99 protein-coding genes are annotated in these 114404 nt (G+C 66.0%); 58 read left to right on the plus strand and 41 right to left on the minus strand.

What is annotated here, in order from left to right; genetic code table 11:
* Positions 1-549: 549 nt before the first annotated feature.
* Positions 550-1866, minus strand: coding sequence for an aspartate aminotransferase family protein (locus tag FQV39_RS05755; RefSeq protein WP_248313263.1), 1317 nt, complete (start codon positions 1864-1866; stop codon positions 550-552).
* Positions 1867-2000: 134 nt separating this feature from the next.
* Here FQV39_RS05755 and FQV39_RS05760 point away from each other — a divergent pair, with 134 nt between their 5' ends.
* Positions 2001-2792: an IclR family transcriptional regulator gene (locus FQV39_RS05760; RefSeq protein ID WP_149129416.1), complete on the plus strand. Its 792-nt coding sequence runs from the start codon at positions 2001-2003 to the stop codon at positions 2790-2792.
* An 8-nt stretch (positions 2793-2800) separates the two neighbouring features.
* Here FQV39_RS05760 and FQV39_RS05765 read toward each other — a convergent pair whose 3' ends face one another.
* The 6 genes from FQV39_RS05765 to FQV39_RS05790 all read right to left on the minus strand — a co-directional run bounded on the left by FQV39_RS05765 (position 2801) and on the right by FQV39_RS05790 (position 9740).
* Positions 2801-3748 carry an ABC transporter permease gene (locus FQV39_RS05765; RefSeq protein WP_149129417.1) on the minus strand — a complete coding sequence of 316 codons (948 nt, stop codon included), beginning with the start codon at positions 3746-3748 and terminating at the stop codon, positions 2801-2803.
* On the minus strand, positions 3745-4623 hold the full coding sequence (locus tag FQV39_RS05770) for an ABC transporter permease (RefSeq protein WP_149129418.1): 879 nt from the start codon (positions 4621-4623) through the stop codon (positions 3745-3747). Before FQV39_RS05770 ends, FQV39_RS05765 begins: the two co-directional genes overlap by 4 nt.
* A gap of 45 nt (positions 4624-4668) precedes the next feature.
* Positions 4669-6180, minus strand: coding sequence for an ABC transporter substrate-binding protein (locus FQV39_RS05775; protein WP_248313264.1), 1512 nt, complete (start codon positions 6178-6180; stop codon positions 4669-4671).
* Between the two features lie 64 nt (positions 6181-6244).
* Complete coding sequence (locus FQV39_RS05780; protein WP_149129420.1) at positions 6245-7753, minus strand: M81 family metallopeptidase; 1509 nt, start codon at positions 7751-7753, stop codon at positions 6245-6247.
* 182 nt (positions 7754-7935) lie between these two features.
* Entirely contained in the window at positions 7936-8289 is a 354-nt protein-coding gene (locus tag FQV39_RS05785) for a hypothetical protein (protein WP_149129421.1), read from the minus strand.
* A complete protein-coding gene (locus FQV39_RS05790; protein WP_149133684.1) occupies positions 8280-9740 on the minus strand; it encodes a M81 family metallopeptidase in 1461 nt (486 codons plus the stop codon). Before FQV39_RS05790 ends, FQV39_RS05785 begins: the two co-directional genes overlap by 10 nt.
* Positions 9741-9920: 180 nt before the next feature.
* Between FQV39_RS05790 and FQV39_RS05795 the strand changes: the two genes are divergently transcribed.
* The 17 genes from FQV39_RS05795 to mmsB all read left to right on the plus strand — a co-directional run bounded on the left by FQV39_RS05795 (position 9921) and on the right by mmsB (position 28431).
* The gene (locus FQV39_RS05795) at positions 9921-11426 is read left to right on the plus strand and encodes a M81 family metallopeptidase (RefSeq protein ID WP_149129422.1); all 1506 of its coding nucleotides are present in this window, start codon (positions 9921-9923) and stop codon (positions 11424-11426) included.
* Between the two features lie 153 nt (positions 11427-11579).
* Positions 11580-12425 (plus strand): transporter substrate-binding domain-containing protein, encoded by an 846-nt coding sequence (locus FQV39_RS05800; RefSeq protein ID WP_149129423.1) that lies wholly within the window; start codon positions 11580-11582, stop codon positions 12423-12425.
* Between the two features lie 18 nt (positions 12426-12443).
* The gene (locus FQV39_RS05805; protein ID WP_149129424.1) at positions 12444-13103 is read left to right on the plus strand and encodes an amino acid ABC transporter permease; all 660 of its coding nucleotides are present in this window, start codon (positions 12444-12446) and stop codon (positions 13101-13103) included.
* Positions 13104-13110: 7 nt separating this feature from the next.
* Entirely contained in the window at positions 13111-13764 is a 654-nt protein-coding gene (locus tag FQV39_RS05810) for an amino acid ABC transporter permease (protein ID WP_149129425.1), read from the plus strand.
* A complete protein-coding gene (locus FQV39_RS05815; protein ID WP_149129426.1) occupies positions 13764-14537 on the plus strand; it encodes an amino acid ABC transporter ATP-binding protein in 774 nt (257 codons plus the stop codon). Before FQV39_RS05810 ends, FQV39_RS05815 begins: the two co-directional genes overlap by 1 nt.
* Before the next feature lie 672 nt (positions 14538-15209).
* Positions 15210-16172: a galactofuranose ABC transporter, galactofuranose-binding protein YtfQ gene (ytfQ, locus tag FQV39_RS05820; RefSeq protein ID WP_149133685.1), complete on the plus strand. Its 963-nt coding sequence runs from the start codon at positions 15210-15212 to the stop codon at positions 16170-16172.
* A 127-nt stretch (positions 16173-16299) separates the two neighbouring features.
* Complete coding sequence (locus FQV39_RS05825; RefSeq protein WP_149129427.1) at positions 16300-17817, plus strand: sugar ABC transporter ATP-binding protein; 1518 nt, start codon at positions 16300-16302, stop codon at positions 17815-17817.
* 8 nt (positions 17818-17825) lie between these two features.
* A complete protein-coding gene (locus tag FQV39_RS05830; protein ID WP_149133686.1) occupies positions 17826-18809 on the plus strand; it encodes an ABC transporter permease in 984 nt (327 codons plus the stop codon).
* On the plus strand, positions 18806-19789 hold the full coding sequence (gene yjfF / locus FQV39_RS05835) for a galactofuranose ABC transporter, permease protein YjfF (RefSeq protein ID WP_149129428.1): 984 nt from the start codon (positions 18806-18808) through the stop codon (positions 19787-19789). Before FQV39_RS05830 ends, yjfF begins: the two co-directional genes overlap by 4 nt.
* Positions 19786-20508 carry a FadR/GntR family transcriptional regulator gene (locus tag FQV39_RS05840; protein ID WP_149129429.1) on the plus strand — a complete coding sequence of 241 codons (723 nt, stop codon included), beginning with the start codon at positions 19786-19788 and terminating at the stop codon, positions 20506-20508. The genes yjfF and FQV39_RS05840 overlap by 4 nt, the downstream gene beginning before the upstream one ends.
* Positions 20509-20576: 68 nt before the next feature.
* Positions 20577-21509, plus strand: a complete 933-nt coding sequence (locus FQV39_RS05845) for a dihydrodipicolinate synthase family protein (RefSeq protein ID WP_149129430.1) — start codon at positions 20577-20579, stop codon at positions 21507-21509.
* Positions 21510-21511: 2 nt separating this feature from the next.
* Positions 21512-22438, plus strand: a complete 927-nt coding sequence (locus FQV39_RS05850; protein ID WP_149129431.1) for a Gfo/Idh/MocA family protein — start codon at positions 21512-21514, stop codon at positions 22436-22438.
* Between the two features lie 5 nt (positions 22439-22443).
* The gene (locus FQV39_RS05855; protein ID WP_248313265.1) at positions 22444-23529 is read left to right on the plus strand and encodes an aldose epimerase family protein; all 1086 of its coding nucleotides are present in this window, start codon (positions 22444-22446) and stop codon (positions 23527-23529) included.
* Positions 23526-24449, plus strand: coding sequence for an SMP-30/gluconolactonase/LRE family protein (locus tag FQV39_RS05860; RefSeq protein ID WP_248313266.1), 924 nt, complete (start codon positions 23526-23528; stop codon positions 24447-24449). The genes FQV39_RS05855 and FQV39_RS05860 overlap by 4 nt, the downstream gene beginning before the upstream one ends.
* A 106-nt stretch (positions 24450-24555) precedes the next feature.
* Complete coding sequence (chvE, locus tag FQV39_RS05865; RefSeq protein WP_149129433.1) at positions 24556-25626, plus strand: multiple monosaccharide ABC transporter substrate-binding protein; 1071 nt, start codon at positions 24556-24558, stop codon at positions 25624-25626.
* Between the two features lie 61 nt (positions 25627-25687).
* On the plus strand, positions 25688-27223 hold the full coding sequence (gene mmsA / locus FQV39_RS05870; RefSeq protein WP_149129434.1) for a multiple monosaccharide ABC transporter ATP-binding protein: 1536 nt from the start codon (positions 25688-25690) through the stop codon (positions 27221-27223).
* A gap of 92 nt (positions 27224-27315) precedes the next feature.
* A complete protein-coding gene (mmsB, locus tag FQV39_RS05875) occupies positions 27316-28431 on the plus strand; it encodes a multiple monosaccharide ABC transporter permease (RefSeq protein ID WP_149133688.1) in 1116 nt (371 codons plus the stop codon).
* Between the two features lie 784 nt (positions 28432-29215).
* Here the strand turns inward: mmsB and FQV39_RS05885 are convergent.
* Both FQV39_RS05885 and FQV39_RS05890 read right to left on the minus strand, forming a co-directional pair.
* The gene (locus FQV39_RS05885; protein ID WP_149129435.1) at positions 29216-29992 is read right to left on the minus strand and encodes an SDR family oxidoreductase; all 777 of its coding nucleotides are present in this window, start codon (positions 29990-29992) and stop codon (positions 29216-29218) included.
* A gap of 33 nt (positions 29993-30025) precedes the next feature.
* Positions 30026-30790 (minus strand): GntR family transcriptional regulator, encoded by a 765-nt coding sequence (locus FQV39_RS05890; protein ID WP_149129436.1) that lies wholly within the window; start codon positions 30788-30790, stop codon positions 30026-30028.
* 101 nt (positions 30791-30891) lie between these two features.
* On the opposite strand from FQV39_RS05890, the gene FQV39_RS05895 reads away from it, so the two are divergent.
* The 5 genes from FQV39_RS05895 (at position 30892) to kce (ending at position 37856) form a co-directional block, all read left to right on the plus strand.
* Positions 30892-32148: an ABC transporter substrate-binding protein gene (locus FQV39_RS05895; protein WP_149129437.1), complete on the plus strand. Its 1257-nt coding sequence runs from the start codon at positions 30892-30894 to the stop codon at positions 32146-32148.
* 187 nt (positions 32149-32335) lie between these two features.
* Positions 32336-33211 (plus strand): branched-chain amino acid ABC transporter permease, encoded by an 876-nt coding sequence (locus FQV39_RS05900; protein ID WP_149129438.1) that lies wholly within the window; start codon positions 32336-32338, stop codon positions 33209-33211.
* A gap of 7 nt (positions 33212-33218) precedes the next feature.
* A complete protein-coding gene (locus tag FQV39_RS05905) occupies positions 33219-35744 on the plus strand; it encodes a branched-chain amino acid ABC transporter ATP-binding protein/permease (protein ID WP_149129439.1) in 2526 nt (841 codons plus the stop codon).
* Positions 35745-35952: 208 nt separating this feature from the next.
* Positions 35953-36894, plus strand: a complete 942-nt coding sequence (locus FQV39_RS05910) for a 3-hydroxyacyl-CoA dehydrogenase (protein ID WP_149129440.1) — start codon at positions 35953-35955, stop codon at positions 36892-36894.
* A 29-nt stretch (positions 36895-36923) separates the two neighbouring features.
* Positions 36924-37856, plus strand: coding sequence for a 3,5-dioxohexanoate:acetyl-CoA acetone transferase (gene kce / locus FQV39_RS05915; protein ID WP_149129441.1), 933 nt, complete (start codon positions 36924-36926; stop codon positions 37854-37856).
* 73 nt (positions 37857-37929) lie between these two features.
* On the opposite strand, the gene FQV39_RS05920 is transcribed toward kce, so the two are convergent.
* The 10 genes from FQV39_RS05920 to FQV39_RS05965 all read right to left on the minus strand — a co-directional run bounded on the left by FQV39_RS05920 (position 37930) and on the right by FQV39_RS05965 (position 47636).
* Entirely contained in the window at positions 37930-38895 is a 966-nt protein-coding gene (locus tag FQV39_RS05920) for a 2-hydroxyacid dehydrogenase (protein ID WP_149129442.1), read from the minus strand.
* An 83-nt stretch (positions 38896-38978) separates the two neighbouring features.
* Positions 38979-39656 (minus strand): RraA family protein, encoded by a 678-nt coding sequence (locus tag FQV39_RS05925; protein ID WP_149129443.1) that lies wholly within the window; start codon positions 39654-39656, stop codon positions 38979-38981.
* Positions 39657-39665: 9 nt separating this feature from the next.
* Positions 39666-40454: an ABC transporter permease gene (locus FQV39_RS05930; protein ID WP_149129444.1), complete on the minus strand. Its 789-nt coding sequence runs from the start codon at positions 40452-40454 to the stop codon at positions 39666-39668.
* Positions 40451-41293: an ABC transporter permease gene (locus FQV39_RS05935; protein ID WP_149129445.1), complete on the minus strand. Its 843-nt coding sequence runs from the start codon at positions 41291-41293 to the stop codon at positions 40451-40453. Before FQV39_RS05935 ends, FQV39_RS05930 begins: the two co-directional genes overlap by 4 nt.
* Positions 41290-42339, minus strand: a complete 1050-nt coding sequence (locus tag FQV39_RS05940) for an ABC transporter ATP-binding protein (protein WP_149129446.1) — start codon at positions 42337-42339, stop codon at positions 41290-41292. Before FQV39_RS05940 ends, FQV39_RS05935 begins: the two co-directional genes overlap by 4 nt.
* Before the next feature lie 10 nt (positions 42340-42349).
* Positions 42350-43405 carry an extracellular solute-binding protein gene (locus FQV39_RS05945; RefSeq protein ID WP_149129447.1) on the minus strand — a complete coding sequence of 352 codons (1056 nt, stop codon included), beginning with the start codon at positions 43403-43405 and terminating at the stop codon, positions 42350-42352.
* A 73-nt stretch (positions 43406-43478) separates the two neighbouring features.
* Positions 43479-44303, minus strand: a complete 825-nt coding sequence (locus tag FQV39_RS05950) for a creatininase family protein (protein WP_210251175.1) — start codon at positions 44301-44303, stop codon at positions 43479-43481.
* 32 nt (positions 44304-44335) lie between these two features.
* The gene (locus FQV39_RS05955) at positions 44336-45154 is read right to left on the minus strand and encodes an ABC transporter permease (protein WP_210251176.1); all 819 of its coding nucleotides are present in this window, start codon (positions 45152-45154) and stop codon (positions 44336-44338) included.
* Positions 45151-46107, minus strand: a complete 957-nt coding sequence (locus tag FQV39_RS05960) for an ABC transporter permease (protein WP_149129448.1) — start codon at positions 46105-46107, stop codon at positions 45151-45153. The genes FQV39_RS05955 and FQV39_RS05960 overlap by 4 nt, the downstream gene beginning before the upstream one ends.
* Complete coding sequence (locus FQV39_RS05965; protein ID WP_149129449.1) at positions 46104-47636, minus strand: ABC transporter substrate-binding protein; 1533 nt, start codon at positions 47634-47636, stop codon at positions 46104-46106. The genes FQV39_RS05960 and FQV39_RS05965 overlap by 4 nt, the downstream gene beginning before the upstream one ends.
* A gap of 319 nt (positions 47637-47955) precedes the next feature.
* On the opposite strand from FQV39_RS05965, the gene FQV39_RS05970 reads away from it, so the two are divergent.
* From FQV39_RS05970 to FQV39_RS06015, 10 genes are all read left to right on the plus strand, one after another.
* Entirely contained in the window at positions 47956-48624 is a 669-nt protein-coding gene (locus tag FQV39_RS05970) for a GntR family transcriptional regulator (RefSeq protein WP_210251177.1), read from the plus strand.
* Between the two features lie 354 nt (positions 48625-48978).
* Positions 48979-49905: a dihydrodipicolinate synthase family protein gene (locus tag FQV39_RS05975; RefSeq protein WP_149129450.1), complete on the plus strand. Its 927-nt coding sequence runs from the start codon at positions 48979-48981 to the stop codon at positions 49903-49905.
* A gap of 4 nt (positions 49906-49909) precedes the next feature.
* Positions 49910-51079: a mandelate racemase/muconate lactonizing enzyme family protein gene (locus tag FQV39_RS05980; RefSeq protein WP_149129451.1), complete on the plus strand. Its 1170-nt coding sequence runs from the start codon at positions 49910-49912 to the stop codon at positions 51077-51079.
* 47 nt (positions 51080-51126) lie between these two features.
* The gene (locus tag FQV39_RS05985; RefSeq protein ID WP_149129452.1) at positions 51127-52401 is read left to right on the plus strand and encodes an ABC transporter substrate-binding protein; all 1275 of its coding nucleotides are present in this window, start codon (positions 51127-51129) and stop codon (positions 52399-52401) included.
* Positions 52402-52596: 195 nt separating this feature from the next.
* Positions 52597-53502, plus strand: a complete 906-nt coding sequence (locus tag FQV39_RS05990; RefSeq protein WP_149129453.1) for a carbohydrate ABC transporter permease — start codon at positions 52597-52599, stop codon at positions 53500-53502.
* Between the two features lie 10 nt (positions 53503-53512).
* Positions 53513-54343: a carbohydrate ABC transporter permease gene (locus FQV39_RS05995; RefSeq protein ID WP_149129454.1), complete on the plus strand. Its 831-nt coding sequence runs from the start codon at positions 53513-53515 to the stop codon at positions 54341-54343.
* An 8-nt stretch (positions 54344-54351) separates the two neighbouring features.
* Positions 54352-55461: an ABC transporter ATP-binding protein gene (locus tag FQV39_RS06000; RefSeq protein WP_149129455.1), complete on the plus strand. Its 1110-nt coding sequence runs from the start codon at positions 54352-54354 to the stop codon at positions 55459-55461.
* Positions 55462-55474: 13 nt separating this feature from the next.
* Entirely contained in the window at positions 55475-56461 is a 987-nt protein-coding gene (locus tag FQV39_RS06005; RefSeq protein WP_149129456.1) for an NAD-dependent epimerase/dehydratase family protein, read from the plus strand.
* A gap of 2 nt (positions 56462-56463) precedes the next feature.
* On the plus strand, positions 56464-58173 hold the full coding sequence (locus FQV39_RS06010) for an SMP-30/gluconolactonase/LRE family protein (protein WP_149129457.1): 1710 nt from the start codon (positions 56464-56466) through the stop codon (positions 58171-58173).
* Positions 58170-58934 carry an SDR family NAD(P)-dependent oxidoreductase gene (locus tag FQV39_RS06015; protein WP_149129458.1) on the plus strand — a complete coding sequence of 255 codons (765 nt, stop codon included), beginning with the start codon at positions 58170-58172 and terminating at the stop codon, positions 58932-58934. The genes FQV39_RS06010 and FQV39_RS06015 overlap by 4 nt, the downstream gene beginning before the upstream one ends.
* 338 nt (positions 58935-59272) lie before the next feature.
* Here the strand turns inward: FQV39_RS06015 and FQV39_RS06020 are convergent, their stop codons facing one another.
* The 5 genes from FQV39_RS06020 to FQV39_RS06040 form a co-directional block, all read right to left on the minus strand.
* The gene (locus FQV39_RS06020) at positions 59273-60112 is read right to left on the minus strand and encodes an amino acid ABC transporter substrate-binding protein (RefSeq protein ID WP_149129459.1); all 840 of its coding nucleotides are present in this window, start codon (positions 60110-60112) and stop codon (positions 59273-59275) included.
* Between the two features lie 179 nt (positions 60113-60291).
* Positions 60292-61896: a hydantoinase B/oxoprolinase family protein gene (locus FQV39_RS06025; protein ID WP_149129460.1), complete on the minus strand. Its 1605-nt coding sequence runs from the start codon at positions 61894-61896 to the stop codon at positions 60292-60294.
* Positions 61896-63947: a hydantoinase/oxoprolinase family protein gene (locus FQV39_RS06030; protein ID WP_149129461.1), complete on the minus strand. Its 2052-nt coding sequence runs from the start codon at positions 63945-63947 to the stop codon at positions 61896-61898. Before FQV39_RS06030 ends, FQV39_RS06025 begins: the two co-directional genes overlap by 1 nt.
* 16 nt (positions 63948-63963) lie before the next feature.
* Complete coding sequence (locus tag FQV39_RS06035) at positions 63964-64800, minus strand: PfkB family carbohydrate kinase (RefSeq protein WP_149129462.1); 837 nt, start codon at positions 64798-64800, stop codon at positions 63964-63966.
* A 16-nt stretch (positions 64801-64816) separates the two neighbouring features.
* The gene (locus tag FQV39_RS06040; protein WP_149129463.1) at positions 64817-65830 is read right to left on the minus strand and encodes an SIS domain-containing protein; all 1014 of its coding nucleotides are present in this window, start codon (positions 65828-65830) and stop codon (positions 64817-64819) included.
* Between the two features lie 204 nt (positions 65831-66034).
* Here FQV39_RS06040 and FQV39_RS06045 point away from each other — a divergent pair, with 204 nt between their 5' ends.
* Together FQV39_RS06045 and FQV39_RS06050 are read left to right on the plus strand one after the other, a co-directional pair.
* On the plus strand, positions 66035-66781 hold the full coding sequence (locus tag FQV39_RS06045) for a GntR family transcriptional regulator (protein ID WP_149129464.1): 747 nt from the start codon (positions 66035-66037) through the stop codon (positions 66779-66781).
* 84 nt (positions 66782-66865) lie between these two features.
* Positions 66866-68191, plus strand: coding sequence for an NAD(P)/FAD-dependent oxidoreductase (locus FQV39_RS06050; RefSeq protein WP_472840626.1), 1326 nt, complete (start codon positions 66866-66868; stop codon positions 68189-68191).
* Between the two features lie 156 nt (positions 68192-68347).
* On the opposite strand, the gene FQV39_RS06055 is transcribed toward FQV39_RS06050, so the two are convergent.
* Positions 68348-69874, minus strand: coding sequence for an ABC transporter substrate-binding protein (locus FQV39_RS06055; protein ID WP_149129466.1), 1527 nt, complete (start codon positions 69872-69874; stop codon positions 68348-68350).
* Positions 69875-70260: 386 nt separating this feature from the next.
* Here FQV39_RS06055 and FQV39_RS06060 point away from each other — a divergent pair, with 386 nt between their 5' ends.
* The 9 genes from FQV39_RS06060 (at position 70261) to FQV39_RS06100 (ending at position 82445) form a co-directional block, all read left to right on the plus strand.
* Positions 70261-70689, plus strand: a complete 429-nt coding sequence (locus FQV39_RS06060; protein ID WP_149129467.1) for a RidA family protein — start codon at positions 70261-70263, stop codon at positions 70687-70689.
* A gap of 14 nt (positions 70690-70703) precedes the next feature.
* Positions 70704-71861 (plus strand): NAD(P)/FAD-dependent oxidoreductase, encoded by a 1158-nt coding sequence (locus FQV39_RS06065; RefSeq protein WP_149129468.1) that lies wholly within the window; start codon positions 70704-70706, stop codon positions 71859-71861.
* A gap of 13 nt (positions 71862-71874) precedes the next feature.
* Positions 71875-72588 (plus strand): SDR family NAD(P)-dependent oxidoreductase, encoded by a 714-nt coding sequence (locus FQV39_RS06070; protein WP_149129469.1) that lies wholly within the window; start codon positions 71875-71877, stop codon positions 72586-72588.
* A gap of 91 nt (positions 72589-72679) precedes the next feature.
* On the plus strand, positions 72680-74233 hold the full coding sequence (locus tag FQV39_RS06075; RefSeq protein ID WP_149129470.1) for an ABC transporter substrate-binding protein: 1554 nt from the start codon (positions 72680-72682) through the stop codon (positions 74231-74233).
* Between the two features lie 202 nt (positions 74234-74435).
* A complete protein-coding gene (locus FQV39_RS06080) occupies positions 74436-75374 on the plus strand; it encodes an ABC transporter permease (RefSeq protein WP_149129471.1) in 939 nt (312 codons plus the stop codon).
* On the plus strand, positions 75371-76261 hold the full coding sequence (locus tag FQV39_RS06085; RefSeq protein WP_149129472.1) for an ABC transporter permease: 891 nt from the start codon (positions 75371-75373) through the stop codon (positions 76259-76261). Before FQV39_RS06080 ends, FQV39_RS06085 begins: the two co-directional genes overlap by 4 nt.
* Positions 76258-78099, plus strand: coding sequence for an ABC transporter ATP-binding protein (locus FQV39_RS06090; RefSeq protein WP_149129473.1), 1842 nt, complete (start codon positions 76258-76260; stop codon positions 78097-78099). Before FQV39_RS06085 ends, FQV39_RS06090 begins: the two co-directional genes overlap by 4 nt.
* Positions 78100-78448: 349 nt before the next feature.
* A complete protein-coding gene (locus tag FQV39_RS06095) occupies positions 78449-81745 on the plus strand; it encodes an adenylate/guanylate cyclase domain-containing protein (protein WP_149129474.1) in 3297 nt (1098 codons plus the stop codon).
* A 19-nt stretch (positions 81746-81764) separates the two neighbouring features.
* The gene (locus FQV39_RS06100) at positions 81765-82445 is read left to right on the plus strand and encodes a redoxin domain-containing protein (protein WP_149129475.1); all 681 of its coding nucleotides are present in this window, start codon (positions 81765-81767) and stop codon (positions 82443-82445) included.
* A gap of 221 nt (positions 82446-82666) precedes the next feature.
* Here the strand turns inward: FQV39_RS06100 and FQV39_RS06105 are convergent, their stop codons facing one another.
* Complete coding sequence (locus FQV39_RS06105) at positions 82667-83128, minus strand: YbhB/YbcL family Raf kinase inhibitor-like protein (protein ID WP_149129476.1); 462 nt, start codon at positions 83126-83128, stop codon at positions 82667-82669.
* A gap of 311 nt (positions 83129-83439) precedes the next feature.
* Between FQV39_RS06105 and nuoH the strand changes: the two genes are divergently transcribed.
* Genes nuoH through FQV39_RS06120 form a run of 3 tightly spaced genes read left to right on the plus strand, consistent with a single transcriptional unit; the run spans position 83440 to position 85512 of the window.
* Positions 83440-84426, plus strand: coding sequence for an NADH-quinone oxidoreductase subunit NuoH (gene nuoH, locus FQV39_RS06110; RefSeq protein ID WP_149129477.1), 987 nt, complete (start codon positions 83440-83442; stop codon positions 84424-84426).
* Between the two features lie 30 nt (positions 84427-84456).
* Entirely contained in the window at positions 84457-85026 is a 570-nt protein-coding gene (locus tag FQV39_RS06115; protein ID WP_149129478.1) for an NADH-quinone oxidoreductase subunit I, read from the plus strand.
* Positions 85027-85071: 45 nt separating this feature from the next.
* Entirely contained in the window at positions 85072-85512 is a 441-nt protein-coding gene (locus tag FQV39_RS06120) for a CBS domain-containing protein (protein ID WP_149129479.1), read from the plus strand.
* A 116-nt stretch (positions 85513-85628) separates the two neighbouring features.
* Here the strand turns inward: FQV39_RS06120 and nuoG are convergent, their stop codons facing one another.
* The 15 genes from nuoG to FQV39_RS06195 form a co-directional block, all read right to left on the minus strand.
* On the minus strand, positions 85629-88217 hold the full coding sequence (nuoG, locus tag FQV39_RS06125; protein ID WP_149129480.1) for an NADH-quinone oxidoreductase subunit NuoG: 2589 nt from the start codon (positions 88215-88217) through the stop codon (positions 85629-85631).
* A gap of 26 nt (positions 88218-88243) precedes the next feature.
* Positions 88244-89509 (minus strand): NADH-quinone oxidoreductase subunit NuoF, encoded by a 1266-nt coding sequence (gene nuoF, locus FQV39_RS06130; protein WP_149129481.1) that lies wholly within the window; start codon positions 89507-89509, stop codon positions 88244-88246.
* A gap of 4 nt (positions 89510-89513) precedes the next feature.
* Entirely contained in the window at positions 89514-90026 is a 513-nt protein-coding gene (gene nuoE, locus FQV39_RS06135; protein ID WP_149129482.1) for an NADH-quinone oxidoreductase subunit NuoE, read from the minus strand.
* Positions 90027-90042: 16 nt separating this feature from the next.
* Positions 90043-91257, minus strand: a complete 1215-nt coding sequence (gene nuoD / locus FQV39_RS06140; protein WP_149129483.1) for an NADH dehydrogenase (quinone) subunit D — start codon at positions 91255-91257, stop codon at positions 90043-90045.
* A gap of 1 nt (position 91258) precedes the next feature.
* Positions 91259-91822 (minus strand): NADH-quinone oxidoreductase subunit C, encoded by a 564-nt coding sequence (locus tag FQV39_RS06145; RefSeq protein WP_149129484.1) that lies wholly within the window; start codon positions 91820-91822, stop codon positions 91259-91261.
* Positions 91819-92322 carry a NuoB/complex I 20 kDa subunit family protein gene (locus FQV39_RS06150; protein WP_149129485.1) on the minus strand — a complete coding sequence of 168 codons (504 nt, stop codon included), beginning with the start codon at positions 92320-92322 and terminating at the stop codon, positions 91819-91821. Before FQV39_RS06150 ends, FQV39_RS06145 begins: the two co-directional genes overlap by 4 nt.
* On the minus strand, positions 92310-92675 hold the full coding sequence (locus tag FQV39_RS06155) for an NADH-quinone oxidoreductase subunit A (protein ID WP_149129486.1): 366 nt from the start codon (positions 92673-92675) through the stop codon (positions 92310-92312). Before FQV39_RS06155 ends, FQV39_RS06150 begins: the two co-directional genes overlap by 13 nt.
* A gap of 153 nt (positions 92676-92828) precedes the next feature.
* Entirely contained in the window at positions 92829-94268 is a 1440-nt protein-coding gene (locus FQV39_RS06160) for an NADH-quinone oxidoreductase subunit N (protein WP_149129487.1), read from the minus strand.
* On the minus strand, positions 94265-95737 hold the full coding sequence (locus FQV39_RS06165; protein ID WP_149129488.1) for an NADH-quinone oxidoreductase subunit M: 1473 nt from the start codon (positions 95735-95737) through the stop codon (positions 94265-94267). The genes FQV39_RS06160 and FQV39_RS06165 overlap by 4 nt, the downstream gene beginning before the upstream one ends.
* A gap of 6 nt (positions 95738-95743) precedes the next feature.
* Positions 95744-97504: a Na(+)/H(+) antiporter subunit D gene (locus FQV39_RS06170; RefSeq protein ID WP_149129489.1), complete on the minus strand. Its 1761-nt coding sequence runs from the start codon at positions 97502-97504 to the stop codon at positions 95744-95746.
* Positions 97497-97751, minus strand: a complete 255-nt coding sequence (locus FQV39_RS06175) for a hypothetical protein (RefSeq protein ID WP_149129490.1) — start codon at positions 97749-97751, stop codon at positions 97497-97499. The genes FQV39_RS06170 and FQV39_RS06175 overlap by 8 nt, the downstream gene beginning before the upstream one ends.
* Positions 97748-99211, minus strand: a complete 1464-nt coding sequence (locus FQV39_RS06180) for a monovalent cation/H+ antiporter subunit D family protein (protein WP_149129491.1) — start codon at positions 99209-99211, stop codon at positions 97748-97750. The genes FQV39_RS06175 and FQV39_RS06180 overlap by 4 nt, the downstream gene beginning before the upstream one ends.
* 4 nt (positions 99212-99215) lie before the next feature.
* Positions 99216-99518: an NADH-quinone oxidoreductase subunit NuoK gene (nuoK, locus tag FQV39_RS06185; RefSeq protein ID WP_149129492.1), complete on the minus strand. Its 303-nt coding sequence runs from the start codon at positions 99516-99518 to the stop codon at positions 99216-99218.
* Positions 99518-100018, minus strand: coding sequence for an NADH-quinone oxidoreductase subunit J (locus FQV39_RS06190; RefSeq protein ID WP_149129493.1), 501 nt, complete (start codon positions 100016-100018; stop codon positions 99518-99520). The genes nuoK and FQV39_RS06190 overlap by 1 nt, the downstream gene beginning before the upstream one ends.
* A 337-nt stretch (positions 100019-100355) precedes the next feature.
* On the minus strand, positions 100356-100802 hold the full coding sequence (locus FQV39_RS06195; protein ID WP_149129494.1) for a CBS domain-containing protein: 447 nt from the start codon (positions 100800-100802) through the stop codon (positions 100356-100358).
* Positions 100803-101177: 375 nt separating this feature from the next.
* On the opposite strand from FQV39_RS06195, the gene FQV39_RS06200 reads away from it, so the two are divergent.
* From FQV39_RS06200 to FQV39_RS06250, 11 genes are all read left to right on the plus strand, one after another.
* Positions 101178-101522 carry a hypothetical protein gene (locus FQV39_RS06200; protein WP_149129495.1) on the plus strand — a complete coding sequence of 115 codons (345 nt, stop codon included), beginning with the start codon at positions 101178-101180 and terminating at the stop codon, positions 101520-101522.
* A gap of 271 nt (positions 101523-101793) precedes the next feature.
* Entirely contained in the window at positions 101794-103140 is a 1347-nt protein-coding gene (locus tag FQV39_RS06205) for an extracellular solute-binding protein (RefSeq protein ID WP_149129496.1), read from the plus strand.
* 125 nt (positions 103141-103265) lie between these two features.
* Positions 103266-104303: an ABC transporter ATP-binding protein gene (locus FQV39_RS06210; protein WP_248313267.1), complete on the plus strand. Its 1038-nt coding sequence runs from the start codon at positions 103266-103268 to the stop codon at positions 104301-104303.
* Positions 104300-105247 (plus strand): carbohydrate ABC transporter permease, encoded by a 948-nt coding sequence (locus tag FQV39_RS06215; protein ID WP_149129497.1) that lies wholly within the window; start codon positions 104300-104302, stop codon positions 105245-105247. Before FQV39_RS06210 ends, FQV39_RS06215 begins: the two co-directional genes overlap by 4 nt.
* Positions 105247-106101: a carbohydrate ABC transporter permease gene (locus FQV39_RS06220; protein WP_149129498.1), complete on the plus strand. Its 855-nt coding sequence runs from the start codon at positions 105247-105249 to the stop codon at positions 106099-106101. The genes FQV39_RS06215 and FQV39_RS06220 overlap by 1 nt, the downstream gene beginning before the upstream one ends.
* A gap of 220 nt (positions 106102-106321) precedes the next feature.
* Positions 106322-108499 carry a methyl-accepting chemotaxis protein gene (locus tag FQV39_RS33485; protein WP_149129499.1) on the plus strand — a complete coding sequence of 726 codons (2178 nt, stop codon included), beginning with the start codon at positions 106322-106324 and terminating at the stop codon, positions 108497-108499.
* Positions 108500-108680: 181 nt separating this feature from the next.
* Positions 108681-109037, plus strand: a complete 357-nt coding sequence (locus tag FQV39_RS06230; RefSeq protein WP_149129500.1) for an ArsR/SmtB family transcription factor — start codon at positions 108681-108683, stop codon at positions 109035-109037.
* A gap of 4 nt (positions 109038-109041) precedes the next feature.
* Entirely contained in the window at positions 109042-109467 is a 426-nt protein-coding gene (gene arsC, locus FQV39_RS06235; protein ID WP_149133693.1) for an arsenate reductase (glutaredoxin), read from the plus strand.
* 7 nt (positions 109468-109474) lie between these two features.
* Positions 109475-110527 (plus strand): ACR3 family arsenite efflux transporter, encoded by a 1053-nt coding sequence (gene arsB, locus FQV39_RS06240; RefSeq protein WP_149129501.1) that lies wholly within the window; start codon positions 109475-109477, stop codon positions 110525-110527.
* A 460-nt stretch (positions 110528-110987) separates the two neighbouring features.
* Positions 110988-113066, plus strand: coding sequence for a TonB-dependent receptor (locus FQV39_RS06245; protein WP_187640186.1), 2079 nt, complete (start codon positions 110988-110990; stop codon positions 113064-113066).
* Positions 113067-113185: 119 nt separating this feature from the next.
* Complete coding sequence (locus FQV39_RS06250; protein WP_248313506.1) at positions 113186-114274, plus strand: ABC transporter substrate-binding protein; 1089 nt, start codon at positions 113186-113188, stop codon at positions 114272-114274.
* Positions 114275-114404 lie beyond the last annotated feature (130 nt).

The following is a 114404-nucleotide window of genomic DNA, read 5'->3' on the forward strand; positions in this document are numbered from 1 at the left end:
CGATTCTCGATCCAGTAGTTATGTTTTCGACCAGCTCAAGTCAAATTGTCGCCTAGGTGCCAATCACTATTTATTTGCAACGTGGGTTTCTGAAACGACAAGGCGCCGCTGGCAACTTTGACGAAACTCGGCTCTCCATGGTGAGCGCAACCTCTTTAGGCGATTGCCAATGTCATCCTGCCAAGCCTGAGGCAGCCCGCGGATTACATGCGACAGACGCCGCTCAGAGTTTGCCGACTGCGATGATTTTGTTGCGGACAAGCCCGGTGGCGCTTCTATCGGACCACGTCCCGCGCCGATTGTGCCGTCTGATAGGAAATCCAAGACGGATGGGAGCCTAAACGTCATTTCCAGTTTTCGGTTCGTTCATTGCGCGGATCTGCACATCGATGCGCCGCTGAAGTCGCTGGCGCTGCGAAACCCCGAGCTGGCGGAGCTGGTCGCGAGCGCTACACGGAAAGCGTTCCTCGCGACGATCGATCTGTGCCTGGAGGAGAAGGTCGATGCGCTGTTGATCGCGGGTGACCGCTCGGCTCGCAGGCGGATGGATCAGACAACCTCGCGCGCCGCTGTCCGGACCGCGTCCAAAGTTCGCTCAACGATCTCATCGTCATGCTCCGACGACACGAACCAGGCGCCGCGCTCCAGCACCCGCACGCCGCGCTTGAGCAGCGCGTGGGCGAAGCGGCTGTAGGCGGCCTTGTCCGCGCGGGCCACGTCCCGATAGTTCCGCGCCGGCGCATCTAGCCCGAACGCGACATGGAACATCAGCGGGAAGCCGGCGACCTGCGCCTTGATCCCCTCCTCCGCCAGGATCGCGCGGATTCCGTCCTGCAGGCGCTGGCCATGGGCGGAGCTGCGCGTGTAGTGCTCTGGTGTCAGCGCCTTCTGCGTCGCGACCATCGCCGCCATGGCGACCGGCTGTGCATTGAAAGTGCCGCCATGCAAGACACCGTCCGCAAAAAGGTCCAGCAGCTCGGCACGGCCAGCGATGGCCGCCACCGGAAAGCCATTGGCGATCGCCTTCGCCATGATGGTCAGATCGGGCGTCACGCCGAAGCGCTCCTGCGCTCCGCCCCGGCCGAGCCGGAACCCGGTGATCACCTCGTCGAAGATCAGCAGCGCGCCATGCTTGCGGCAGGCGGCAAGCGCGCCTTCCAGATAGCCGGGCTCGGGGGCGATGGCGCCCTGGTTGCACATCGCCGGCTCCATCAGCACCGCCGCGACATCGCCCTTGGCGAGCCGCTTCTCCAGCGCCGCGAGATCGTTCCAGCCGAGGATCGAGAGCCCCTCGCCTGCCGCCGGGTCCTGGCCCTTGCTGCCGATGACGGGCGTCGGCGCATCCTCCGGTCCGGCCGCATTCAGCCCTGGCGCGGTCGACCACAGGATGTTGTCGAACCAGCCGTGATAATGCCCCTCGAACTTGACGATGGTGCGCCGTCCGGTGGCGGCGCGGGCCAGCCGCATCGCCGCCTGCGCCACCTCCGAGCCCGATGAGCCGAAGCGCAGCCGCTCCGCCGAAGGGATGCGGTCGCAGATCAGCTTCGCCGCCTCGTATTCGATCGGCACCTGGCCGGCGAAGAGGATGCCCTTCTCCGCCTGCCGTTGTGCCGCCTCGATCACCGGCTTCGGTGAATGGCCGAGCACGGTGGCACCCATGCCGCAGTAATAATCGATGATCCTGTTGCCATCGACGTCGATCAGATAGGCGCCCTCGCCGCGCTCGAACACCAGCGGTCCTGGCGCCATGCCGAGCCGGAAATTGCTGTTCACGCCGCCTGCGACGAAGCGCGCGTTCTCCGCGACCTGCCGGGCCGATTCCTCGAAGCGCAGTGCTCCCGCCTGCTGGGTGCTATTGCCTGCCACTTGCGTTGCCTCCGCTGCTGTTGCTTGACCTGATCAGAGCCACCATACCGTGTAAAGGAACATGAGTTTCGCCTTGCGGAATTACCTTCCGATCGCTATCCGAAGGCGGAGCAAGCCCGAATGCCGGAGTGGCCATGGCCAGGAAACCCGACAATCCCTACGTCGTGCAGCCGGTGATGAAGGCGCTCAAGGTGCTGGAGCTGGTCGCCCGCCACGGCCACGAGATCGCGCTCACCGCCGTCAGCAAGGAGCTGCGGATCCCGAAGACGACGACCTTCCGCTATCTGCAGACGCTGACGGCCGCCGGCTTCCTCGACCACAACCGCGCGACCGACCGCTACAATCTCGGGCCCCAGCTGCGCTCCATCGCCCGGGCCGACGCCAGCGTCAGCAAGGTCCGCGAGCTCGCCCGTCCGGCCATGATCGAGCTGATGCACGAGTTCAACGAGACCGTGAATCTCGCCGTGAAGGGCAACGGCACGGTCGTCTATATCGACTTGATCGAGGCCAACCGCTCGCTCCGGATGCAGGCGCGCATCGGCGACAGCCACCCGATGCATTCGACCGCGCTCGGCAAGGCGATCCTCGCCTTCCTGCCAGAGGCCGAACGGCAGCGCCAGCTCGACCTGCCACTGACCGAACGCACCGGCCGGACCCTGCTGCAACGCGAGGAGATCGAACGCCAGCTCCGGCAGGTGAAGCGGAGCGGCTACGCCACCGAGATGGGCGAGAACGAGGACGGCGCCATGTGCGTCGGCGTACCGATCCTCGACGAGGACGGCTATCCGGTCGCGGCGCTGTCGATCTCGGCGCCGCTGATGCGCATGCCGCATTCGCTGGCGGCCAAGGCCGGCACGCGGCTGCGTGAGGTCGCAGCCGGCATCTCGGCCCAGCTCGGCTCTCATCCAGCCGCCGCCGCGGGTTGACGTCGCGCTCATCGGTATTCGATCCGCGGGTCGATCCAGGCGTAGAGCATGTCGACCAGAAGATTGATCAGCATATAGGCGACCAGAATCACCAGGATGCAGCCCTGGATCAGCGGGTAGTCGCGGGTGCTGATTGCCTGGATCAGCAGGCGCCCGAGGCCCGGATAGGTGAAGACCGCCTCCGTCACCACCGCCCCGCCGATGAAGTTCGCCATCATCAGCCCGACGATGGTGACAAAGGGCAGCATCGCGTTGCGCATGATGTGCAGGCCGACGATGCGGTTTTCCGGCACACCCTTGGCGCGGGCGGTGCGGACGTAATCGGCCCGCGCCTCGCCGATCAGCGAGGCGCGCAGGAACCGCGCGAGGATGCCTGAGACATAGGTGCCAAGGGTGAGCGCCGGCAGCGCCAGGCTGCGCAGCGCGTCGAGCGGCGACTGCCAGAACGGGACATGGCGCGAGGCCGAAGGTAGCCAGCGCAATTCCACGGCGAAGAGCAGGATCAGCAGGATACCGAGCCAGAAGGTCGGCACGCCCAGCGCCAGTGCGCTCCAGCCGCTGAGCAATCGATCGAGCCAGGAATTCGGCTTGATCGCACTCGCGATCGCGACGGGAATGCCGATGACCAGCGCCACCACGATCGCCGTCAGGGCGAGCTGCAGCGTCGCCGGCAGCCTTTCGCCGATCAGCTGCAGCACCGGCTGGCGGCTGTGGAGCGACAGGCCGAAATCGCCCGTCGCAGCGCGGCCGAACCAGTCGAAATACTGGACGACCATCGGCCGATCGAGCCCGTAGCGCTGGATCGCCGCCGCGATCTCCTCCTGCGACGCGTTCTCGCCGACAATCACCGCAATCGGCCCGCCGGGCACCGCGTAGATCATCGAGAAGATCGCGAAGGAGGCGATCAGCAGCACTGGTAGCATCTGGGCGAGGCGACGCATGACGTAGCTCGTCATCGCCGGCCCCCGATGATTTCGCCGGATGCATCGGTCTCGTCGCGATCGAGGATCGCGGTCAGCGCCCGGCCGATCGTGTCGAAGGAGAGGATCGTCAGGGTCAGCACGAGGCCGGGCAACACCGCATAGCTCGGTGCCTCGTAGAGATACGACTTGCCGGTGCGCAGCATCTCGCCCCAGCTCGGCGTCGGTGGCGGCACGCCGACCCCGAGAAAGGCGAGCGCGGCCTCGAGCAGGATCGCGATCGAGGCCAGGACGATCGCCTGAACCACCAATGGACTCAAGGCATTGGGCAGGATTGTTCGAAACATGATGTAACTTGGTCGGCCGCCGAAGCCGCGCACCGCCGTGACGAAGTCGAGCTGGCGCAGCGCCATCACCTGGGCGCGGGCGATGCGCGCGAAGCCCGGGATGCCGGCGACGCCGACCGCGATCAGCGCCGCGCCCTGGCTGCGCCCGAGCACTGCGATCAGCGCCATGGCGAAGAGGATGTTCGGCAGCGCGAGTAGCACATCGATGCAGCGCATCAGCAGCGAGTCCCGCCAGTCGCCGTAGAAGCCGGCGACGAGCCCGACGGGCACGCCGACCAGCGCCGCGATGACGACAGCGCCGAAGGCTGTGACCAGTGACGTCCGAGCGCCGTAGACAACGCGGGCAAGAATATCGCGCCCGAGCTCGTCGGTGCCGAACCAGTTCTCGGGCGAAGGCGGCTTCAGCGCGTCCGCAATGCTCTGTGTCAGCGGGTCGAGCGGCAACAGATCAGCGAAGATCGCCGCGAGCCCGACCAGCATGAGGAAAGCGACACCCAGCGCCGCGCCGCGCCGGGCGAGCAGGCGGCGCAGCAATCGGCCCAGGGATGTGAAGGCCTCATTCATGCAGCGACGCTGCGCTCCGCACGGCGTCGCTCACGCCGGTCCGGTTCATTTGAAGCCGATGGTGCGCGCGACGAACAGATTATCGATGTCGAGCGTCACCCCGCCGACCTTCTCCGAGGCGACGATCAGGCCGACATCGTAGGAGTTGGTCGGAATCCCGAAAGCCTCGTCGACCAGCACGCGATTGAGATTGTCATAGGTCGCCTTGACCTCGGCTTGGCCACCCGCCGCACTGTCGACCTTGGCAATGGCAGCGACGTAGTCCGGGTGCGGATGCGGGTCCTTGAGGATCGGGTTGCCCGAAGTGCGGTAGATCGAGTTCGTCGTGACACGCGAGGGAAACTTCTGGACGTTGCCGACCGCGCCGAAGGTTGCGGCGAAGTCGCCTCCCAGCAACGCCGTGACGTATTCGGCGCCTTGCCGCATGTCGAGCTCGATCGGGATGCCTGCCTTCTGCAGGGAGCCCTGCACGATCTGGCTGATCGCCACCGAGGATTCGTCGCTGCCGTTGACCAGCAGCTTCCAGCCCTTCATCTCGTCGGCGGAGAGGCCGGTGGCCGCGATCAGCTTCTTCGCCTTGTCGAGATCATAGGCATAGGTCTTGTTGTAGCCGTCGTCGAAGGCCGGGCTCGCCGGCGCCCAGGGCAGCGCCACCACCTTGCCCATCCCGGCATAGCCGACGCGCAGGATGCTGGGGCGATCCATCAGGTAATTGAAGGCCTGCCGGAACGACTTGTTGCGGAAGGGGCCACGCGTCGAGTTGATGCGGAAGACCTGCACGAGCTGGCCCGGCCCGGCGAAGACCTGGAAGCCGGCGTTCTTGAGACGGGCCGCACTGCGCGAGGAGCCGTTATAGACTATGTCGACCGCACCGGATTCCAGCGCGGCGCTGGCGGCGGCATCCTCGCTGAACACGGTGAAGACCAGATCCTGCGCGATCGGCTGCTTCTCGCGCCAGTATTTCGGGTTGGCCTTGAGCGCGAGGCTCTGGCCCACGGCCCGGTTCACCAGCGTATAGGGGCCCGTACCCGCCGGCACGGTCTCGACCGTGTCGATGCCTTTCGGGTCGATCGGGAGCAGGAACTGCAGCAGGTCGAGGATCTGCCGGTCAGGGACCGGCGCCTTGAAGTTGATCGTGACCGTGCGTTCGTCCGGCGCCGACCAATCCTTCACGATCGACATGGTCGAGAAGACGTTCTTGCCACGTTTGGGATCGGCGCCCTTCTGCAGGGTCGCGAGCACGGAGTCGGACTTGAACGGCGCGCCGCTATGGAAGGTCACGCCGTCGCGCAGCTTCAGCGTCACCGATTTCTTGTTCGGGGCGATTGTCCACTCCGTCGCCAGGCTCGGCTCCGGTTTTCCCTCGGGGGTGTATTCGATCAGGCTGTCATAGAGGTTCTTGATGACGTGGAAATTGACCGTGGAGAGCTGCTGCGGATCGTAATTCGCCAGCTCGCTCAGCACGGCGACCCGCAGCGTTCCACCCTTGAGCTGCTGGGCCGAGGCGGGCAGCGCCCCGGCCAGCGGGGCCGCTCCCGCGAGGGCAAGGCCAGTCATGCAGAATCGACGTCGCGACAGTTTTGTCATCGCTTTCCCCTCTCGTTTTGGTGTCAGTTGCCCTTCAACTCGTCCCCGCTCCCGGCTGGGACGAATGCGCCCGCCAGTCGCTTATTGTCTCCAATGGATAGACCGGGCGCGGAATCCGCTGCCACGGCAAGGTGAACACGTCCGATTGCCCTGGGCCGCGCGTATCGGCGCGAACGACTTCGGAGGTGATCGGCGCGAAATACTGGAAGTTCGAGGCCGTCTTCAGCACCGCCATCTTATAGTCGGCGAGATCGATGCCGAACGCCTCGTAGACGCCCGGGACATTGCCGGCGACGCCGCGCAACTCCGAGATCAGCAAGGTTGCGGGCCCGACATCGAAGATCACGACCCGGCCCATATCGACCTCGGTCTGGTGGTTGAAGGCGAGCGGGATCGCGCCACCGCCGATGCGCCGCACCTTCCCCGTCACCGTCAGCGGCTTGAAGAACGCCGGCGCCGCGTCGCCGCCGAGCGGCAAGGTGACCTCAGCCCCCTCGCCCGCCGCGACCAGCGTCGCGACCGCCCGCGGCGAGATCAGCGGAATGAGCGCGCGGCCCTTGGTGCCAAGCCGCAGGATCGACTCGAAGATCAGGTTGCTGTCGCCCGCCGCCCCGCCGAAGACCGTGTCGCCGGTATCGCTCAGCACCACCATGCCACGCGGCGCCGCATCGGCCTTGCGCACGGCATCATCGACCGAAACGGCTTCGCGGACCTGAAAATCGTCGCGCATCGACCAGGCGAGATCGGCGAGTTCGTCTGCCAGTCTCTCCGCCAGCGCCTGGTCGCCATCGGTGACGACGATCGTCGACCAGCCACCCTCGGCGACGTCGAGCCAGGGCTGCATCGGATAGTTCGAGGCCTGCAGCACTTGGCCGTCGGCCTCCAGCGCCCGCGCCCGGTCGAACCAGATCTTCATCGGCCCTTTCGAGGTCAGGAACTGCTCCTGATGCGACAGCAGCGGGATCTTGCGCCACGCCATCACGGGCTTGCACTTCTCCCGCAGGATGCGCAGCAGCACCTCGGTGCCGACCTTGCCGGTGTCGAACACATCATGCGGCTGGGTGCGGTGCCCGACGATGGCCGTGCAATTGGCCATGATCTTCTGAGTGACATTGGCGTGGTGGTCGAGCCCGAGCAGAATCGGCACATCCGGCCCGAGGATCTTGCGGCAGAGTTCCGCCTGCTCGCCCTCGACATCGTCGATGCCCTCGGCCGCGCAGGCGCCGTGCAGATGCAGCACGAGCCCATCGATCGGTCCGATGGTTTCGAGCCCCGCCCGGATCTTCGCCTGGAAGTAGTCGAAGGCTTCGCGCGAGATGCGTCCACCCGCTACTGCCCAGGCTCGGATGATCGGGATCGTCTCGATGTCGAGGCCGGACTCCTTCACCGCCGCGTAATGGCCGCCGATCTGGCCGATCTCGCCGAAATGCCGGGCGATCTCCTCGCCCTCATAGATTCCGAAGGCCTCGAAATCGGCGAGCGTCGTCAGCACCGGATTGAAGTCGTTCGTCTCCTGAACGATGTGGATCAGAGCCAGGCGCAAGGCGACCTCCCGGAAAGCGATTTCGAGCACCCTTGGAATGGGCTAGGCGAACCGTCAGCGTCGCGCCGGCATCGCTTGCATCAGCTCCCGGCAAGGCCCGAAGAGCTGCCCGCGCAACCGTGAAAAGCGTAGTTGTCGCAAATATTTCGCGTCAAGGATCAGACGTTCCACCACAAGAAACGTCACACTGCCACCGGCGATTCACCTGATGGCCAATAGCGGCAGGAAACGCCGTGCCCCACGGCGACCTCATGCCATTCGGGCGTGCCGGTACCGACGTGGTCGACGCCATGGATGCAGGTCCCGACATCGCCCTTCAGGAAGCGCAGATTGAGCAGGCGGCGGCCGCGCTCAGGCCGCGACTGGACATAGGCCCAGACCTCGAGCGCCGGCTCGAGTCCGCCCTGCTTACCGACATCGCCGAGGCGCAGAGCTGCGCCGGGCGGCATGCCCTTGGTCAGGGTATCGAGGCGTTGATCCTCGATCTCGCCGAGCGACAAACGCGGCAGGGCGGCGGCGGAAGCGGTTACAGCCATGGGTTCGGATCCAGCGGAGAGAACGGGCGCTTCACCTTGGTGTAGGGAATCTTGCGCGCGTCGGGCGGATAGGGCCCGCCGCTGTCGAGATAGAGCACGCTCGCGGCGATCGGCGCGAAGGCGGCGTGAAAATGGTTGGAGGACTTCACCACCACCACCTTCTTCGTCGCTAGATCGACGCCAAGATCGGTGAAGACAGGCGGGCTGAAGGTCTGCGCCCGCGTCGAGGCCAGCACGATGTCGAGCTGGCCGATCCGGATCGCGGCGGCCGGGCCGAGCGAAACCCAACTCTGTTCGAACGGGATCAGCAGGTTTTCGGTCGTGCCGATGATCCGGACCGTCGCGTCGATCGGCCTGCCGGAAGACGGCGCCGCCTTGCCGGCGAAGCGCAGCGGGATCTCCGCCCCGACGCCGGCCGCGCGGCAGAGGCTGACTGCGACCGGGTCCCAGAGCGCACCGATCGCCGCCGGCACATCCGGGTGACGTATCAGCGCCTCGACCATCACCGAGGAATCGCCGGCGACACCGCCGCCCGGATTGTCCCAGCGATCGGCGAGCACCACCGGCTTGCCGGGCTCAGCCAATTCGAGCGCCGCCGCGATCCCCTCCTCGGGCTTGTAATGTTTCGGCGAAGCTCCCTGCCCCCAGCGCAAGATTTCGAGGCCGAGTTCCTTTGCCAGCGCCGCCGCCTTCGCGGGGTCGCCTTCAGAAATAACCAGAATCTTTGTCCCGACATCAGCGACATCTGCCGCTTGGAAGCCGTGGGCGACCGAGATCGAGAGGATGCCGTCGCGGCCTTCCATCGCCTTGATCCGGTCGACGAAGCTACGCCCAGGCTCGCGGCTGGTCATGAAGGCGGCGAGCCCGCGGCAATCGAACACGGCGCTGACTGGCTTCACCTGCTTGCGCGCGGCCTTCAGGCAAAGCTCCAGCAGATCCTCGGCCCGCGCCAGGAAATCCGTATGCGGGAATTCCTTGAAGGCGACGATGATGTCGGCGTTCTCGACCATCTGCGCGGTGAGATGGCAATGCATGTCGAGTTCGGCGCCAACGACACAATCCTGGCCGGCCAGCGCCCGCACCCGTGCGATCAGGTCTCCCTCGCAATCGTCATAGCCGCGCGCCACCATCGCGCCGTGCAGGCCGAGTAGCACGATATCGACCGGCAACGCGGCCTTGAGCTGGCCGAGAACCTCGTCGCGCAAGCTTTCATAACCCTCCCGCGAGACCAGCCCCGCCGGCTCGGCCCAGGTCGCGGTGCCCTCGACCAGCTCGTAGCCTTCGCTCGTGGCTCGGTGCCGGGCCGCGACGGTGGGAGCAGAGCACAGCGTCGGCGTCTCTGGATGGGTTCCTGGCGGGCAGTAGAAGGCGCTCTCGAAGGCGCTGCGGTCGACGAAGAGCGGCGCGAAGGTGTTGGTTTCCGTCGCCAGCGACGCAGTAAAGACGCGCATCCGCCTGCATTCCCAGATCTGCGAGGGCATCGCCTCCTCCAGCGCGCCGACCTGCGCCATGAAACGAGGAGTTGGCGTGGCCTGTCAAAGCACCCGCGTTCCTTGCAGTGGAACAATGCCGACTTGATTCGGAACAGGGCAGCGGCCGAGATGCGGAGGCTTCAGGGAGCCTTACCGATCATGCCTCAGCCTCGCCGGATCCTGCTGGGATCGCTCTTTCACGAGACGCACAGCTTCGTCGACGAGTTCACGCGGCTGGCCGACTTCACCATCCGTACCGGAGACGAGTTGCTGCGCCGGCGCGGTGACGGTTCGACCGTGGACGGCTTCCTTGAAGTGGCGGAAGCCGAGGGCTGGCAGGTCGTCCCGACGGTCGACTACACGGCGCTGCCCGCCGGAACCGTCGATCACGCCGCCTTCGCACGCTTCTTGGCGGAATTCGATGCCGGGCTGAGGGCCGCGCTTGCTAATGGCGGCCTCGACGGCATCTGGCTCGCGCTGCATGGCGCCATGGTCACGACCGACTGCCCAGATCCGGAAGGCGCTCTCCTCGCCCATATCCGCTCCGTGCCCGGCTGCGAAGCATTGCCGGTCTTCGGCGTCTTCGACCTCCATGCCAATTTCACCGCGGCGATGGCGCAACATGCCAATGCCCTCGTCGCCTATCGCGAGAACCCGCATACGGACGCTCGCGAATCCGCCCTGCGCTCGGCCCGCCTGCTGGCGCGAGCGCTCGAGGAAGGCGCCCTGCCGCGGATGCTCTCGACCAATGCGCCGGTCGTCTGGCCCCCGACCGGCACCGGCACGGCCGACCGGCCGATGCGCGATCTTGAAGCCCTGGCGCGTCGGATCGAGCAGGAGAACCCGGCGATCTGGGTCGCGAACGTCATCGGCGGCTATTCCTTCTCCGATGTGTCCGAGGCCGGCGTCGCCTTCGCAGTCGCCTTCACCGGCCCGGAGAGCGCCGCGCGGGACGCCCTCGCCCGCTTGACGGAGACCGCCATCGAACTGCGCGATCTCGGCCTGCCGGAGGAATGGGATATCGACGAAGCCGTCACAGAAATCCTGCGCTCGCCGGGCGGCCCTTATCTCGTGGTCGAGCCGGCAGACAATATCGGCGGAGGCGCGCCGGGGGATGGCACCTCGGTGCTGCGCGCCTTCCTGCGTCACCGCGTCGAGAATTGCGCGGTCGCCATCGCAGACCCCGCCGCCGTCTCCGCCATGGCCGGGGCTCAGCCGGGCGAACTCCGCAAGCTCTCGATCGGCGGCAAGGGCAGTGCCATCGCCGAAGGGCCGGTCGAGATCGAGGCGGGCTTCGTCAGCGCCAGCGACGGAGAGTTCGCATTGGAGGATCGCAACAGCCACCTCGCCGCCTCGCAGGGCTCGCGCTTTTGCATGGGGCCGAGCGTGGTGGTCGAAGCCGGCGGCGTCACCATCCTGTTGACCAGCCGCAAGACTCCGCCCTTCGACCTCGGCCAGTTCCGCTCGCAGGGCATTCACCCCGAGACGCTGAAGGCGATCGGCGTCAAGGCGGCGGTGGCGCACCGGCGCGCCTATGACGATATCGCCAAGGGCAGCTTCACGGTGGCGACACCCGGCCCCTGCACCAGTAAGATCGCGGGGTTGCCCTATTCGCGTTTGCGCGAGCCGGTCTTTCCGATCCACGCTGACGTGTCGCACCGATAGCGGAACGTTGCCTGCCCACGGAGAAGTGCAGCGGCGAATAGGTCTGTTTCCTCTCGCGAAACAGGCGCATCTTGCTTGGGAGGGGTGGCGCATCGTCTGCTTGCCGCCACACCGGCCACCAAGCCGTTTTCAGCACCAGGCGGAGGGGAAACCATGTTTCAGAATCTGATCAAGATCGCTGCCGGGCTCGGCGTCGTCGCCTGCGCCCTACTGCCTGCCACCGGGGCCTCGGCCCAAGGCAAGCTCAAGGAGGTGCTCAGCCGCGGCAAGCTCGTCGTCGGCACCGGCAGCACCAATCCGCCATGGCATTTCCGCAATGAGAAGGGCGAGCTCGTCGGCTTCGACATCGAGATCTCCAAGATCATTGCACAGGGGCTGTTCGACGATCCCAACAAGATCGAGTTCGTCAACCAGGCCTCGGATGCCCGCATCCCGAACATCGTCACCGGCAAGGTCGACATCGCCTGCCAGTTCGTGACCGTCACCGCGGCGCGCGCCCAGCAGGTTGCCTTCACCGTGCCCTACTACCGCGAAGGCGTCAGCCTGATGCTGGTTGCCGGCGGTCCCTATGCCGATTTTGCGGCGTTGAAAGCAGCCGGCCCCAAGGTCACCGTTTCGGTGCTGCAGAACGTCTTTGCGGAGAAGATGGTCAGGGACGCGCTACCTGAAGCGAAGGTCGACCAGTTCGAGAGCGTCGACCTGATGTATCAGGCGCTGAACTCCGGCCGCGCGCAGGCCGCCGCCACCGACTCCTCGTCGCTGCGCTTCTACATGAAGCAGAATCCTGGGCGCTATGTGGATTCCGGCTATAGCTGGAACCCTCAGACCTATTCCTGCATCGTCAAGCAGGGCGACCCGGACTGGCTGAACTTCGTCAACGTGGCGCTGCGCGAGTCGATGACCGGCACGACCTTCCCGATCTACAAGGCCGCCTATGAGCGCTGGTTCGGCGAGACGCCGCCGGAGCCCAAGATCGGCTTCCCGCAGGAATTCCGCTGAGCCGCCTGATCGCGCCTCGTGGACTACTCACTGCATTTCGGCGCCGTCTGGGCGAGCTTCGACAAGCTTCTGTTGGGGCTCGCCATCGGCCTGGGCTTGGCCGTCGTCGCCGTCGCGATCGGCACCGTGCTCGGCCTGCTGGCGGCCTTTGCGAGCGTCGCGCCCTACCGAATGCTGCGCAGCCTCGCCGCACTCTATGTCTCGCTGATCCGCAACCTGCCGCTGCTCGTGCTGGTACTGCTCGCCTACTTCGCCCTGCCCCAGGCCGGCATCACCCTCGACAAGTACCAGAGCTTCACCGGCGCGCTCGCGCTCTATTCCGGCGCCTATCTCACCGAGGTGTTCCGGGCTGGGCTGATCTCCGTGCCGAAAGGCGTGATCGAAGCGGCGCGCTCGATCGGGCTGACGCGGCTGCAGACCAATGTCTCGGTTGTCGCGCCGATCATGCTGCGCAACGCCCTGCCCTCGCTCGGCAACACCTTCATCGGCATGTTCAAAGACAGCTCCATCGCGGCCGCCATCGCCGTGCCGGAACTCACCTTCGAGGCCCGCAAGATCAACGTCGACACCTTCCGGGTCATCGAGACCTGGACGGTCGCGAGCGGGCTCTACATCGCCGCCTGCGTCGTCATCGCCATGCTGCTGCGCGGCATGGAACGGCGCTTTCCGAAATTTTGAGCCGCCGATGCATGCTTTCCTCGACCAGCTCTGGATTTCCCGCTTCGCGCTCTGGGACGGCTTCGTCCTCACGGCCGAGATCGCTGCCGCCTCGATCCTGTTCGGCACGCTGCTCGGCGGGATCGTCGGCATCCAGCTCTCCTACGCGCCCTGGTGGCTCAAGCTGCCGTTCCGGCTCTATGTCGACACCATGCGCGGCACGCCCGTGCTCGTCCTCATTCTCGCCGCCTTCTACATCCCCTCCGTCGCGGGCCTGAGCCTCGGCCCGACGCAAGCCGGCACCCTGGCGCTGTCGCTCTTCGCCGGCGCCCATATCGGCGAATTGCTGCGCGGCTCGCTGCAGGCAATCCCGCCGGGGCAAGCCGAGGCCGGGCGCAGCATCGGGCTGACCTTCCCGCAGCTCCTCGCCTATGTGCTCCTGCCGCAGGCGGCGCGCAGCGCGCTGCCGCCCTGGATCAACACAGGGGTCGAGCTGATCAAGGGCTCGAGCCTGCTTTCGATAATCGGCGTCGGCGAACTCCTGCTCAAGACGCAGGAGATCATCGGCCGCAATTTCATGACCATCCAGTTCTATGTCTTCGCCGGCATGCTCTATCTGGTGATCAACATCGCGCTGGATCAACTGGGCAAGGCCGTCGAACGGCGGGTCGGGCAGCACTGATGGACAAGCAGCAACCTCTCCTTGCGATCCGCGGCCTGACCAAGCGCTTCGGCCACACCGAGGTTCTCAAGGGAGTCGACCTCGATCTCAACCAGCGCGAGGTGGTCTCGATCATCGGCTCCAGCGGCTCGGGCAAGACGACGCTGCTGCGCTGCGTCAATTTGCTGGAGGAATATCAGGGCGGCGACATCATCCTGGATGGCGAGACGATCGGCTACCGCTCGACCAGCGGGCGCCGGCACCGGCTCGGCGACCGCGAACTCTCGCGCCAGCGTTCGATGACCGGCATGGTCTTCCAGAGCTTCAATCTGTTTCCGCATCTGACGGCGGCCGGCAACGTGATGCTCGGCCTGCGCAAGGTGCTGAGGCTGCCGAAGGCGGAATCCCGGGGGATCGCCGAGAAATGGCTGGCGCGCGTCGGCCTCGCCACGCGGGCCGACCACTATCCGAGCCAGCTCTCCGGCGGCCAGCAGCAGCGCGTCGCCATTGCCCGCGCCCTCGCCATGAACCCCAAGCTCGTGCTGCTCGACGAGGTGACCTCGGCGCTCGACCCCGAACTGGTTCAGGAAGTCCTGAACACGGTGAAGAGCATCGCGGAGGACGGCGCTACACTGCTGATCGTGACGCATGAGATGCGCTTTGCCAGGGACGTCTCGAACCGCGTCGTCTTCATGGAACAGGGGCGGATCGTCGAGGACGGTCCGCCGGCTCAGATCTTCGGCAATCCCAAAAGCACCCGGCTGGCGGAGTTTCTGCGCAATACGCGGCACTAGCGTGTCGCGACGCTGGTGGCGGATGCCGGCTACGGCTCGGCCGAGAACCTCGCCTGGCTGGCGCGCCGTTCAGGATAAAACCGCGAACACCTATGCAATTGAAATCACGCTATAATTTTATCGCCGATACGGCGCGATATCGACGTTTTATTAGCCGGCTCTCTGACATTTAAGATACCTGTTCCGACGATCACCGATCAGCGCGGCCCCTACGGGCATCGCCGGGCGCCAGGTCATGCCGGGATCGAGCATCGCTCACATAAGACACCCACAATCGGGCAGAGAATCGCATCTCCCCTTACGGCGACGAGAGCCGACGATGCAGGGCCTGTCGATCTCCGGGAGGCGGCAGCGTTTCGCCGCGATCTTCTCCGCCCTACGCAAGCTGCTCGTCCCGCCCTGGTCTCGCGCTCGCCTTCGCCCCCATCTGCATTCTCGACGCCATAGCGCGTTGGACAGCCGTCGACGGTATAGCAGCCTGAGCCAGGGCGATTGCCGAACACAACGCCGCGAATCCATGCCGATGACGAACGTGACAACGCCGCTTCCCTGGCCGACGAGACCATAATCCAATAGTCAAACAATATGACTATTCCTCCGCCTCCGCGCCTGTGCCATAAGGAGGAATAACAAGCTGCATCAAGCGGCGTGGCTCACCCAAGGAGGAACATGATGAAGCTCAAGGGCATTTTGATCGCGTCTGCGATTGCGGGCGCCGTGTCAGCCGGCGCGCAGGCCAAGGACCTGACCGTCGGCTTCTCGCAGATCGGCTCGGAATCGGGCTGGCGCGCGGCCGAAACCACGGTTTCCAAGTCGGAGGCCAAGCGGCGCGACGTCACCCTCAAGATAGCCGACGCCCAGCAGAAGCAGGAGAACCAGATCAAGGCGATCCGGTCCTTCATCGCCCAGGGCGTCGATGCCGTGTTCCTCGCCCCGGTCGTGGCGACGGGCTGGGACAGCGTGCTGAAGGAGGCCAAGGAAGCCAAGATTCCGGTCGTTCTGCTTGATCGTGACATCGATCCCGCCGGCAAGGACCTCTATCTCACCGCCGTCACCTCCGACAGCGTGCATGAGGGCAAGGTCGCTGGCGATTGGCTGGTGAAGACCGTCGGATCCAAGCCCTGCAATGTCGTCGAACTCCAGGGCACGGTCGGCGCCAGCGTCGCGACGAACCGCAAGAAGGGCTTCGAGAACGGCATCGCCGGCCAGGCCAACATCAAGCTCGTCCGCAGCCAGACCGGCGAGTTCACCCGTGCCAAGGGCAAGGAGGTGATGGAGAGCTTCATCAAGGCGGAAGGCGGCGGCAAATCGATCTGCGCCGTCTACGCGCACAACGACGACATGATGGTCGGCGCCATTCAGGCGATGAAGGAAGCCGGCCTGAAGCCCGGCAAGGACATCCTGACCGTCTCGATCGACGCCGTGCCGGACATCTTCAAGGCGATGGCGGCGGGCGAGGCCAACGCCACGGTCGAGCTGACGCCGAACATGGCCGGGCCCGCCCTCGATGCGCTCGTCGCCTACAAGGCCAAGGGCACCGTGCCGCCCAAATGGATCCAGACGGAGTCGAAGCTTTACACCGCTTCCGACAATCCCCAGGCGATCTACGACAGCAAGAAGGGCCTCGGCTACTGAGCCGAAGAAACGGCGCGCCGGCCTGGAGCGGGCGCGTCGTCCTCCCCTTCTGCCTCGGCGCTTGCGGCGTTCAGCGTGGCATGCGCCGGCGGAAAGCGGCCGCCCCCCTGTCGCGCAAAGCCGTTTCATGGACCAGCCTCAAGCATCCTCCCTCCTCGCCGCCACCGGTTTCTGTAAGTCTTTCGCCGGCTTCGTCGCGCTCGACCATGTCGATTTCACCCTGCATGCGGGCGAGATCCATGCCTTGCTCGGCGAGAACGGGGCGGGCAAATCCACGCTGATCAAGACGATGACCGGCGTCGTACAGCGCGATGCGGGCAGCCTGATGCTGAACGGCGAGGAGATCGCGCCCCGTTCGGCAAAGGAGGCCGCGAAGGCGGGCATCGCCACCGTCTATCAGGAGGTCAATCTCGCGCCCAACCTCTCGGTCGCCCAGAACCTCTTCCTGGGACGCCAGCCGACCTATCTCGGCTTCGTCCGCGAAAGCGAGATGCGGCGACGCGCGCGGGCGCTGATGGCCGAGTTCCGCCTCGAAATCGACGTGTCGGTCCCGCTCGAGCGCTATTCGGTCGCGGTCCAGCATATCGTCGCAATCGCGCGGGCGGTGGATCTCTCGGCGCGCGTGCTGATCCTCGACGAGCCGACCGCGAGCCTCGACGCCCATGAGGTCGAGGTGCTGTTCGCCGTCATGCGCCAGCTCAGGGCGCGCGGCATCGGCATTGTCTTCGTCACCCACTTCCTTGACCAGGTCTATGCCGTCTGCGACCGGATTACGGTGCTGCGCAACGGCCGGCTCGCCGGAACGGCTGCTGTCGCCGACCTGCCTCGTATGGACCTCGTCACCATGATGCTCGGGCGCGAGCTCAGCGAGGCAACCCACGCGCAAGCCCCCCGTCGCGAAGGCGGGGAGACGCTTGCTAAGTTCTCAGGCTTCGGCAGGACCGGCTATGTCGAGCCTTTCGACCTCACCTTGCAGAAGGGCCGCGTCGTCGGGCTGGCCGGCCTGCTCGGCTCGGGCCGCACCGAGACCGCCCGCCTCGTCTTCGGTGCCGAGCGCGCCGATCGCGGCTCGGCGACGGTCGCCGGCCGTCAGGTCGAGCTCGCGAGCCCGCGCGAGGCACTGCGGCTGGGCTTCGGCTATTGCCCGGAGGAGCGCAAGACCGAGGGCATCGTCGCCGAATTGAGCGTGCGCGAGAACATCGTCCTGGCGCTGCAGGCCCGGCGCGGCGCGCTGAAGCCGCTGTCGCGCAGCGAGCAGGACGCGATCGCGCGCCGCTTCATCGGCCTGCTCGACATCCGCCCAGCCGACCCCGAACGTCCGATCGGCCTGTTGTCGGGCGGCAACCAGCAGAAGGCCTTGCTCGCCCGCTGGCTCGCGACGGAGCCGCGCCTGCTGATCCTGGACGAGCCGACGCGCGGCATCGATGTCGGCGCCCATGCCGAGATCATCCAGCTCATCCGCAAGCTCTGTGCGCAGGGCATGGCGCTGCTGATCGTCTCCTCGGAACTCGAGGAGATCGTAACCTATGCCGACGAGGTGATCGTGCTGCGCGACCGAGCCCATGTCGCTCGCCTGACGGGCGACGCGCTCAGCGTCTCCGGCATCCTGGGCGCGATCGCCGCCGACGCATCGCAGGCGGCCTGATGGGCGCCGTGTCCTTCCGCCTGCCCCGTATCGGCACGTCGCAGGTCGCGGCGCTGCTGGCCATCCTCGCGATGAACTGGCTGGTCTCGCCGCAATTCTTCGAGATCCGCCTGCAGGATGGCCGGTTGTTCGGCAGCCTGATCGACGTGCTGAACCGCGGCGCGCCGGTGGCGCTTCTGTCGCTCGGCATGGTCCTGGTCATCGCCATGCGCGGCATCGATCTCTCGGTCGGGGCCGTGATGGCCATCGCGGGGGCCATCGCGGCCAGCCTCGCTGACAGCCATTCGCTGCCGGTAGTATTGGCCGCGGCCTTGGGAGCCGGCCTTCTGTGCGGGCTGTGGAACGGCATCCTGGTGGCAGTGCTCGGCATCCAGCCCATCGTCGCGACGCTGATCCTGATGGTGGCGGGGCGCGGCATCGCCCAGTTGATCACCGAGGGACGCATCGTCACCTTCACCTCGCCGTCGCTCGCCTGGTTCGGCGGCGGCTCGGTACTGGGCCTGCCGCCGCCTGTCGTCCTGACACTGGCGATGCTGGTGCTGACGCTCGTCATCGTGCGCGGCACCGCGCTCGGGCTGCTGATCGAGGCAACCGGCGCAAATGCCAAGGCGAGCGCTCTGGCGGGCGTCGGCACGCGGCTGATCACCATCGCGACCTATGTCTGGTGCGGCCTCTGCGCCGCGCTTGCCGGTGTCGTCGCAGCCGCCGACATCCTTGGCGCCGACGCCAACAACGCCGGGCTCTGGCTCGAGCTCGACGCCATCCTCGCGGTCGTGATCGGCGGCACCTCCCTGCTGGGCGGCCGCTTCAGCCTGGTGCTGGCGGTGGTCGGCGCGTTGATCATCCAGGCGATGAACACCGGCATCCTGCTGTCGGGCTTCCCGCCGGAAACGAACCTGATCGTCAAGGCGATGGTGGTGCTTGCCGTGCTGCTGGCGCAGTCGCCGCGGCTGTCGGGCCTGGCCACATTTCTGCGCAGGAATCGCCGATGATCCGCTTCATGCCGCTCGCCGCCACGACGGTCGTCTTCCTCCTCGGCTTCCTCGTCTGCGCGATCGCCTTTCCGAATTTCGCCTCGCCCCGGGTGGTGATGGACCTCCTGACCGACAATGCCTTTCTCGGCATCGTCGCGGTCGGCATGACCTTCGTGATCATCTCGGGCGGGATCGACCTTTCGGTCGGCGCGGTGATCGGGTTCACGACCGTGTTCCTGGCCCTGGCGATCGAGCGTGCCGGAATCCCGCCTCTGGCGGCCTTCGCGCTGATCCTCGTCATCTGCGCGCTGTATGGCGCCCTGATGGGGGCTGCGATCCAGTATTTCGAGCTGCCAGCGTTCATCGTTACCCTGGCGGGCATGTTCCTGGCACGCGGCGCGAGCTTCCTGCTCTCGACCGAGTCGATCCCGATCAACGCGCCGCTCTATGCCGATCTTGCGGACAACGCCCTGCGCCTGGGCGGGGGAGCGCGCCTCACCGTGCCGGCGATGATCATGCTGGCAGTGGTGTTTGCGGGCGCGGCGCTGCTGCATTTCACGCGCTTCGGCGCCAACGTCTATGCGCTGGGCGGCAGCCGCGGCTCGGCGGCGCTGATGGGCATCGATGTCGGGCGCACCACGGTCTCGATCTATACGCTCTCCAGCGTTCTCGCCGGTGTCGCCGGCATCGTCTTCTCGCTCTACACCTCGAGCGGCTATTCGCTCTCGGCGGTCGGGGTCGAGCTCGACGCGATCGCGGCGGCGGTGATCGGCGGCACGCTCCTGTCGGGCGGCTATGGTTTCGTCTTCGGCACCTTCGTCGGGGTGTTGATCCAGGGCCTGATCCAGACCTACATCACCTTCGACGGCTCGCTTTCGAGCTGGTGGGCGAAGATTGCGACCGGCCTCCTGCTGTTCGCCTTCATCGCGTTCCAGCAGGCGACGCTGCACTTGGCGCGGCGCCGACGCCTGCGCCCGACCGGGGCCACCTCGCCATGAACCCGCTCCTCGTCATTCCCGCCAGGCGCGCGCATTCCAACCATGCCGAGGTGGCGCGCACCATCGGCATCGACATCATCGCCGGACGCTATCGCGAAGGGACGAAGATCCCCGGCGATGCCGAACTGATCCTGCGCTTCGGCGTTTCGCGCCCGGTCCTGCGGGAGAGCGTCAAGACGCTGGTCGCCAAGGGGCTGCTCAGCACCAAGGCCAGGATCGGCACGGTGGTGCGCGAACGCGCCGCCTGGAACATGTTCGACGCCGACGTGCTGGCCTGGCATCTCGACGGCGGCATCGACAAGCGCTTCCTGCGTGACCTCGCCGATATCCGCCTGGCGGTGGAGCCGCGCGCCGCCGCGCTCGCGGCCGAGCGCCGTACCGAGGCCGACCTCGCGCTGATGGCGGCCGCGATCGACAGGATGCGGATCGAGTCGGCACGGGAGGCGCCCGGCTTCGCCGAGGCGGATCTCAGCCTGCATCTGCTCGTTGCCAATGCCTCCGGGAACCCGTTCATGCGCTCCATCGGCGCGGTCGTGGAGGCGGCCTTGCGCGTGTCCTTCCTTCTGAGCGCGCCGGTCGACGAGGGCGGCTACGAGATCTCCGTGGCGGCACATGCGCGCATCGTCGAGGCGATCGCCGCCCGCGATGCCGATGCGGCCGCAGCGGCGATGACGGGCGTGATCTTCGACGGGTTGCGCCGTCACGGCGCAGCCGAATGAACCCGCAGACAGCACGACCCGCGCGACCCGGCTTTGCCGGTCCGTGCGACAACCCATGAAGGTGACAGATGCCGAAGCTTCCCGCCACGCACCCCTATAAGGGCGTCTTCCCGGTCGCTCCCACCGTGTTCGACGCGCAGGGCCGGCTCGATCTGGAAGGCCAGAAGCGTGCCGTCGACTTCATGATCGATGCCGGTTCGCACGGGCTGTGCATCCTCGCCAACTTCTCCGAGCAGTTCGTGCTCACCGACGAGGAGCGCGAGCGGGTGATGGTCGCCGTTCTGGAGCATGTCGCCGGCCGCGTCCCGGTGATCGTCACCACCACGCATTTTTCCAGCTTCGTCTGCGCCGAGCGCTCGCGCCGGGCGCAGGATCTGGGTGCGGCGATGGTCATGGTCATGCCGCCCTATCACGGCGCGACCTTCAGGGTGCCCGAAGCCTCGATCTACGATTTCTACCGTCACGTCTCCGATGCGATCTCGATCCCGATCATGGTGCAGGATGCGCCGGTGGCCGGCACGCCGCTATCGGTGCCGTTCCTCGCCCGCATGGCCAAGGAGATCGAAAACCTCGCCTATTTCAAGATCGAGGTGCCCCAGGCCGCCGCCAAGTTGCGCGCGCTGATCGAGGCCGGCGGCGCCGCGATCGAGGGGCCCTGGGACGGCGAGGAGGCGATCACGCTGATGGCCGATCTCGACGCCGGCGCGACGGGCGCGATGACGGGCGGAGGCTATCCCGACGGCATCCGCCAGATCACCGACCCCTATTTCGCAGGCCGCCGGGACGAGGCGATCGACGCCTATCAGCGCTGGCTGCCGCTGATCAACTACGAGAACCGCCAATGCGGGCTCGCCGCCTGCAAGGCGCTGATGAAGGAGGGCGGCGTCATTGCCCACGAGACGCTGCGCGCGCCGCTGCCGGCGATGCATCCCGCCATCCGCGCCGGGCTGATCGAGATCGCCAGGCGGCTTGATCCGATCGTGCTGCGTTGGGGGCGCTGAGCGTGAGCCCGATCCGCCTCGCCATTGTCGGTCTCGGCAAGATCGCCCGCGACCAGCATCTGCCGGCGATCGCGCTGACGCCGGGCATTGCGCTCGCCGCCATCGCCAGCCGGAATGCCGCGCTCGACGGCGTTGCCCATTTCGACACGCTGGAGGCGCTCCTGGCCGAGGCTCCCGAGATCGAGGCGGTGGCGCTCTGCACGCCACCGCAGGGCCGCCGCGCCCAGGCGGCGCTGGCGCTCGCGGCCGGCAAGCACGTGCTGATGGAAAAGCCGCCCGGCGCGACGGTGAGCGAGATCGCTCCGCTGGTCGACGCCGCAAGGGAGGCCGGGCTGACCCTGTTCGCCACCTGGCATTCGCGCTTTGCGCCGGCCGTCGAACCTGCCCGCGATTTTCTGGCCGCTCATGAGCCGCGTGCCGTCGAGATCACCTGGAAGGAGGATGTCCGCGTCTGGCATCCGGGCCAGGACTGGATCTTCGAGCCCGGCGGACTCGGCGTCTTCGACCCCGGCATCAACGCCTTGTCGATCCTGACGCGCATCCTGCCGCGCCCGCTGTTCCTTACGGGAGCCACGCTCGCCTTCCCCGAGAACCGCGCCGCTCCGATCGCTGCCGAACTGGATTTCACGGATGCGACCGGCCTTCCCATCCATGCCGTCTTCGACTTCCTCCAGACCGGCCCGCAGAGCTGGGACATCGCGATCGACAGCGCGGGCGGCCGGCTGCTGCTCTCCTCGGGCGGTGCACGGCTGACGCGCGACGGCACGGTGCTGGTCGACGAGAAGGAGGCCGAATATGCCGGCATCTACCGGCATTTCGTCGATCTGATCGGGCGAGGCGCCTGCGACGTCGATCTTTCCCCGCTCGGCCATGTCGCAGACGCCTTCATGCTGGGGCGCCGGACCAAGGCGGCACCGTTCTCATGGTGAAAGCGATGCCCGCCATCACGCGCGAAGGCTTCGGCGCGCTCGCGGACGGGCGCGCAGTCGAGCGCGTGACCCTTCGTGGTGCCGGCGGTTTCGAAGCCCGGATCATCACCTATGGCGCAGCTCTGCAGGCGCTGTTCGTGCCCGACGCAAACGGGGCGCTGGCCGACATCGTGCTCGGCCATGACGATGCCGCCGGCTACGAAGCGCAGCGGGATTTCTACGGCGCCACGATCGGGCGCTTCGCCAACCGGATCGCCGGTGCCGCCTTCAGGCTCGACGGCGACCGCATCACGCTGCCGGCCAATGATGGCGCGAACACCCTTCATGGCGGCCTGGACGGTTTCGACCGGGCGCTGTGGTCGGTCGAATCGATCGAGGACGGCGACGCTCCGGCCGTCACGCTTCGCCACGCGAGCCCCGATGGCGAGTGCGGCTTTCCCGGATCGCTCGACGCCCGCGCGAGCTTTCGCCTGTCGGGCCCCGGTGAACTGACGGTGAGCTACGAAGCCGTGACCGACCGTCCAACCGTGGTCAGCCTGACCAATCACAGCTTCTTCAATCTCGACGGCGTCGCTGCGGGTGAGGACATCCTCGACCATGTCCTGACGCTGGCCGCCGACGGCTTCCTGCCGACGAACGCCGAGGCGATCCCGCTGCCGGGCCCGCCACGTCCGGTCGCGGGAACGCCCTTCGATTTCAGATCGGGCGCGGCGATCGGCGCGCGCATCCGCGAGGACGACGCCCAGCTGCGCGCCGGGCGTGGCTACGACCATAATTTCTGCCTCGGCAGATCGGCGGAGCCACGCCTGGCCGCCCGTGTCGAGGCAGGATCCTCGGGGCGGGTCATGGAACTCCTGACGAACCAGCCGGGGCTGCAATTCTATTCGGGCAACTTCCTCGATGGCGCCGCCCCCGGAAAATACGGGCGCCTGCACCGCCAGTCCGACGCTTTCTGTCTGGAACCGCAGGCCTGGCCGGACGCGCCCAACCGCAGCGATTTTCCCTCCGCCCGGCTCGATCCCGGCGAAACGTATCGCCACGTCTCGATCTATCGTTTCTCCACCGTCCGCGACGGGCGCATGCGCGCATGACCATGCCCGACACATTGCCTTCGCAGATGACCGCGATCGAGACGGTTCCGGTCTCGGTGCTCTGCATGGAGCGCTGCCATCTTGGGGAAGGCCCGAGCTACGATGCCGGGACCGACACCGCCTGGTGGTTCGACATCCTCGAGCGCCGTCTGTTCGAGGCGCGTCTGGAAACCGGCCGCATCACGATCCATGATCTGCCGGTCATGGCCAGCGCGCTGGCGCAGATCGACGCCGGGCGCCAGATGCTCGCAGCCGAGGACGGCCTCTATCTGCGCGAGATCGCGAGCGGAAAGCTGACCCGGGTCGCAGAGTTCGCAGGCGAAGACGGTCCCATCCGTTCCAACGACGGGCGCGTCCATCAAAGCGGCACCTTCTGGATCAGCACGATGGGCCGCGGTGCGGAAGCCGGCGCCGGTGCGATCCACGCCTTCCGCGGCGGGTCGGTGGCGCTGCTCTTCAGCGGCCTGACCATTCCCAACGCCATCTGCTTCTCGCCGGACGGCTGCACCGGCTATTTCGCCGACACCCGCGAGAACACGCTCTATCGCGTCGCGCTCGACCCTGTGACCGGCCTCCCGGTCGAGGCGCCCTCGATCTTGCACAAACGGGACGCCGTCGGCGGCCTCGACGGCGCCGTCACGGACGCGCAGGGCCTGATCTGGTGTGCGATCTGGGGTGGTGGCTGCGTCGACGTCTATTCGCCCCGAGGGGACCGCCTGCGCAGCATCGCGATGCCAGCGCGCCAGCCGAGCTGCCCGGTCTTCGTCGGGCCGCGCTTCGACCGCCTGCTGGTCACCTCGGCCCATGAGAACATGAACGCGGATGCCCGCGCCGCCGATCCCGACCATGGGCGGACCTTTCTGGCCGATGTCGGGGCCGTCGGTCGTGCGGAGCCGCGTTTGCGCTGGGGAGGATCCTGACCGCATCAGACGCGGCCGAGCCCGCCCCGAACGATCAGCGGCCGACCCGCCGCCAAGAAACCGGTCCGCGAATGCGGCCGCCCCACCCAAAACCCGGGAGTCCAGCATGAAACGCCTGACGACACTTCTCTCCGCCCTGACGCTCGCAGCCTTCGCCATGGGCCAGCCTCACTCCGCCGCCGCGCAGAGCAAGCCGACGGTCGGCATCGCGATGCCGACGAAATCCTCCGCGCGCTGGATCGCCGACGGCGACAACATCGTGAAGGTGCTCAAGGAGCGTGGCTACGACACCGATCTGCAATATGCCGAGGACGATGTCCCCAACCAGCTCTCGCAGATCGAGAACATGATCACCAAGGGCGCCAAGGTCCTGGTGATTGCGGCGATCGACGGCTCGACCTTGTCCGACGTGCTGGCCCAGGCCAGGGCGCAGGGCATCAAGGTCGTGGCCTATGACCGGCTGATCAGGGGCACGCCGAACGTCGACTACTATGCGACCTTCGACAATTTCCAGGTCGGCGTGCTGCAGGCCCAATCCCTGTTGAAGGGGCTCGGTTTGCCCGAAGCCAAGGGCCCATTCAACATCGAGCTCTTCGGCGGCTCGCCCGACGACAACAACGCCTACTTCTTCTACGATGGCGCCATGTCAGTGGTGAAGCCGCTGCTCGACCAGAAGAAGCTCGTGGTCGCCAGCGGCCAGATGGGCATGGACAAGGTCTCGACGCTGCGCTGGGACGGCGCCACCGCCCAGGCCCGCATGGACAACCTGCTGAGCGCCTTCTACGCGAACAGGAAGCTCGATGCCGTGCTGTCGCCCTACGACGGCATCTCGATCGGCATCCTCTCTTCGGTGAAGGGCGTCGGCTACGGGTCGGGCGGGCAGAAGATCCCGGTCGTCTCCGGCCAAGATGCCGAGGTGCCCTCGGTGAAGTCGATCATCGCCGGCGAGCAATATGCCTCGATCTTCAAGGACACCCGCGAACTCGCCCGCGTCACCGCCGACATGGTCGATGCGATGTTGTCGGGCAAGGAGGTCAAGGTCAACGACACCAAGACCTATAACAACGGCGTCAAGATCGTGCCGTCCTATTTGCTGACGCCCGTGGTGGTCGACAAATCGAACTGGGAACCGGTCCTGATCGGCTCCGGCTACTACAAGGCCTCGCAGGTCAAGTGACGCTTGAGGCCCGGCCTCGCTGCCGGGCCTTTTCCACCGGCCCGAAGGCGGGAGAACCACCATGAGCCCTGTGCTGGAGATGCGCGGCATCTCCAAATCCTTCACCGGTGTGAAGGCGCTGAACGATGTGTCCTTCACCGTCGAACCCGGAGAGATCCATGCCCTCGTCGGCGAGAACGGCGCGGGCAAGTCGACGCTGATGAAGGTGCTGAGCGGCGTCTATCCGCATGGCTCCTATGACGGCTCGATCCTGTTCGAGGGGGAGGAGCGGCGCTTCCGCGACATCAATGAATCGGAAGCGCTCGGCATCATCATCATCCATCAGGAGCTGGCGCTGATCCCGCTGATGACGATCGCCGAGAACATCTATCTCGCCGATCCCCCGACCCGGATGGGGATGATCGACCGCAGCGCCGTCTATCGCGGGACACAGGCGCTGCTTGCCAGGGTCGGGCTCGACGAGGCGCCCGATACGCGCATCGCCGATCTCGGCATCGGCAAACAGCAGCTCGTCGAGATCGCCAAGGCGCTGGCCAAAAACCTGCGGGTGCTGATCCTCGACGAGCCGACGGCGAGCCTCAACGAGCGTGACAGCGAGGCGCTGCTGGACCTGCTGCTCGAATTCAAGGCCCAGGGCATCGCCTCCGTGCTGATCTCGCACAAGCTCAACGAGGTCTCCCGCGTCGCCGACCGGATCACCGTGCTGCGCGACGGCCGCTGCGTCGACACGCTCGACTGCCGCGCCGGCCTCGTCGAGGAGGACCGCATCATCCGCGCGATGGTGGATCGCGACCTGGCGCATCGCTACCCGCAGCGCGAGCCGAAGATCGGGGAGACGGTGCTGGAGATCGAGGATTGGTCCGTGTTCCATCCGCTCGACACCCAGCGCAAGGTCGTCCGGAACGTGAACTTCCATGTCCGGCGCGGCGAGATCGTCGGCATCGCCGGGTTGATGGGGGCCGGCCGCACCGAATTCGCGATGAGCGTCTTCGGCGACTCCTATGGCCGCAAGGCCTCCGGCACGGCGCGGCTGGAGGGCCGGCCGATCGAGCTGTCAGACGTGCCCGGAGCCATCGCGGCCGGTCTCGCCTATGTGACCGAGGATCGCAAGGAACTCGGCCTGATCCTGACGGAGGACATCCGCAAGAACATCACGCTGACGAACCTGCCCGAGGTCGCGCGCTCGGGCGTGGTCGACGACATGGCCGAGCTCAAGGTCGCCAATGCATATCGCGGCCGCATGCGGATCCGCTGCGCCAGCGTCTATCAGGAGGCCGGCCAGCTCTCGGGCGGCAACCAGCAGAAGATCGTTTTGTCGAAATGGCTCTTCACCGATCCCAAGGTGCTCTTCCTCGACGAACCGACGCGCGGCATCGACGTCGGCGCCAAGTATGAAATCTACTGCATCATCAACGAGCTGGCCGATGCCGGGCGCGGCGTCGTGGTGATCTCGTCGGAGATGCCGGAACTGCTGGGCATCTGCGACCGCATCTGCGTGATGAACGAGGGCGCCTTCGTCGGCGAGTTTCCAGCCGCCGAGGCGACACAGGAAAAGATCATGCGCGCCATCATGCGCAACCGGGAGGCAAGAGCGTGAGCACCGACGTCCAGAACGACGGCATCGTCAAACCTGCCGCAGCCCGGGCCGAAACCGCCAAGCCCAAGGGCGGAAACCTGCGCGAATACGGCATGCTGATGTCGCTCGTCGCGATCATGCTGTTCTTCCAGGTCGTGACGGGCGGCAAGCTGCTGCTGCCGCTCAACCTGACCAACCTGATCCTGCAGAACAGCTTCATCGTCGTCATGGCGCTGGGCATGCTGCTGGTCATCGTCACCGGCCATATCGATCTCTCGGTCGGCTCGGTCGCCGGCGCGGTCGGTGCGGTCGCAGCCGTCCTGATGGTGCAGTACGGCATGCATTTCGTGCCGGCGACGCTGATCTGCCTGGCGCTGGGCGGGTTGATCGGGGCCGCGCAGGGCTATTGGGTCGCCTATTTCAAGATACCGTCCTTCATCGTCACGCTGGCCGGCATGCTCGTCTTCAAGGGGCTGGCGCTGGCGATCCTGCAGGGCCAGTCGGTGGGGCCGTTCCCGGCCGAATTCCAGAAGCTCTCCTCCGGCTTCATCGTCGAGCTGTTCGACAAGATCCAGGGCCTGCAGCCGACCTCGATGCTGCTGGGCGCGGCGCTGGCCCTGCTGCTCGTCGCCCTCAACCTGAAGAGCCGCAGACGGCAGCAGGACCACGACATTCCCGTCGAGCCCTGGAGCTTCTTCATCGCCAAGACCGCGATCTTCGCGGGGATCATCCTCTACGCCACCTATCTGCTCGCCTCCTATCGCGGCCTGCCCAATGTTCTCGTGGTGATGGGGGTGCTGATCGCGCTCTACGCCTTCGTCACGACACGCACGACGATCGGCCGCCAGATCTACGCCGTCGGCGGCAATGCGCGCGCCGCCAAGCTCTCGGGCGTCAGGACCGAGCGGCTGACCTTCCTCGCCTTCGTCAACATGGGCGTGCTGGCGGCGCTGGCGGGGCTGATCTTCGCCGCGCGCCTCAACACCGCGACGCCCAAGGCCGGCCTCGGCTTCGAGCTCGACGTCATCGCCGCCTGCTTCATCGGCGGCGCCTCGGCCTATGGTGGCGTGGGCCGCGTCTCGGGCGCCGTGATCGGCGCGCTGATCATGGGCGTGATGAACAACGGCATGTCGATTCTGGGCATCGGCATCGACTATCAGCAGGTCATCAAGGGCCTGGTGCTGCTCGGTGCCGTCTGCCTCGACGTCTACAATCAGAAGCGTGGGTAAGGAGGGTCAGCACCACGCTCGACCGACTCAGGATTAGGGCCGCCCCACCTACGGCTTTCGATCCCACCGTGACCGAAAGCCCCGGAAAGACGATGTGCGGGAACATCACTTCGGGCCCCCTTCCGCAGGTCGACATTAGCCCCCCGCGCTCAGTCGCGTGTCCGGAACCTGACTGTCTTCCAAGGGCACGCTCGTTTCGAGGGGCCTGATCGTGTTCGCATCCGCGAGGACCTGCTGAAGGAACCGCGCATCTTCATCGATGTCGGTGGGCGCGCCAGCGTGCCGGACATGCCGTGCATCGACCAAGTCGACTACCTGACCAACACCTCCATCCTCCGGCTCGACACCGTCCCGAAGCATTTGGTCGTCGTGGGCGGAAGCTATATCGGCCCGCTATCAATCAATTCGCCTCGAAGGGAAGCAGCCCCCTACGCCGCTGCCAGCTCGTGGACTTATGTACCGCCGGCCCCTCCCCGTCTCCCCGCGTCTCTTTGATTGGAGGTGCGAGCCAGCGATAAGCTCACCGGTCGCTAGTGAGAGATTCCGGAGCTGGCCCATTCCCGACGTCTGTGACGTCCGCTACTGGGCAGTTCAATTTGTCGATGGGTAAAGCGGCCGGAGTTGCCCATTGTAGAAATTGGCAATCTCCGCTTGCGAGCCCTGTTCACAACTGGACCGGTACCGTCAGGGGATCGGATCGTATTCGAATAGCCGACCTCCCGCACTGCTCGAGTTAATGTTACACCGCCCGTCACGGTGCGGTTTAAGGTCGGAGCAAGGGCGGCTAGGCCAGCATGCGTGTGTCGCCGCAGACCGAGATTTCCTGCCCGGAGATCGTCTTGCCGAAAGGCGAAGCCAGGAAGACGATCTGGCGCGCGATGTCGGCCGGATCGACGAAGCGCTTGATCGAGACGGCTCCGAACAGGCGTGCCGTCATCTCCTCATGCGAGATGTTGAAGCTGCGCGCCTTGTTGGCGATCACGCTCTGGATGCGCGCCCCTTCGACCAGGCCGGGACAGATCGCGTTGGCGCGGATGCCGAACTCGCCGAGCTCGGCCGAGAGCGCCTTGGTGAAGCCGATGACGCCCCATTTTGCAGCGCCATAGGGCGAGCGCAGCGGGAAACCGTGCTTGCCCGCCTGGCTCGAAAGATTGACGATCGAGGCATTGCCCGACTGCTTGAGATGCGCGACCGCCAGCCGCGTGCAGTTGAACTGGCCGGTCAGGTCGATGGCGAGGCACGAATCCCAGTCCTCCGGCGCGATCTCGTCGACGCGGCCTGTCGGCCCGGCGATACCGGCATTGTTGACGAGGCAATCCAGCCCACCGAGCGCGGCGAGCGCTTTGTCGAACAGCCGTGCGACGGCCTTGCGGTCGGAGACGTCGCAGATTGAGCGGGTGATCGCCGGATCGCTCTCGGCAAGCGCTGCGAGCGCAGCCTCGTCGACGTCGCAGACGTGCACCTTCGCGCCCTCCGCAGCAAAGGCGCGCGCCGTCGCGAGCCCGATTCCGTTGGCGCCGGCCGTCACCAGCACGCGCAAGCCGTCGATCTTCAAATCCATTGCCTCAAGCCTTTCCTGATCTGGCGCAGATGGTCATTCCGGCAGCCGCGCCGTGCGCTCGATGTGATCGGCGGCCGCCCGGATATCCTCCTCCAGCGCGGCGCGCGCCGCGGCGGGGTCATGCCGGCGCAACGCCGCGATGAGGGCCGCATGCGCGAGGACGGCGCTGCCGCCGTCGAGCCGGCGCGGTTCGTGGCGCATGTCGAGATTGAGGATCGGTCCGGCCTTGAGCCAGAGACGCCCGATCATTTCGATCAGCGACGGCATGCCCGCCGCCTCGTAGAGCGCGAAATGCAGATGGCGATTGGCCGCGACGGCCCCGGCGCTGTCCGGCGGATCGGCTTTCGCCGCGTCGCGGAAGGCGGCTTCGTGCCGTTCGATCGAATCGATCTGCGTTGGCGTGATGATCCTGGCGGCCTCCTCGGCGGCGAAGCCCTCGACGACGAGGCGAATGCGCGTCAGCTCGCGGAATTGCGCCAGGGTGAGGATGGGCACACGCACGGCCCGGCCCGGCAGCACTTCGAGCGCCTTGTCGGCGGCGAGCCGACTGACGGCTTCACGCACCGGCATCATCGAGACGCCGAGCGCCTCAGCCGCACGCCGCAGCGAAAGTTTCTCCCCTGGGGCGAGCCGTCCGGCGATGAGCAACTCGCGCAGCTCGCCGGTCACACGCTCGCCGAGTGTCTCATGCGTGAGCGAGCCGACCTCGTCCAGAGCAGACGGATCCGGTGCCCGCCGCGCGGCGGGTTGATCTGACCCGCCTTCATGGTTGGCGGGGGGCTGGACTCGGGTGATCATGTCTGCCAACTTAACTGTGATCACAGATCACGACAAGCGGTTCAGAGAGACCGCGACGAGACTGAAAGAGCGCCGAGGCGCGACCGTTCTGGGAGGAACGCATGACTGGGATCACCAAAGGTATTTCGCGCCGTCAGGCGCTCGCGGGAACAGGTGCTGCCGTTGCAAGCGGGCTCATCGCAAGCCCGTCCGTCATTCTCGCCCAGACACCGGATACGATCCGCTTCGGCCATCTGACCCCGCGCACCGGCTTCCTCGGCCCGCTCGGCGAGTATGGCGTGATGGCCGTCGATCTGGCGGTCGAGGAAATCAATGCGTCCGGCGGCGTCAACGGGCGCAAGCTCGAAGCGCTGAAGGAAGATTCGGTCAATCCCCAGACCGCTTCCACCAAGGCCGAGCGCATGTTTGAGCGCGACCAGGTTGCCTGTATTCTCGGCGAGATTTCCTCGGCCTCCTGCCTGACGATCTCTCAGGTCGCGGCGCGCAACAAGAAGCTCTTCGTCAATACAGGCGGCAACTCCGACGCGCTGCGCGGCGAGAGCTGCAACCGCTACATGTTCCATGTCGAGCACCAGAACTCGATGTATGTGAAGAGCTGCGGGCGGTCGCTGATGCAGCAGGGCCTGGTCAAGGGCAAGAAATGGTTCTCGCTGACGGCCGACTATGCCTTCGGCCATGACCTGCTCAAGGTCGCCAAGCGCTTCATGGAAGGCAATGGCGGCCAGTTCGCCGCCGACAAGCTGGTGCCGACCGACGCGACCGACTTCTCGGCGCTGCTGCTGGAGATCAGGGCGGCCAAGCCGGACATCGTGATCTCCAACCTCGCCGGCAACCAGATCACCAATTTCCTCAAGCAGTATTCGGAGTTCGGCTTGTCCTTCCCGGTCGCGGGCTTCGGCTTCGACACGGCGCTCGCCTGGGCTGCGGGCAAGGACAATTTCGGCGGCATCTGGCCGGTCGTCTGGCACCACCTGATCGACACGCCGGACTCGAAGAAGTTCGTCGCGGCCTTCACCAAGAAATACGGCAAGCCGCCGGAGAACCAAGCCTGGGGCGACTATACCGCGGTCAAGATCATGGCGCAGTCGATGAACGAGCTGAAGAGCACGGACACCGCCAAGATCCTCGAATATTGGGAAAAGGGCGCCAAATTCGACGTGATGAAGCCGCGCCAGGGCTATTTCCGCGCCTCGGACCACCAGCTCATCAGCGAGATGTACACGATCACCGCGCTGCCGGCGGCGCAGGTGAAGAACCAATGGGATCTCTTCTCCTCCTCGCCGCCGGTGCCCGGCCCGAACGAGGACATGGAGGTCATCGCCACGCAGGGCGACGAGGCCGTCTGCAAGATGAGCTGAAGCACTCACGTCATTCTCGGGCGAAGCGAAGCGCAGACCCGAGAATCTCATGACCGGAAGGCGCCGGCTGGCGCCTCCTTCTGCCTGAGATGCTCGGGGCAAGCCCGAGCATGACGAGCCCTTCGCCCGAGAATAACGGCGCGCCCCGTTCCGCAACCCTGTCGCGCAATCCCGCAAAGGCCATCCCTTGCTCACGCTTTTCATCCAGCAGGTGCTGAACGGGCTGCTCGACGGGGTCTATTACCTCCTGATCGCGCTCGGCCTGTCGCTGATCTTCTCGCTCGGCGGCATCGTCAACCTGGCGCATGGCGCCTTCTATGCGATCGGCGCCTATCTCACGATCGTGCTGGCGCCGCATGTCGGTTTCGGCGGGGCGATCATCGCCTCCCCCGTGCTCGTCGCGCTGATCGGCATCGTCATCGAACGCGGTCTGTTCCGGCATTTCTACCGGCGCGACCCGATCCTGTCTCTGCTCCTGACCTTCGGGCTCGCCATGGTCGCCGAGCAGTCCCTGCGCATGATCTTCGGCGCGCCGCCGCTCTCCTTCTCGATTCCGCCGGCGCTGCGCGGGCAGCTCTTCATCGGCGACTTCATCTATTCGCGCTATCGGGCCCTGCTGATCGTCATCGCCGCCGCCTGCGTGCTCGGTCTCTGGTTCCTGCTGCAGCGGACCGCCTTCGGCCGGGTGGTGCGGGCCGGCGTGCAGAACCCGGACATGGTCGGCGCGCTCGGCATCTCGCTGCAGCCCTACATGATGGCGGTGGCGGGGATCGGCATTGGTTTGGCCGGTCTGGCCGGCGTGCTGCTCGCACCGATCTACTCGATCCACCCGGCGATGGGGCAGGAGATCATCACGCCGGCCTTCGTCGTCGTCGTGATCGGCGGCCTCGGCTCCTTCTGGGGTGTGGTCGTCGCGGCGCTGATGGTCGGCCTGGTCAAGGGCATCACCATCGGGCTCGGCTACACCCAATGGTCGACGGCGGTGATCTACATGATGATGCTGCTCGTCCTGCTCTTCCGTCCGCGCGGCCTGTTCGGCGAGCGCATCCAGCGCTTCGAGTGAGGTCGCGATGAGCCCTTCCAGCCGCGATTACCTACCGCTCGCCATCGCAGCGGTCGCCCTGCTCGCTCTGCCGTCGCTGATGCATCTGATCGGCCTCGGCACGACTTCGGCCACCGAGGTCGTCGTCTTCGCCATCGCCTGCATGGCGCTCAACATCCTCGTCGGCACCACCGGCCTCGTCTCCTTCGGCCATGGCACCTGGTTCGGCATCGCGGCCTATGCCGCCGGGCTGATGCAGCGCAACTGGTTCCCCGGCCAGTTCGTGCTGCCGATCCTGCTTGCGGTTGCGCTCGTCGCGGTGATCGCCTTCGCCTTCGGCGCGCTGATCCTGCGCCGGCGTGGCGTCTATTTCTCGCTGCTGACGCTGGCTCTGGCGGCCATGACCTATTCGGTCGCCTTCCGCTGGACCTCGGTGACGGGTGGCGAGGACGGCCTCGGCGGGATCAAGCGCCCGCTCTTCCTCGGCATGGATTTCGAGACCGCCCTGCCCTTCTATGCGCTGGTAGCGGTGATCGGCTTCGGCGTCGTCTATGCGCTCTGGCGCTTCCAGCGCTCGCCGGTCGGCACCGTGCTCGTGGCGATCCGCGAGAACGAGCAGCGCGCTCGCTTTCTCGGCTATGCCACGACCCGCTACAAGCTCGTCGCCTTCACCGTCTCGGCCGCGCTGACGGGGCTCGCGGGCACGCTGCTGCTATTCAACAACCGGATGACCTCAGCCGACCCGATTTCCGTCGCCTTTTCCGGCGAATTGCTGGCGATGGTGGTGATCGGCGGCATGCGCTCCTTCCTGGGGCCGGCGCTGGGAGCACTCTTCTTCGTCGTCTTCCGCGACTATCTCTCGAGCGCGACCGAGAACTGGCTGTTCTGGTTCGGCCTGCTCTTCGTCGCCTTCATCGTCTTCTCGCCGGAGGGGCTGGTCGGCGTCGGCCAGCGCCTGCTTAAGCCTTTCCGCAAGCAACCGGCGGAGGATGCGGCGATGTCCGCCCGCAAGGCCGGTGCGGTCGAGCTGCCGGACTTCATGAAGCCGAACGATGCTGGCGACGGCACGATCCTGACCGCGAGCGGCCTCGCCAAGAGCTTCGGCGGCATCAAGGCGGTCGAGGATGTGAGCTTCGCCATGCGCGACCGCCGGCTGCATGCGCTAATCGGCCCCAACGGCGCCGGCAAGACCACGGCCTTCAACCTGATCTCCGGCCTGTTCACGCCCGATCGTGGCGCGGTGCGGCTGCGCGAACACGATGTCGCAGGCCTGAGCCCCGACGCGATCACGCGTGCCGGCATCGGCCGCGCCTTCCAGATCACCAACCTCTTCCCCGCTCTCTCCGTGGCTGAGAACGTGCGCCTCGCAGTGCAGGCGCGAGCGCCGGAGCGCTTCGGCTTCTGGCGCACGGCGGTGGGGCTGGAGCAGGTCAATGACGAGACGCGCCAGGTCATCGCGACGATGGGGCTGTCGGGCATCGAACGCGCCGAGGCCGGCTCTCTCAGCTATGGCGGCCAGCGCCTGCTCGACATGTCGCTGGCGCTGGCGACCAGCCCGCGCGTGCTGCTGCTCGACGAGCCGCTCGCCGGCCTCGCCGCGGCCGAGCGCGAGCGCGTCGGCAACCTGATCAAGTCGATCTCGACCGACCTGCCGGTGCTGCTCGTCGAGCACGACATCGACCGCGTCTTCGCCATCGCCGACCATGTCACGGTGATGAACGAGGGCAGCGTGCTGGTCGACGGCACGGTCGAGGATGCGCGCTCTTCGGCCAGGGTGCAGGAGATCTACATCGGCTCGGGCGCGCATGCGCTGGCGGCCAAGCCGCGAGAGAGCGCGGCGGGCGATGGCGTGCTGCTCGGCCTGAAGGACGTCGATACCTTCTATGGCAAGAGCCATATCCTGCGCGACGTCTCGTTCGATGTGCACGACAACGAGATCGTGGCGCTGCTCGGCCGCAACGGTGCCGGCAAGTCAACGCTGCTGAAGTCCATCACCGGCATCGCGCCGCCTGCGGAAGGCAGCATTCGCCTCGCCGGCGCGGAGATCGCCCGGCAGGCGCCGGCCGCCATCGCCCGGGCCGGCGTCGCCTATGTGCCGCAGGGGCGCGGCCTCTTCGCCGGCATGAGCGTCAAGGACAATATGGAGCTCGGTCGGCTGCGGCGACTCACCGGCAACGGCACGCATTGGGAGGACGAGAAGATCTTCTCGTTCTTCCCGCGCATCCGCGAGCGCTGGAACTCGCCGGCCGACTATCTCTCCGGCGGCGAACAGCAGATGGTGGCGGTCGCCCGCGCGCTCTCCGGCGATACGCGCGTGCTGCTGCTGGACGAGCCTTTCGAGGGCTTGGCTCCTGCCGTGGTCGAGGAACTCTTCGAGGCCTTCGACAAGCTGCGCCGGGAGATCGCGATCGTGATCGTCGACCATCACCTCGATCTTGCGCTGGCCCTCTCCGACCGCACGGTGGTGCTTGAGCGTGGTCAGGTCACCCATATCGGCCCGTCGCGGGCGCTCAGTCAGGACCTCGCCCTGCGCCGGCAGGTGCTGTGGCTATGACAGTGACAATGGTCTCCCTCCGCCGTCATTCCGGGGCTTCGCGCAGCGAAGAGCCCGGAACCCATAACCGCCGCCACTTCCGGACGAATCGCTGCCTTTGCCGCGCCTTGCCCACGACCACCTGCGGTTATGGGTTCCGGGCTCACGCCTGCGGCGTGCCCCGGAATGACGGCGTTGTTTCCGCCCGTCTGAACCTGGATGTTCTCGCATGACCAAGATCGCCATCGTCGGTTCTGGCCTGATCGGCCGCGCCTGGGCGACCGTCTTCGCCAGTCACGGTTTCGAGGTCGCCCTGCATGATGTCGTGGCGGGCGCTGCCGCGGCGGCGCGGGCCCATATTGCCACCAATCTCGGTGAGTTGGCCGAGCACCGGCTCGTCAATGATCCGAAAGGAGCTCTCGCCCGCATCCGGGTCGCGTCGAGCCTTGCCGATGCCTTGTCGGGCGCCGGCTTCGTCCAGGAGAACGGGCCGGAGACCGTCGAGGCCAAGCGTGCGCTCTTCGCCGAGATGGACGATCTCGCCGCTCCCGATACGATCCTCTCCTCCTCGACGTCGTTCATCATGGCCTCGGTCTTCAGCGAAGGCCTGAAGGGCCGCACCCGCTGCCTCGTCGGCCACCCGGTGAACCCGCCGCATCTGGTCCCGATCGTCGAGATCGCTCCGGCGCCTTGGACCGATCCGGCTGTCGTCGAGCGCGCCAAGGCGATCTACGAGCAGGCGGGACAGGTGCCGATCACGCTGCGCAAAGAGAAGGCCGGCTTCGTGCTCAACCGCCTGCAGGCCGTGCTGCTTGCGGAAGCCTTCCGCCTCGTCGGTGAAGGCGTCGCCAGCGCGGAGGATGTCGACAAGACGATCCGCGACGGGCTCGGGCTGCGCTGGTCCTTCATGGGGCCGTTCGAGACGATCGAGCTCAATGCGCCCGGCGGCATTCCCGATTATTGTTCGCGCTACGCCGCCTCGCTCGACCAGATGGTCAAGTCGTCGGAGGGGCTCGGCAATCCGTTCGAGGCCGCCACCGTCGCCGAAGTGATGCGCGAATGGCGCGGCACGCAGTCAGCCGAACGCGTCAAGCGCCTGAGCGACTGGCGTGATAGCCGGCTCGCCGCCTTGCGGGCCCATAAGCGCGCCGCCGCGCGCAAGCCCGATTGAGACCCGCGCGAGACAGGAGGAGCCGAACCATGGCGAAGAACCGCAAAGTCATGATCACCTGCGCGGTGACGGGCGCGATCCACACCCCGTCGATGTCGCCTCACCTGCCGGTGACGCCGGATGAGATCATCGATGCCGCCGTCGGCGCGGCCGAGGCCGGCGCGGCGCTGGTCCATGTCCACGCCCGCAACCCGAAGACCGGCCAGCCCGATCAGTCGCCGGAGGCCTTCGAACCCTTCCTGAAGGTGATCAAGCAGCGCTGCGACGCCGTCATCAACATCACCACCGGCGGCGCGCCGACCATGGGCGTCGAGGAGCGGCTGCGCCCTTGCGCCCATTTCAAGCCGGAGGTCGCCTCGCTCAACATGGGCTCGATGAATTTCGGCCTCTACCCGATGCTGAACCGCTTCAAGGAGTTCGAACACGACTGGGAGCGGCCCTATCTCGAAGGCTCCAAGGACCGGATCTTCAAGAACACCTTCCAGGACATCGAGAACATCCTGACGACCTGCGCCGAGAACGACACCCGCTTCGAGATCGAATGCTACGACATCGGCCATCTCTACACGCTCGCCCATTTCGCCGATCGCGGGCTGGTGAAGCCGCCCTTCTTCGTGCAGTCCGTCTTCGGCATCCTCGGCGGCATCGGCCCGCATCCCGAGGACGTCGCCCATATGAAGCGCACGGCAGACAGGCTCTTCGGCGAGGACTACCACTGGTCGGTGCTGGGCGCCGGGCGCCATCAGCTCGCGATCGCCGCCATGGCGGTCTCGATGGGCGGCAATCTGCGCGTCGGGCTGGAGGATTCGCTCTGGCTCGGGCCTGGCCAGCTCGCGAAATCGAACGCTGATCAGGTGCGTGCCGCCCGGCAGATCGTCGAGGGGCTCGGCCTGGAGATCGCGACGCCGGCGGAGGCGCGCGAAACGCTCAAGCTCAAGGGACCGGACAAGGTGGCGTTCTGAGAGACCTGTTCCTGTCGGGCCGGCGACTTCACGTCGCCGGCTTGAGAATATGCGCTGCGAGCGGTTGGCGGTTTCACACCACCAGATCGCGCTCCGGTACGGGCTCGCCGCGCGAAACGCGCGCCATGTTGTCGAACATGCGCTTCACGGTCGGCGCGAAATTATCGGCGGCCATCGCCGCGAGATGCGGCGTCACCACGAGGTTGTCGAGCGTCAGCAACTCACTGTCGGCCGGCAGCGGCTCGACCGAGAACACGTCCATCGCCGCGCCCGCGATCTCCTTCGCCTTCAGCCCTGCGACCAGGTCGGCCTCGTTGACGACGCCGCCGCGCGCGACATTGACCAGCACGGCCGTCTTCTTCATCGCCCGAAGCGCCGCCGCGTCGATCAGGTTGGTCGTCTCCGGCGTCAGCGGGCAATGCAGCGAGACCACATCCGCCTGCGCCAGGATCTCTGGCAACGGTGCGTGCCAGGCACCGAGTGCGGCCTCCATCGCGGCATCGAGCGGCTGGCGCTTGCTGTAGAGGATGGTGCAGCCGAAGCCCTTGAGCAGCTTCGCCAGGCTCTGGCCGATCGCGCCGAAGCCGACGATGCCAACCGTCTTGCCCGAGAGCATGAAGGTGTCGCCCGGCAGCTTGCCGGTGGCCCAATGCCCCTGCTTCAGCTCGGCATGGCCATAGGCGATGAAGCGCAGCGCCGAGAGCGTGAGGCCGAGCGCAAACTCGGCGACGGGCACGGCGTTCGAACCGGTCGTACGCGCCACCGTGATGCCGAGTTCCTTCGCGGCAGCGACATCGATGTTGTCGTAGCCGACGCCCCATTTGTGCAGCAGCTTCAGCTTCTTCGCCGCCTGCAGCACATCGGCCGAGACGCCGACCTGCCCGGAGATCGCGTAATCGGCTTCGGCGATGATCTGCTTCATATGCTCGTCGCCGCGTGCGGTCCCATGGGTCAGCACGAAGCCGGGCGGCAGCAGGGCGCGCAGCCGGTCGGCGCGCTCGGGGCTGGTCATGTCGAGGAGGACGATGGTCTCGGGCATGGAAAGGTCCAGTTGAAGACTTGAGTCAGTGATCGGGCAGGTGTCGCCGGGCGGCGCGGGTATAGGAGTATTCGCGCCGGACATCAGCCCTTCTGTGCCAGCGCGTCGAGGACCATCCTGGTCGCGCCGGAGATGTCTCCGAGCTTTTCGCCGGCCTTCACGCGCGCCTGGTTGCGTTCACCGCGCTCCTGCCGGGCGATGGCCGCATCGGCGATCGCCTCCGCTTCGGCCCGCGGCAGCACCAGTACCCCGGATTCGTCGGCGAGGATGACGTCGCCCGCCTTGACTGGGACATTGCCGCAGGAAATCGGCAGGTTGAGCGTACCGCCGAGATTGTAGAGCCGCGTGGTGATCGGCGACATGCCGCGGCACCACATCGGAAAATCGGAATCCTCGATCTCAGCGAGATCAGTGCAGGGGCCGTCGACGATGCCGCCGACCGCGCCGGCTGCCTTGGCTGCGACAGTGACGCCGCCGCCCCAGCAGGCATGTTTGTCGTCGCCGAGCCGATCGACGACGAGAATGTCTCCGGGGCGCAGCAGGCCGAGCGTATGGTGCAGCAGGGTGGAATCCTGTCCGGGGATCGCCAGCGTCACGGCCGCCGCCGCGATGCGCTTGCCGCGCAGCAGAGGCTGAATGCCGCGGTCCATAAAGCCCCAATGCTGCGAATGGCCGATGGTGGCGGTTTCGACCTTCTGCAGCTTTTCGACCAGCGCCGCCGGCAGCTGCTCCGGCATGGCTTCGATGCGGTAATCTGGCATGGGTCTCTCCTATTTTCCGACGGCGCGGGCGACGCCGACGAGGCGCTCGACCACGAGGACGACGGCGAGCGTGGCAATGATGAGAACGACGGACAGCGCCGCGATGAGCGGATCGGTGCGACCTTCGACATAGCGCACCATCTCGACCGGCAGCGTCGATGCGCGCGGGCCGGCGATGAAGAGCGAGATCACCGTCTCGTCGAAGGAGAGCAGGAAGGACAGGCAGGCGCAGGCGATCAGTCCGGGCATTGCCAGCGGCAGCGTCACCCGCCGCACCACGCGCCAGGGCGTGGCGCCGAGCGTTGCGGCGGCCGCCTCGATATCATCAGGCAGGTTGGCGAGCGCCGTCGTCATCATCCGAATGACGAAGGGCACCGTCACCGTCATGTGGCCCAATACCAGCCCCGGCAGCGTCGCCGTCAGCTTGAGCGGCGAGAAGAACAGCAGCAGGGCGAGGCCGGTGATGAGCGTCGGCAACAGCAGGGGCGCGAGGAAGAAGCCGGTCAATGCATCCTTGCCAGCGAAGCGACCTTTCGCGAGCGCGAGCGCCGCCGGCACGCCGACCGCGAGCGAGAGCAGTGCCACCACCGCCGCGATCCGGACGCTGAGCCAGAGCGCCGCGAGCAGCGGCCCGTTGCCGGCGAGTTGCCGGAACCAGCGCAGCGAATAGCCGGAGGGCGGGAACAGGATGAAATTGTCCGCCGAGAAGGACAGCATCACAACCACGATGATCGGCGCCAGGATCAGCGCATAGACCAGCGCAGCGAAGCCGGAGAGAACGCGGCCGGCCCCGGTCATCGTTGCAGCCTCCGCGCCACGAGGTTCGAGGCCGCGAGCAGGGCGAGGAGCAGCACGAGCGTATAGATCGCCAGGACCGCCGCGACCGGCCAGTTGGTGTTGGTCGTCGCCTGCTCGAAGATCTCGGTCGCCAGCACGAAGACGCGCCCGCCGCCCAGGAGCTTGGGCGTGATGTAGGCCGACATCGAGAGTACGAAGCCCAGCCCCGCCGCGAGCGCGATCGCCGGCAGGCTGAGCGGCAAGGTGACGCGCCGGAAGGTCCGGAACGGCGAGGCGCCGAGGGAGCGGGCTGCCTCCTCCAGCGTGCGATCAAGCCGGCCGAAGCCGGCGAGCAGCGCCAGGATCATGTAGGGCATGATGCTCTCGGCCAGGCCGATGGTAACGCCCGTCCAGTTGAAGACGAGCTTCAGCGGCGACGAGATCAAGCCGAGAGACTGCAGCGTCGTGTTGACGAGACCGCGATCGCCGAGAATGGCGAGCCAGCCGAAGACACGCACCACGCCGGAGACCAGCATCGGCATGATCGCGACCACCGCCAGCAGGCCGCGGAAGCGTGAGTCGGTCCGGAACAGGAAGAGCGAAACGGGATAGGCGAGGCAGAGCGCGATCAGCGTCGAAAGCGTCGAGAGCCAGAGCGAGTTCAGCGTCAGCTCGATGGTGAAGCTGTCGTGCAGGGTGGTACGCCAGGTCTCCAGCGACCAGGCCTCGACCATCGCCCCCGTCGGACCGACCTCGTTGAAGGCGTTGCGGAATAGCCCGAGCGAAGGCCAGACATAAACGACGAGCAGGAACAGCGCCGCCGGGATCAGCAGCAATGGCAAGCGTCGCGAGGCGGTCATGGCACCTCACGCGCAAAGATGCGGTTCTCGCTGCACGGCCAGACGACCGCCACCTCCGCACCTTCCGCAGGCCCTGCCGCTCCCGACGGCATCTCAACGGTGAGCTGCCCGCCGCCGCCTTCGACCAGCACTTCGACATGGTCGCCGACGAAGACGCTGCGCAGCACGCGCCCGGTCAGGCGCGCCATGCCCTCCCCGCTGGGCTCGGAAGCCGGCGCGATCCGCATGCGCTGCGGCCTGACGAAGAGATCGGCATCCGCGGCGGCTTCGAGCGGCAGCGGCTCCCCCCACACAGTCGCCCGCCCCTGCGCGTCGCGCTGGATCGGCAGCACGTTGGCGCGCCCGACGAATTCCGCGACGAAGCGTGTCGCCGGCCGCTCATAGATGTCCTCGGCGCTGCCGATCTGCGCGATGCGGCCACGATGCATCACGGCGATGCGGTCGCACATGGTCAGCGCCTCGACCTGATCATGCGTGACGAACAGCGTGGTGATGCCGAGCGAGCGCTGGATCGAGCGGATCTCGTGCCGCATCGCGTCGCGCAGCTTGGCGTCGAGATTGGACAGGGATTCGTCGAGCAGGAGGACGGAAGGCCGGATCACCAGCGCCCGCGCCAGCGCGACGCGCTGCTGCTGGCCGCCGGACAATTCCTTCGGTCGCCGCTGGCCGAGCCCTGAGAGCCTGACGAGCGCCAGCGCCTCATCGACGCGTTTGGCGATCTCCGGTTTGGCAACGCCCCGCTCCTCCAGCCCGAACGCGATGTTGCGGGCCACCGACAGATGCGGAAACAGCGCATAGGACTGGAAGACATAGCCCATGTTGCGCCGGTGCGGCGGCAACCGGGTGATCTCGTTGCGGTCGAGCGAAATCGCGCCCTGATCGGGCGCGACGAGACCGGCGAGCATGCGCAATGTCGTCGTCTTGCCGCAACCGGAGGGGCCGAGCAGCGCAACGGACTCGCCCTGCTCCACGGACAGCGACACCTCGTCCACGGCGACGGAGCCGCCATAGCGCTTCTGCAGGCCGGACAGTTCGAGATAGCTCATCGCAGACCGTTCAGCGCGCCGCCGCGATGACCTCGCGCCGCCAGCGATTGTTCCACTGGTCGCGCAGCTTCAGGATTTCGTTCCAGTCGACGCCGATCATCCGGGCGCGGTTCTCCGGCGAGGCGGCCGTGCGGGCCAGCGCCTTGGGATCGATCTCGGCCTTGCCATTGGTCGGCGCATAGAACATCCGCTCGGTGAAGGCCTTCTGCGCGGCTTGCGACAATGCATGCGCCACGAAGGCTGCGGCTGCCGCACGGTTCTTCGCGCCGGTGGTCAGGTTGATCGTGTTGACCTGGAAGACCGAGCCCTCCGGCGGGAGCAGCGCGTTGATCTTGCCGCCGGTCTGGTCGGAATAGAGCTGCGCGCGCGCATTCCAGCCGGTCGCCACCTTCGCCACGCCGTTGAGGATCAGCGAATAGCCGTCGGGGTTCGGATCGAAGGTGCTCACGCCCGGTGCGAGCTCCTTGAGCTTCTTCATCGCGGCATCGATGGATTTACGATAATCGCCGCCCTCCATCTTCTCGGTCATGGCCGTCAGCGCCAACCCCTGGATGTTCGGCGGTGCGGCGAGCGCGATCTGGCCCTTGAGATCGGGCCGCCAGAGATCGGCGAGCTTGGCGAGCTGGGGTTTAAGCGCCGCATCCTGCACGATGACGAGATGGTCGAAGGTCACGGCCGGGCCGAATTCGCCGCCGGCAGCGCGCGCCTCCGGCAACAGCTCGTTCAGCACCGGGAATTCGGCGGGCGTCAGCTTCTCGAACAGCCCCTCGATGTTGCCGATGCTGGAGGTGGTGACGTCCATGATCACCACGTCGGTCTGCGGATCGGCTTTCTGGGCCCGCACCGAGCCGACCATCTGGGCCGAGGTGCCGCCGGGCACATAGTTCACCGTCACGCCCGGATGCGCCTTCAGGAACGGCTCGACCACCGCCTTCGTGTAGTTGTCCTGGAAGATGCCGGAATAGGACATCAGCGTGATCGCCCCGCCGAGCGTCTGCGCCCTGAGGATGGCGGGCGCGGCGATGGTTGCCAGTCCAGACTGAACGACGAGACGGCGGGTAATCATCGGAACCTCCTGCTGTGGCACCGCCCCGGCTCGGCGCCGGAGCAGCGGGCTGCGGTGGCGAGCGTGCCGCCGCTCAGGCCGGAACCTTGCCGGCGAAATGCGCGACGAAGCGGGAGACGATCTCGCTCAGCTTCTCGGCGATCTTCGCGCCGGTCTCGGGCGAGCACAGCTTCGGATCGCCCTTGCCGACGCCGTCATGATAGACCTCGTCATATTCGTGCGGCACGCCAACCTCGGCCCCTTCGAAGCTCGCGGTGCCTAGGCCCGTGAACGGCAGATCGAGCACCGGATCGCGCTTCAGCGGCTTGCCCGCCGGCACGAAGTCCGGACGCATCAGCTCCGGGAAGAGATGCAGGCCCAGGCTGGTCAGCGGATCGGCGCCGTGGCCGGAGACCTTGGCCGACATCTCCGCGCCGACGAGCCCCGGCAGGAGGCCGTAGGCGATCCGCCAGAGATAGAGGCTCGGCAGCACGATGCGCTCGCGCTGGTAGAGGTCACGCGCCACCTCGGCGATCGGCCCGACATTGCCGCCATGGCCGTTGATGACGATGAGGCGCGTCAAACCGTTGCGATGCAGCGAGTCGACCATCTCGGCGATCACCGCCGTCAGCGTCGCCTGCGAGATCGCGATGCCGCCGATCATCGGCCCGAACCAGTCGGCGCCACCATAAGGCAGCACCGGCGCGACAAGCGTCCGGACACCGGCCTTGCTCGCCTGGAGCGCGGCGAGTTCCGCGATCTTCTCGGCGAGGAGATAGTCGCCCATCGGGGCGTGAGGCCCCTGGTCCTCGTGGCTGCCCATCGGCAGCAGGATCACCGGGTTGGATTTGAGGAGCTCGCGCGCCTCCCCGCCAGTGATGGTGCCCATATGGACGAGAGGTTCGGTCTTGGCGGCCATGGCGAGGTCCTTCCCTTGATTCCGGTTGGTGTTCAGCGTTCCGCCGTGCGCGGATCGAGGATGTCGCGCAGCGCGTCGCAGAGCAGGTTCATCGCGAGGATGGTCAGCGTCAGCACGGCGCAGGGCCACAGCAGCAGCAGCGGGGCCTGCTCCATGGTCGAGCGCGCGCCGCGGATCATCAGTCCCCAGGAAGGCGCCGGCGGCACGACACCGAGGCCGAGGAAGGAAAGGCCGCTCTCGATCACCACCGCGGCCGCGACCGCCAACGAGAACTGGACGAGCAAGGGCCCGGCGATGTTGGGCAGCACGGTTCGGAACAGCAGATGCGTGGAGCTGGCGCCGAGCGCCCGCGTCGCCTCGACATAGTCGCGCCCCTTCACCGCCAGCACCTCGGCATAGGTCACGCGCGCAAAGCCGGGCAGATAGAGCACCGACAGGACCAGGATCAGCGTCGCGGCCCCGGGGCCGAGCAGCGTCACCACCAGCAGCGCCAGCAGCACCGGCGGGAAGCACATGATGATCTCGACGCTGCGCACCGTCAGGAACGCGCCCCAGCTGCGCGCCCAGCCGCCGATCAGCCCGAGCGTGATGCCGACGAGCCCGGCTGCCAAGGCCGAGGCGAAGGCAACCGAAAGGCTGGTACGCGCGCCCCAGACCAGCCTCGAGAGCACATCGCGGCCGAACTCGTCGCGGCCGAGCCAGGACCCGGCCATCGGCCCGGCGAGCCGGTTGGCGACATCCTGGCGGATCGGATCGGGTAGCGGCAGCAGCGGTGCGGCAAGCGCGATCAGGACGATCAGCGCGACGCAGCCGCCCGGCACAACCAGCTTTGCCAGACCGCGCCGTTTCATGCCGCCTGCACCCGCGGATCGATCGCCGCATGCAGCAGCTCGACGAGAAGATTGATCAGCAGAAAGAGCACCGAGATCGTCAGGATGATGCCGACGACCATCGGGTAGTCGCGCCCTTCGACGGCGCGCAGCAGCGGCGTCGACAGTCCCGGCCAGTTGAAGACGTACTCGACCAGCACGGTGCCGCCGAGCAGCGTGCCCATCTGCAGGCCGAGCACGGTGACGACCGGGTTCAGCGCATTGCGCAGCACATGCACCATCAGCACCCGCCGCGGCGACAGGCCCTTGGCGCGAGCGGTGCGGACATAGTCATGCGCGAGCGCATCAAGCGTGGCTGCCCGCGTCATCCGGAACAGCACGGCGGCGAGGCCCTTGGCGATGGCGATCGCCGGCAGGGTGAGGAGCTTGAGATGCTGCGCCGGGTCCTGCGCGAAGGGCACATAGCCGCCGGCCGGCATCAGCCGCAGCATCTGCGCCAGCACGAGCACCAGCAGCGTGCCGACGACGAAGACAGGTACAGCCAGCAGGAGCGCGGTGATCCACGACGCCACACGATCGAAGGCGCCGCCGCGATGAACCGCGGCGTAGACCCCCGCAGGAACTCCGATCACGACCGCGATCAGCGCTCCCGCCAGGATCAGCTCCAAGGTACGCGGCAGCCTGAGCGCGATCTCCTGCATCACCGGATAGTCGTCGACCAGCGAGTTGCCGAGATCGCCGCGCGCCAGGCCGGAGAGGAAGTTCCCGTATTGCGTGAGCAGAGGCCGATCGAGTCCGAGTTTCTCGCGCAGTTCCGCCACGGAGGCCGGGTCGGGCATCGCGCCCGACGTTGAAAGCAGGAGCTCCGCCGGATCGCCCGGCACCATGTGGAGCGCCAGGAAGACGATCGTCGCCACCACCCAGGCCGTCAGCAAGGTCAGGATCAGTCGCCGTCCGAGCCAGGCCGCGCTCATCCGAAATAAGTCTCCTCGAGCATGTTGCCGGAGGAGTTGGAGAGCGCGCCGGGCAGGTTGGTGAACCCCTGCACGCTCTTGTCCATCCCATAGCCCTGCTGCCGCCAGGCGAGGCCGACCAGCGGCACCTCCTCCAGCGCGGCGCGCTGCATCTCCCTGTAGATCTCGACGCGCTTGGCCTGGTCGAATTCCGCCCTGCCCGCGGCAAGTGCCGCGATGGTGCGTGGCGCCTCCACCTTGAAGGAGCGGCCATGCGAGGGCGAGAGCGAGGTGTCCATCACGACGGTCAAGCCATCCGGGTCGTTGTTGTCGGAGGAGACGCCGTGGATCGCGATGTCGTATTGCCCGCGCGAGCCGCGGCTCACCCGCGTCGACCAGTCCGGCAGCTGCAGCTCCGCCTGGATTCCGATCGCCGCGAGATATTGCTGGACGATCTCGGCGGTGTCCTTGTGCATGCCGAACTGAGCCGTGGCGAGCAGCGTCGTCTGGAAGCCGCTGGCGAAGCCGGCCTCGGCCAGCAAGGCCTTGGCGCGCGCCGGATCGTAGTTCCAGCCATGCGCCAGCTCCTTGTCGTACCAGGGCGTCCCCTCGACGATCGGCACCCCTTCGAGCGGCTTGCCGCGGCCGAAGAAGGCGACCTTGACGATGTCCTCGCGCTTCACCGCATGGGCGACGGCCCGGCGCACGCGCGGATCGTTGAAGGGCGGCTTCGTGCCGTTGAACAGCACATCCATGAAAGGCCCTTCCTGGGTGTCGAGCCTGAGCCGTGGATCGGACTCCACCGCCGCCATCGACTGCCACGGGACGTATTCGATCATGTCGACATCGCCCGACATCAACGCCGCGTTGCGCAGGTTCTCGTCGGCGTAGACGACGAAATTGATGCCTTTGAGCTTCGGGATGCCCGGCTTGTAGAACTTGTCGAAGGCGGCGAGCTCGAGCGAGGTGCCGCGCTCCTGTCCGACGAGACGGAAGGGACCGGCGCCGATCGGCTCGTTCGGGTTCGACTTCCGCCAGATGATGAAGGTGTTGTAGTTGGCGAACCAGCTCGGCAGCGTCGCCTGCGGCCCCTTGGTGACGAAGCGCACGGTCTGCGGATCCGGAATCTCGACCCGCTCCACCAGCTGGAACTGCGCCCGCATGTAGGCGGTCGATTTCTCGCCGGCGATCTGCTCGATCGACCACTTTACGTCATCGGCGGTGACCGGTTCGCCATTGTGGAAGACGCAGCCCTTCCGCAGTTTGAAAACCCAGGCACCTTCCGCGTCACGTGACCAGGATTCGGCCAGCTCGCCGCGCAGCTCGCCCTTGGGATCATAAGCGACGAGGCTGCGGTGGATCAGCATCTTCACCGTGCCCGCCGAGGCACCGGTTGAAACCCATGGCTGCAGATTGGGCGGGAAGGCGGAGAGGCCGTAGCGGATGATGCCGGATGAGCGCTGAGCGCGTGCGGGACGGCTCAGGAAGGGCGACGTCAGGAGCGGAGCGGCAAGACCAGCACCAAGGACGGAACGGCGAGAAACGGTCATCGGCTGATCCTCTGCTGCTATGTCCAATGGTCCGCCGGACTATCCCAGCTCGTGGCCAGGAAAGGGGACGCGTGGCGGAACGGGACGGGTACGAGCAATTGCCGCGCCAGCGTACCCGGCATGCCGGACGGGCCCGAGCTCTCGGTCTGAAATCCGGTTCTGCAGCATCATGAGAGGCAGCACGGTCATCAGGTTCCCCGGCGCGGCTTCGGCGTTGAATCGCAACGAGGCACGCTCTTGATGCACCATGTATACGTGGCGGATTTTTTGTTGTCTACTACCGACCTGCCCTATACCGCGCATGAAGGGGGCGCCGCCGATGACGATGATCGAGCCAGAAGAAGCGGCTGCCTCGCGCAGCAAGCCGACCCGCGAGCGGGTCTACCTCTATGTGCGGGAGCAGATCCTGCGCGGCCGCTTCCCTGGCGGCTCCTTTGTCGAGGAAGAGGAGATTTCCTCGGCGCTCGGTGTTTCGCGCACGCCGGTCCGCGAAGCCTTCCATCGTCTCGAAGCCGAGAGATTCATCGACTTGCTCCCGCGCCGCGGCGCCCTCGTCCGGCAGGTGACGGCCCAGGAACTGCTCGATCTCTACGAAGCCCGGCGCATGATCGAGGGGCACGCGATCAGCCGCATCTGCCGGGAGGAAATTCCACTGCCTGCCGACATGCAGGCGATTCTCGACGAACTCGAACGCATGCCGCAGGACGACTATTTCAACCGGGTCGAGCTGAACCGCCAGTTCCACTTCGTCATGGTCGCTGCCGTCGGAAATATCGTGCTCTCTGAACTCTACCAGTCGCTCGGCGCGCGCCAGCAACGCGTCGCGATGACCGCGATCCATACCGACCCAACCCGCATCGCGCGCATCAGCAAGGAGCATCATGCCCTGATCGCAGCGCTCACCGAATGGGACGAGGAGAAGGCCCTCGCCATTCTGGAGCAGCATCTGCGTCCGATCGTCGGCGTGGTCTCGCGCCTGCCGGATTGAGCCGGACCTTCCGGCGCCCCACCTCCGGACCGAGATTGGACAGCGGGAATCGCCCGGAATCTTCCGCGACGGGGCGGCTCGACGCAAAGTCGACGCGTTTCCGAACTGAGCGATCTTCGACCGCCCAATCGCGCATCTGGAGCACGGCGGGCTGCCCGTTGCCGCAGCCCCCGGCACAGAATCTCGACAATCTACCATCTCTGGGCGCAGCGGAGACGCCTCGACCCAACCGTTCGTTCAAAGGCGACGACGGCGCATCCGCGCGCAAGAACGCATCTGCCTGCTTGACGCTCGGCGCGCAGCGTTCCTATGATCCAAATAAGAAAACATCTGATCCATATATTGGACCAATCGATGAGCATGAACTTGAACGGGATCCTTCCCGTGCTGCCAACCCCCTTTTCGGCCGCCGGGACCATCGATCCGGGCGCGATGGCGAGGATCACCGCCTTCGCGCTCGATGTCGGAGCGACGGGCGTGGTCTTTCCGGGTTTCGCCAGCGAGGTCGACAACCTGACGGCCGAGGAGCGCGAGACCTTGCTGCGCGAGGTCGTGCGGGTCGTCGCGGGCCGTATCCCGGTCGTCGCGGGCGCAAGCGCCCCTTCGGCCGAGGAGGCGGCCGGCCATGCACGCCGGGCTCGCGCACTCGGAATCGCGCATGTGATGATCCAGGCGCCGAAGTCCGTCGGCGTCGACAAGGCGGCCGTGGCAGCGTTCTACCGAGAGATCGCGGAAGCGGTGCCGGGAATCGAGATCGTCCTGCAGAACGCCCCCGCTCCGCGCGGCTCTGATCTGAAGCCCGATGTGCTTCTGGAGATCATCAGCGGCAATTCGGCCATCACCTATCTCAAGGAAGAGACAATCCCCGCCGGCCCAGCGATCTCCGCGATCCTTGCGGATAAGCCAGCCCACCTCAAAGGCGTGATAGGCGGCGGCGGCGCGCGCTACATCATCGACGAATATGTCCGCGGTGCCTGCGGCGCGATGCCCGCAGCCGAGTTCACCGATGTCCATGTGGCGCTCGATCGCGCCTTCCGCAGCGGAGCGGTCGAAGCGGCGCGCGACCTCTACACGCGCACCCTGCCGCTCCTGCTGATCCAGGCCAATCTGCGCATGGCCTTCACCAAATACGTGCTGACCCGGCGGGGCATCCTGACGAACCACATCTGCCGCGCGCCGCTCCCCGCCTTCGACGCGGTCGACCGCTCCGAGATCGATGCCTGGCTCGGACGGGTCGCGGACCTGCTGGTGCCCGCCGCCTCGCTTCAGGCCGCGGAATAGCGCCATGGCGGAGCGTGTCGCCAAGGTCGAGGTCTATACGCTGACGATCCCGCGCGAGACCGTCTATCTCGGCGACCCGCGCCCGGGCGAGAGCGTCAACGAAAAGGGTTACATCGTCCGCAAGGGCAATCGCACCGTCTACCCGACCATGGACCGCACGGTGGTGGTCAGGCTGGAGACGAGCGGCGGCCTCGTCGGCTGGGGCGAGACCTACGGCATCGTCGCGCCCGGCGCCGCCATCGCCATCATCGACGATCTGCTCGGCCCCTATGTCGTCGGCCGCTCGCCGCAGGATGTCGTGGTGATCCACGAGGATCTCTACGACCTGATGCGGGTGCGCGGCTACACGGGCGGCTTCTACCTCGATGCGCTCGCAGCGATCGACATCGCGCTCTGGGACCTCAACGCCCGCCTCGCCGATCGGCCTCTCGTCGCCATGCTCGGCGGCCGGCGGCACGAGCGGCTGCCGGCCTATGTCTCGGGCCTGCCCAAGCGTATGCGGGCGGAACGCGCCGATTTCGCAGCGGAATGGCAGGCAAAGGGCTTCGACAGCTTCAAATTCGCCGCGCCTGTCGCGGATGACGGCAATGTCGCCGAGATCGCGACGCTGCGCGAACGTCTCGGGCCTCAAGCTCGGATCGCCTGCGACATGCATTGGGTTCACACCGCCGAGGAGGCGGTCTCCGCCATCCGGGCGATGGAGCCGCACGGCCTCTGGTTCGCGGAGGCGCCGGTGAAGCCCGAGGATATCGACGGCCTCGCCCATGTCGCCGCCCGGGTCTCGACGCCGATTGCAGCCGGTGAGGAATGGCGCACCGTCTACGATCTGGTGCCGCGGGTGGCACGGCGCGCCTGCGCGATCATCCAGCCGGAGATGGGCCACAAGGGGGTCACCGAATTCATGCGCATCGGGCAGTATGCGCAGGCGCACAACCTCACCGTCATCCCGCACGCGACGATCGGCATGGGCCTGTTCATGGCCGCTAGCCTGCATGCCAGCGCGGCGCTTTCGGCGGTGGCCTGCCACGAATACCAGCACTCGATCTTCGAGCCGAACCGGCGCCTGCTCACCGGTGACATGGATTGCCGCGACGGCTTCTACAGCCTGCCGACCGGGCCGGGCCTCGGCGTCGCGCCCTCCGAGGAGGCGCTTCGCCTGCTTGTGAAACACTGACCGTAACCGCCGGACAACACGGCAGAAATACGAGAGGGAGAGACGTCATGAGGATGCCAGGCTGGAAACGGCTCGCCGCCGTTGGGCTCGTCGCGCTCTGCACAACGACGGCCCTGCCCGCACTCGCCCAGAACAAGGTGCTGAAATTCGTGTCCTGGCAGAAGGACGAGCGCGGCACCGGCGACTGGTGGGGCTCCGTCATCAAGGAGTTCGAAGCAACCCATCCGGGCGTCAAGATCGAATGGACGAAGGTCGAGCGTGGTGCCTTCGCCGACACCATGACGACGCTCTTCGCCGGCGGCCAGCCGCCGGACATCGTCCATCTCGCCTCCTTCGAGTTCCAGAAATTCGCCGACAATGGCTGGCTGGAGCCGCTCGACCCCTACATCAAGAGCGCCAAACTCGACCTGAAGGGCTGGGCCGGCCAGGACACCTGCGGCTGGAACAAGCAGACCGTCTGCGTGATGATGCTCTATTTCGGGTACTTCATGGCCTATAACGAAGAGCTCCTGAAGAAGGAGGGGCTCGAGGTCCCGAAGAACTACGCGGAATTCCTCGCGGCAGCCCGCAAGCTCACCAAGGACATCAACGGCGACGGCATCGTCGACCAGTTCGGCACCGGCCACGAGACCCGCGGCGGCGGCGGCCAGTACATGTCCGAGATGATGAACTATACGCTCGATGCCGGCGCGCGCTGGACCGATGAGAACGGCAAGGTCACGATCGACACGCCGCAGATGGTCGAAGGCCTCACCCGCTGGAAGACCATCGTCAAGGAGAGCCTGACGCCGCGCGATCTCGCCGCCGGCGAGGTCCGGCAGCTCTTCGCCGACGGCAAGATCGCGCTGAAGATGGACGGCCCCTGGCTCTGGCCGATCATCCAGAAGGGGAAGGCCAAGAACCAGATCAAGCTGAGCATGGTGCCGTTCAGCCCGCCGGTCGGCGGCTCCTCGAACGTGCTCGGCATCGCCTCGGAGGTCTCGGCCGAGAACAAGAAGCTCGCCTGGGATTTCATCGCGATCGCCACCTCCGACAAGTTCCAGTCGACCTATGCGACACTCGGCGCTTCGCCTCCGCCCGATCCGCGCGCCGACACCTCCGGCGCGAGCAAGGACACCCCGCATTTCGACCTGCTGGTGAAGGCGACCAAGGCGGCAGCCGACGCGAAGGTGGACCGCATCCCGAAGGGCCTGGAGCTGCAGTTCAACGAGTTCGCCAAGATGGTCATGGAAGAGAGCCAGCGCATGATCATCCAGGATCTGGACCCGAAGGTCGTCGCCGCGACGATGCAGAAGAAGGCCGAGGCGCTGCAGAAGCAGTGACGCTGTTTCCTTCTCCCCTTGCGGGAGAAGGTGGCGCGAAGCGCCGGATGAGGGGTCGCTCCGTCCTGCATCGTAGTGTCCGCCTTGGCGGACGCCAACATCGGCAGCGTCGCGCGACCCCTCACCCCAACCCTCTCCCGCAAGGGGAGAGGGGCTCTGTCGCGGAACGTGCGCCATATCCTGAAAGCCGAACCGATGCCCCGACCCGCCTTCCTCGATCTGGCCCGGCCGAGTCGGCGCCACTGGCTCGGCTACCTCCTGCTGCTGCCGGCGGTGCTGCTGATCGGGCTGATCATCGTCTATCCGCTATTCGTCTCGGTCGACCTCTCCTTCCAGAATGTCGGCATCCCGCGGCTCGACCAGCCGCGGCGTCCGTTCACGACGGCGAACTACGAGCGGCTCTTCACCTCACCGGAGTTCTGGAATGCGAGCTGGATCACCCTGAAGCTTGTGGTGATCGTCAGCTTCTTCTGCTTCCTGCTGGGGCTGGGCACGGCGCTGCTGGTCAACAACCGCTTCAGGGGCCAGTCGCTGGCGCGCCTTCTCGTCGCCCTGCCCTGGGCGGTGCCGGAGGTCGTGGCGGTCGTGATCTTCGCGTGGATCTTCGATTCCTCTTTCGGGCTGATGAACTGGGTCTTCATCAAGCTCGGGCTGATCAACACCACGATCAACTGGTTCTCCTCGCCGGAAGCCGCCTTCGCCGTCGTCTGCGTCACCATGATCTGGAAGGGCTACCCCTTCGTCTCGATCATGATGCTGGCCGGGCTGCAGTCGATCCCGGAGGATTTCTACAATGCGGCGCGCGTCGACGGCGCCAACGCCTGGCAGCGTCTGACCAATATCACATTGCCCTCGCTGATGCCGGTGCTCGGCGTCACGCTGATCCTGGTGATGCTGTGGGTCTTCCGCGATTTCTCGATCATCTACGTCATGACCGGCGGCGGGCCGCTCAAGGCGACGCAGACGCTCTCGATCATGACCTACGAGCAGGCCTTCGGCTTCTTCAAGATGGGCTACGCCTCGGCCGTCGGCGTCGTCACCCTGATCGTCTGCGTGATCGCGAGCCGCCTGCTGATGGGCCGCGCGCCCGAGACCGTGTGAGGAGCGCCCGATGAGAAGAAGCCTCCGCGGCAGTGCGCTGCTCTACACGGGTGTCGTGCTGACCTGCGCCCTCCTCGTCTTCCCGATCTACTGGCTCGTGGTCACGGCGCTGTCGACCCCGGCCGAGCTGCGCGCGCTGCCGCCCACCTTCTGGCCGAGCGCCCCGCGCTGGAACGTCTTCGCCGAAATCGTCCAGCAGCGCCCGATCCTGCTCTGGCTCGGCAACTCCATTCTGGCCGCCGCCGGCGCGGTGACGCTCTCGATGCTCGTCTCCGTGCTCGCCGGCTACAGCCTCTCGCGCTTCAAGCTGCGCGGCGGCCAGTCGCTCGGCCTGTTCATCCTCACCGCCAAGATGTTGCCGGCGACGCTCCTGGTCATTCCGCTCTTCGGCATCTTCCGGATGACCGGGATGATCGGCTCGCTCTGGTCGGTGATCCTCGCCCACGCCACCCTGATCGTGCCCTTCACCACCTGGATGCTGAAGGGCTATTTCGACACCATCCCGCGCGAACTCGAGCAGGCGGCGATGGTCGATGGCTGCTCGCCGCTCGGCGCGATGGTGAGGGTGATCCTTCCGGTCTCGGCGCCGGGCCTGGCCGCGACCGCGCTCTACGGCTTCGTCCTGTCCTGGTCGGACTACGCTTATGCCCGGACCTTCCTGACCAATGCCCAGACCAACTGGACGGCCAATCTCGGGCTGACGACGATGAAGGGCGAGTATGTCTCGAACTGGGCCGACATCTCGGCGGCCTCGCTCGTCGTCGCCCTGCCCGTCCTCCTGATCTATCTCTTCCTCGAACGCTACCTCGTCGGTGGGCTGACCGCCGGCGCGGAGAAGTGAGCGCACGCATGGCCGGCATCAGCATCGAACGCGTCACCAAATCCTACGGCTCGCTGCAGGTCCTGAAGGACTTCACCCTCGATATCGCAGACGGCGAGTTCGTCGTCTTCGTCGGTCCGTCCGGCTGCGGGAAATCGACCATGCTGAAAATCCTCGCGGGGCTCGAAGAGGCCACGTCGGGCACCGTTCGGATCGGCGGGCGCGACGTCACCGACCTCGCCCCCGGTGACCGCGACATCGCCATGGTCTTCCAGAATTACGCCCTCTATCCGCACCTGACGGTCGGGAGGAACATGGGCTTCGGCCTGAAGATGCGCCGCATGCCGGCGGCCGAGATCGACCGGCGAGTCCGAGAGGCCGCTCAGATCCTCGGTGTCGATCATTTGCTGGACCGCAAGCCCAGGGCGCTCTCGGGCGGGCAGCGCCAGCGCGTCGCGCTCGGCCGGGCCATTGTGCGCGAGCCGCAGGCCTTCCTGATGGACGAGCCGCTCTCCAATCTCGACGCCAAGCTGCGCGTCCATACCCGCGCCGAGATTTCCGCGCTCCACCAGCGCCTCAAGACGACGACGATCTACGTTACGCATGACCAGACCGAGGCGATGACGATGGCTGACCGCATCGTGATCATGCGCGATGGCACGATCCAGCAGATCGCCGATCCGGACACGATGTTCCGCAAGCCGGCCAACCTCTTCGTCGCCGGCTTCATCGGCTCGCCGGGCATGAACTTCTTCCGCGCCGAGCTGACCGGCGCAGGCACGGCCCGGCTGTTCGGGCGCGAGATCGCGCTTCCCCTGGCGAAGGAGGCCGACGGGCGCGAGCTGCTCGTCGGCCTGAGGCCCGAATATCTCAGCGCGGGCGCGGCCGGCCCGGTCACCTTCGAGGCGACGCCGCAGCTCGTCGAGAGCCTCGGCAGCGAGAAATACCTCTATCTCGACCTGCCCGAGGAGAACCGCGCCGCCCTCAAGGATGCCGGCAGCGACGACCGCCGGGCCGACCAGTTCATCGCCCGCGTCATGGATTCCGCCCCGATCGCGGAAGGCCGGCCGATGCCGCTCTCCTTCGATCCGGCGCGCCTGCATCTTTTCGATGCGAAGACGCATCTCGCCCTGAACTGAGGACAGCGCAGCCATGGCCATTCTCGTCACCGGCAGCGCAGGGCGCATCGGCTCCCGCGTCGTCGATCGCCTCCTCGCCGAAGGGCAGGCCGTCACCGGCTTCGACCTGCGCAGCGCCGGCCGTTCGCAACCCGGCTATCGCGAAATCGTCGGCGCCTTCGACGATCGCACAGCGGCGCGCGAGGCGGTGAAGGATGCCGAGGCGATCCTGCATCTCGGCGCCTGCATGTCCTGGCTCGCGACTGACGCAGAGAAGCTCTTCCGGGCCAATGTCGACGGCACGCGCGTGCTGATGGAGGAAGCGGCTAGAGTGAAGCCGAGCCGCATCGTCTTCGCCAGCTCCGGCGAGGTCTATCCCGAGAATGTCCCGGACTATCTGCCGCTCGACGAGGACCATCCGCTCAAGCCGCGCTCGACCTATGGCCTGTCGAAGCAGCTTGGCGAGGAGATCGTCCGCTTCACCGAGCGCAGCGCCGGCATCCCGGCGACGATCCTGCGCTTCTCGCACACGCAGGACGCAGCCGAGCTGCTCGACGAGACCAGCTTCTTCTCGGGCCCGCGCTTCTTCCTGCACCCGAAGATCGGCCAGCAGGAGGGCTTCGGCAACGCGTCCGCGGTCGCCGCGCTGAAGGCGGTCGATGACGGCACGCCCGCGCTCGTCCTCTCCCGCAACGAGAACGGCCGGCCCTTCCGCATGCACATCACCGATGCCCGCGACATGGTCGACGGCATCCTGCTCGCGCTGCGCAGCGAGAAGGCGGCAGGGCGCACCTATAATCTCGGCGCCACCGCGCCCGTTGATTTCGCCGAGGCGCTGCCGTTGATGGCGCGGGCGACGGGGCTGCCGCTGAAAACGGTCGACCTGCCCGGTTCCGGCGTGTTCTACGAAACCTCGAATGCCCGGATTCGGGCCGAATTGGGTTTCGAGCCGCAATGGACGATCGAGCGGATGATCGCGGAGGCCGCCGCGGCGCGGGCGGCCCGCGCGAAGGCGGCCTGAGGATGCAGGAAGAGCGCGTCCTGCCCCCGGAGGAGCGCGACGTCCCGGTCGGCGCCGCGGCGCTGGCCAAGGGCCTCTACCTGCTCGAAGTGATCGGCGAACACCCGACGCCGCCGCGCTTCAAGGATCTGCAGGCCGCGACCGGGCTCGCCAAAGGCACGCTGGCCCGGCTCCTCAACACGCTGCTGCTGTTCCGTTTGATCCGGCACGAAGACAGCGACAACACCTACCGGCTCGGCCACAGGCTGTTCGAACTCGCCCATCGCGTCTGGGAATCCTTCGATCTGCGCGGCGCCGCCGCCCCCATGCTGGAACGGCTGGCAGAGGAAACGCGCGAAACGGTCGCGCTCTGCGCCATCGATGGCGGCGAGGTGCTCTATATCGACCAGCGCAGCCGCGGCGGCGCCTTCGGCTTCCGCATCGAGGCCGGCAGGCGCGCACCTCTCCATTGCACCGCCGGCGGCAAGGCGCTCCTCGCCTTCGCCGAGCCACATGAGCGCCGCGCCCTGCTCGACCGGATCAAGCTCGAACGCTACGCCCCCGCCACAATCACCGACGAGGAAGCCCTTCTCGCCGATCTCGCCCTCGCCCGGGCGCGCGGCTATGCCGTCTCGCAGGAGGAGCACGTCCCCGGCGTCTCCTCGGCGGCGGCGCCGATCTTCGACCATACCGGCCGAGCCATCGCCGCGATCGGCATCTTCGGCCCGGCGGCGCGGCTCTCCAGCGACCGCCTGCTCACGACGGGGCGCGACCTGATGGCGGCGGCGCGCCAGATCTCCGGCAATGTCGGCGCCATGCCCGTTAACATCGCGCCGCCCTCCCCAGCCCACCGGCAGAGCGACAGCGACGCCGAATGCGTCCTGCCCTGGGGCGCGCATCTGGCAGAAGGCCCGCTCTGGTCTATGGCGGAGCAGCGCCTCTACTGGGTCGACATCCTGGCACCGGCCGTCCACCGCTTCGATCCGGCGACGCGCACCAACCAGGAGGTGCGGCTGCCGCGCCTCGTCAGCGCTGTCATCGAAAGGCAGCAGGGCGGGCTTGCGGCGCTGACGCAGGAGGGGCTGGAAAGCTTCGATTTCGCCAGCGGCGCCCTGTCCCCGCTCGTCGACCCCGAGGCCGACCTGCCGGACAACCGTTTCAACGACGGCAAATGCGACCGGCAAGGCCGGCTCTGGGCCGGCTCGATGAGCCTCGATGCAGCCAGGCCCACCGGCTCGCTCTACATGATACGCGGCGATCTGAGCTGGCAGCGCGCCGATAGCGGCTTCCGCGTCGCCAACGGCCTCGATTGGAGCCCCGACGGCCGCACTTTCTACTTCACCGACAGCGCGCCTGGCCGCATCTACGCCTATGCGTTCGACATGACTTCGGGCGCGGTCTCCGGGCGCCGCATCTTCGCCGAGATCGACCCGGCCGAGGGCCGCCCCGATGGCCTGGCGGTGGACAGCGAAGGCTTCATCTGGTGCGCGCTCTGGGATGGCTGGCGCGTGCGGCGCTTCACGCCGGACGGTCGCCGCGACCGCGATATCCGCCTGCCCGTGCCGCGCCCGACCAGCCTGACCTTCGGCGGGGCCGACCTCTCGACCCTCTTCATCACCACGGCGCGCATCCGCCTGCCTTCCCGCGTGCTGGCTGAAGCGCCCTTCTCCGGCGGCCTCTTCGCCGCGCCGGCCCCCGTCCCCGGCCTGCCCTCGACAGGGTTTGCAGGATGACGCTGGAAGCCATCTATCCGGATCTCAAGGGTCGCAGCGTCCTGGTCACAGGCGGGGCCGACGGAATTGGCCGCGCCACGGTCGTCGCGTTCACTCGCCAGGGAGCCCGCGTCGGCTTCATCGACATCGCGGCCGATGCCGGTGAAGCGCTCGTAGCCGAGTTGCGGGCAACAGGCGCCGAAGTTGCCTTCGCCCACGCCGACCTGCGCGACATCGATGCCGCGCTGGCAGCGGCCGATGCCCTGGGGGCAAGGCTCGGCCCGGCCGCGATCCTCGTCAACAACGCCGGCCATGACAAGCGGCACGCCTTTGCGAGCGTGACGCCGGATTACTGGGACGACCGTTTCGCCGTGAACCTGCGGCCGATGATGTTCCTTGCCCAGAAGCTTGCGCCCGGTATGGCGGCGCTCGGCGGCGGCGCGATCGTCAATCTGAGTTCCACGTCCTGGATGAAACGCTCGGCCGATCTGATTGCCTACACCACGGCGAAATCGGCGGTCATCGGCCTCACCCGTTCGCTGGCGCGCGAGCTCGGGCCGGACCGTATCCGCGTCAACTGCGTCACGCCCGGCTGGGTGATGACGCCGCGCCAGCGCGCCGAGCGCCTGACACCCGAACGCTGGGCCCAGGCGCAAGAACAACAGGCGATCAAGGGCGCGATCGAGCCCGAGGACATCGCCGCGATGATCCTGTTCCTTGCTTCCGACGCAGCGCGCATGTGCACGGGCCAGAACTTCATCGTCGACGCGGGAACCGTCTGACCATGGACGCCCTGCGCGACAGGCGGGGCCTGCCACTGGGTAACTTTCCGTTGCCCGCTCCGTGGCGTTCCGGTTCAGCTCGATAACGGCTAAGGCCTTGGTCGTCACAGGGCCATGCCAACACATACCGGCAACATGCCAGTCGGCGAGGTACCGGGCCATCGCCGCCGGCTCGGCGATGATGCCTGCTATCGCATCGGATTTTTCCGAAAAGTGGAATCCACTTTTCGGAAAAATCCGATGCGATAACAATTACATAGATCGCCGTTACCGCGTCCGATAGGACACGCGGCTATCTAGGGCCCGTCATCGGCAGGTGTAATATCCCCTGTCCCGCGCTACTTCGGCACGCCATTGATGACGAAGAGGGCACGCGTAAACTGATCGGGCGGGAAGCTTCCGAAGCTACGGGCATAAATCTCCTTCACACGATCCGTGCGATAGAGCTCCGCCAGCGTGGCATCGACAAGCAAGCGCAGCCTTTCATCGCCGCGCGGCAGGGCCAGCGCATAGGTCTCAAACGTGAAATACTGGTCGGAAAGCTTCATACCGGAGCGGTTCGGGCTGTTAAATACATGATAGCTGAGGATGCCGCGATCCGCGAAATATGCGTCGATCTTTCCCGCGGATAGGTTCCGGACACCGTCTGGATGAGTCTGCATCGGAACGATCTCGGCCTGGATTCCGAGTTGCGCCAGCGTCGCTTTCAGGACTTCCTCGGTCGTCGTGCTCCGCAGAACGCCAATCTTTTTGCCGCGCAGATCCTCAAGGCGGACGACTTCGTTGACCCGGTGAAGGACTCCGGCGCCATCAATGAAGGTCGGGAGCGAAAAATCAACGATGGCGCGACGCGACATGGTCATCGAAGTTGGGTCGCAAAGAATATCGATCCTCCCATCCCGCAGCGCCTCCAGGCGATCCGTGGACGAGACCTCGACATATTCGATCTTGAGTGAAGCGATACCTTGCGTATTCTTCACGCCGGCAGCGACTTCGCGGCAGAGATCGACGATATATCCGGAAGGATCCCCTCTGGTCGTACGATAGGAGTACGGCGGTGCATCAACCCGGAAGCCAAGCCGCAATGTACCTGTCTCGCGAGCCCGTGCCAGGGTGTCTGCCGCCGAGCTTGCCGTCGATATCGCCGTGCAGAGAAGCACGACCAAAAATGCTCGCATAGTTGCCTCCGCCTTTTGGCAAGCGTGCACAATATGCCGGCAGGATGGATCGAAGAACTTCGTTTCTGGTGGCCAAGGCTTGCGACGAGTGCGTATCGGCGCGATCGCAGACCTCCGGCGACTGACTGGCAGCCCGTGAGAGGCGAGGACAGACCCTAGGCGAGCTGAAGCATCCCGGTTCAGTAGCGTTGCTCAGCGCGGTCTTTCGCCTGCAGCTCGACACTCCGTTCGGTTGGTGGGCCATAACCACCGCCCCCCGGCGTGATGATCTCGACGATCTGCCCGGCCTCCAGCGCACCGTCGCCTTTGACGAAGGGTTCCACGCCTTCGCTGAAGCGGAAGGCACCGCCCTGCCCCGGCCCGCCGCCGGCAAGACCCCATGGGCGGGTGGTCAGGCGCGAATTGTCGAGATTGAGCCGGCACGGCGCCTCTGCCCGGTAGACACGCCGCAGCCCCATGCCGCCACGCTGGCGTCCCGCTCCGCCCGAGCCGTCGACCAGCTCGTAGCGCAGCAAGGTCAGCGGATACTCGACCTCGAGAGCTTCGACCGGCAGGTTCGAGGTGTTGGTCATGTGGACATGGACGCCGTCGAGCCCATCCTTGTGCGCCCGTGCGCCGGAGCCGCCGCCGATCGTCTCGAGATAGACCCAGAGCTCGCCGCTGCCTGGCTGCTCACCCGCGAAGGTCGCCGCGGCCACCGCACCCGAGCAGGCCGCGATCACTCGCTCCGGCACGGCCTGCGCCAGGGCGCCGTGGATGAGGTCCACCACGCGCTGGCAAGCAGCGATGCGGCCGTTGACCGCGGCGGGATGCACGCAATTGAGCACCGTTCCTTCCGTCGCGGTGACGGTCAGAGGCCGCGCCAGCCCGGCATTGGGCGGGATCGTCGGGTCGGCCACCGTCTTGACGGCGTAGTACACCGTCGAGAGCAGTGCCGTGTAGACCATGTTGAAGCCGGCGCGCATCTGCGGCGGCGAGTCGAAGGCGAGCATCATCTCCTCGCCCTTGACGGTAATCTCGACGGAGAAGGTCAGCGGCGTGTCGATCTCTGGATTGTCGAAGGAATCCGAGAAGCGGTAGACCCCGTCCGGGATCGAGGCGATGCCAGCGCGCATCTTGCGCTCGGCATAATCCTGCAGCGCCTTGCCTGCGGCCAGCACCGTGCCGCGGCCGTATTTGTCGCAGAGCGCGCGCAGCCGCTCGACGCCGAGGCGGTTCGCGGCCATCTGGGCGCGCAGGTCGGAGAGGCGCTCGCGCGGGACCTGGCAGTTGAGCAGGATCAGCTCCTGCACGTCCTTCATCAGCACGCCGCCGTCATAGAGGCGGATCGGCGGGATGCGCAGGCCCTCCTGATAGATGTGAGCGTGGCCGCGATCGGCGAAATCCGAGTGGTGCGCGGTGTTGACCGCCCAGGCGATCATGACGCCTTCGTGGAACACCGGCTCGGCCAGCACGATGTCGGGCAGATGCGTGCCGCCGCCCTCATAGGCGTCGTTGCCGATGAAGACGTCGCCCGGTTTCATTTCTGCGACCGGATGGCGCTTCAGGATATGCGGGATGATGCCGATGAAGGAGCCGAGATGCATCGGGATGTGCTCGGCCTGGCAGAGCGTCTGCCCCTCGGCGTCGAACAGCGCGGTCGAGCAATCGCGGCGCTCCTTGATGTTGGTCGAATAGCTCGCCTTGACCAGCGCCTCGCCCATCTCCTCGGCGATGGAGGCGAAGGCGGAGCCGATGACCTCGACGGTGATCGGATCGACGCTGACGGATGCGCTCACATTCATCACGGCATCTCCAGGATCAGGTTGAGATAGGGCTCGACCGTCGCGGTCATGCCGGGCAGCAGCACGGTCGTCGAATCCATCTGCTCGATGATCGCGGGACCCGCAATGCGGTTGCCGGCCTTCAGCCTGTCGCGGTCGTAGATCGGGCAGGCAACGAAGCCGCCGGCCTCGGGGAACCAGACCTCGCGGCGGCCGATGACAGCCTGCTCCGACTCCGGCCCGGCATCGGCTTGAGGCTGGAACGCCGCCTTCGGCACGAGGCCCACCGCCTCGACGCGATAGGTCACGAGCTGCACCGTCTCGCCCTCCGCAACGAAGCCGTAGAGCCGCTTATGGGCCTGGGCGAAGCCCTCGGCCAGCGCGGCGATCGTCACCGGCGTGATCGGCCCCTCCGGCACGTCGATGGCGAGCTCGTAGTTCTGGCCGTGATAGCGCAGATCGGCGGTGCGCTTCAGCCGGCGATCGCCCGACGCCACGCCCTCCTCCGCGAACCAGTGCTCCGCCTGCTCCTGCAAGGCGGTGAAGATGTCCGCCATATCCGGGATCAGCGCATTGGAGAGCTTCGCCAGCCGCGTCGTGGCGAAGTTGGCGCGCAGATCGGTCAGGAGCAGGCCGAGCGCGCAACCGATGCCGGGATTGCGCGGCACGACGATACGCTTCATGTCGAGATCGCGCGCGAGGCGCGCAGCGTGCAACGGCCCTGCCCCGCCGAAGGCGACCAGCGCATAGTCGCGCGGATCGTGCCCGCGCTGAACGCTGATGACGCGTATCGCCTTGGCCATATTGGCGGTCACGACCGAGATGATGCCCTGCGCCGTTGCCATCAGATCGAGGCCGAGCTTGTCGGCCAGCCGGCCGATCGCCTGTTTCGACAGTTCCTGGTCGATCGCCATGCGGCCACCGAGCAGATGCGTCGGGTTCAGCGTCTGCAGCACGACATTAGCGTCGGTTACGGCAGGCTCCGTCGCGCCGCGTCCGTAGCAGACCGGCCCGGGATCGGCGCCGGCGCTGCGCGGCCCAACCTTGAGCAGCCCGCCGGAATCGATCGCCGCGAGCGAGCCGCCGCCGGCCCCGACCGTATGGATGTCGAGCATCGGCGCCTTGATCGGATAGCCGTGGACATTGGCTTCGGAGGCGAGCTTCGCCTCGCCATTGTTGAGCAGGGCCACGTCGGAAGAGGTGCCGCCCATGTCGAAGGTGATCAGGTTCTCGATGCCGATCATCGCGCCGATCGCCTGCGCCGCGACCACACCGGTCGAGGGGCCGGACAGCACCGTCCGCACCGGCAACCGCGCCGCCATGTCGAAGCCGATGACGCCGCCATTGGACTGCGTCAGATGCGGCGTCGCCTTGAGCCCCAGCTCCTTCAGCCGCTCGGCGAGGCGGCGGATATAGCCCTGCATCACCGGCCCGAGATAGGCATTGACCACCGTGGTCGAGATGCGCTCGTATTCGCGGAACTCGGGCGCGACCTCATGCGAGGCGCAGATGAAGGCTTCGGGAAACTCCTCCGCGACGATGCGCTTGGCGGCCGCCTCGTGTTCCGGCCTGACGAAGCCGTAGAGAAAGCCGATCGCGACCGCCTTGACGCCCTCTTCCTTCAGCGCCCGCGCCGCCTGGCGAACAGCGCCCGCGTCCAGCGGCGTTTCGACCGAACCATCATGGCGGACCCGTTCAGCGACGCCGAAGCGCAGATCCCTGGTGACGAGCGGCGGAGCCTTGTCCGCCTGGAGATCGTAGAGATCGGGCCGCTTCTGCCGGCCGATCTCAATCAGGTCGCGGAAGCCCTCGGTGGTGACCAGGCCTGTCTTCACGCCGCGATGCTGGATCAGCGCATTGGTGCCGACCGTCGTGCCATGGCCGAAATAGACGATGTCGCCGGGGCTCGCGCCGACGCGCTCGACGCCTTCCTGCGTGCCGCGCGCGATCGCGCGGGAGGGATCGTCAGGCGTCGACGGTACCTTCCAGACGGCGACCATGCCGGTCACGTCATCGAACAGGCAGACATCGGTAAAGGTGCCCCCGGAGTCGATCCCGATCCGCCACGCCATCTCTGCCTTCCTCCCGTTACAGCGCCGCCGCTTCCGTGTGCGACCACGCCACGCCGTGACCGAAACCGCCCTGATAGCCGCAGACTTGCGCCGCGTGGCCGGCCCCGGCAGCCAATGCGGCGGCCATGCCGGCTCCATCCAGTATGGCCAGCAGACAGGCGGCGATGAAACCGTCGCCGGCGCCGAGCGTATCCACCACGGATGCAGGGGTGGCTCCCTGCGCATGGAAGCTGCCGGAAGCGAGCGCCATCGCCCCCTTCGCGCCGCGCGTCGCCACCGCCATCCCCGGCCCCAGCCCGATGCAGCGCGTCAGCAGCGCGCGACACTCCTCGTCCGATGCGGAGGGATGCGACAGGAAGGCGATATCGACCGCCGGCAACGTCGCGGCGAGGTTCTCGTCGGTCCAGCGTTCCGAGAAATCATAGGATAGCCGCCGGGCCGCGCCGCGGACGACCGAAAGCGCGTCGCCGAGCTCGCTGTAGATGCTGGAATGAACGATATCGTAGCTGGCGATATAGGCGAGGTCGTCACCGTCGAACGATCCCCAGTCGCCGCGCACGCCACGCTCGGAGCGCAGGAAGCGCCGGTCCTGCCCATGATGTCCGATGAAGGCGCGGGCGTTGCGCCCGGGCCTGATCCGGCAGCGCGCGATGTCGACGCCTTCCCGTGTCAGCGCATCGCTCAGAAGCGTACCGGCCGCATCCGAACCGAAGCAGCCGAGATAGCCCGTCTCGGCGCCGAGCCGCTTCGCCTGCACCGCGACGTTGACGGCATTGCCGCCCGGGAACTGAAGGCCGCGATCGACATAGGTGTCGACCGTATTGTCCCCCAGTCCGAGCAGCCTGTGCGCCATCGCGGCAACTCCCAGATCAGTACGCCACCTTCCACATGTAACGGCGGGTGGTGAGAGGCTGGTTGCGGAGTACCGAAAGATGCGCCGACATGCGCTTGAGCGCCGCCTGCAGGATATAGGGCGCGACGATGGCACGGATTTCCGGGTCAATGCCCCTCATCGAGAAGTCGCGGGAATCGTATTTCATCACGCGCCCGGCATAGGTGTCGCAGAAGCTCACGACCCGCTCCATCAGCGGCCGGCTCGGATCCTCGCCGGTGATCAGGATCAGCGGCGTCTCGCGATCGACGATCTCGAAGGGGCCGTGGAAGAATTCGGCCGCCTCAATCGGATAGCTGTGCAGCCAGAGCATCTCCATCAGGATGCAGACGCCGAAGACGTAGGCCGTGGTGAAGCCCGGCCCCGAGGCGACGTGGTAGATGTGGTCATCACCCGCATAAGTAACGGCATCGGCCGCCGCGCGCGCTTCGTTCTGCTCAGCCGCATCGCACATCGCCGCAGGGAGCGCATCGAGCGAGGCAAGCAGCTTGGCGCCGAGCGGCCAGCCCTCCCTCGCGGTCATCAGGCCGCCGATCAGCGCCTGCATCAGCATGAACATGGCGGCAAAGGATTCGCTGGTGCTGCCGACGAGGAAATGCTGCGGCACCGCCTGCGCCAGCGGTTTGTCGCCATACTGGCTGAAGGCAACGATCTGACAGGGCCTGTCCTTGAGGAAATGAGCGGCCGCCACGGTTTCCGGCGTCGTGCCGGATTTCGACGCGAGCAGCACTAGCGTCCGCTCATCGAGCCGCGGCGGGTCGATCGCCATGAACTCGGCCGGAAAATAACGCCGGACCTCGATGCCCGGCGAATAGCGCTCGAGCCAGTACTGGATGCCGAGCATGGCCCGGTTCGCCGAGCCGCAGGCGACCAGATAGACGCGGTCGATCTGCGGAGCGAGTTCCTGCCCTAGCGCGAAGGCCGCCGGCAGTGCTGCACGTGTCGGCTCCAGCCCGGACAGAACGGTGCCGCGGTCGAAGGCGATGGACATGGAAGGCTCCGAACGGCTTTCAAAGGGCGATGGAATTGGTATACACCAATTCCATATACCAATATCTGTCAAGACTATTCCAATTTCGGCTGCGCGCCCTCTTCGGACAGTAGCGTCCCGAGGGCGTTTCGCCTTAAAGATGCAGAGCGCGGGCCACGGCACGGACGACCGCCGATAGAGACACACGACCCAGAGACGCAAGGCATGCCCAAGCCGCTGAAGCGGGTGAAACCGATCTATGTCGAGGTGCAGGACTATCTCCTCGACCTCATCGGCGGGCCGGATTACGGCCCGGGCGACCGGATTCCCTCGGAACGGACCCTCGCCGAAACGCTTGGCATCAACCGCATGACGGTCCGCAAGGCGATCGACCGGCTGGTCGAGCGCAATGTCCTGGAGCGCAACGGCACCAGCGGTACGCGGATCCCCCTGGTCCAGGTGTCGCGGCCGATCGATGCGCCGGCTTCCCTCGGCATCACCCGCATCATCCGCAACGCCGGCGGCGAGCCCGGCAGCAAGCTGCTGCACTTCGCCGAGGAGGCCGCGACCGAAAGCGTGGCCCAGCGTCTCGAAGTGCCGCCGGGCACGGAGTTGATCATGGCCCGCCGGCTGCGGAGCGTGAACGACGAAGCCTTTTGCATCGAGACGAGCTATCTGCCGATGCAACGCGTCCCTGGCCTGACGGCCGAGGACCTGCTCAGCGGCCAGTCTCTCTACGAATTGCTGCGACAGCGCTACGGCATCGAGATCAGTATCCGCGACCGCGAGATCAGCGTCGGCACAGCGACGGAACGTGAGGCTCAGGCGCTCGCGCTGGCGCCGGGCTCGCCGACGCTCGTCCTGCGGATCGTGGCGCGCGACGGAGACGGCCGGCCTGTCGAATACATGCGATCGGTCAACCATCCCCATCACGTCGTCTTCCGCAGTTCCGCGCCCCCTTCCCGCCCATAAGCGCCCCCCGGATCGGCCGGTTGTGCTGCGGGCGACCGGTCAACCCGCCTCCATCGCCCCTTCCTTCTCGCCGCCGGAGCCACCGTGATGGGCATTACCATCGAGACCATAGAACCGGACCCGTCCCTTCCGACCGCCAGCGACGTCGTCGTGATCGGCGGCGGCATCATCGGCATCACCACGGCGCTCTTCCTGGCACGCGAGGGCATCTCGGTCACCGTCTGCGAGAAGGGCGAGGTCGGCCACGAGCAGTCCGGGCGCAACTGGGGTTGGGTTCGCGTCATGGGGCGCGACCCCGGCGAGATCCCGCTCGGCCTCGAAAGCATGCGGCTTTGGGAGGACATGGACCGGCTGGTCGGAGGCGATACCGGCTTCACCCGCTCCGGCATCGTCTATGTCGCCGACACGGCCGCCAAGCTGGCCGAGCACGAGGCCTGGCTCGACCACGCCAAATCCTACCAGCTCGACTCGCGGCTGCTGAGCACGCGCGAGATCGACGCCGTCCTACCCGGCGGCAAGCGCGCCTTCGCCGGGGCGCTGTTCACCCCGAGCGATGCCCGCGCCGAGCCGCAGAAGGCCGTGCCGGCGATGGCGCAGGCGTTGCGCCGCCATGGCGGAACGGTCCTCACGCGCTGCGCGGTGCGCGGTATCGAGACCGCAGGCGGGCGCGTCAGCGGCGTCGTCACCGAGCGCGGCCCGATCGCCTGCCAGCGCGTCGTCCTGGCGGGCGGCGCCTGGTCGCGGCTGTTCCTCGGCAATCTCGGCATCGATTTTCCGCAGCTCAAGATCCTGGGCTCGGTGTTCCGGACCGAACCTCTGGACGGCCCGCCCGTTCACGCCGTCGGTGCCTCGGACTTCGCTTTCCGCAAGCGGCAGGACGGCGGCTACACCATCGCCCATCGGGGCGCGAGCGTCGCCGAGATCGTGCCGGACAGTTTCCGGCTGTTCTTCGATTTCCTGCCCTCGCTCGTGAAGCAGCGTCATGAGTTGCGGCTCAGGTTCGGCGACCGTTTCCTGGCGGAAACCCGCACAAAGCGGCGCTGGTCGCTCGACGCGGAAACGCCCTTCGAGCGCATGCGCATCCTCGACCCGAAACCGTCCGAGTCCATCCTCCAGGAGGCGCGGCGCAACTTGACGGCCGCCTTCCCCGCCTTCGCCAATCTGAAGGTCAAGGAGAGCTGGGGCGGGCTGATCGACGCCACGCCCGATGCCGTCCCGGTCATCGGTGAGGTGCCGCGCCTGCCCGGCTTCTTCATCGCCAGCGGCTTTTCGGGCCATGGCTTCGGCATCGGGCCCGGCGCAGGCCGGCTGATCGCCGATCTGGTCAGCGGCCGTACGCCGATGATCGATCCAAAACCCTTCCGGCTGGAACGCTTCGCGCGGCTAGAGCGGACAACTCGCGCGGGGTGAGCGAAGGGTTCTCGAAGCCGCCACCGTCATTGCGAGCACAGCGAAGCAATCCAGGGGGACCGGACTGAACGTCTCACCCAGTCCCTCTGGATTGCTTCGTCGCTACGCTCCTCGCAATGACGGGGAAGCCGGCAAGATCTGTTGGATTACCGCCCCTCAGGAGAGCGCAGCCTCGTCGAGCGAATAGGCCGAGTAGAAGTTCGTTCCACCCGGATAGCATTTGAAGCCTGTCAGGCCCGTGACCATGGCATAGCCCTGCGCGCGCCAGGCGAGACCGACGAGCGGAGCCTGTTCCAGGGCGTATTTTTCCAGCTCGGCATAGACCGCCTTGCGCTTGGCGGGGTCGAACTCCGCTCGCCCCTTGGCGAAGAGGGCATGCATCTCCGGCGTCGGAAGCTGCCAGCTTCGTGCCATATTGGCTGGCAGGTCGCCGTCGATCAGCGGCGCGAGCCCATCGGGATCGTTGTTGTCTGCCGTCGTGCCCTGCACCATGAAGTCATAGCGCCCCTTCCCCGCCAGATCGACGCGCGCGGCCCAGTCGGGCAGGTTGAGCTTCGCCTCGATGCCGATCTCGGCGAGATTGGCCTGCACGACCTCCGCGGTCGATTTGTGCATGCCGTACTGCGCCGTCGACAGCAGCGTGCAGGAAAAGCCGTTCGGCACCCCGGCCTCGGCCATCAGCTTCTTCGCCTTGGCCGGGTCGTAGTTCCAGTATTCCGAACGGGCCTTGTCAAAATAGGGGCTGCTCGGCGGGATCGGGATGCCTTCCAGCTTGCTGCCCCGGCCGAAGAAGGCGGCCTGGACGATATCCTCGCGGCGGATGGCATGGGCGACCGCCTGGCGTAGCCGCACATCCTTGAACGGGCCGGCCCCGCCGTTGAAATTCAACCCCATGAAGGGGCCATCCACCGCGACGAGCCGCAGGCGGGAATCCTTCTCGATCGTACCCATGGACTGCCAGGGCACGTATTCGATGAGGTCGACATCGCCGGCCTGGAGCGCGGCGACGCGCAGGTTTTCGTCGGCATAGGCGACGAGCCTGATGCCGTCGAGCTTCGGCTGGCCCGGCTTGTAATATTTGTCGAACTTGCCGACCTCGATCGAGGCGCCGCGTTCCTGCGCCTTGATCGTGAACGGCCCCGCGCCGACGCCTAGCCCGGCCCGGCCCTCGATCGAATCCTTGGCGATGATCGGCATATGCGGGCTGGCGAGCCAGATCGGCAACGTCACGGTCGGCTGCTTCATGACGATGCGAACGGTGCGCGCATCGGGGGTCTCGATGCGTTCGACGCCACTGAACTCAGCCTTCAGGAAGGCCGTCGAATTCGGCGCGGCGACCTGTTCCAGCGTCCATTTCACATCCTCGGATGTGACCGGCTTGCCGTTGTGGAAGCTCGCCTGGCGCAGCTTGAAGACCCAGCCGGTCTCACCCTCGCGCTCCCAACTCTCGGCCAGTTCGGGCCTCACCTCGCCTCGCTCGTCGAAGCCGGTCAGCCCCCGAAAGACGAGCAGCTTGACCGTGAGCGCGGCCGTACCGGTATGGAGCCAGGGCTGCAGGCTGGGCGGAAAGCTCGACAGGCCGAAGCGCAGCACCTTGCTCCCGGCCTGGGCTTGGGCTCGCAGTCCCAGGAGAGGCAAGCCTGCGCCGGCGGCGAGCAGGCTGCGGCGAGAGATCGACACCATCGAATACCCCTCCCTGTTCTGGCGGCTTGAGCGCCGAACGGGAAGAATGATTTGGTATATACCAAGTTGTCAATGCTTCCGCAGCGTTTCATGGTCGGATGCGCGGTGAGCGGAAATGGGAAGAAAAATGCGGATCCAGCAGGACCGTTTCGCGCGAGCCGCGCGACTCGCGTGTTGTCTTGCGGAGCTGATCCAGCTGCAGAAACATCATGTCCCTGCAGCGCTCGCCGGCGAGGCATCGAGTGCGATCAGGCCGCGCGACGCTTCCGAGCGAGCACGTCCTTGACAGCCCAAAACAACTCGAATGGTATATACCAATTCCTGCGATTGGATGCCTTCCGGTCCGAGCCATCCGGCAGCGCAGGTCGCCCCTTCCGGAGGCCGTCATGAGCGAGATCGTCAAAGTCAAATCCGGCAGCAAATACGAGACGCTGAACAGCTATTCGCGGGTGGTCGTCGCCGGCGACATGATCTTCGTCTCGAACACCGCGGGGCGGAACTACAAGACCCGCGCTATCGCGTCCGACGCCAAGGGGCAGGCGGAGCAGGCCTTCTGCAACATCGAGGGCGCGCTCGCCGCCGTCGGCGCCTCGCTGAAGGATGTCGTCGCGGTCAAGGTCTTCGTGCCTGACATTGCCGATATGGAGGCGGTCGGCGAGGTGGTCGGCCGCAAGTTCAAGGACATCGACCCGGCCAACACCACGACCTGCACGCCGCTCGGTCAGCCCGAGCTCAAGGTCGAATTCGAGGTGACCGCCTACAAGCGGCGCAATCCGGACCAGCCCGAGCAGCGCATCAGCGTCGATCTCTCCTGAAACCGGACGCTGCCATGCCGGACGTCGTCATCGTCGGAGGCGGAATCAGCGGGGTTTCTGCCGCCTACGAGATCGCGCGGGCGGGCCATTCCGTGACGCTGCTCGAAGCGCGCGGGCTGGCGGCAATGGCGTCAAGCTGGACGCTCGGCGGCGTCCGCCAATCGGGACGCGACCCTGCCGAACTGCCGCTAGCGAAGGCCGCGGTCGAGCGCTGGGGCGGTCTCGACGCCGAGCTCGACGCGCCGACCGGTTATCGCCGGCAGGGCAATCTGCGGCTGGCGCGCACCGAGGCGGAAGTCGAGGTCATCCGGAAGCTGGTGGAGCAGCAGAGCCACCTCGGCCTGACCATCGCGTACCTGCCCGACAATGCGGCGGTGCGGGCGAAGGCTCCTGCGATCGGGCCGGGCATTCTCGCCGCCTCCTTCTGTCCGGGCGACGGCCATGCCGATCCGGTTCCGGCTGTGCGCGCCTATGCCGAGGCCGCCCGCCGGCATGGTGCGATCGTCCGCGAGGGCGTTCCGGTTCGCGCGCTGACCCGCGCGGGTGAGCGGATCACCGGTGTCGAAACGCAGACCGGCGAGACCATCCCCACCGGCTGCGTCATCGTGGCGGCGGGCATCCATACGCCGGAGCTGCTGCAACCGCTCGGGCTTGCCCTGCCGCTCTCCGTCAAGCTTGTCTGCGTCATGCAGAGCGTGCCGCTGCCACCATTGCTCGCCCCGGTCTTCGGCGTTGCCAATGCGGATTGCGCCGGGCGGCAGGAGATCGACGGGCGGCTGCGCGTCACCACCGGCATCGGCGACTGGCCGCATGATCCGGCCGGCTGGAACGAGGCCTCGCTCGCCCCGCGCAGCCGCGACGTCGCGGCGCTGATCGCCCGCGCGACACAGATCCTGCCGGCGCTGGCGGAGGCCGGCATCGCCCGGCTCTGGGGCGGCCTGATCGATCTCACGCCGGATGCCCTGCCCGCGATCGATGCCGATACCGGCCTCGACGGGCTCGTCGTCGCGGCCGGCTTCTCCGGCCACGGCTTCGGCATCGGGCCGGTGACCGGCGAGATCCTGGCCGATCTCGCCCTGTCGCGCCGGCCGCGCTTCGGTCTTTCCCCCTTCCGGCTGAACCGCTTCGCCGATGGCCGGCGACGGGACGCTGAACTGACCCTGCACGGATAGGACACCGCCCGCCATGCTGCCGCCTAAGGGACGCGTCATCCTGATTTCCGGGGCCAATCGCGGCATCGGCCGCGCCGTCGCCGAGGTGCTGTATGGCGAGGGCTACAGCGTCAGCCTGGGCGGGCGCGACCTCAATTCCCTCAAGGCGATGAGCGCAAGCTGGGATGCCGCGCGCGTCCATATCGCCCGCTACGACGCCGGCGACTGGGCGAGCCAACGCGCATGGGTCGATGCGGCGGCAGCCCGCTTCGGCCGGATTGACGGGCTGGTGAACAATGCCGGCATGCATAGCGCCATGACGCTGCGCACGCCCGACGAAGCCGCGCTCGATGCGATCTGGGCCGCGAACTGCAAGGGACCGCTCAACCTGATCCATTGCGCCCTGCCGCATCTCGAAGCGTGCGGCACCGGCCGCATCGTCAATATCGCCTCGCTCTCGGGCAAGCGCGTGCGCAACGACCATGTCGCCTACAATATGACAAAGCACGCAATGATCGCGCTCAACCATGCGGCGCGGCGCATCGCCTGGGACAAGGGCGTGCGGGCGACGGCGCTCTGCCCCTCCTTCGTGCGCACCGACATGACGGCTTCGAGCACGGCATTGCCGCCGGAGGCGATGACCCAGCCGGCCGATCTCGCGCAGCTGGTTGCCACCGTCCTGGCGCTGCCCAACAATGCCACGGTCGCGGAATTGCTGGTCAACTGCAGGCTGGAGGACACGCTTTAGCGGCGCCGGAACCGGGGGAACCACCTTCCCCGGACGGGCCGATGCCGGATCACGATTATCGACGCTCAACGACAAAAGCAGGGGAAGAGCCATGAAGAGACCCGTTTCGATCCTCGCCGCCTTGCTGGCCGGCGCCCTGATGGCCGGGCCGGCCCTCGCGCAGAAGACCGTCTTGACCGTCGGCATGCAAAGCTCCGATGCGGGCGTGCTCGATCCGCATCTGAATTCCGGCACGCCGGGCAAGGCGATGCTGCAATGGATGTTCAACGGGCTGGTGCGGATCAAGCCCGGCGAGCTCTCGCCGGAATTCATCGAGCCTGACCTCGCCGAAAGCTGGACCGCCTCGCCCGACGGCAAGGAATGGAGCTTCAAGCTGCGCCAGGGCGTGCAGTGCCACCATGGCTATGGTGAATTCACCTCGGAGGATGCCGTCTATTCGCTGAAGCGGGCCTCCACCAAGGAAAGCTCGGCCTTCTCGTCGGACTACAGCGCCGTCCAGTCGATCGAGGCCCCGGACAAGTACACCGTCAAGATCACGCTCAAGGAGCCGATCCCCAGCCTGCTCGGCATCGTCATGAACTACCATGGGGGCAACATGGTCTGTAAAAAGGCTGCCGAGGAATTGGGTAAGGATGGCTTCGCCAAGAAGCCGGTCGGCACCGGCCCGTTCATGTTCTCCGAATATGTGCCGCAGCAATACGCCAAGCTCGTCGCCAACCCGAACTACTTCCGCGGCAAGCCGAAGCTGACCGAGATCCTCTACCGCTTCATCCCCTCCGACTCCTCGCGCGACCTCGCCTTCCAATCCGGCGAGCTCGACATGATGCTCGGTCGCCAGGAGCAGGCCTGGGTCGACCGCATGAATGCGCTGCCCGGCGTCAAGGTGGTGGCGATGGGCCCGGCCGAGATGTCGGTGCTGCACCTCAACACCAGCCAGCCGCCACTCGACAACCTCAAAGTCCGGCAGGCGATCGCCCATGCCATCGACCGCAATGCGATCTGGCAGTTCCGTGGCAAGAACATCTCGCGCCCGGCCGTCTCGGTGGTGCCGTCAGGCTATCTCGGCACGGATGAGAAGGCGCCGCTCCTGCCCTATGACCTCGCCAAGGCGAAGGCGCTTCTGGCCGAGGCCGGCTTCCCGAACGGCATCACCATCAAAGCGATCAACACCACCCTGCCCTCGATGCTGAGCTTCACCGAAGCGGTGCAGGCCCTGCTGAAGCGCGCCAACATCACCCTGGAGATCCAGCCGGTGGAGCACGCGACCTTCCACCAGCAGATCCGGCAGGACCTGTCGCAGGTCGTGCATTTCCAGGCGGCGCGCTTCCCGGTGGCGGACGTCTATCTCTCGCAATTCTTCCATTCGCGGGCGATCGTGAAGACGCCGACTGCGGTGACCAATTTCTCGCACTGCAAGGTGGCCGACGCCGAGATCGACCAGGCCCGCTCCGAGACGGACAAGGCCAAGCAGCTCGCCCTGTGGAAGACGGCGCAGGAGAAGATCATCGCCGAGGTCTGTGCCGTGCCGGTCAACGAGATGATGCAGCTCTGGGCCTACAAGGACAGCCTCGACCTCGGCTACGAGCTCAAGGCCTCGCTCAATCTCGGCCCGCCGGTGCTGGAGACGACGCGCTTCACCAAGTGAGCCATGTGTCCGGGGTGAGGAACGCCGTCACCCCGGACGCAGCGAAGCGGAGATCCGGGATCCATCGGAGGCCTCTGCGCTCTACGATGGATCCCGGATCAGCGCCGCTCTGCGGCTTGTCCGGGATGACGGTAATGGTTCCGAGTGAGGCGATTAACGTGCTGTTCTTCCGATCCATTGCCCCGTCGACAGAGGCGAAATCATGAGCGCCTTCCTCGTCAAACGCCTCGGCTTCGCCGTCGTCACGCTCTGGGCGGTGCTCTCGCTTGTCTTCGTCGTGGTGCGCATCGTGCCGGGCGATCCCGCGCAGGTGATCCTCGGTGACCAGGCCGATGCCGCCGCCATCGCCGCGATGCGCACGCGGCTCGGCCTCGATGTGCCGATGGCCGAGCAATACACTTCCTTCCTCGCGGGTGCCGTGCGCGGCGACTGGGGCGTCTCCCTCGTCACGGGCCGTCCGGTGATCCAGGAGGTTCTCGCCGTCCTGCCCTGGACGATCGAGCTCACCCTGGTCTCGATGGCGATCGGCATCATCATCGGCGTGCCGCTCGGCGTCTGGGCCGCGGTCAATCGCAACCGCATGCCGGACTACGTCACTCGCATCGCCTCGCTGATCGGCCTCTCCTTCCCGCCCTTCGTCTCGGCGATCATCCTGCTGATCGTCTTCGCGATCATGCTGCGCTGGTTTCCGGTAATCAGCGCCGGCCAGGGCTCGCCTTCTGCCTGGTTCCAGTCAATGGCGCTGCCGGCGCTCAATCTCGGGCTGATCATGGCGGCCTACATCACCCGCGTCGCCCGCTCGGCCATGCTGGAGGTGATGCAGGAGGATTATGTCCGCAGCGCCCGCGCCAAGGGCGTGCCCTGGCGCGTTGTGGTCTGGCGGCATGCGCTGCGCAATGCGCTGATCCCGATCATCACCATCGTCGGGCTCTATCTCGGCATCCTGATCGGCAATTCGGTGCTGACCGAGATTGTCTTCAACCGGCCGGGCCTCGGCAAGCTGATCGTCGGCGCGCTGAACCAGCGCGACTACACCATGCTGCAGGGCATGATGGTGATCTACACGCTGATCGTCGTTCTGGTGAACATCACGACCGACATCACCTACGCCCTCGTCGACCCCCGGGTGAAGCTGTCATGAGCACCTCCGTCCATGATACCGCCCCCATCGCCCCGCCCCGGCTGCGCTGGCTGAAGGCCACAATCGGGGCTTTCAACGCCAACAAGACCTCCTGGGTCGGTCTTGCCATCGTTGTCGCCGTGATCCTCGCCGCCGCGCTGGCACCAGTCATCGCCCCGCATGACCCGCTGGAGCAGAACATCCTGTCGCGGCTCCAGCCGCCTCACGAGGACTACTATCTCGGCACCGACTATTTCGGCCGCGACATTCTCTCCCGACTGCTCTACGGCGCCCGGATCTCGCTGGTGATCGGCATCGCCTCGACCGTCATCGCCATGGTCGCCGGCTCGCTGATCGGCCTTCTCGCCGGCTATTACGGCGGGCGCTTCGACATCGTGGTGATGCAGGCGATGGACATCCTGCTCGCCTTCCCCTCGCTGATCCTCGGCCTGATCCTCGTCGCCATGCTCGGCCCGTCGATGGAGAACATCACCATCGCGATCGCGCTGACCTCGATCCCCTCCTTCGCCCGGATCGCGCGGGCGCCGACGATCACGGTGAAGGAGCGCGACTATATCAGCGCCGGCCGGGCGCTGGCCTTCTCCGACGCGCGGATCATGGCCGGGCACATCCTGCCCAACATCTTTCCCGAGATCCTGGTGATGGCCTCGCTCTGGCTCGCCAATGCGATCCGCACGGAAGCCTCGCTCGCCTTCATCGGGCTCGGCGTGAAGCCGCCGACGGCGACCTGGGGCGGCATGATCCGCGAGGGCTTCGAGAACATCCTCGACAGCTACTGGCTGGTGCTGGCGCCAAGCCTCGCGATCCTTATCGTCGTCTTCGCGCTCAACGTCCTCGGCGACGGCCTGCGCGACGCCATCGACCCCAAGCTGAAGGGCGAGCGATGAGCGCCCCCGTTCTTTCCGTCCAGAACCTGCAGACCGCCTTCCGCGTCGGCGGGCAATGGCGCTGGGCCGTTGAGGATCTGAGCTTCGATGTCGCCCCCGGCGAGACCGTCGCGATCGTCGGTGAGTCCGGTTCGGGCAAGAGCGTCACCGCGCTCTCGATCATGCGGCTGGTTTCCGCCACCAATGGCCGCATCCAGGGCAAGATCGCACTGGAAGGCCGCGACCTGCTCGCGCTCAGCGAGGAGGAGATGCGCAAGGTCCGCGGCAACGATGTCGCGATGATCTTCCAGGAGCCGATGACGAGCCTCAACCCTGTGCTCACCGTCGGCTTCCAGATCGCCGAAGCCCTGCGCTACCACCGCGGCCTCGCCGGCAGCGCGGCCAAGACCGAGGCGCTGCGCATGCTCGACAAGGTGCGGATTCCCTCGGCTAAGACGCGCTTCGACAACTACCCACACCAGCTCTCCGGCGGCATGCGCCAGCGCGTCATGATCGCGACGGCGCTGGCCTGCAAGCCGAAGCTCCTCATCGCCGACGAGCCGACCACCGCGCTCGACGTCACGATCCAGGCGCAGATCCTTCAGCTCATCAAGACCTTGCAGGACGAAGAGCGCATGTCGGTGCTCTTCATCACCCATGACATGGGTGTCGTCGCCGAGATCGCCGACCGCGTCGTGGTGATGTGGAAGGGCAAGAAGCTAGAGGACGCGCCCGCCTCGCAGGTCTTCGGCTCCCCCGCCCATGGCTACACCAAGGCGCTGCTCGCGGCAGTGCCCAAGCTCGGCGACATGCAAGGCCATGCCCGGCCGCTGCGCTTCCCGCGCATCGACCCCGAACATGGCGAGGTGCGCGGCAAGCCGGTGGAAGCGGCCGACACGGTGAAGGCCGGGGAGCCGCCACTGCTCGAGGTCTCCGAGCTCACGACCCGTTTCGCCATTCGCGGTGGCGTGCTCGGGCGCCTGCGCGGCCGGGTGCATGCGGTCGAGAACGTCTCCTTCACCCTGCAGCGCGGCGAGACGCTGGCGCTGGTCGGGGAATCCGGCTGCGGCAAGTCGACGACCGGGCGCTCGATCCTGCGGCTGATCGAGCCCTCATCCGGCACGGTCCGCTTCGGCGGGCGCGATGTCACCCGGCTCGGCAAGCATGACCTGCTCGATATCCGACGCAATATGCAGATGATCTTCCAGGACCCCTTCGCCAGCCTGAACCCGCGCAAGACCATCGGCAGCGCGCTGGCCGAGCCGATCCTGGTGCATGGCCTCGCCAAGGGCACCGAGGCGCAGGAACGCGTCGCCGAGTTGCTGCGCCGTGTCGGGCTGGCGCCCGAGATGGGCGCGCGCTTTCCGCATGAATTTTCCGGCGGCCAGCGCCAGCGCATCGCGATCGCACGCGCGCTCGCGCTGTCGCCGAAGCTCGTGGTGGCGGATGAGGCGGTCTCGGCGCTCGACGTTTCGGTGAAGGCGCAGGTGCTGAACCTGATGCTCGATCTGCAAGCCGAGCTCGGCCTGGCCTATCTGTTCATCTCGCACGACATGGCCGTGGTCGAGCGCGTGAGCCACCGCGTCGCGGTGATGTATCTCGGCGAAATCGTCGAGATCGGCCCGCGCGAGGCGGTCTTCTCCGATCCGCGCCATCCCTATACGCGCAAGCTCCTCGCGGCGGTCCCGGTCCCCGACCCGCGCCGGCGCGGGCTCAGGCGCGAGCTCGCCGTCGACGAATTGCCGAGCCCGATCCGCAAGGTCGGCTGGCAGGCAGCGCCGACGGCGCTGCTCGAGGTCAATCCAGGCCATTTCATCCGCCAGCCGGTGGATAGTAGCCCGGCGTCGCCCGGGGGCTAGACATTGGAATCCACAAATCAGACTACAATAATATCAATAATTTAGGCCAGTCACTGAGTAAAATTTCGCTTCGACCTACTGAGAAAATCGAGGCATAGTGTTGCCGCGATGGTAGGAAAAGTTCGGCAATCCTCGATACGACGCCCGGCTCAAACCGGGCGTCTTTCATAAGGTCGATCCCAGACGCATTGACTGTCGGGGCTGGAGCGCCTTGCCAACAGCCAGCCATGCTTGACCGGCGTCAGCTCGCCGCTTGCGGGCTGACCGTTATCGGTTCAACCTTGTAACGGCCGTTTGGCAAGGGGTGAGGCAGGACCATGCTTTTGCGGCCCCCGCGAGGTCTTGGTCGATGGATTGCTCGGGCTGCGGCTTCCAGATCGAGAGCAGCTTTACTTTTTGCCCGAAATGTGGCCTGCGCCAGCCTGCGCCATGCGCTAGCTGCGGCTATCCCTGCGCTCCGGATTTCGCATTTTGCCCGAATTGCGGAGCCCACACGACGGCGAACGCAATCCATCAGGCTGCGCCCGCGCTGAGCCGAACCGCTGCGTCGCCTCCCCGGCCGCCGCCACCGCTTCCGGAAATCGAAACGGGACATGCGCCCGTCCGCCTTGCCTCCGATGCCGATCGCCGGACAGTAACAATCCTGTTCGCCGACCTCAGCGGCTTCACCACGCTCAGCGAGCAACTCGACCCCGAGGTCGTGCAGACGCTGCAGACCGAGTTGTTCAGGGAATTGACCGCGGCGGTCCAAAGCTTCGGTGGTTTCGTCGACAAATTCATCGGCGATGCCCTGCTCGCTTTGTTCGGCGCACCGGTCGCGCATGAGGACGATCCGGAACGCGCGCTCCGCGCCGCCCGCGACATGCTCGCTCGCACTGCGCGGCTCGGCGAAAGCTCTGCTGCCGCGTGCCCGAAGATGGTGCTCCACATCGGCATAAACACCGGACCGGTCGTTGCTGGAGGATTGGGAGTCGGCGCTGCGAAATCCTATTCAGTGACCGGCGACACGGTAAACACGGCGCAAAGGCTGCAGTCACTGGCCGCCCCAGGCGAGATACTCGTGGGTCCGCTTACCTACCGGCTGACCCGGCATGCCTTCTCCTACGAGTCGCTCGGCGATGTTACGCTTCGCGGTCGGTCCGGCAGCCTATTGGTGAATCGGCTGGGTGGTCCGCTCGCCTCACCGCGTCCAGCGCGCGGGCTTGAGGTACTCGGCCTCAGCACGCCGCTGATCGGCCGCGATTCGGAGCTGCAACAGATGCTGGCGAGCCTTGACCGGGCCTGCGCTGGATCGGCGCAGCTTCTCCGCCTCGTCGGCGAGGCCGGCATCGGGAAATCGCGACTGGTGAACGAGTTCGTCGCCCGGGTCGGCTGCGAGGACCGCTTTCGAGACGTGGCCGTGCGGCAGGCTGCCTGCTCGTCGCTGGGTGAACAGTCATACGGCGCTATCGGCGCCGTTGTACGCAGCGCTGCCGGGATCATGCAAAACGATGCTCCCGATGAAATGCGCGTGAAGCTCGCGGCCTTGCTGGGAGATCTAGGTCTGGAAGGCGAGGAGCCGGAGCGGCTGATGCCGCTGCTCTACCATGTGCTCGGCTTGAGTGACCCCAAAGCCGCCTTGCAGCATGTTGAGCCTGAACAACTGCGCCGACAAATCCTCCACGCAGTCCGCACGATCATCGAACGGCGCCTGTCTCTGTCGCCGCTGCTGATCGTCGTCGAAGATCTGCATTGGGCTGATGTCGTCTCGCTCGAGGCATTGCGCTTCGTGATGGACAAGCTGGAGCGCAAACGGCTGATGCTGGTGGTCACGCATCGTCCCGCACTGGAAAACGACCATCTCGACTCAAGCCGGATCAGCCATACCGCGCTCAGGTTGTCGCAGCTCGGCGATACCGACGGACGCCGCCTGCTGGCGGCGCTGTTCGGCGAAGACTGGGCAAGCTCCGCCGGCGCGCTCCCCGATAAGATCCTTGAGCGCGCCGGCGGCAACCCTCTGTTCATCGAGGAGATCGTGCGCAGCCTGATCGAACTCGGCGTGTTGAAGCGCGACGGCCAGCAATGGCGGGTGGTGACGGATGAAGCGGCGGTCAGCATTCCCGAGACAATTCACGCGATGTTGCTCACCCGCGTCGACCGACTACCTTCGGAGGCGCGGCGGATCGCGCATGAAGCTGCCGTCATCGGCCCGCGCTTCGACGCGACGCTTCTCGAAGCGGTGACCGCTGATCGCTCCAGGCTTGAAGTGGGCCTCGAGCTGCTGTGCGATGCAGAAATCATCCAGGAGGTTGCCGGGGCAGGCTCGATCTCCTCACACGGCTACCGCTTCACGCAGACATTGCTGCGGGACGTGATCTATCAGAACCTCCTGCTGCAACGGCGTGAGGAAATGCACGGGCAGATCGGCATGGCCTTCGAAGCCCTGTGCGGTGCGGACCCCGAAAGGCTCGAGGATCTCACCGTGCTCGGTCATCATTTCGGGCTGAGCGCGGCGCGGCAAAAAGGTGCGCATTACCTTCGCCAAGCCGGCGATCGCGCCCGCATGATCTATGCCAACGATGACGCTCTTCGCTTCTACGAACAGGCGCTCGCGGCTCTGGCGACAACCGAACCGACACCGCTCAGCCTGCAACTCGGCGAGCGCATTGCCGACTTGTGTGGTCCGGCCGGTCGCCGAAGCTTGGCGCATGAGCACTATGAGACGGTGTTGCGGGCATTTCACGAGAATGACGACCGTGTCGCGTCGGCCCGAATTCTTCGCAAGATCGGCCGGCTGCTCTGGGATGCCGGCAAGCGCGACAAGGCCGAAGCTCGCTACGCCGAAGCCGCGCTGCTCCTCGACGGAGCAGACGCGCCGATTGAGCAGGCGCATCTCTGGCAGGAGCGCGGTCACCTGGCGTTCCGGACCGGTGATCACGCTCGCGCCGCGCAATGGGCCGACGAGGCGCTCGAATTCGCGCGCGCCGTGACCGGCACTCATGCCTCCGAAATCGAGCGAGAAGCAGCGCTTGCGACTGCCGAAGCGCTCAACACCAAAGGTGTCGCGCTGGCGCGACTTGGGCGGAACAGCGAAGCGGTGCGCGAGGTGGAGCGAAGCATCCAGGTGGCCGAGGCCGCGGGCCTCCCCGGCGCCGCCTGCCGCGGCTATACCAACCTCAGCGTGCTCTACACGACGATCAACCCGGCCCGAGCAATCCAGGTTTGCCGGCGCGGCCTCGAGGTGTCACGGCGTATCGGCGACCTGGGTTTCCAGGCGCGCCTCCTCACCAATCTGGCGGTCGCCTGCTGCACGTTTACGGATCGCTGCCCGACGGAGGGCGTTCCGGCGGCCGAGAAAGCGGTGGAAATCGACCGTGCACTCGATCAGCGCGAGCACTTGTCGGTACCGTTGATCGTGCTCGGGCAAATCCACCAGTGCCAAGGACAAACCGAAATCGCTGCCCGGTTCTTTAACGAGGCGCTCGAAGTCGCACGCGAAACAGGCGAACCGCAGCTGCTTTTTCCATGCTATGATGGCCTCGCAACGCTCAATCTCGACCTCGACAATCTGGCAGAGGCCGACCGCTACTTTTCCCTGGCGCAGGATGTTTGCGCCCAGCATGGGCTCGATCCGGAAGCGCTGGTGGTGCTGCCTTTCCTCGACTGACGGACGGAGGAGGCTCGATATGTATGTGCGCACCGACATGGGGCCTCTTCAACCGGGCGACAAGGCACCGAACGTCGTGCTCGACGCAATTACCCGCGAGGGTAAGATCGCGATCGACGACTTTCGCGGTCAAAAACCGGTATTGGTCGGTCTGTTCCGCGGCCTGCATTGCGCCTTCTGCCGGCGCCACATCGCCGCCCAGGCGCAACTCGACCCGGCCCTGCGCGCAAAGGGCGTCGAGAGCCTGACCGTGGTCAACACCCCGATTGAGCGTGCACGCCTCTATTTCCGCTATCATCCGATCCCTAATCTTCTTGCCGCCTCTGATCCCGGGCGAGCCTCGCACCAGGCTTTTGGCCTCCCCAATCTCGAATTCACGGAGAACGAGACGGCATGGCCACACAAGGTCTCGATGGCTGCCGTGCTGGGCATGCAGGTCGAGATTCCGGGCGAGACTCCCGGGCCGATGGATCCGCTTGCTGCGTCGGGATATCTGGATCAGAAAGACGGCTACGAAGTGACCGAAGCCGACGAGCAGATGAAAGCGACAGGCCTTGGTCAGCTTATCGGCCAGTTCCTGCTGGACCGGCAAGGCATCGTCCGCTGGTGCTTCACCGAGGTTCCGGAGGGTGGGCGCTACATGTTCGGGGCGCCGAACCCGGACGAGCTGATGTCGGCCGTCTCCCAGGTTGCGCAATAGAGCGCAGAACCATTTCCGACCGCGTGGCGGCACCTTCAGACGTCAGTTCATTGCCTCCGAAGCGCCTGGTCGATGCCGCGCCCGGTCATCACGTCGCCGGAGAGAACGATCCGCATTTTGCCTCTCAGGCAGGCCGCTGCGACCGCTCAGGTCCGCGCCCTCCTCGCCTTCCCGAAGAGAAGAAACGCGGGCAATCGTCGCCGCGTGTCGTCTCCTTGCGATCATCTGCGCTCATAGACCCCGACCAGGACCGCCTCGGCGAGGAGGTGCTTGCGAGCCTCCCGCTCGACCTCCCGGCATGCCGGAACCTGGCCGAAGGACAGATGATCGACCGAGAGCGCAAGCAGCCGGAAATGATAGCGGTGCGGGCCGTGGCGAGGCGGCGGACAGGGCCCGCCGTAACCCGGCCGGCGAAAATCATTGATCGCCTGCTTGAAGCCGCCGGAGCCGGAGCGGCTGGCGGCGCCCTCCTCCAGCGCGGTGCGATCGGCCGCGATGTCATACATCGCCCAATGATGCCAGGTTCCCATAGGAGCGTCGGGATCATCGCAGAGAAGCGCGAAGCTGCGGGTTCCTGCCGGAGCGCCGCTCCAGTCGAGCGGCGGCGAAACATCGTCTCCGTCGCAGGTGAAGCGCCGCGGGATCGTCGCGCCAGCCGCGAAGCTGCTTGAACCGAGTTGCATGGGGCACCTCCCTGACGCTGCTGCCTACAGCCCCTCATTTTCCCGGAAGCCCGCCTGCGACAAGATTAACCCAAATCCAGCGGCGGAGCCTCCTCAAACCGCCTCAGCAGACCATTCCTTGGCAAGCCAACGAATGGTCTGCTGAGGCCTTTGTCTTGTCGCAGATTCTTGTCGGAAAACCGTGGGACAGTTTTCCGGAATCTGCTTAGCGAGATGCAGATGGGCAATCGCGGCAAGAGCGTGATATCCTTGCCAAAACTGTTTCGCCGTCGAGCGCGGCCCATGGCCCGCTGGAGAGATCGGCGCGGATCATGGAACTCGCCCTCGCCCTTGGCCTGATCGCCTTCAAGGTCGCGCTGCTGATCGCGATCCTGCTGCTGCTGCCGCTGCCCCTGACCTGGCTGGAGCGCAAGATCGCCGGGCATATCCAGCAGCGGATGGGGCCGATGCGCGTCGGCTGGCACGGGCTGCTGCAGCCGGTGGCGGACGGGATCAAGCTCCTGACCAAGGAGGACCATATCCCGGCTGAGGCCGACCGCTTCCTGTTCAAGCTCGCGCCGATCCTGGCGCTCGCCCCGCCCTTCGTGGTCTTCGTCGCGATCCCCTTCGGCGAAACCGTCTCGGTCCTCGGCCGCGAGATCACGCTCTACGCCTCGAACATGAATGTGGCGCTGCTCTTCGTCTTCGCGGTGATCGGTATCGAGGTCTATGGCGTGATTTTCGGCGGCTGGGCGGCGAACAGCAAATATGCGGTGCTGGGCAGCCTGAGGACCTGCGCGCAGATGATCAGCTACGAGATCCCGATGGGGTTTGCGGTCATCGGCGTGGTCATGCTGGCGCAATCGATGAGCCTCATCGACATCGTGCGGGCACAGGCGGGCGTCTGGAACATCGTCTATCAGCCGATCGGCTTCTTCGTGTTCTTCGTCGCGGGGCTGGCGGAGGCGCAGCGCATCCCCTTCGATCTGGCGGAGGCGGAAGGCGATCTGGGAGCCGGCTTCCATACCGAATACAGCGGCATCCGCTTCGCCTTCTTCATGGTCAGCGAATACGCCATCATGCTGCTGGTCTCGGTACTTTCAGTGATCCTGTTCTTCGGCGGCTGGAACGGCGTGTTCATCCCGCTGCCGCCGCTGCTCTGGTTCGCACTGAAGGTCGCCGTCTTCATCTATCTGTTCATGTGGTTCCGCTTCACCTTCCCGCGCTACCGCTACGACCAGCTCATGGCGATCGGGTGGAAAGTCTTGCTTCCCCTGTCCTTGGCGAACATAATCATCACCGGGATCGCTTTCCTTTGACAGATAGGGCGTTCCCCCAGCGAGGCGGCGATGTCGCGCGCTATGGACCACAGGTTTGGATCATGGATCGGCTGGGCGTTCTTCGCCGATCTCGCGAACGCGCTCGCGCTGACCTTCGGCTACATGGTCTCCAAGCCCGTGACCATGCAATATCCCGACAAGGAGAAATGGCTGCCCTATGCACGCTATCGCGGGCATCATTTCCTGAAGCGCGACGAAGCGGGCGAGATCAAATGCGTCGCCTGTGAGCTCTGCGCGCGGATCTGCCCCTGTTACTGCATCGAGGTCGTCCCCTATGAGGACGAGAAGGGCAACAGGCGCCCGGCCAAATTCGAGATCGACACGGCCCGCTGCCTATTCTGCGGCCTGTGCGAGGACGCCTGCCCGGCCGATGCGATCGCGCTTGGCCAGGAATACGAATTCTCGAGCTTTTCCTCAGCCGAGCTGGTGGTCGGGCGCGAGGATTTGCTCGCCAAGCCCGGCAAGGCCGCCACCGGCGGGGGCGTGGTTCCGGCACGGCTGAACACCGAGGCCGGCGTGCTGGTCGAGACGAGCGAGCCGCAAGGCTACAATTGGTGGCGGAATATCCGGCGAAGGTGAAGGACTAGAGGCTTTCAGGCCTGAGCGCACAGGGAGGAGGCTCGGATGTTTGTCTGCGACATTCTGAAAGGCAAGGCGCCCGACATCATCGCGGTCACGCCGAACCACACGATGGTGGACGTGCTGCGCGTGTTCCGGGACAACAATATCGGCTTCGTCGTCGTCGCCCGTTCGCCCGGGGAGTATCTGGGCGCGCTGTCGGAGCGCGACTGCTGCAACGCCGTGGCGGAATACGGAAGCGAAGCGCCGATGATGCTGGTTTCCGAGATCATGAACCGCAAGGTGGCGACCTGCTCGATCGATGACGGATTGCCCCTGGTGATGGGGATCATGACCCATTGGCGCACGCGCCATGTGCTGGTGATGGATGGCGACACCCCGGTCGGCGTGATCAGCATCGGTGACGTCGTCAAGCATCGGCTAGAGGAATCGCTGCGCACCGAGCAGGTGCTGCACGATTACATCGCCGGCACCGGCTACCATTGAGATCGTTGAGAGTTTACCGAGCCCTCATCCTGAGACGCCATTCCGTTGGGAATGGCGTCTCAGGATGAGGGCTGAGGATTCGAACGTGCTGCGAGACCACGGGCCGGACCGGCGGGTCAGGGCGCGCCGCCCGGATTCTCGGCGTCCACAGCGTGAACAGCAGTGGCAGCGGCCTCGAAGGCGGCGTTCGCCTTCTGAACCTCCACCGGACAGGGGTATTCCCCCCGCCGCATCAGGCTGTTGAGATGCAGCGCCCTGTAGTTTTCCGGAATGAAGACGAGGCCCGCGGGAAAATGCTTGTTGAGCTTGAGCTGCGCCGTCAGCTCGCCGCAAGCGGAGCGCACCACTACCTGATCCCCCTCCGACAGGCCGAGATGCGCGGCGTCCTGCGCGCCCATCTCGACATAGGGGTCGGCCGCGACCGTGTTCAGGATCTCCGAGCGCTCGGAGAGATAGCCGTTGTGGAACAGGCAGTTGCCGGTGATCAGCATGAGGCCGTCAGCCGCTGTCGCGATCGGCGGCGGGGCGAAAAGCTCGCCCACAGGCGGCATTGGGATCGCTCTGGTGAAGGCTCCGTCTATGCCGAGCGCCTCCTGCGTCAATCCCTGATAGGCCCGAACCAGCCGGGCGATCTCGTCGAAGATTTCGCCCTGGGTTGAGGGCCGCCAGGCTTCGCTGCGGAGCGCCGCGACGAAGTCGAAGAGCGCCAGATTGCCCCGCGCCTCGAAGGGGGCCACGCGGAACTTGCGAACCCTCTGGGCCCGGCCCTCATTATTGGTGAAGCTGCCGTTTTCCTCGCCATAGGCCGCTGCAGGCAGGACGATGTCTGCGAGTTCCGCCGTGTCGGTGAGGAAGGCGTCCTGCACGATCAGGAGATCGGCGGCGCTGAGCGCCCGTCTGACGAAATCTCGATCGGGATAGGCCAGCAGCGGGTCGCTTCCGACGATATAGAGCGCCCCCATCCGCCCGCTCTGGCAGAGCGCCAGCATGGCGTCGAAATCCAAGCCCGGCTCGGAGGGGATTTCGGCACCCCAGCCCTGTTCGAGAGCCCTGCGCGCCGCATCATCGGAGAGCGGACGCAGACCCGGCAGCAGCGTCGGCAGCACGCCCATATCCCAGGCGCCCAGCTGATTGGCGCGGTCGAAGAGGAACTGCAGCGCCGGGTCCTTGCCGAGGGCGCGCAGCATCCGCAACAGAGTGGTCAATTGCTGCAGCGTCGCGCGCGCCTCGGGAGATCTCAGGATGTCGACGCCGACGAGGACCGTGACGCTGCGCCCGGCCAGCAACGCCGCCGCCAGGCGCCTCGGCCCGTCTCCGTCGGTGTCATCAAGGATCGCAGCGTCCCCGCCTGCCATGCCGTCAGCCGGCAAGCCCTGATCTGCCGCCATCATCCCCGCCACCACCGCCGCGAGGCCCGTTGCCTCGCCGCCGGGCGGCACGCGCGCGACGACGCGGGCATCGGCATCGAGGCGGCTCGGGCGCGCCGAGAGCATCAGCAGCACGGCCTGCCGCCGCCGGGCAGCGTCGCGCAGCATATATTCGGTCACCGGGTTCTCCTCGGTGACATTGCCACCGATGATCAGCACGCAATCGCGGCCGATCAGCTCCTCCACCGGCGCGCGGGTATAGAATGCCGCCAGCAACGGGCCGAGCACGTCGCAGGGCGTGGCCCACCGCGACGCGCTGTCGATGTTGTTGGTCCGGAACACCGTCCGCATCAGTTTTTGGAACTGATAGAGCACCTCATTGGGCAGGCGCGGCGAGGCCAGCCCGCCCGCTGCCTTGCCCGCGACGGCCGACAGGCGCTGGCGCAGATGCTCGTCCGCCTCGTCCCAGGAGACCGCAACCAAAGCGCCGTCACGGCGGATCATCGGCCGCTCGATCCTGTCCCCGCTCTCGACGAAATCGAGGCCGAAGCGCCCCCGCACGCAGAGCGTCTCGCGGTTGAGCCCGTGCTCCCATTTCGAGCGCACCCGCATGAACTCGCCCTTGCGCGTGCCGACGGTGAGCTGGCAGCCAGTGCCGCAATGCAGGCAAACCGTATCGGTCTCGACCAGATCCCAGGGCCTCGCCTTGTAGCGATAGGGAAAACTCATCAGCGCGCCGACCGGACAGACCTCGATGCAGTTGCCGCATTGGTCGCAGCTCGCGAGACTGCCCTCGAAGCCGGTGACGGCGGTATCCATGCCTTTTTCGACAGTGCCCAAGGCGACCGCACCGACGACCTCCTCGCACATCCGGACGCAGCGCTGGCACTGGATGCAGCGGTTGACGTTCATGATGACGACCGGGCTGAGGCGGATGTCCTCGGAGTGGAACACGCGTTTTTCGTCCCGGAAGCCGCTCTCGCGAGGCCCATAGGCCATCACAAGGTTCTGAAGCTCGCACTCGCCGCCCTTGTCGCAGATCGGGCAGTCGAGCGGATGGTTGGCGAGCAGCATGTCGAGCATGGAGGAGCGCGTGTCCTCGATCAGCTGCGTGTTCGTGCGCACCACCATGCCGTCGCTGACGGCGGTGGCACAGGCAGGCTGCAGCCGCCGCTGCCCCTCGATCTCGACAAGGCACATGCGGCAGGAGGCCAGCGGCGGCAGCCGCTTCAGATAGCAGAAGGTCGGGATCTCGATGCCAAGGCGCTCGGCCGCCTGCAGCACCGTCGAGCCGGGCTCCACCTCCAGCAGCCGTTCATCGATCGTGACATGCAGCATGGCTACCTCGTGCCCGTCACTGCGCCTCAGTGAAACGGGCACCTCCTCTGTTCGATATGGTCGGCGAATTCGTCTTTGAAATGCGACAGCGCCGCCCTGAGCCCCATGGCAGCACCGTCGCCGAGCGCGCAAAACGTGTTGCCGAAAATGCCCTTGCAGAGCGCCTCCAGTTGCTCGAGATCGCCCGGTGCGCCCTCCCCGCCTTCGATCCGGCGCAGCACCTTCACGACCCAGTTCAGCCCTTCGCGGCAGGGCGTGCACTTGCCGCAGGACTCATGGTGGAAGAATTCGATGATCCGGGTGGCGACCTTGACCATGCAGGTCGAGTCGTCGATCACGATCACCCCGGCCGAGCCGAGCATCGAGCCGATGGCGGAGAGCGAATCGAAATCCATTCCGACATCGAGCCCGCGCTCCGGGATCAGCGGCGCCGAGACACCGCCGGGGATCACCGCCTTGATCCGCCGTCCGGGCAGCGGACCGCCGGCATGCTCCTCGACCAGCTCGCGCAGCGAGATGCCCATCGGCAGCTCGTAGAGACCCGGCTTCCTGACGTGCCCGCTCAGGCAATAGAGTTTCGGGCCGGGGCTCTTGTCTGGGCCGATGCCGCGGAACCAGGGCGCTCCCCGCATCACGATATGCGGCACACAGGCGAGCGTCTCGACATTGTTGATCACGGTCGGGCTGGCATAGAGCCCTTCGACGGCAGGGAATGGCGGCTTCAGCCGCGGCTGCGCCCGCTTGCCCTCGAGCGAGTCGAGCATCGCCGTCTCCTCGCCGCAGATATAGGCGCCGGCGCCGCAATGGATATGGATCGCGAAATTGAAATCCGAGCCGAGGATCCGCCGTCCCAGATAGCCCTTCGCCTCAGCCTCGGCGATCGCCTGCTCCAGCCGCCGGATCGCCAGCACATATTCGCCGCGGATGTAGACATAGGCGGTTTCCGCCCCGATCGCGTAGGCGCTGATCGCCAGCCCCTCGATCAGCTGGTGCGGATCGCGCTCCATGATGATCCGGTCCTTGAAGGTGCCCGGCTCGCCTTCGTCGGCATTGCAGCAGAGATATTTCGGCTTGGCCGTCCGCTTCGGCACGAAGCTCCATTTCAGCCCGGTCGGGAAGCCGGCCCCGCCGCGGCCGCGCAGGTTGGATTGCTTGACGACGTCGATGACCTCGTCGGGCGTATGCTCGCGCAGCGCCTTCGCCAGCCCCCGATAGCCGCCACCTGACTCGTAAGCCGCGAGCCGGTGGCCATCGGCAACATCCATGTTCCTGAGAAGCACCGGCTCGAACATGGCGCTACTCTCCCGGCGCTGCGGCAGCTGCGGGCTCGGCGCCTGCCGCTTGCCCCGCTGCCCTGCGCAGCCTGTCGAGGAGCGCGTCGAGCCGCGCGATATCGAGGTCGCCGTGATAATCGTCGCCGACCTGCATCACCGGGGCCATCTCGCAGGCGCCGAGGCATTCGACGGTCGAGAGCGTGAACAGCCCGTCCGGGGTCGTGCCGCCTTTGCTGATTCCGAGCTCCGCCTCCAGATGCCTTAGCAACTCCTCGGAGCCGCGCAGCATGCAGGAGAGATTGTCGCAGAGCTGCAGATGGAACCGCCCCACCCGCTCGGTATGGAAGAGGGTGTAGAAGGTCGCGAGCTCGTAGACCCAGATCCGCTCGACACCGAGGATGTCGGCGACCTCCTCCAGCACCGGGCCGGGCAGATATCCATGTTCCTTCTGCGCGATCAGCAGCGCGGGCATGATCGCCGAGCGCTGGTCGGGATAGCGCTTAGCCGCCGCCAGGATCTGTTCGCGCATGTTCATCGCGTCAGGAGCTCCGCTACTTGTCGACCTCTGCCATTACGGGATCGAGGCTGCCCAGCACGGCGATCATGTCCGCCAGGTAGCGCGCATTGCTGACCCCGAACAAAGCCTGGAGATTCACGAAGGACGGCGCCCGCACCTTCATGCGGTAGGGTTTTGGCGAGCCGTCGCTGATGATGTAGAAGCCGAGCTCTCCCTTCGGCGCCTCGATCGCCGAATAGACCTCGCCCTTCGGCACCTTGAAGCCATAGGCCGATAGGTCGAAATGCTGGATCAGCGCCTCCATCGAGCAGTGGACCCTGTCCTTGTTCACCGGGAAGGCGATGGTCGGCATGTCGATCTGGAACGGCCCCTCGGGCATCTGCTCGACGCATTGTTCGATGATCCGCACGCTCTCGCGCATCTCGTCGACCCGGCAGCGCCAGCGCGCATAGCAGTCGCCCTCCTCGCGGGTGATGACGTTGAAATCGAGCCGGTCGTAGATCTCGTAGGGCTCGTCGCGGCGCAGGTCCCAGTCGACACCCGAGGCCCGCAGGTTCGGGCCGCTGATGCCAAGGTCGATGCCGTCCTCGGCGGAGATCACGCCGATCCCCTGGGTGCGCTTCAGGAACACCCGGTTGTCCTCGAGCAGACGCTCATAGTCGCGGATGCGGTTCGGGAAGATGTCGCAGAACTCCCTGATCTTGGGGAAGAACCCGTCGGGCAGATCCTCGCGCACCCCGCCGACCCGGCAGAAGGAGGTGTGCATCCGCGCCCCGCTGATCATCTCCAAGAGGTCCATGATCATTTCGCGCTCGCGCATGGCGTAAAGCATGGCGGTCATGGCGCCCAGATCCATCGGCAGCGCGCCGGTGATCAGCAGATGACCAGAGATCCGCGCCAGCTCGGCCATCAGCACGCGGATATATTGCGCGCGGATCGGCGCCTCGATGCCCAGGAGCTTCTCGACCGCCAGCGCGAAGGCCAGATTGTTCGAGGGCGGGCAGAGATAGTCGAGCCGGTCGGTCAGCGGAAAGATCTGGGTGTAGGTAAAACTCTCGGCCAGTTTTTCGGTGCCGCGGTGGAGGTAGCCGATATGCGGGTCGACGCGCGCGACATATTCGCCCTCCAGCTCCAGGACGAGCCGCAGCACGCCATGGGTGCTCGGATGCTGCGGGCCGAGGTTAAGAAGCACCTCCCTGGTGTCGAGGGCTTCACCTTCCGGCCTGCTGAGTTCCGTGACCTCGGTCATCTCAACTCCTCGGCGTGGAGCGGCCTCCTCCTGGAATGTCCCGGGTGGCGAGGTCGGGCTGCGTCGGCGGCGGACCTTCGGCCCCAAAGGGGTTCAGCGCGTCCTTGTAGCCCCGGAGCGGAAAGTCCTTGCGCTGCGGAAAGCCCTCGAACCCCTCCCACATATAGATCCGGCGCAGATCGGGATGGCCCTCGAACCTGATCCCGTACATGTCCCAGGCCTCGCGCTCATGCCAATTGGCGGTGCGCCAGACGCCCGTCACCGACGGGACGCGAGGTGGATCGCCGAGGCGGCACTTGATCCGGACGCGCCACTTATTCGGCAGCGAATAGAGATGGTAGACGGCCTCGTAGCGCGGCAACTCGGGATAGTGATCGACCCCGCAGATGTCGGACAGGAAGTTGAAGCGCAGCGCCGGGTGCTCCTTCAGGAAGCGGCAAAGCTCGACGATCATCTCGGGCAGAGCGGCAAAGGCATGAACGCCATGCGCGAAGCCAAGATCCTCGATTGCGCCGCCGAAACGCTCCGCGACCAGGGTGCGGATAAGGGCCGTCTCCGGGCTCATGGCGCCAGCACCCGTTCCAGCCGCGTCCCGGCCAGCGCGCGGGATTTCTTGATCTTCTCCTGCAGCAGCAGGAAGCCGTGCATCAGCGCCTCCGGCCGCGGCGGGCAGCCGGGCACATGCACATCCACAGGCACGAAGGTCTCCGCGCCCTGCACCACGGCATAGGTGTTGTAGACGCCGCCCGAGATCGCGCAGGTGCCCATCGCGATCACCCAGCGCGGCTCCGGCATCTGGTCGTAGAGCCGGCGCACCACGGGCGCGAATTTCCGCGTCACCGTACCGGCGATGATCATCACGTCGGACTGGCGCGGCGACGGCCGGAACACCACGCCGAAGCGGTCGAGATCGTAGCGGGCGCAGCCCGCCGAGATCATCTCGATGGCGCAGCAGGCGATGCCGAAGGTCTCGGGCCACAGCGCCGACTGCCGGCTCCAGCCGATGACGCTGTCAGCCGTGGTGAACAGCACGCTGTCACTGATCGTGTGGCCTAGACTTCCCATTCCAGCGCTCCCTTCAGCCAGGCATAGGCAAAGCCCACCAGAAGCAGCAGCATGAAGACGACCATCTCGACATAGCCGACGAGCCCGATCTCCTTCAGGACGACGGCCCAGGGAAACAGGAACATCGTCTCGACATCGAAGACGACCAGCAGGATCGCGAGGACGAAGAACTGCACCCTGAAGCGGCCGCCAGCGGCTTCGCCCGCCGGGTCCATGCCGCATTCATAGGGCATGTTCTTCACCGCATAGGGATTGCTCGGGCGCAGCAGCGAGGAAACAGAAAGCGTCGCAGCCGCCACCAGAATAATTCCGGCAGCCATCACAAGAACCGGCAGGAATTCCGTTGCGGTCATATCGCTTTGCCCCGGTCACCCGCCGAGGGCTTTGCTCTGATTGGGCCCGAACCCTTTCGAGACCGGCGCAGCCCCTCGAAAAGCGACTTGGACTGTCCTTTCTTGCACTACAAAGAATATTCCCCCGGCCGGAGCGTTGCAAATCCAATCGGATCAGCCGCCGAACACGGAATGCTGAGCAAGCCTCAGAAACCACGCCGGAAACAGGCCGATGCCGATGGTGCCCGCCGCGGTGATGGCGAGCGCAATGCGGACCGCAGGCGTCAGCGCCGGGGCGAAGGCGCCCTTCGGTTCGCGCATATAGAGCAGCATGACAACGCGGATGTAGAAATAGGCGGCCACAGTGCTGAGCAGGACCGCGATCACCGCCAGCGCGACGAAGCCACGATCGACGAGCGCGACCAGAATGTAGAACTTGGCAAAAAACCCGGCCGTCGGCGGAATTCCGGCCAGCGAAAACAGGAAGAGCAGCATCAGAAGCGCCAGCCCGCGATGCGTCTTGGCGAGCCCGGCATATTCCTCGATCATCTCGCCCGCAGCATCGCCGCTGCGCATGACGATGACGCTGGCGAAGATGCCGAGATTCATAAAGGCGTAGATGAGCAGATAGAGCATTACGCTGGCACTGCCCTCTACGCCGCCGGCCGCGATGCCGAACAGGGCAAAGCCGGCATGGGCGATGCTGGAATAAGCGAGCAGGCGCTTGAAATTGTCCTGCACCAGGGCGACGAAGCTGCCGAGCGCCATCGTCGCCACCGCGATGGCCGCGACGATGATCCAGACCTCGGATGCCGCAACCAGCGGATTGAGGAAGACCCGCAGGATCACGGCGAAACCCGCCGCCTTGGGACCCACGGACATGAAGGCGGTGACCGTCGTCGGCGCGCCCTCATAGACGTCCGGCACCCACATATGGAAGGGCACGGCGCCGACCTTGAAGACCAGCCCGGCGACGATGAAGACCACGGCCAACAGCAATCCGGGGTCGAGCGGAGCCCCCGTCAGCGCCGCAGCCATCCCGTCCAGCCGCGTCGTGCCGGTGAGCCCGTAGACCAGCGAAACGCCGTAGAGAAAAATCCCGGTCGAGACCGCGCCGAGGATCACATATTTCAGCGCCGCTTCGTTCGAGCGTCGCTGCCGCCGCAGGAATCCGGTCAGCACATAGGTGCACAGCACCAGCAGTTCGAGCCCGACATAGATCGATAGGAGGTCGACCGCCGAGGCCATGATCATCATGCCAGACAGCGCCAGCAGCAGCAGGACGTAGTACTCGCAGCTCTCGATCCTTTCGATCTCGGCGTATTTTTGCGAGAGCAGGAAGGTCAGCATGGCGGTGAGGTAGAATACCGCCTTGAAGAAGACCGCGAAGCGGTCGGCGACGAACATGCCGGCATAGGCGGGCCGCGCCTCGCCTGCCAGCATCAGCGTGGCCGAAGCGGCGGCCAGCACGATCGCGACGGAGGCCCAGAGCAGGAAAGCCCCCTGCCCCTTCCGCACCACCTCTCCGAGGATCAGCAGGATGCAGGCGCCGGCGATCACGATGATCTCGGGCAGGCTCGCAAGGGCCGACTGGGACAGCGCGGCGGCCGTCATGGTCCGCCCCCCTTGCCATGCACCTGCTCCAGCAGATGCGTCACCGAGGCGTCGACGATGCCCAGGAACGGCTTGGGATAGAGCCCGACCCAGAGCACCAGCAAGGCGAGCGGCAGGATCGCCGCCAGTTCGCGGGCATTCAGATCGAGAATCTTGTGCCGTGCGCTGACGCGGTCGGGCCCGAGGGCGACCTTGCGATACATGCCGAGCAGATAGGCCGCCCCCAGCAACGCTCCGAGGACGGCGGCCGCGCCGGCGGCGAGATTGGCGCCGAAGCCGCCTGACAGCACCAGCAGTTCGCCTACGAAGGAATTGGTGCCGGGCAGCGCCATCGAGGACAGGGTGAACAGCGCGAGGAACGTCGTATAGACCGGCGCCACCTTCATCAGCCCGCCATATTCCGCGATGCTGCGCGTATGGGTGCGCTCGTAGATCAGGCCGACGAACAGGAACAGCGCGCCCGTCGTAACGCCGTGATTGAACATCTGCAGGATGCCGCCTTCGAGCCCGCGCAGATTCAGCGCGAAGATCCCCAGCGTCACGAAGCCCATATGGCTGATGCTGGAATAGGCGACGAGCTTCTTCAGATCGTCCTGCGCCAGGGCAAGCAGCCCGCCATAGACGATCGCGAGCACCGACAGGACCAGCATCAATGGCGCGTAGTGCAGCGAGGCCTGGGGCAGCATCGGCAGCGAGAAGCGCAGGAAACCATAGGCCCCCATCTTCAGGAGCACAGCTGCGAGGATAATGCTGCCGGCCGTCGGCGCCTGCACATGGGCGTCCGGCAGCCAGGTATGGACCGGGACCATCGGCACCTTGACCGCAAAAGCGACCAGGAAGGCGAAGAACAGCCAGGATTGCAGCTGGAACGGCAGTTCCTGCCCCATCAGGGCGAGGATATCGAAGCTCCGTGCATGGACATAGAGAACGATGACGCCGACCAGGAACAGCAGGCTGCCCGCCAGCGTGTAGAGGAAGAATTTGAACGCAGCATAGACCCGCCCCTCGCCGCCCCAGATTCCGATGATCAGGTACATCGGGATCAGCATCGCCTCCCAGAAGACGTAGAACAGGAAGAGGTCGAGCGCGCAGAACACCCCCAGCATCAGCGCCTGCATCATGAGCAGGCTGATCATGAATTCCTTCACCTTGCGCTCGATCGCGACCCAGGAGGCGAGCACGCAAATCCAGCCCAGGAGTGCGGTGAGGAAGACGAAGAGCGCGCTGATTCCGTCGACGCCGAGCGCATAGCTGATGCCGAGCGCCGGCACCCAGGGGCGCACCTCGGTGAACTGCATCGCATGCGTCGTCGTATCGAAGCCCGCCAGCATCGCGAGGCTGAGAGCGAAATCGAGGATGGCGAAGCCGAGCGCCGTCCAGCGCACCGCAGCGTCCTGGCGCAGAAACATGAGGACCGCAGCCCCCGCGGCGGGCGTGAAGATGATCAGACTGAGCAGGGGCATGCCCATCGCAGCCTACCGCCACGCCACAGCGAAGACGGCGGTGGCCGCAATCACCCCGACGATCATCGCCAGCGCATAATGCGTGACGATTCCGGTCTGCAGCCGCCGCAGCACGCCCCCCCCGTTCAGAATCGAGCGGGCGATGCCGTTCACCACTGAATCAACGCCGTCGAGATCGAGCCGCAAGCCCACTCGCGCCGCCCGATGCAGGACGGGCAGCGCCACGGTCTCGGACAGGTTGCTCATCGCCCCCTCCCAGCGCGCCAGCGGCCCTTCGGCGAGCCGCATGAAAAGCCGGGCGCCCTTGCGATAGAACCAGTCGGTATCGAGGCTGATCGTGTTCTCGGGATCGAGCGCCCTGAGGAACAGAACGAAACCCAGGGCGGTGAACATGAGCACGCCGAGGCTCTCGGTGACATGGGCGCCGGTATAGGGCTCGAAATCGACCGGATAAGGCAGAAGCGCGTAGAGTGCCTGCGGAAACACGCCGATCGCGATGCAGAGCAGCGCCGCCATGCCCATCGCGACCAGCATGTTGCGCGGCGGCTCCTCTGCCTGCAGCCCCCGATCCGTGCCGAAGAACATGTAGTAGGGCAGCTTGAGCCCGGTGTGCAGGAAGGTCCCGGACGAGGCCATGGTCAGCGCCAGCATCACCAAGGCGCGATGATCCTCCCCGGCTGCGGCCACGACCATCGATTTGGTGACGAAGCCCGAGAAGAAGGGAAAGGCCGAGATCGCGAAGGCGCCGACCATATAGAGCGCGACCGTCAGCGGCATGCTGCGGTAGAGCCCGCCAAGCTCCGTGAGCTTGCGCCGCCCGGTGACATGGATCACCGCCCCCGCCCCCATGAAGAGCAGCCCCTTGTAGAGAATATGCGCGAAGGCGTGGCTGGTCGCCCCGTTCACCGCCATCTCGGTGCCGATGCCGACGCCTGCCACCATGTATCCGACCTGGCTGACGATGTGATAGGCCAGCAGCCGCCGGCAGTCGTTCTCCAGCACCGCATAGACGACGCCATAGAGCGCCATTACGGTGCCGAACCAGACCAGAAGCTCCGTGCCAGGAAACGCCCGCGCCAGCACATAGACGGCGGTCTTGGTGGTGAAGGCGCTCAGGAACACCGCCCCGGTGACGGTCGCCTCCGGATAGGCATCGGTCAGCCAGGCGTTGAGCGGCGGCACTGCGGCATTGAGCATGAAGCCGGCAAGGATCAGCCAGGCGCCGGCATCCATCTCTCCCTCGATCGGGCCGAAGATCAGCGAGCCGGTCGCAAGGCCATGCAGGATGATGCCGCCGAGCAGGACGACGCCGCCGGTGATGTGAACCATGAGGTAGCGGAAACCGGCGCCGATCGCCGCTGCGCCGCGCCGGGCGAAGATGAGATAGGCCGAGGCGAGCGCCATGCCCTCCCAGAACAAATAGAGGGTCAGGTAGTCGCCGGCAAACACCACGCCGAGCGCGCTGCCGACATAGAGGAAAGCCGCCACATGCTGGCCGGCGCGCGTCAGGTGCAACGCATAGACCATGCCGATCAGCGCCATGATGGTGAAAACCAGGGCGAAGACGATGCTCAGCCTGTCGACCTTCGCAATCAGGATGTCCTGACCGATGAACGACGCCGCGCCATAGCTGCCCGGCTGTATCGTGAGCACGGCCAGGATCGCCAGCGCCGGGATCAGCAGCAGATAGGCGCTGCGGACCCATCCCTTCAGAAAAGGGATCGCCAGAGCGCCAGGAATGAACAGCAGCGCGGGATGGACGAAGTCAGTCATAGTAATCCTCGCGCCGCATCAGCCCGCACCGGTGGCCGAGGAATTTGGAAACGAAGATCAAGAGGACACAGGAGCCGAAACCATAGGCGGCCGACCAGCCCGGCAGCAGGTCCCACAAATAGTCGGCGTGTTCGCGCGCGACCAGGAAGTCGGCGAGGACGATCAGAACCAGCACCAGATAGAACAGGCACCGACGCTGCCGCGCAGAGTGCTCATCGCCGAAAAACGCCACGACGCGCGCGATCATCTGACCACTCCTTCGGCAAGAGCAAGGAAATACTCGGGAAAAAGGCCCATCGAGACCGACAGGGCCGCGGTCGCGACCAGCGGGATCGTCACCATCGGGATCTCGCGGACCGTCGCGGCGGTCTCAGGCGGCCCCGTCCCGAAGAAGGCGACATAGCTGACCGGCAGGAAATAGGCGGCGTTCAGGATCGAGCTTGCCAGGAGCACGATGGTGAACGCGATCTGCCCGGCATCCACCGAGCCGAGCGCCAGATACCATTTGCTGACGAAGCCCGCGGTCGGTGGCGTGCCGATCATGCTGAGCGAGGCGACGAAGAACGCCCCCATCGTCCAGGGCAGCCTGCGGCCGATGCCGGCCATCTCGCTGATGTTGCGCTTGCCGGAGGCGCAATAGATCGACCCGGCGCAGAAGAACAGCGTGATCTTGGGGAAGGCATGGGCGGCGATGTGAATGACGCCGCCGACCATCGCCACCGGCGAGGCCAGCACCGCGCCGAGCAGGATGTAGGAGAGCTGGCTGACCGTCGAATAGGCGAGCCTGGCCTTCAGATCGTCCCGCGTCAGCGCGTAGATCGAGGCCATCAGGATGGTGAAGGAGGCCAGATAGGCCGTGGCGAGCCCAAGCCCGAGCCCCGCCACCAGCCCCGTGCCGAAGATGTGGAACACCACCCGCAGCACGCAGAACACGCCCATCTTGACCACCGCCACCGCATGCAGCAGCGCGCTCACCGGCGTCGGCGCCACCATCGCGGCCGGCAGCCAGGCGTGCATCGGCATCAGCGCCGCCTTGGCGAAGCCGAAGAGGTAGCAGAAATAGATGACCGTCAGCAGCGCCGCCGGCGCGTCATTGTTCGCCAGTAGCCCTCCCTGCACGAAGTCGAGCGATCCCGCGATCTGGTAGGTCAACGCCAGCGCGGCCAGCAGCAGGCTCTTCGAGGCGCCCATCAGATAGACCAGGTATTTGCGGCTTCCCGCCCAGGCCTCCTCGTCCTCGTGGTGATAGACCAGCGGATAGGTCACGAGGCTGAGGATCTCGTAGAAGATCACCAGCGTGAACAGATTGGCGGCAAAGGCGCCGCCGACGGCCGCGGCGAGGCTGGTGGCGAAGCAGGCGAAGAAGCGGGTCTGCGCGTGCTCGTTGAGGTGCCGCATATAGCCGATCGAATAGACCGAGGCGACGATCCAGAGCAGCGAGGAGACGGTGGCGAATACCATGCCGAGGGCATCGGCGCGGAAGGCGAAGTCGATCCCCGGCAGGATCTCGAACAGGTCGAGCTCGACCACCCCTCCGGCCAGCACGGTCGGCGCCATCGAGATAACGATCGCGAACATGGCCAGCGCCGCCAGCGGCGAGACCGCATCGCGCAGCATCTCGCGCCTGCGCAGGAGCAGAACCGCAAGCGCCGCCAGCCCCGCCACCGCGACGGCAAGCAGCGGCCGGATCGAGATCACCGGTTCCAAGCCTCTATCCTTTCATCATGGTCACGTCGTCGACCCTGAGGGTGGACTTGTTCCTCACGAGGGCGACGAGGATGCCCAGCGCGATGGCGACTTCGGCTGCGGTGATCGCGATGACGAAGATCGCGAAGATCTGGCCGCGGAAGTCGTCGTGATAGCGCCCGAAAGCGATGAAGTTGATGTTGACCGAGTTGAGCAGCAGCTCCAGCGACATCAGCACGACCAGGATGTTGCGCCTGAGCAGCACGCCCGCCGCCCCGATCACGAACAGGGTGACGCCAAGGGCGATATGCCACCAGAGCGGCACCATCACGAAGGCTCCTTGCGCGCCAGCACGATGGCGCCGACCAGCGCCGCCAGCAGGATGACGGAGGCCACCTCGAAGGGCAGCAGGTAATCGGCGAAAAGCGCGACGCTGAGCGCCCTCACCGCGCCGACGCTGCGCTGCCCAACGGGCTCGGTGACCGCAAAGCGGTCGCTCCAGAGCACCAGGACCAGCATCTCGATGCCGAGCAGGACGAGCAGCGCCAGGGCCGGCAGGTTGCTGCCCGGCAGGAAGCGCTGCAGCACCGCTTCCCGCACGTCGATCATCATGATCACGAACAGGAAGAGGACCATGATCGCGCCGACATAGACGAAGATCTGGATGACCGCGAGCAACGGCGCTTCGAGCAGGACGAAGATGGCCGAGACCTGGAGAAAGCACGCCATCAGCGCCAGGGCGCTGTGAACCGGATTGCGCGCCAGAACCATGGTCAGGGCCGCGATCACCGACGCCGACGCGAACAGAAGAAAGAAGGCCTGATCCATCGCGGCCGACCCTCCGACGCGAACTGTCACTCCCCGCGACAGGGCCGGACTAGAGTTAAGCCAAGCATATCAGCGTCTATATTGTGCCCTATTCTCGGATTTTTCTCAAGATTATCCTGTTTAGCACCCGGGGCCTCTCTGCGTCATTACGAGTTCAGCACCAGCTGGCGGCCGGCCCGCGCTGGATGTAACGGGCGGAGGGCGGAAGATGGGCCGAGCGCGTCTCCCCTCCCCACAAGAGGGAGGGGAAGAGCCTCTGTCCGATGCCAAGAGACCGCTGCCCAGAGGCCGCCTGACTCGCGCAGTCACTTCTTCGCGAAGCGAAGTAACCCACGCCCTAGTGCGCCGTTGACGCCGAGGCGTGGCGCGACGCGTCGCGCGCGACAAGGCGCGAGACATCCGCGAGCATCTCCTTCGGCGCTCTCAGCGCCAGATCCGACAGCGACAGAATACCGGTCATCCGCTTGTCGCGGTTCATCACCGGCACGTGATGGATCTCCTTCTCCGCCATACGGCGCGTCGCATCCTTGACGTCATCATCCTCGAAGCACCAGGTGATGCCCGCCGTCATGATGTCTCGCGCCTTTGCCGTGTTCGGATCGGCCCCGTCGGCGCAGGCCCGGCAAGCAATGTCCCTGTCGGTGATCATTCCGATGAGGCGATCATTCTCTCCGACGGGAAGGCATCCGATGTCCGCATCGCGCATCTTGCGCGCGACCTCGGTCAGCGAGATGTCCGGCGAAATCCATTCCGCATGCGCGGTCATAGCGTCGCGAACCAGCATGGCTACCTCCTGCTTTGCGCGGCTTCAGATCTGCAGCATGTCGCTCGCTGAAGGGATTACGGCGCCGGAGTACCTGCGGCCAGGCGCGCCATCCGGAAACTGCCTTGCGCGCCGGAAGCGTGGCCCGGGGCAGGACTTTGGCGAAGACCCGCCCCAGAGAGCGGCATGCAGGTGGATGATAGCGGATCAGCGCGGTGCGAGCCATCAAAGTTTGCGGGCGGCCGAGCGGATCGGCGCTGCCGGAGGCCGCCGCATTGCCGTGGGGCGAAGCGGGAAAAGCGCGCGAATGGCGGCCAGTCCGACGCCGTCCCGCGCATCGCGTCGCCGCCTGCGCTATCATGCGGATGATGGGGGCCGAACCGAGAGGAGCGGAGCATGATCCACGCGACGTGCCACACGGCCGATGAGGCGAAGCGGGCCGAGTTCGACGCAACTCCCTGGTTCGCGGAAGCTGATCCCAGCACCATTGTCCTGCTCGCCAAGCGGGGATGGTCGGCCCCCTGGGTCGCCGACGCTCTCGAGTCCCGCGCGGGATATGAGGCGCTTGGCGAACTGATCCGCTACGCCCGCGACCGGCTGGAGCCGGAGTCGCGGGAGGATCCGTCCTGGCCGACCTTCGAGTGCCGCGTCGACGGCGCCGAGGCGACCGCATGGCTCGACCGGAACCGATCCGACATCGCTACGGAGATCCGCCGCCTCGCAGCGCATGCCGGTGCGTAATCCTCCGCGCCTCCGATGAAAAGCGAGATGCGCCCCCCGATCGCAGAGCGAACCAATGGTAACATCTCAAGGGAGGACACTGACGGCGCTGCGGTGCAATTGAAGGTTTTCTTGCTTCCTTCATAGCTTTACGCTGCTGCGTCGACCCCTTGACGCATTGTCAGCATGCGGCGTCTTCGATAAAATGTCAGTGATAGTCAGTGGGGGTGCGCCTCGCCGTTTTGACTGACTTGCAGCCTCCCGCTGAGCATTCATGCAATGGGAGGAAGACATGGAATCCCAGGCATTCAGCCGGCGCGGCCGCACGCGCCGCGAGCTGATCAAGACTGCCGCAGGCGCCGGTCTAGCGGTCAGTGTTGGGCCATTTGTCATGACCCGGCCGGCGCAGGCGGCCAAGACGCTCAAAATCCTGCAATGGAGCCATTTCGTTCCCGGCTATGATCGCTGGTTCAACAACCAATATGTCAAGGAATGGGGCGCCAGGAACGATACCCAGGTCATCGTCGACAACATCAACATAGCGCTGATCGAATCGCGCGCGGCGGCCGAGGTCTCGGCGCAGAAGGGCCACGACCTCGTGCTGTTCCTCGCGCCACCCTCGGTGTTCGAACAGCAGATGCTGGACATGAGCGATGTCTATGTAGAATGCGAAAAGCGGCACGGCAAGCCGATCGACCTTGCGGTGAAAAGCACCTTCAACCCCAAGACCAAGCGCTATTTCGCCTTCTCCGACAGCTTCGTTCCCGATCCGATCAACTACCGGATCGACCTGTGGGACGATGTCGGCGTGAAGCCCGATTCATGGGAGGAGATCCGCCGGGGCGGCAAGCTCATCAAGGAGAAGCACCGCATCCCGGTCGGCATCGGCCTCTCCGCCGAGATCGACACCGGCATGGCGATGCGGGCGATCATGTATGCGTTCGGCTCGCATGAGCAGGATGCGGAGGGCAATCTGGCGATCCGCTCGCCCCAGACGCTCGAGGCGCTTCGCTATGTGAAGGCGCTGTTCGAGGAGACGATGACGCCGGAAGTGCTGGCCTGGGACGCCTCGTCCAATAATCGCCAGATGCTCGCTGGCCGCTCGTCGCTGGTGCTCAACGCCATCTCGATCACCCGCACGGGCGAGAACGACAAGCTGCCGATGCACGAGAAGATCGGGCTTGCCAAGGCCGCCAAGGGGCCGGCCCGCCGCATCGGGCTCGAGCATGTGATGAACTGCTACGCCATCTGGCAGTTTTCGGAGAACAAGGAAGGCGCCCAGAAATTCCTGATCGACTATATCGACAACTTCAAGCAGGGCTTCCTGGCGAGCGAATTCTACAACTTCCCGAGCTTCCCGACGACGGTGCCGGATCTCAAGCAGCAGATCGCCCGGGACGCGAAGGCTGTCCCGCCGGATAAATATGCCGTGCTCGGGGATGTGCTCGATTGGGCGACCAATGTCGGCTATCCCGGCTACGCGACGGCTGCGATCTCGGATGCCTGGAACACCTGGGTGCTCAACACCATGTTCGCAGAGGCTGCAACCGGAGCCGAGACGGTCGAGAATGCGCTGACGCGGGCCGAGGCCAGGATGAAGGCCATCTGGGCCAAGTGGAGAGAGCGCGGAATGATCTGATCCGCCAGCCGGAGCAGAATCCGTGAGGGCCGGGGTTGGCGCCGGATGTCATCGCCGGCGGGGCTGGAGGCTCGCGAGACGCAGAGGCCAGCACCCCGGCCAGCGCCGACCAAGCCGCGGGGCCGATGATGGCAACGGTGCAGGTACGCCAGCTTTCCAAGCATTTCGACGATGTGCGCGCCGTCGACGGCATCGACCTGATCGCCAAGGAAGGCGAGTTCCTGGTTCTGCTCGGTCCCTCCGGCTGCGGCAAGACGACCCTGATGCGCCTGATCGCCGGGCTCGAACGGCCGACCTCGGGCGACATCATCATTGATGGCGCCGTGGTCACCGACCTGCCGCCACGCGCCCGCAACGTCGCCATGGTGTTCCAGAGCTACGCGCTCTACCCCCATCTCACGGCACGAGGAAACATCGCCTTTCCCCTGCGCGCCCAGCGTCTGGCCAAGGCGAATATCCGCAGCAAGGTGGAATGGGCTGCCACCATGTTCGGCATCGAGCGGCTGCTCGACCGCAAGCCGCGGCAACTCTCGGGCGGAGAGCGTCAGCGTGTTGCGCTCGCCCGGGCCGTCGTCCGCGAGCCGGTGGTCTTCCTGCTCGACGAGCCGCTCTCCAATCTCGACGCCAAGCTGCGCAATTCGGCGCGCGACGAACTCAGGCACTTCCAGCACCAGCTCGGCACAACCACCATCTACGTCACCCATGACCAGGCCGAGGCCATGGGGCTCGGCGACCGGATCGCCGTGCTCAATCACGGCAAGCTCTTCCAGCTCGGCACGCCGCAGCAGATCTATCGCCGGCCGGCGGACATCTTCGTCGCGACCTTCATCGGCTCGCCGCCGATGAACCTGATCGAGGATGGCGAGAGCTACCTCGGCTTCCGTCCCGAGGATTTCCTGCCGCGCCAGGTCCAGGCCGCCGAAGGCGACGACCTCGTCCCGTTCCCGCTCACGGTCACCCGCATCGAATATCTCGGCGCCGACCGCCTGGTCTACGGCGTGCTCGAAAGCCCCTATCCCCAGGCGCATGTGATCTCGAAAATACCGACCAATATCCGCACCGAGATCGATGCCGGCGAGCTTTATGAATTCGTCGTCAGACGCCGGGACCTCGCCCGCTTCGACCGCGCCGACGGCCGGCTTGTCGACGGAGCGAGCCGATGACGGAGAGCGTTCTCTCGGAAGGGCATGCAGCCAAGGCACGGCCTCGCAGCCGCCGCCCGCGACTGGCCGACAATGAAGCCTGGCTGTGGCGCCTCTTCCTGGCGCCGGCGATCCTCTACATCGTCCTCCTGGTCGGCTTCCCGTTCTTTCTGTCGCTCTCCTACAGCCTGTCGAACGTGACGGTCAGCAGCCGCGAGATGCAGTTCGTCGGCCTCGAAAATTTTCGCCGGATCATGGCCGACGAGACATTCTGGATGGTGCTGAAGAACACCCTCGTCTTCACGCTGATCTCGCAGAGCCTCGTCCTCGTCCTGGCGAATATCCTGGCCATGGCGCTGATGGCCGATTTCCGCGGCAAGCGGCTGGTGCGCTTCCTGATCCTGCTGCCCTGGGTGGCGCCGATCTCGCTCGGCAGCATCGGCTGGCTGTGGATGTTCGACTCGATCTACAGCGTGATCAACTGGACGGGGCGCGCGGTCGGCCTGCTCGGGCCGGAGCAATGGCCGATCTGGCTGGGCCAGCCGGGACTCGCCATGGCCTCGATCATTACGCTGCATGTCTGGCGCATGCTGCCGCTGGCGACCGTCATCGTGCTCGCCGGCCTGTCATCGATCCCGCAGGACATCCATGACGCGGCGGCCGTCGACGGAGCCGGGTTCTGGCGGCACCTGTTCGAGATCACCTTTCCCCTGGTGCTGCCGATCGTCATGGTGGCGCTCTTGTTCGGCGTCATCTTCACCTTCACCGACCTGATCGTGGTCTTCGTCCTGACCCGGGGCGGCCCCTATGACCGGACGCAGGTGCTGGCGAGCTGGGCCTATTTCACCGGCATCCAGGGCGGCGACCTCGCCGGCGGCGCCGCGATCTCGCTGTTCCTGTTCCCGGTCCTGGTGGCGGTCGCGATCCTGCTGCTCAGACTCGCCCGCCGCACGGAGGTAGTGTGATGACGCCGTTCGAGGCCCGCGCCAGACGGATCGCCGCGGCCGGCGGCCATGCCACGGTGCTGGTGTTCTTCATCACCTTCCTGGCGTTTCCGTTCTACTGGATGCTGATCACCACCTTCAAGACCACCCAGGACCTGCACAACCCGGCGAACAACCCGTATCTGTTCAACGATCCGCCGACATGGCGCCACCTCGAAGTCCTGTTCGCCGACACGCAATATCTGCAATGGCTCGCCAATACGGCCTTCGTCGGTGCGGCGGTGGTGGCGATCACGCTCGCGCTGGCGATCCCGGCCGGCTATGCGCTCGCGCGCATGACCGGCGCCTGGGGGCAGAGGCTCGGCATCGCGATCTTCCTGACCTATCTCGTGCCGCCCACCATCCTGTTCATTCCGTTCTCGCGGATCATCGCGGAGCTCGGGCTGCAGGATTCGCTGTGGTCGCTGGTCCTGGTCTATCCGAGCTTCACGGTGCCGTTCTGCACCTGGCTGCTGATGGGCTTCTTCAAGGCCATCCCGCGCGACCTCGAGGAAGCCGCGATGATCGATGGCTTGAGCCGCCTCGGCGCCTTCGTGAAGGTGGTGCTGCCGCTGTCGCTGGCGGGAATCCTCACCGCCATCATCTTCGCCTTCACGCTGGTGACGCAGGAGTTCGTCTATGGCGCCACCTTCATCACCTCCTCGGCGCATTACACGGTGAGCGTCGGCGTTCCGACCTTCCTGGTGCGCGGCGACGTCTATTTCTGGGGGTCGATGATGGCCGCCTGCCTGATCGTGAGCGTCCCGATCGCGCTCGTCTACAATGCCTTCGTCGACCGCTTCGTCGCCGGCTTCACCGTCGGAGCGATCAAATAGCGCGCGGGCCGAGCGCAGACGCCGGTTCGAACCCGCCGCATCAATATCTCCGACACCGCTCCGACCGGTCGCCGCGCCTTCAGTGGGACAAGTCGGGAGAGGCAGATACCGGCCAGATTCTGAGGTCGACCCGATTTGTCACTTGAAGCGGCTGCGCTTAGCGGAAAGTTAAGCATGATTAGACAGCCTCTCGCCCGATCTCCTCAAGGCGACAGGCACCATGGCGTTCAGTTTCGCTCGCTCGGCCTCGAAATCGTCCGGGGCGACGATCCAGGTCCGGATCGCGCTCGTCAGCGTGGTCTTCAGCCTCGGTCTGATCCTGATCGGCTTCAGCACCTGGATCGGCAATGGCCGATTGACTACAGCCTTCGAGGATCACAAGGGCTATTCGGCGCTTGCCGCCCGCTCGCGCGAGGCCCGCGCCGCCAACTTCGCGCTGAAAGCCAGCAGCCGCGATGTCCGCTTCCGCCAGGATACGACCGATCTCAAGGATTTCGCCACGGGGCTCGGCGCGCTGAAGCAATCCGTCGATAGCTTGCGTGCTGCCCCCGGCGCTGCCGACTTCCGTGAGCAGATCTCCGCCGTCGAGGCGCCGCTGAAGGGTATCGAGGCGGATTTCAGCAAGATCGAGACGATGCAGCTTGCCCTGCGGGCGCCCGTAGGGCTGGCGGTGAGGTTGGAAGCTGCGGCGGACGCGCTCGAAGCACGCGTCCGCTCTCGGGCCTCGGGCAGCGATTCGGCGGATCTCGCGCGCCTGCCCGGCGTGCTCGCGGCCATGCGCCGAATCGAGGCGAGCTATCGCCTGACCCTGGACGAGAGCCTGCTCGGGCAATGGGATGTCGAGCAAGGCCGCTTCGAGCGAGCCTTGGCCCGGCAAAGCGTGCCGGCCGAGGCCAAGGCCGAGATTGGGCCCCTCTTCACCGCCTATGCCGAGATTTTCCCGGCCTGGAGCAAGGCCGAGAAGGAGTTCATGCTCTCCGCCGAGAAGCTTTCGGGCGAGTTCGACTTGATCGCGCCCCCCTTGCAAGAGCTCGAGGGCAGGCTCTTCGCCGAGGAGGCGCAAGCCGGCGCCAGGCTCTCCGCCGCGCAGGCCTGGACCCAACGCATCATCCTGGCAACCATCGTCGCCGCGCTGGTGCTGGGGCTGATCGCGGCGTTCTTCGTCGGCCGTACCACCGCGTTGCCGCTGCGGCGCCTGCGCGACGCCATGCTCAAGCTCGCCGCTGGCGATTATGGGATCGCGGTCGACGGTCTCTCTCGGCACGACGAGATCGGTCAGATGGCGCAGGCCGTGCAAGTCTTCAAAGAAAACGGCCTCGCCGTGCTGCGGCTCGAGGCGCAGAGCAATGAGAGCCGCGCCAATGCCGAGCGGCAGAATCTCGCCATCGCCCAGCAGCGCGAGCATGCGGCAGCGGCGCAGGAGCGGCTGCTCGCAGAGCAGCGCCAGATCGTCGCTCTCCTCGCCGAGGCGCTGGCACGCCTCTCCCAGGGCGACCTCACCGTCAGGATCGAGGACCTGGTCGCGGTTGACTACGAGAACTTGAAGCAGGATTTCAACGGCGCGATCGAACGCCTCGCCACCACCGTCAATGCGATCCAGGCGACCTCGGTCGATGTCGCCACCGCCGCGCGCGAGATTTCGAACGGCGCCGACGACCTCTCGAAGCGCACCGAGGAGCAGGCCTCCGCGCTGGAGGAGAGCGCCGCGACGACCGAGGAGCTCGCCGCCTCGGTCAAGACCTCGGCCCATGCCTCGCGTCAGGCTGTCAACCTCTCGCAGGATGCGACGGAGGTTGCCCGCAAAGGCGGCACTATCGTCGACGATGCAGTCGCGGCGATGGCGCGGATCGAGGAGGCCTCGACGAAGATCTCGGACATCATCCGGGTAATCGACGACATTGCCTTCCAGACCAACCTGCTCGCCCTGAACGCGGCAGTCGAGGCCGCCCGCGCCGGCGACGCCGGCAAGGGCTTCGCCGTCGTCGCCTCCGAGGTTCGGACCCTGGCGCAGCGCTCGGCCGAGGCCGCCAAGGACATTGCTGCCTTGATCGGCGCCTCCAATCACCAGGTCGGCGACGGCGTCGGGTTGGTCCGGGCCGCCGGCGCGACGCTGAGCCAGATCGTCGAGGCGTCACTGCGCGTTGCCACGACCGTCTCGGAGGTCTCCTCCGCCTCGGTCGAGCAGGCGAGCGGCATCGAAGAGATGAGCCATGCCGTCGCCCATATGGACGAGATGACCCAGCAAAATGCTGCGCTCGCGGAACAGACGGCCGCCAGCGCGACCGCGCTCACCAACCAGATCGAGCAGCTGAATGCGCTGGTCGCGGCGTTCAAGACGCGCGCGGAACGCCCCGAAAGCACTATCGTGCCACGACCGCGCGAGCGTCGCCGCGCCTGAGGGCCTCGCAGTGTGGTATGACCTCGGCGCGTTCGCGACCGCGCCAATAGTTGCCTCTGTCCAATCGCCGGAATGCTGACATTCCTCAACAGGCGATCAGAGGTCCTGCTTCCCGCGGTTATTCGCACATTGGGCATTGTCAGTCTTGCGCCATATATTAAATGTCGATAAGTCTCGACATATGGAAAACGAGAACGTCATCCTCGCCCTTGCGGCTCTCGCTCAGAGCACGCGTCTCGACGTGTTCAGGCTTCTCGTCGGCGCCGAGCCCGACGGGTTGCCCGCCGGGGAAGTCGCGCGCCGCCTCGCGGTGCCGCACAACACGATGTCCTCGCATCTGAGCATCTTGAGCCGAGCCGGTCTCGTCCGCTCGGAGCGCTTCAGCCGTTCGATCATCTATCGCGCGGATCTCGATGCCCTTCGGGCGGTGCTCGCTTTCCTGCTCAAAGATTGCTGCGGCGGCCGGCCTGAGATCTGCGCGCCGCTTCTGGCCGAACTCTCCCCCTGCTGCCCACCGAAGGCCGACGCCAATGTCTGATCCGATCGATGTCGTCATCTATCACAACCCAGCCTGCGGCACCTCGCGGAACACGCTCGGCCTGATCCGCAACGCTGGGATCGAGCCGCACGTCGTCGAGTACCTCAAGACGCCGCCCAGCCGGGTGTTGATCAGGCAGCTTCTGGTCCGCGCCGGCCTGACCGTCCGGAAAATCCTCCGTGAGAAGGGCACCCCCTTCGCCGAGCTCGGCCTTGCCGATCCGGGCCTCTCCGACGAAGCCCTGCTCGATGCGATCGAAGCCCATCCCATCCTGATCAACCGCCCGCTGGTGGTGTCGCCCAAAGGTGTGCGGCTGTGCCGCCCGTCAGAGGCCGTTCTGCCCCTCCTGCCGCCCCAGCTCGGCGAGTTCCGCAAGGAGGATGGCGAACGCGTCGTCGATGGCTCCGGTCGCCCCGTCGCGCTTGCCTGAGGTTCCCATGTCCACCTTCGAACGCTACCTCACCGCGTGGGTCGCGCTGTGCATCGTCGTCGGCATCGCGCTTGGCCATCTCATGCCGGGCGCCTTCCAAGCCATCGGGGCCGCCGAGATTGCCAAGGTCAACCTGCCGGTTGCCGTGCTGATCTGGCTGATGGTCATTCCGATGCTGCTGAAGATCGACTTCGCGGCGCTCGGACAGGTCGGCAGGCACTGGCGCGGGATCGGCGTCACCCTTTTCATCAACTGGGCGGTGAAGCCGTTCTCCATGGCCGCACTCAGCTGGTTCTTCATCGCCTGGCTGTTTCGGCCGTGGCTGCCCACCGACCAGATCAGCAGCTACATTGCGGGCCTCATCATCCTCGCGGCCGCGCCATGCACGGCGATGGTCTTCGTCTGGTCGAACCTGACGAAGGGCGAGCCGCATTTCACGCTCAGCCAGGTGGCGCTCAACGACGCGATCATGGTCGTCGCATTCGCGCCGATCGTCGGACTGCTGCTGGGCCTGTCGGCGATTACCGTGCCGTGGGGCACGCTCGTGCTCTCCGTCGTTCTCTACATCGTGGTCCCGGTGATCGTCGCCCAACTCGTGCGCGCCCGAGCGCTCGCAAACGGCGGGCAGGCGGCCCTGGATCGTCTTCTGGCGCGGTTGGGACCGGCATCGCTCGTGGCCTTGCTCGCGACCCTCGTCCTGCTCTTCGGATTTCAGGGCGAGCAAATCCTCGCGCAGCCGATGGTCATCGCGCTGCTCGCGGTGCCAATCCTGATCCAGGTCTATCTCAATGCGGGGTTGGCCTACGTCTTGAACCGGCTCGCCCGCGAGCAGCATTGCGTGGCTGGGCCGTCCGCGCTGATTGGCGCCTCCAACTTCTTCGAGCTCGCCGTCGCCGCCGCAATCAGCCTGTTCGGCTTCAATTCCGGAGCCGCGCTCGCGACCGTGGTGGGCGTGCTGATCGAGGTGCCGGTGATGCTCACCGTCGTCTGGATCGTGAACCGTTCGAAAGGCTGGTACGAGCGCGGCCAGGGTGTGCAGAAGGTTCAGGCTGCGGAGTAGGCGCAGTTCGTCATCCCTGCAGCCTCCGGCGATATTCATTTTTGGGCATCTTACTCCAAGACACAACCCTATTGGACAAAACAGCTCTGCTCGCTCGGTACGTTGGCTTGCGGACCATAGCCCGCGGCCATCGACGAAAAGAAACGATCAATACGACACCTTGTGTAGTTTTTAATTCCTCCAACTAAAAGTATATATCGAGAATATTGCGCAATATCCACCCTCAACGAACCCTCCATATCCTTGACTAAATATTGTCTCCGTGTTTTCAGGCCGCAAATCCGGTGCGTGAGCACAAGATTTGTTCCTACGCATGGCCTGACGAAGATTTGAGATGTTCTATTCTACTCAAACTCAACAATCATTCCCTTCGTCAGGTCTCGAAAGAGCCCTGCTTCGCCTGGCGCCGCGCGCAACGGCGCTGGCACTGGCAGCAACGGCTTTGGCCTGCGGCGGCGGCATGGGAGCCTCCGCGCAGCAGGCACCCGCTTCGACCATCCAGCTCGGCGAGGTCGTCGTGCAAGGCCAGGTGACACAGCCCGACGTCTCGCCGCCCTTCCCCGGCGGACAGGTGACACAGGGCGCCGGGCTCGGCCTGCTCGGCACCACCGACACGCTGAAATCGCCGTTCAACGCAACAGGTTACACGGCCGATCTGGTGAGGAACCTGCAGGCGTCGACCGTGGCCGAGGCACTGATTCTCGACCCCTCCGTCAGGAGCACGCATCCGGCGGGCGGCATCGTCGATTCCTTCAACATCCGCGGGCTGCCCGTCGGTGAAGGCAATAATGGCGAGATCGCCTTCGACGGCGTCTACGGCGTGGCGCCGAACTTCCGCGTCTTCACCGACTATGCCGAGCGGATCGAGGTCCTCAAAGGTCCCTCCGCCGCGCTCTTCGGCATGGCTCCGAACGGCGGCGTCGGCGGAACGATCAACATCGTCCCGAAGCGGGCGGAGGGCGATCTGACGCGGATCGGCACGGAGTTCTCGTCGAACTCGGTCCTCGGCACCTCGCTCGACTTCGCGCGGCGCTACGGTCCCAATCGCGAATTCGGCGTGCGCGTCAACGGCGCACTGCGCGGCGGCGACACCGTCGTCGACGAACAGTTCAATCGCACGGGCATCGGCTCGCTCGCCCTGGATTACCAGGGCGAGCGCTTCAGGGCGTGGCTCTACCTTCTCGCCCAGCGCGACTATCTCGACGCGCCGAGCCGCCCGTTCCTGATGGCGGCCGGCGTGCCCGTCCCGCGCGCGCCCGACGGGCGGCGCAACGTGATCCAGCCGTGGGAATGGTCGCAGATCGACGACCGTTCCGCCCTGTTTCGCACCGAATACGATCTGACCGACCAGATCACCCTGTTTGCCAATGTCGGCGGCTCCCAATCCGAGGTCGAGCGCTTCTTCGGCTTGCCCACGATCACCAACCTACGCGGCGACACCACCCATACGCCGCAATACTTCAATCTCGACGTCGACCGGCAAACCTACAATGCCGGGTTCAGGGCGCGCTTCGACACCGGCTTCATCCGCCACCAGGTTTCGTTCGTGGCCTCGCACTACCATGACGAACTGAGCCGGGCCCTGACCAGCGGCACCCCGGTCTTGTCGAACATGTACAATCCGGTGCTGCGGGCGCCTCAGTTCGCGCTGCGGGCGCCGAAAACGATCTTGTCGGAGAGCACGCTCGGCAGCATCGCCCTGTCGGACACGTTGTCGATTCTCGACGAGCGCGTGCTCCTGACCGCGGGCGTGCGCCGCCAAAGCGTCGAGGCCAAAAACTATGCGCCGGGGACCGGGATCCTGACCTCGTCCTATGACGAGAGCGCGATTACCCCGCTCGTCGGGCTGGTGCTGCGCCCACTCGACAATGTCTCGATCTACGCGAACTACGTCGAGGGCCTGAGCCGCGGCGACATCGCCCCCGCCAACGCCCTGAACGCCGGCGAGATATTCGCCCCCTATCGCGCCAAGCAATATGAGGTCGGCGTCAAAGCCCAGTTCGGCACGTTCGGCGTCAGCCTGGCAGGGTTCCAGATCACCAAGCCCAGCAGCGAGCTCAGCGCCGGCCTGTTCACAGTCAGCGGAGAGCAACGCGTTCGCGGCCTGGAACTCAACGTCTATGGCGAGGTCACTCCCGAGATCCGCGTCCTCGGTGGCGCTACCGTCCTCGACGGCGAACTCACGAAGACCGCTGTGGCCGCCAATCTCGGCAATACGCCGATCGGTGTCCCGTCCCTCCAGCTCAATCTCGGAGCCGAATGGGACGTTCCCTGGCTGCGCGGGTTGACCTTGAGCGGCGCGCTGATCCACACCGGCAAGCAGTTCATCAACACGGCCAACACGCAGTCCCTGCCGGATTGGACGCGGCTGGACATCGGCGCGCGCTACGCGACCGAGATCGCCGGCAGGAAGACCGTCTTCCGCGCCAACGTGCAGAACGTCACCAACGAGAAGTACTGGTCGAGCGTGGCCTCGTTCGGAACCTTCTATGTCGGCACGCCGCGCACGTTCCGGCTCTCGATGACGGTCGACCTGTGATGCCCGCGGCTCGGCGCGATATTCGCCGGCACCAGCCTGCCATCCCCATAGGCGGGACGGGAAAGCCCTTCCCTGCCCTCGCCCTCCTCATCGCGTTTTGCCTCGTGCTGCTGGCTGCAATGCCGGCAGCAGCCGAGAAGATCGCGATCACCGATATCGCCGGTCGCTCCGTCACGCTGACGGTGCCAGTCCAACGCGTCATCCTCGGCGAGGGTCGGCAGCTTCATGTCGTGGCCGCGCTCGACCGCGACGCACCCCTACGACGCGTCATCGGCTGGCGCGACGACCTGATCAAGAGCGATCCGGATACATACCGGACCTATCTCGCGCACCATCCCGAGATCGCAAGGCTCCCACTCTTCGGCGGCCTGAACGAAGGCGGCTTCAGCATCGAGAAGGCAATCGCGCTGAAACCTGACCTCGTGCTCCTCAACTTCGAGGCCAAGAGCGCCAGCGAAGAGACCGGATTGGTCGAGAAGCTCGCCGCATTGGGCGTGCCGGTCGTCTATGTCGACTTCCGCCATAGTCCCTTCCAGAATACCGAGCCGTCGATACGGCTCATGGGCCGCCTGTTCGGCAAGACCGAGATCGCCGAGCAGCTCATCGCCTTTCGCGCCGCGCAGATCGCGCGCGTCACCGGGCCTCTGGCCAAGGCCGGCGAGGTCGCCAGGCCGCTCGTGATGGTCGACAGGATCCCCGGCTATTCCGACGAATGCTGCATGTCCTTCGGTCCCGAGAATTTCGGCAAGATGGTCGAGATCGCCGGCGGAAGAAATCTCGGCAGCGCGTTATTGTCCGGGACATTTGGCACTATCAGCCCGGAAACGATCATCACGCGGGATCCAGATGTCGTGATCGCGACCGGCGGCAATTGGAGTGCCTTAGCACCTGGCGGCAATTGGATAGGGCTCGGCCCCGGCGCTGATCTCACGGAAGCCCGACGCAAGCTCGCGAACCTTGCGAGACGGCCCGCCTTCATCAATTCGCGAGCAGTGAAGAACCACCGCTTCTATGGGATCTGGCACCAATTCTACAATAGCCCCTACCAATTCATCGCGCTTCAACAAATCGCTCGTTGGCTCCATCCTGAGCTCTTTGCGGATCTCGATCCCGACGCGACCCTGCGCGAACTGCACGAGCGCTTCCTTCCGGTGCCATTTGAGCCTGGCTACTGGGTGGAACTCTTGGCATCGCCCGAAAGGCAATAGCGACGTGAGCTGGAGCCGGCCGGCAAGTCTGGAGAGCGCCAGGAGCTGCTCGGAGCGCCCGCCAGAGCAGCCTGAGGCGGACTTGCGGGCGGCAATGAGCTGGATGATGCATCGGGCCGATCACCCAATC

This window comes from Bosea sp. F3-2 (assembly GCF_008253865.1).
GTDB lineage: Bacteria > Pseudomonadota > Alphaproteobacteria > Rhizobiales > Beijerinckiaceae > Allobosea.

Excerpts from the sequence above, each read along its gene's own strand:
- FQV39_RS05910 (WP_149129440.1), top strand. The coding sequence starts at position 35,953 with ATGACCAAGATCGCCATCGTCGGTTCTGGCCTGATCGGCCGCGCCTGG.
- FQV39_RS05930 (WP_149129444.1), bottom strand. The coding sequence starts at position 40,454 with ATGACCGGGGCCGGCCGCGTTCTCTCCGGCTTCGCTGCGCTGGTCTAT.
- FQV39_RS05920 (WP_149129442.1), bottom strand. The coding sequence starts at position 38,895 with ATGCCCGAGACCATCGTCCTCCTCGACATGACCAGCCCCGAGCGCGCC.
- FQV39_RS05895 (WP_149129437.1), top strand. The coding sequence starts at position 30,892 with ATGACTGGGATCACCAAAGGTATTTCGCGCCGTCAGGCGCTCGCGGGA.
- FQV39_RS06090 (WP_149129473.1), top strand. The coding sequence starts at position 76,258 with ATGAGCGCCCCCGTTCTTTCCGTCCAGAACCTGCAGACCGCCTTCCGC.
- FQV39_RS05760 (WP_149129416.1), top strand. The coding sequence starts at position 2,001 with ATGGCCAGGAAACCCGACAATCCCTACGTCGTGCAGCCGGTGATGAAG.
- FQV39_RS05825 (WP_149129427.1), top strand. The coding sequence starts at position 16,300 with ATGGACCAGCCTCAAGCATCCTCCCTCCTCGCCGCCACCGGTTTCTGT.
- FQV39_RS06040 (WP_149129463.1), bottom strand. The coding sequence starts at position 65,830 with ATGTCCATCGCCTTCGACCGCGGCACCGTTCTGTCCGGGCTGGAGCCG.
- mmsA (WP_149129434.1), top strand. The coding sequence starts at position 25,688 with ATGAGCCCTGTGCTGGAGATGCGCGGCATCTCCAAATCCTTCACCGGT.
- FQV39_RS06030 (WP_149129461.1), bottom strand. The coding sequence starts at position 63,947 with ATGGCGTGGCGGATCGGGATCGACTCCGGGGGCACCTTTACCGATGTC.
- FQV39_RS05955 (WP_210251176.1), bottom strand. The coding sequence starts at position 45,154 with ATGAAACGGCGCGGTCTGGCAAAGCTGGTTGTGCCGGGCGGCTGCGTC.
- FQV39_RS05840 (WP_149129429.1), top strand. The coding sequence starts at position 19,786 with ATGAACCCGCTCCTCGTCATTCCCGCCAGGCGCGCGCATTCCAACCAT.
- FQV39_RS06150 (WP_149129485.1), bottom strand. The coding sequence starts at position 92,322 with ATGGGAAGTCTAGGCCACACGATCAGTGACAGCGTGCTGTTCACCACG.
- FQV39_RS05765 (WP_149129417.1), bottom strand. The coding sequence starts at position 3,748 with ATGACGAGCTACGTCATGCGTCGCCTCGCCCAGATGCTACCAGTGCTG.
- nuoF (WP_149129481.1), bottom strand. The coding sequence starts at position 89,509 with ATGTTCGAGCCGGTGCTTCTCAGGAACATGGATGTTGCCGATGGCCAC.
- FQV39_RS05855 (WP_248313265.1), top strand. The coding sequence starts at position 22,444 with ATGCCCGCCATCACGCGCGAAGGCTTCGGCGCGCTCGCGGACGGGCGC.
- FQV39_RS33485 (WP_149129499.1), top strand. The coding sequence starts at position 106,322 with ATGGCGTTCAGTTTCGCTCGCTCGGCCTCGAAATCGTCCGGGGCGACG.
- FQV39_RS06160 (WP_149129487.1), bottom strand. The coding sequence starts at position 94,268 with ATGACGGCCGCCGCGCTGTCCCAGTCGGCCCTTGCGAGCCTGCCCGAG.
- FQV39_RS06200 (WP_149129495.1), top strand. The coding sequence starts at position 101,178 with ATGATCCACGCGACGTGCCACACGGCCGATGAGGCGAAGCGGGCCGAG.
- FQV39_RS06080 (WP_149129471.1), top strand. The coding sequence starts at position 74,436 with ATGAGCGCCTTCCTCGTCAAACGCCTCGGCTTCGCCGTCGTCACGCTC.
- FQV39_RS05775 (WP_248313264.1), bottom strand. The coding sequence starts at position 6,180 with ATGACTGGCCTTGCCCTCGCGGGAGCGGCCCCGCTGGCCGGGGCGCTG.
- FQV39_RS06155 (WP_149129486.1), bottom strand. The coding sequence starts at position 92,675 with ATGACCGCAACGGAATTCCTGCCGGTTCTTGTGATGGCTGCCGGAATT.
- FQV39_RS05790 (WP_149133684.1), bottom strand. The coding sequence starts at position 9,740 with ATGCGCGTCTTTACTGCGTCGCTGGCGACGGAAACCAACACCTTCGCG.
- FQV39_RS06230 (WP_149129500.1), top strand. The coding sequence starts at position 108,681 with ATGGAAAACGAGAACGTCATCCTCGCCCTTGCGGCTCTCGCTCAGAGC.
- FQV39_RS05885 (WP_149129435.1), bottom strand. The coding sequence starts at position 29,992 with ATGGATTTGAAGATCGACGGCTTGCGCGTGCTGGTGACGGCCGGCGCC.
- FQV39_RS05925 (WP_149129443.1), bottom strand. The coding sequence starts at position 39,656 with ATGCCAGATTACCGCATCGAAGCCATGCCGGAGCAGCTGCCGGCGGCG.
- FQV39_RS06175 (WP_149129490.1), bottom strand. The coding sequence starts at position 97,751 with ATGATCGCGCGCGTCGTGGCGTTTTTCGGCGATGAGCACTCTGCGCGG.
- nuoG (WP_149129480.1), bottom strand. The coding sequence starts at position 88,217 with ATGCTGCATGTCACGATCGATGAACGGCTGCTGGAGGTGGAGCCCGGC.
- FQV39_RS05890 (WP_149129436.1), bottom strand. The coding sequence starts at position 30,790 with ATGATCACCCGAGTCCAGCCCCCCGCCAACCATGAAGGCGGGTCAGAT.
- nuoE (WP_149129482.1), bottom strand. The coding sequence starts at position 90,026 with ATGAACATGCGCGAACAGATCCTGGCGGCGGCTAAGCGCTATCCCGAC.
- FQV39_RS06055 (WP_149129466.1), bottom strand. The coding sequence starts at position 69,874 with ATGGTGTCGATCTCTCGCCGCAGCCTGCTCGCCGCCGGCGCAGGCTTG.
- FQV39_RS06035 (WP_149129462.1), bottom strand. The coding sequence starts at position 64,800 with ATGGCGCACAGGCTGCTCGGACTGGGGGACAATACGGTCGACACCTAT.
- FQV39_RS06025 (WP_149129460.1), bottom strand. The coding sequence starts at position 61,896 with ATGAATGTGAGCGCATCCGTCAGCGTCGATCCGATCACCGTCGAGGTC.
- FQV39_RS05905 (WP_149129439.1), top strand. The coding sequence starts at position 33,219 with ATGAGCCCTTCCAGCCGCGATTACCTACCGCTCGCCATCGCAGCGGTC.
- FQV39_RS05810 (WP_149129425.1), top strand. The coding sequence starts at position 13,111 with ATGCATGCTTTCCTCGACCAGCTCTGGATTTCCCGCTTCGCGCTCTGG.
- FQV39_RS05945 (WP_149129447.1), bottom strand. The coding sequence starts at position 43,405 with ATGATTACCCGCCGTCTCGTCGTTCAGTCTGGACTGGCAACCATCGCC.
- FQV39_RS06210 (WP_248313267.1), top strand. The coding sequence starts at position 103,266 with ATGATGGCAACGGTGCAGGTACGCCAGCTTTCCAAGCATTTCGACGAT.
- nuoK (WP_149129492.1), bottom strand. The coding sequence starts at position 99,518 with ATGGTGCCGCTCTGGTGGCATATCGCCCTTGGCGTCACCCTGTTCGTG.
- FQV39_RS05940 (WP_149129446.1), bottom strand. The coding sequence starts at position 42,339 with ATGAGCTATCTCGAACTGTCCGGCCTGCAGAAGCGCTATGGCGGCTCC.
- FQV39_RS05995 (WP_149129454.1), top strand. The coding sequence starts at position 53,513 with ATGAGAAGAAGCCTCCGCGGCAGTGCGCTGCTCTACACGGGTGTCGTG.
- FQV39_RS06070 (WP_149129469.1), top strand. The coding sequence starts at position 71,875 with ATGCTGCCGCCTAAGGGACGCGTCATCCTGATTTCCGGGGCCAATCGC.
- FQV39_RS06010 (WP_149129457.1), top strand. The coding sequence starts at position 56,464 with ATGCAGGAAGAGCGCGTCCTGCCCCCGGAGGAGCGCGACGTCCCGGTC.
- chvE (WP_149129433.1), top strand. The coding sequence starts at position 24,556 with ATGAAACGCCTGACGACACTTCTCTCCGCCCTGACGCTCGCAGCCTTC.
- arsB (WP_149129501.1), top strand. The coding sequence starts at position 109,475 with ATGTCCACCTTCGAACGCTACCTCACCGCGTGGGTCGCGCTGTGCATC.
- FQV39_RS06020 (WP_149129459.1), bottom strand. The coding sequence starts at position 60,112 with ATGCGAGCATTTTTGGTCGTGCTTCTCTGCACGGCGATATCGACGGCA.
- mmsB (WP_149133688.1), top strand. The coding sequence starts at position 27,316 with ATGCTGATGTCGCTCGTCGCGATCATGCTGTTCTTCCAGGTCGTGACG.
- yjfF (WP_149129428.1), top strand. The coding sequence starts at position 18,806 with ATGATCCGCTTCATGCCGCTCGCCGCCACGACGGTCGTCTTCCTCCTC.
- FQV39_RS06195 (WP_149129494.1), bottom strand. The coding sequence starts at position 100,802 with ATGCTGGTTCGCGACGCTATGACCGCGCATGCGGAATGGATTTCGCCG.
- FQV39_RS05965 (WP_149129449.1), bottom strand. The coding sequence starts at position 47,636 with ATGACCGTTTCTCGCCGTTCCGTCCTTGGTGCTGGTCTTGCCGCTCCG.
- FQV39_RS06100 (WP_149129475.1), top strand. The coding sequence starts at position 81,765 with ATGTATGTGCGCACCGACATGGGGCCTCTTCAACCGGGCGACAAGGCA.
- FQV39_RS06045 (WP_149129464.1), top strand. The coding sequence starts at position 66,035 with ATGCCCAAGCCGCTGAAGCGGGTGAAACCGATCTATGTCGAGGTGCAG.
- FQV39_RS06205 (WP_149129496.1), top strand. The coding sequence starts at position 101,794 with ATGGAATCCCAGGCATTCAGCCGGCGCGGCCGCACGCGCCGCGAGCTG.
- FQV39_RS06115 (WP_149129478.1), top strand. The coding sequence starts at position 84,457 with ATGTCGCGCGCTATGGACCACAGGTTTGGATCATGGATCGGCTGGGCG.
- FQV39_RS06015 (WP_149129458.1), top strand. The coding sequence starts at position 58,170 with ATGACGCTGGAAGCCATCTATCCGGATCTCAAGGGTCGCAGCGTCCTG.
- FQV39_RS05845 (WP_149129430.1), top strand. The coding sequence starts at position 20,577 with ATGCCGAAGCTTCCCGCCACGCACCCCTATAAGGGCGTCTTCCCGGTC.
- FQV39_RS06075 (WP_149129470.1), top strand. The coding sequence starts at position 72,680 with ATGAAGAGACCCGTTTCGATCCTCGCCGCCTTGCTGGCCGGCGCCCTG.
- FQV39_RS05770 (WP_149129418.1), bottom strand. The coding sequence starts at position 4,623 with ATGAATGAGGCCTTCACATCCCTGGGCCGATTGCTGCGCCGCCTGCTC.
- FQV39_RS05980 (WP_149129451.1), top strand. The coding sequence starts at position 49,910 with ATGGCGGAGCGTGTCGCCAAGGTCGAGGTCTATACGCTGACGATCCCG.
- FQV39_RS06120 (WP_149129479.1), top strand. The coding sequence starts at position 85,072 with ATGTTTGTCTGCGACATTCTGAAAGGCAAGGCGCCCGACATCATCGCG.
- FQV39_RS06245 (WP_187640186.1), top strand. The coding sequence starts at position 110,988 with ATGGGAGCCTCCGCGCAGCAGGCACCCGCTTCGACCATCCAGCTCGGC.
- FQV39_RS06005 (WP_149129456.1), top strand. The coding sequence starts at position 55,475 with ATGGCCATTCTCGTCACCGGCAGCGCAGGGCGCATCGGCTCCCGCGTC.
- FQV39_RS05950 (WP_210251175.1), bottom strand. The coding sequence starts at position 44,303 with ATGGCCGCCAAGACCGAACCTCTCGTCCATATGGGCACCATCACTGGC.
- FQV39_RS06095 (WP_149129474.1), top strand. The coding sequence starts at position 78,449 with ATGGATTGCTCGGGCTGCGGCTTCCAGATCGAGAGCAGCTTTACTTTT.
- FQV39_RS06060 (WP_149129467.1), top strand. The coding sequence starts at position 70,261 with ATGAGCGAGATCGTCAAAGTCAAATCCGGCAGCAAATACGAGACGCTG.
- FQV39_RS06250 (WP_248313506.1), top strand. The coding sequence starts at position 113,186 with ATGCCGGCAGCAGCCGAGAAGATCGCGATCACCGATATCGCCGGTCGC.
- FQV39_RS06190 (WP_149129493.1), bottom strand. The coding sequence starts at position 100,018 with ATGGATCAGGCCTTCTTTCTTCTGTTCGCGTCGGCGTCGGTGATCGCG.
- nuoH (WP_149129477.1), top strand. The coding sequence starts at position 83,440 with ATGGAACTCGCCCTCGCCCTTGGCCTGATCGCCTTCAAGGTCGCGCTG.
- FQV39_RS05985 (WP_149129452.1), top strand. The coding sequence starts at position 51,127 with ATGAGGATGCCAGGCTGGAAACGGCTCGCCGCCGTTGGGCTCGTCGCG.
- FQV39_RS05785 (WP_149129421.1), bottom strand. The coding sequence starts at position 8,289 with ATGGCTGTAACCGCTTCCGCCGCCGCCCTGCCGCGTTTGTCGCTCGGC.
- FQV39_RS05960 (WP_149129448.1), bottom strand. The coding sequence starts at position 46,107 with ATGAGCGCGGCCTGGCTCGGACGGCGACTGATCCTGACCTTGCTGACG.
- kce (WP_149129441.1), top strand. The coding sequence starts at position 36,924 with ATGGCGAAGAACCGCAAAGTCATGATCACCTGCGCGGTGACGGGCGCG.
- FQV39_RS06165 (WP_149129488.1), bottom strand. The coding sequence starts at position 95,737 with ATGGGCATGCCCCTGCTCAGTCTGATCATCTTCACGCCCGCCGCGGGG.
- FQV39_RS05970 (WP_210251177.1), top strand. The coding sequence starts at position 47,956 with ATGACGATGATCGAGCCAGAAGAAGCGGCTGCCTCGCGCAGCAAGCCG.
- FQV39_RS05935 (WP_149129445.1), bottom strand. The coding sequence starts at position 41,293 with ATGACCGCCTCGCGACGCTTGCCATTGCTGCTGATCCCGGCGGCGCTG.
- FQV39_RS05975 (WP_149129450.1), top strand. The coding sequence starts at position 48,979 with ATGAGCATGAACTTGAACGGGATCCTTCCCGTGCTGCCAACCCCCTTT.
- FQV39_RS06085 (WP_149129472.1), top strand. The coding sequence starts at position 75,371 with ATGAGCACCTCCGTCCATGATACCGCCCCCATCGCCCCGCCCCGGCTG.
- ytfQ (WP_149133685.1), top strand. The coding sequence starts at position 15,210 with ATGAAGCTCAAGGGCATTTTGATCGCGTCTGCGATTGCGGGCGCCGTG.
- FQV39_RS06220 (WP_149129498.1), top strand. The coding sequence starts at position 105,247 with ATGACGCCGTTCGAGGCCCGCGCCAGACGGATCGCCGCGGCCGGCGGC.
- FQV39_RS06145 (WP_149129484.1), bottom strand. The coding sequence starts at position 91,822 with ATGAGCCCGGAGACGGCCCTTATCCGCACCCTGGTCGCGGAGCGTTTC.
- FQV39_RS05860 (WP_248313266.1), top strand. The coding sequence starts at position 23,526 with ATGACCATGCCCGACACATTGCCTTCGCAGATGACCGCGATCGAGACG.
- FQV39_RS05800 (WP_149129423.1), top strand. The coding sequence starts at position 11,580 with ATGTTTCAGAATCTGATCAAGATCGCTGCCGGGCTCGGCGTCGTCGCC.
- FQV39_RS06105 (WP_149129476.1), bottom strand. The coding sequence starts at position 83,128 with ATGCAACTCGGTTCAAGCAGCTTCGCGGCTGGCGCGACGATCCCGCGG.
- FQV39_RS06170 (WP_149129489.1), bottom strand. The coding sequence starts at position 97,504 with ATGACTGACTTCGTCCATCCCGCGCTGCTGTTCATTCCTGGCGCTCTG.
- FQV39_RS06215 (WP_149129497.1), top strand. The coding sequence starts at position 104,300 with ATGACGGAGAGCGTTCTCTCGGAAGGGCATGCAGCCAAGGCACGGCCT.
- FQV39_RS06000 (WP_149129455.1), top strand. The coding sequence starts at position 54,352 with ATGGCCGGCATCAGCATCGAACGCGTCACCAAATCCTACGGCTCGCTG.
- nuoD (WP_149129483.1), bottom strand. The coding sequence starts at position 91,257 with ATGACCGAGGTCACGGAACTCAGCAGGCCGGAAGGTGAAGCCCTCGAC.
- FQV39_RS05795 (WP_149129422.1), top strand. The coding sequence starts at position 9,921 with ATGCCTCAGCCTCGCCGGATCCTGCTGGGATCGCTCTTTCACGAGACG.
- FQV39_RS05990 (WP_149129453.1), top strand. The coding sequence starts at position 52,597 with ATGCCCCGACCCGCCTTCCTCGATCTGGCCCGGCCGAGTCGGCGCCAC.
- FQV39_RS05815 (WP_149129426.1), top strand. The coding sequence starts at position 13,764 with ATGGACAAGCAGCAACCTCTCCTTGCGATCCGCGGCCTGACCAAGCGC.
- FQV39_RS06065 (WP_149129468.1), top strand. The coding sequence starts at position 70,704 with ATGCCGGACGTCGTCATCGTCGGAGGCGGAATCAGCGGGGTTTCTGCC.